At 70.8% G+C, this 82990-nt stretch carries 83 protein-coding genes, 5 pseudogenes and 1 riboswitch; of the genes and pseudogenes, 38 read left to right on the top strand and 50 right to left on the bottom strand.

Annotation, left to right across the window (positions count from 1 at the left end; all coding sequences use genetic code 11):
• Positions 1 to 190 (top strand): annotated as a pseudogene (locus tag TFC3_RS37965) (hypothetical protein); the annotation flags it as partial.
• 371 nt (positions 191 to 561) lie between these two features.
• Here the strand turns inward: TFC3_RS37965 and TFC3_RS14155 are convergent.
• Together TFC3_RS14155 and TFC3_RS14150 are read right to left on the bottom strand one after the other, a co-directional pair.
• Positions 562 to 1314 carry a hypothetical protein gene (locus TFC3_RS14155; protein WP_067506653.1) on the bottom strand — a complete coding sequence of 251 codons (753 nt, stop codon included), beginning with the start codon at positions 1312 to 1314 and terminating at the stop codon, positions 562 to 564.
• A gap of 73 nt (positions 1315 to 1387) precedes the next feature.
• On the bottom strand, positions 1388 to 2101 hold the full coding sequence (locus tag TFC3_RS14150; protein ID WP_067506651.1) for a TetR/AcrR family transcriptional regulator: 714 nt from the start codon (positions 2099 to 2101) through the stop codon (positions 1388 to 1390).
• Positions 2102 to 2131: 30 nt separating this feature from the next.
• On the opposite strand from TFC3_RS14150, the gene TFC3_RS14145 reads away from it, so the two are divergent.
• Entirely contained in the window at positions 2132 to 3226 is a 1095-nt protein-coding gene (locus tag TFC3_RS14145; RefSeq protein WP_067499871.1) for an NAD(P)/FAD-dependent oxidoreductase, read from the top strand.
• 630 nt (positions 3227 to 3856) lie between these two features.
• A complete protein-coding gene (locus TFC3_RS14140; RefSeq protein ID WP_067499870.1) occupies positions 3857 to 4825 on the top strand; it encodes a tyrosine-type recombinase/integrase in 969 nt (322 codons plus the stop codon).
• 55 nt (positions 4826 to 4880) lie between these two features.
• Here the strand turns inward: TFC3_RS14140 and TFC3_RS14135 are convergent, their stop codons facing one another.
• The 3 genes from TFC3_RS14135 to TFC3_RS14125 are packed head-to-tail and all read right to left on the bottom strand — an operon-like array spanning position 4881 to position 6593.
• Positions 4881 to 5702, bottom strand: a complete 822-nt coding sequence (locus TFC3_RS14135) for an alpha/beta fold hydrolase (protein WP_067499869.1) — start codon at positions 5700 to 5702, stop codon at positions 4881 to 4883.
• A gap of 13 nt (positions 5703 to 5715) precedes the next feature.
• Positions 5716 to 6135 carry an organic hydroperoxide resistance protein gene (locus TFC3_RS14130; protein ID WP_067499868.1) on the bottom strand — a complete coding sequence of 140 codons (420 nt, stop codon included), beginning with the start codon at positions 6133 to 6135 and terminating at the stop codon, positions 5716 to 5718.
• Between the two features lie 14 nt (positions 6136 to 6149).
• Positions 6150 to 6593 carry a MarR family winged helix-turn-helix transcriptional regulator gene (locus TFC3_RS14125; protein WP_067499866.1) on the bottom strand — a complete coding sequence of 148 codons (444 nt, stop codon included), beginning with the start codon at positions 6591 to 6593 and terminating at the stop codon, positions 6150 to 6152.
• 73 nt (positions 6594 to 6666) lie between these two features.
• Between TFC3_RS14125 and TFC3_RS14120 the strand changes: the two genes are divergently transcribed.
• Complete coding sequence (locus tag TFC3_RS14120) at positions 6667 to 7167, top strand: GNAT family N-acetyltransferase (RefSeq protein WP_067499864.1); 501 nt, start codon at positions 6667 to 6669, stop codon at positions 7165 to 7167.
• Here TFC3_RS14120 and TFC3_RS14115 read toward each other — a convergent pair.
• A complete protein-coding gene (locus tag TFC3_RS14115; RefSeq protein ID WP_067499863.1) occupies positions 7134 to 7907 on the bottom strand; it encodes an endonuclease/exonuclease/phosphatase family protein in 774 nt (257 codons plus the stop codon). The two genes, TFC3_RS14120 and TFC3_RS14115, sit on opposite strands and share 34 nt — an antisense overlap.
• Positions 7908 to 8038: 131 nt before the next feature.
• Between TFC3_RS14115 and TFC3_RS14110 the strand changes: the two genes are divergently transcribed.
• Positions 8039 to 8509: a heme-degrading domain-containing protein gene (locus tag TFC3_RS14110; RefSeq protein WP_067499862.1), complete on the top strand. Its 471-nt coding sequence runs from the start codon at positions 8039 to 8041 to the stop codon at positions 8507 to 8509.
• Positions 8510 to 8539: 30 nt separating this feature from the next.
• Entirely contained in the window at positions 8540 to 9367 is an 828-nt protein-coding gene (locus tag TFC3_RS14105) for an aldo/keto reductase (RefSeq protein WP_067499861.1), read from the top strand.
• Here the strand turns inward: TFC3_RS14105 and TFC3_RS14100 are convergent.
• From TFC3_RS14100 to TFC3_RS39985, 7 genes are all read right to left on the bottom strand, one after another.
• Complete coding sequence (locus TFC3_RS14100) at positions 9335 to 9682, bottom strand: DUF6204 family protein (RefSeq protein ID WP_067499860.1); 348 nt, start codon at positions 9680 to 9682, stop codon at positions 9335 to 9337. The two genes, TFC3_RS14105 and TFC3_RS14100, sit on opposite strands and share 33 nt — an antisense overlap.
• Positions 9683 to 9725: 43 nt before the next feature.
• On the bottom strand, positions 9726 to 11381 hold the full coding sequence (locus tag TFC3_RS14095) for a sulfatase (protein ID WP_067499859.1): 1656 nt from the start codon (positions 11379 to 11381) through the stop codon (positions 9726 to 9728).
• 419 nt (positions 11382 to 11800) lie between these two features.
• Positions 11801 to 12163: a GntR family transcriptional regulator gene (locus tag TFC3_RS14090; protein ID WP_067499855.1), complete on the bottom strand. Its 363-nt coding sequence runs from the start codon at positions 12161 to 12163 to the stop codon at positions 11801 to 11803.
• Positions 12164 to 12172: 9 nt separating this feature from the next.
• A complete protein-coding gene (locus tag TFC3_RS14085; protein WP_067499852.1) occupies positions 12173 to 13558 on the bottom strand; it encodes an MFS transporter in 1386 nt (461 codons plus the stop codon).
• A gap of 31 nt (positions 13559 to 13589) precedes the next feature.
• Entirely contained in the window at positions 13590 to 14228 is a 639-nt protein-coding gene (locus tag TFC3_RS38735) for a hypothetical protein (RefSeq protein WP_067499851.1), read from the bottom strand.
• The gene (locus tag TFC3_RS14075; RefSeq protein WP_067499849.1) at positions 14225 to 16078 is read right to left on the bottom strand and encodes a dynamin family protein; all 1854 of its coding nucleotides are present in this window, start codon (positions 16076 to 16078) and stop codon (positions 14225 to 14227) included. The genes TFC3_RS38735 and TFC3_RS14075 overlap by 4 nt, the downstream gene beginning before the upstream one ends.
• The gene (locus tag TFC3_RS39985; protein ID WP_067499848.1) at positions 16075 to 17598 is read right to left on the bottom strand and encodes a dynamin family protein; all 1524 of its coding nucleotides are present in this window, start codon (positions 17596 to 17598) and stop codon (positions 16075 to 16077) included. The genes TFC3_RS14075 and TFC3_RS39985 overlap by 4 nt, the downstream gene beginning before the upstream one ends.
• Positions 17599 to 17800: 202 nt before the next feature.
• Here TFC3_RS39985 and TFC3_RS14065 point away from each other — a divergent pair, with 202 nt between their 5' ends.
• From TFC3_RS14065 to TFC3_RS14045, 4 genes are all read left to right on the top strand, one after another.
• Complete coding sequence (locus tag TFC3_RS14065; protein WP_236718122.1) at positions 17801 to 20260, top strand: LuxR C-terminal-related transcriptional regulator; 2460 nt, start codon at positions 17801 to 17803, stop codon at positions 20258 to 20260.
• Positions 20257 to 20808 carry a LuxR family transcriptional regulator gene (locus TFC3_RS14060; protein ID WP_067499844.1) on the top strand — a complete coding sequence of 184 codons (552 nt, stop codon included), beginning with the start codon at positions 20257 to 20259 and terminating at the stop codon, positions 20806 to 20808. Before TFC3_RS14065 ends, TFC3_RS14060 begins: the two co-directional genes overlap by 4 nt.
• 428 nt (positions 20809 to 21236) lie before the next feature.
• A complete protein-coding gene (locus tag TFC3_RS14050; protein WP_067499841.1) occupies positions 21237 to 22121 on the top strand; it encodes a virginiamycin B lyase in 885 nt (294 codons plus the stop codon).
• Positions 22114 to 22629, top strand: a complete 516-nt coding sequence (locus TFC3_RS14045; RefSeq protein WP_067499839.1) for a DUF6817 domain-containing protein — start codon at positions 22114 to 22116, stop codon at positions 22627 to 22629. Before TFC3_RS14050 ends, TFC3_RS14045 begins: the two co-directional genes overlap by 8 nt.
• Here TFC3_RS14045 and TFC3_RS14040 read toward each other — a convergent pair.
• Positions 22588 to 23271, bottom strand: a complete 684-nt coding sequence (locus TFC3_RS14040; RefSeq protein WP_067499836.1) for a maleylpyruvate isomerase N-terminal domain-containing protein — start codon at positions 23269 to 23271, stop codon at positions 22588 to 22590. The genes TFC3_RS14045 and TFC3_RS14040 overlap by 42 nt on opposite strands.
• A gap of 8 nt (positions 23272 to 23279) precedes the next feature.
• A pseudogene (locus TFC3_RS40465) lies at positions 23280 to 23366 on the bottom strand (maleylpyruvate isomerase N-terminal domain-containing protein); the annotation flags it as partial.
• 193 nt (positions 23367 to 23559) lie between these two features.
• Between TFC3_RS40465 and TFC3_RS14035 the strand changes: the two are divergent.
• Complete coding sequence (locus TFC3_RS14035) at positions 23560 to 24900, top strand: acyltransferase (RefSeq protein WP_067499835.1); 1341 nt, start codon at positions 23560 to 23562, stop codon at positions 24898 to 24900.
• A 261-nt stretch (positions 24901 to 25161) separates the two neighbouring features.
• Positions 25162 to 28110 (top strand): Tn3 family transposase, encoded by a 2949-nt coding sequence (locus TFC3_RS14030; protein ID WP_067499834.1) that lies wholly within the window; start codon positions 25162 to 25164, stop codon positions 28108 to 28110.
• 61 nt (positions 28111 to 28171) lie between these two features.
• On the opposite strand, the gene TFC3_RS14025 is transcribed toward TFC3_RS14030, so the two are convergent.
• The 7 genes and pseudogenes from TFC3_RS14025 to TFC3_RS14000 form a co-directional block, all read right to left on the bottom strand.
• Positions 28172 to 29473 carry an MATE family efflux transporter gene (locus tag TFC3_RS14025; protein WP_067499833.1) on the bottom strand — a complete coding sequence of 434 codons (1302 nt, stop codon included), beginning with the start codon at positions 29471 to 29473 and terminating at the stop codon, positions 28172 to 28174.
• Between the two features lie 38 nt (positions 29474 to 29511).
• Entirely contained in the window at positions 29512 to 30498 is a 987-nt protein-coding gene (locus TFC3_RS14020; RefSeq protein ID WP_067499831.1) for a phosphotransferase family protein, read from the bottom strand.
• Between the two features lie 222 nt (positions 30499 to 30720).
• Positions 30721 to 31728, bottom strand: a complete 1008-nt coding sequence (locus TFC3_RS14015) for a LacI family DNA-binding transcriptional regulator (RefSeq protein ID WP_067499830.1) — start codon at positions 31726 to 31728, stop codon at positions 30721 to 30723.
• A 64-nt stretch (positions 31729 to 31792) separates the two neighbouring features.
• The gene (locus TFC3_RS14010) at positions 31793 to 32389 is read right to left on the bottom strand and encodes a recombinase family protein (RefSeq protein WP_067499828.1); all 597 of its coding nucleotides are present in this window, start codon (positions 32387 to 32389) and stop codon (positions 31793 to 31795) included.
• Positions 32390 to 32539: 150 nt separating this feature from the next.
• Positions 32540 to 32680, bottom strand: a complete 141-nt coding sequence (locus TFC3_RS39300) for a hypothetical protein (protein WP_236718121.1) — start codon at positions 32678 to 32680, stop codon at positions 32540 to 32542.
• Between the two features lie 423 nt (positions 32681 to 33103).
• A pseudogene (locus TFC3_RS14005) lies at positions 33104 to 33490 on the bottom strand (recombinase family protein); the annotation flags it as partial.
• 72 nt (positions 33491 to 33562) lie between these two features.
• Positions 33563 to 34024 (bottom strand): aldo/keto reductase, encoded by a 462-nt coding sequence (locus tag TFC3_RS14000; RefSeq protein ID WP_201787159.1) that lies wholly within the window; start codon positions 34022 to 34024, stop codon positions 33563 to 33565.
• A gap of 7 nt (positions 34025 to 34031) precedes the next feature.
• On the opposite strand from TFC3_RS14000, the gene TFC3_RS13995 reads away from it, so the two are divergent.
• Positions 34032 to 34337 carry a hypothetical protein gene (locus TFC3_RS13995; protein WP_201787158.1) on the top strand — a complete coding sequence of 102 codons (306 nt, stop codon included), beginning with the start codon at positions 34032 to 34034 and terminating at the stop codon, positions 34335 to 34337.
• 47 nt (positions 34338 to 34384) lie between these two features.
• Here the strand turns inward: TFC3_RS13995 and TFC3_RS13990 are convergent, their stop codons facing one another.
• Positions 34385 to 34579, bottom strand: a complete 195-nt coding sequence (locus TFC3_RS13990) for a hypothetical protein (RefSeq protein WP_067499826.1) — start codon at positions 34577 to 34579, stop codon at positions 34385 to 34387.
• A gap of 58 nt (positions 34580 to 34637) precedes the next feature.
• The gene (gene mycP / locus TFC3_RS13985; protein ID WP_067506649.1) at positions 34638 to 35849 is read right to left on the bottom strand and encodes a type VII secretion-associated serine protease mycosin; all 1212 of its coding nucleotides are present in this window, start codon (positions 35847 to 35849) and stop codon (positions 34638 to 34640) included.
• Between the two features lie 76 nt (positions 35850 to 35925).
• A riboswitch (cobalamin riboswitch) is annotated at positions 35926 to 36050 on the top strand.
• A 34-nt stretch (positions 36051 to 36084) separates the two neighbouring features.
• Between mycP and TFC3_RS13980 the strand changes: the two genes are divergently transcribed.
• The 8 genes from TFC3_RS13980 to TFC3_RS13945 all read left to right on the top strand — a co-directional run bounded on the left by TFC3_RS13980 (position 36085) and on the right by TFC3_RS13945 (position 41870).
• Positions 36085 to 36288: a CbtB domain-containing protein gene (locus TFC3_RS13980; RefSeq protein ID WP_067499824.1), complete on the top strand. Its 204-nt coding sequence runs from the start codon at positions 36085 to 36087 to the stop codon at positions 36286 to 36288.
• Positions 36279 to 37073: a CbtA family protein gene (locus TFC3_RS13975; protein WP_082772042.1), complete on the top strand. Its 795-nt coding sequence runs from the start codon at positions 36279 to 36281 to the stop codon at positions 37071 to 37073. The genes TFC3_RS13980 and TFC3_RS13975 overlap by 10 nt, the downstream gene beginning before the upstream one ends.
• Complete coding sequence (locus TFC3_RS13970) at positions 37070 to 37621, top strand: histidine phosphatase family protein (RefSeq protein WP_153040227.1); 552 nt, start codon at positions 37070 to 37072, stop codon at positions 37619 to 37621. The genes TFC3_RS13975 and TFC3_RS13970 overlap by 4 nt, the downstream gene beginning before the upstream one ends.
• 194 nt (positions 37622 to 37815) lie before the next feature.
• Entirely contained in the window at positions 37816 to 38400 is a 585-nt protein-coding gene (locus tag TFC3_RS13965) for a helix-turn-helix domain-containing protein (protein ID WP_173745322.1), read from the top strand.
• A gap of 43 nt (positions 38401 to 38443) precedes the next feature.
• Complete coding sequence (locus tag TFC3_RS13960) at positions 38444 to 39061, top strand: SRPBCC domain-containing protein (RefSeq protein WP_067499822.1); 618 nt, start codon at positions 38444 to 38446, stop codon at positions 39059 to 39061.
• Positions 39058 to 39852: an alpha/beta fold hydrolase gene (locus TFC3_RS13955; RefSeq protein WP_067499820.1), complete on the top strand. Its 795-nt coding sequence runs from the start codon at positions 39058 to 39060 to the stop codon at positions 39850 to 39852. Before TFC3_RS13960 ends, TFC3_RS13955 begins: the two co-directional genes overlap by 4 nt.
• Positions 39853 to 39907: 55 nt before the next feature.
• The gene (locus tag TFC3_RS13950) at positions 39908 to 41146 is read left to right on the top strand and encodes a serine/threonine protein kinase (RefSeq protein ID WP_067499819.1); all 1239 of its coding nucleotides are present in this window, start codon (positions 39908 to 39910) and stop codon (positions 41144 to 41146) included.
• 385 nt (positions 41147 to 41531) lie between these two features.
• On the top strand, positions 41532 to 41870 hold the full coding sequence (locus TFC3_RS13945) for an RNA polymerase-binding protein RbpA (RefSeq protein ID WP_015622005.1): 339 nt from the start codon (positions 41532 to 41534) through the stop codon (positions 41868 to 41870).
• 426 nt (positions 41871 to 42296) lie between these two features.
• Here TFC3_RS13945 and TFC3_RS39295 read toward each other — a convergent pair whose 3' ends face one another.
• A complete protein-coding gene (locus TFC3_RS39295) occupies positions 42297 to 42500 on the bottom strand; it encodes a hypothetical protein (protein WP_236718458.1) in 204 nt (67 codons plus the stop codon).
• A gap of 122 nt (positions 42501 to 42622) precedes the next feature.
• Positions 42623 to 42907, bottom strand: a pseudogene (locus tag TFC3_RS39290) (helix-turn-helix transcriptional regulator); the annotation flags it as partial.
• A 251-nt stretch (positions 42908 to 43158) separates the two neighbouring features.
• On the opposite strand from TFC3_RS39290, the gene TFC3_RS13935 reads away from it, so the two are divergent.
• The 3 genes from TFC3_RS13935 (at position 43159) to TFC3_RS13925 (ending at position 45272) form a co-directional block, all read left to right on the top strand.
• Complete coding sequence (locus tag TFC3_RS13935) at positions 43159 to 43572, top strand: DUF1761 domain-containing protein (RefSeq protein ID WP_067499818.1); 414 nt, start codon at positions 43159 to 43161, stop codon at positions 43570 to 43572.
• 123 nt (positions 43573 to 43695) lie between these two features.
• Entirely contained in the window at positions 43696 to 44157 is a 462-nt protein-coding gene (locus TFC3_RS13930; RefSeq protein WP_067499816.1) for a VOC family protein, read from the top strand.
• 80 nt (positions 44158 to 44237) lie between these two features.
• Positions 44238 to 45272 (top strand): aldo/keto reductase, encoded by a 1035-nt coding sequence (locus tag TFC3_RS13925; protein WP_067499814.1) that lies wholly within the window; start codon positions 44238 to 44240, stop codon positions 45270 to 45272.
• A 186-nt stretch (positions 45273 to 45458) separates the two neighbouring features.
• Here TFC3_RS13925 and TFC3_RS38730 read toward each other — a convergent pair whose 3' ends face one another.
• The 10 genes from TFC3_RS38730 to TFC3_RS13880 all read right to left on the bottom strand — a co-directional run bounded on the left by TFC3_RS38730 (position 45459) and on the right by TFC3_RS13880 (position 55575).
• A complete protein-coding gene (locus TFC3_RS38730; RefSeq protein WP_201787245.1) occupies positions 45459 to 45641 on the bottom strand; it encodes a helix-turn-helix domain-containing protein in 183 nt (60 codons plus the stop codon).
• 55 nt (positions 45642 to 45696) lie between these two features.
• Positions 45697 to 46233 (bottom strand): FxsA family protein, encoded by a 537-nt coding sequence (locus tag TFC3_RS38725; protein WP_082772040.1) that lies wholly within the window; start codon positions 46231 to 46233, stop codon positions 45697 to 45699.
• A 28-nt stretch (positions 46234 to 46261) separates the two neighbouring features.
• Entirely contained in the window at positions 46262 to 47071 is an 810-nt protein-coding gene (locus TFC3_RS13915; RefSeq protein WP_067499812.1) for a polyprenol monophosphomannose synthase, read from the bottom strand.
• Positions 47068 to 48690 carry an apolipoprotein N-acyltransferase gene (lnt, locus tag TFC3_RS13910; RefSeq protein ID WP_369819621.1) on the bottom strand — a complete coding sequence of 541 codons (1623 nt, stop codon included), beginning with the start codon at positions 48688 to 48690 and terminating at the stop codon, positions 47068 to 47070. Before lnt ends, TFC3_RS13915 begins: the two co-directional genes overlap by 4 nt.
• A gap of 421 nt (positions 48691 to 49111) precedes the next feature.
• A complete protein-coding gene (locus tag TFC3_RS13905; RefSeq protein ID WP_067499810.1) occupies positions 49112 to 50371 on the bottom strand; it encodes a glutamate mutase L in 1260 nt (419 codons plus the stop codon).
• Positions 50368 to 50733: a hotdog domain-containing protein gene (locus TFC3_RS13900; protein ID WP_067499808.1), complete on the bottom strand. Its 366-nt coding sequence runs from the start codon at positions 50731 to 50733 to the stop codon at positions 50368 to 50370. The genes TFC3_RS13905 and TFC3_RS13900 overlap by 4 nt, the downstream gene beginning before the upstream one ends.
• Positions 50730 to 51464: an OAM dimerization domain-containing protein gene (locus TFC3_RS13895; RefSeq protein WP_067499806.1), complete on the bottom strand. Its 735-nt coding sequence runs from the start codon at positions 51462 to 51464 to the stop codon at positions 50730 to 50732. The genes TFC3_RS13900 and TFC3_RS13895 overlap by 4 nt, the downstream gene beginning before the upstream one ends.
• Entirely contained in the window at positions 51461 to 53011 is a 1551-nt protein-coding gene (locus TFC3_RS13890) for a lysine 5,6-aminomutase subunit alpha (RefSeq protein ID WP_067499804.1), read from the bottom strand. The genes TFC3_RS13895 and TFC3_RS13890 overlap by 4 nt, the downstream gene beginning before the upstream one ends.
• On the bottom strand, positions 53012 to 54538 hold the full coding sequence (locus tag TFC3_RS13885; protein WP_067499802.1) for an amidohydrolase: 1527 nt from the start codon (positions 54536 to 54538) through the stop codon (positions 53012 to 53014).
• A gap of 5 nt (positions 54539 to 54543) precedes the next feature.
• Positions 54544 to 55575 (bottom strand): L-erythro-3,5-diaminohexanoate dehydrogenase, encoded by a 1032-nt coding sequence (locus TFC3_RS13880; RefSeq protein ID WP_067506635.1) that lies wholly within the window; start codon positions 55573 to 55575, stop codon positions 54544 to 54546.
• Between the two features lie 114 nt (positions 55576 to 55689).
• Between TFC3_RS13880 and TFC3_RS13875 the strand changes: the two genes are divergently transcribed.
• A complete protein-coding gene (locus TFC3_RS13875) occupies positions 55690 to 57045 on the top strand; it encodes a KamA family radical SAM protein (RefSeq protein ID WP_236718119.1) in 1356 nt (451 codons plus the stop codon).
• Positions 57046 to 57075: 30 nt separating this feature from the next.
• On the opposite strand, the gene TFC3_RS13870 is transcribed toward TFC3_RS13875, so the two are convergent.
• Positions 57076 to 57267: a CsbD family protein gene (locus TFC3_RS13870; protein WP_067506629.1), complete on the bottom strand. Its 192-nt coding sequence runs from the start codon at positions 57265 to 57267 to the stop codon at positions 57076 to 57078.
• Between the two features lie 155 nt (positions 57268 to 57422).
• Here TFC3_RS13870 and TFC3_RS13865 point away from each other — a divergent pair, with 155 nt between their 5' ends.
• Positions 57423 to 58154 (top strand): class I SAM-dependent methyltransferase, encoded by a 732-nt coding sequence (locus TFC3_RS13865; RefSeq protein ID WP_067499800.1) that lies wholly within the window; start codon positions 57423 to 57425, stop codon positions 58152 to 58154.
• Between the two features lie 129 nt (positions 58155 to 58283).
• Complete coding sequence (locus tag TFC3_RS13860; protein ID WP_067499798.1) at positions 58284 to 58961, top strand: response regulator; 678 nt, start codon at positions 58284 to 58286, stop codon at positions 58959 to 58961.
• 226 nt (positions 58962 to 59187) lie between these two features.
• Here TFC3_RS13860 and TFC3_RS13855 read toward each other — a convergent pair whose 3' ends face one another.
• The 4 genes from TFC3_RS13855 to TFC3_RS13840 form a co-directional block, all read right to left on the bottom strand.
• Entirely contained in the window at positions 59188 to 59919 is a 732-nt protein-coding gene (locus tag TFC3_RS13855) for an SDR family oxidoreductase (RefSeq protein ID WP_067499796.1), read from the bottom strand.
• 80 nt (positions 59920 to 59999) lie between these two features.
• Entirely contained in the window at positions 60000 to 60455 is a 456-nt protein-coding gene (locus tag TFC3_RS13850) for an Lrp/AsnC family transcriptional regulator (protein WP_067506626.1), read from the bottom strand.
• Between the two features lie 70 nt (positions 60456 to 60525).
• Positions 60526 to 61674: an acyl-CoA dehydrogenase family protein gene (locus TFC3_RS13845; protein WP_067499794.1), complete on the bottom strand. Its 1149-nt coding sequence runs from the start codon at positions 61672 to 61674 to the stop codon at positions 60526 to 60528.
• 32 nt (positions 61675 to 61706) lie between these two features.
• Entirely contained in the window at positions 61707 to 62618 is a 912-nt protein-coding gene (locus TFC3_RS13840; protein WP_067499792.1) for a 5'-3' exonuclease, read from the bottom strand.
• A gap of 58 nt (positions 62619 to 62676) precedes the next feature.
• Between TFC3_RS13840 and TFC3_RS13835 the strand changes: the two genes are divergently transcribed.
• The gene (locus TFC3_RS13835) at positions 62677 to 63363 is read left to right on the top strand and encodes a DUF1775 domain-containing protein (protein ID WP_067499790.1); all 687 of its coding nucleotides are present in this window, start codon (positions 62677 to 62679) and stop codon (positions 63361 to 63363) included.
• Between the two features lie 102 nt (positions 63364 to 63465).
• Here the strand turns inward: TFC3_RS13835 and TFC3_RS13830 are convergent, their stop codons facing one another.
• The 4 genes from TFC3_RS13830 to TFC3_RS13815 are packed head-to-tail and all read right to left on the bottom strand — an operon-like array spanning position 63466 to position 68873.
• Positions 63466 to 64134, bottom strand: coding sequence for a GNAT family N-acetyltransferase (locus TFC3_RS13830; RefSeq protein WP_067499788.1), 669 nt, complete (start codon positions 64132 to 64134; stop codon positions 63466 to 63468).
• Between the two features lie 13 nt (positions 64135 to 64147).
• Positions 64148 to 66781, bottom strand: coding sequence for a bifunctional diguanylate cyclase/phosphodiesterase (locus TFC3_RS13825; RefSeq protein ID WP_067499786.1), 2634 nt, complete (start codon positions 66779 to 66781; stop codon positions 64148 to 64150).
• Positions 66782 to 66786: 5 nt separating this feature from the next.
• Positions 66787 to 67845 carry a Gfo/Idh/MocA family protein gene (locus TFC3_RS13820; RefSeq protein WP_067499784.1) on the bottom strand — a complete coding sequence of 353 codons (1059 nt, stop codon included), beginning with the start codon at positions 67843 to 67845 and terminating at the stop codon, positions 66787 to 66789.
• Positions 67842 to 68873, bottom strand: a complete 1032-nt coding sequence (locus TFC3_RS13815) for a LacI family DNA-binding transcriptional regulator (RefSeq protein WP_067499781.1) — start codon at positions 68871 to 68873, stop codon at positions 67842 to 67844. The genes TFC3_RS13820 and TFC3_RS13815 overlap by 4 nt, the downstream gene beginning before the upstream one ends.
• Before the next feature lie 108 nt (positions 68874 to 68981).
• On the opposite strand from TFC3_RS13815, the gene TFC3_RS13810 reads away from it, so the two are divergent.
• Genes TFC3_RS13810 through TFC3_RS13800 form a run of 3 tightly spaced genes read left to right on the top strand, consistent with a single transcriptional unit; the run spans position 68982 to position 73276 of the window.
• Positions 68982 to 70850, top strand: coding sequence for a glycoside hydrolase family 30 beta sandwich domain-containing protein (locus tag TFC3_RS13810; protein WP_067499779.1), 1869 nt, complete (start codon positions 68982 to 68984; stop codon positions 70848 to 70850).
• Between the two features lie 60 nt (positions 70851 to 70910).
• Positions 70911 to 72425, top strand: coding sequence for an MFS transporter (locus tag TFC3_RS13805; RefSeq protein ID WP_082772437.1), 1515 nt, complete (start codon positions 70911 to 70913; stop codon positions 72423 to 72425).
• The gene (locus TFC3_RS13800; RefSeq protein ID WP_236718118.1) at positions 72422 to 73276 is read left to right on the top strand and encodes an ATP-grasp domain-containing protein; all 855 of its coding nucleotides are present in this window, start codon (positions 72422 to 72424) and stop codon (positions 73274 to 73276) included. The genes TFC3_RS13805 and TFC3_RS13800 overlap by 4 nt, the downstream gene beginning before the upstream one ends.
• Positions 73277 to 73439: 163 nt before the next feature.
• Here the strand turns inward: TFC3_RS13800 and TFC3_RS13795 are convergent, their stop codons facing one another.
• Both TFC3_RS13795 and TFC3_RS13790 read right to left on the bottom strand, forming a co-directional pair.
• The gene (locus TFC3_RS13795) at positions 73440 to 74090 is read right to left on the bottom strand and encodes a bifunctional 2-polyprenyl-6-hydroxyphenol methylase/3-demethylubiquinol 3-O-methyltransferase UbiG (protein ID WP_067499777.1); all 651 of its coding nucleotides are present in this window, start codon (positions 74088 to 74090) and stop codon (positions 73440 to 73442) included.
• 149 nt (positions 74091 to 74239) lie between these two features.
• Complete coding sequence (locus tag TFC3_RS13790) at positions 74240 to 75412, bottom strand: acyl-CoA dehydrogenase family protein (RefSeq protein ID WP_067499775.1); 1173 nt, start codon at positions 75410 to 75412, stop codon at positions 74240 to 74242.
• Between the two features lie 178 nt (positions 75413 to 75590).
• On the opposite strand from TFC3_RS13790, the gene TFC3_RS13785 reads away from it, so the two are divergent.
• The 4 genes from TFC3_RS13785 (at position 75591) to TFC3_RS13770 (ending at position 78917) form a co-directional block, all read left to right on the top strand.
• Positions 75591 to 76595: a permease gene (locus TFC3_RS13785; RefSeq protein WP_067499773.1), complete on the top strand. Its 1005-nt coding sequence runs from the start codon at positions 75591 to 75593 to the stop codon at positions 76593 to 76595.
• Entirely contained in the window at positions 76592 to 77401 is an 810-nt protein-coding gene (locus tag TFC3_RS13780) for a TIGR03943 family protein (RefSeq protein ID WP_067499771.1), read from the top strand. The genes TFC3_RS13785 and TFC3_RS13780 overlap by 4 nt, the downstream gene beginning before the upstream one ends.
• On the top strand, positions 77398 to 78483 hold the full coding sequence (locus TFC3_RS13775) for a hypothetical protein (RefSeq protein WP_153040226.1): 1086 nt from the start codon (positions 77398 to 77400) through the stop codon (positions 78481 to 78483). The genes TFC3_RS13780 and TFC3_RS13775 overlap by 4 nt, the downstream gene beginning before the upstream one ends.
• A gap of 101 nt (positions 78484 to 78584) precedes the next feature.
• Entirely contained in the window at positions 78585 to 78917 is a 333-nt protein-coding gene (locus TFC3_RS13770) for a hypothetical protein (protein ID WP_067499769.1), read from the top strand.
• Between the two features lie 42 nt (positions 78918 to 78959).
• On the opposite strand, the gene TFC3_RS13765 is transcribed toward TFC3_RS13770, so the two are convergent.
• Genes TFC3_RS13765 through TFC3_RS13755 form a run of 3 tightly spaced genes read right to left on the bottom strand, consistent with a single transcriptional unit; the run spans position 78960 to position 80747 of the window.
• Complete coding sequence (locus TFC3_RS13765) at positions 78960 to 79889, bottom strand: FAD-dependent oxidoreductase (protein WP_067499766.1); 930 nt, start codon at positions 79887 to 79889, stop codon at positions 78960 to 78962.
• Between the two features lie 52 nt (positions 79890 to 79941).
• Entirely contained in the window at positions 79942 to 80352 is a 411-nt protein-coding gene (locus tag TFC3_RS13760; protein WP_067499764.1) for a DUF1810 domain-containing protein, read from the bottom strand.
• Positions 80349 to 80747, bottom strand: coding sequence for a ChaB family protein (locus tag TFC3_RS13755; protein ID WP_067499762.1), 399 nt, complete (start codon positions 80745 to 80747; stop codon positions 80349 to 80351). Before TFC3_RS13755 ends, TFC3_RS13760 begins: the two co-directional genes overlap by 4 nt.
• 119 nt (positions 80748 to 80866) lie before the next feature.
• Here TFC3_RS13755 and TFC3_RS13750 point away from each other — a divergent pair, with 119 nt between their 5' ends.
• The 3 genes and pseudogenes from TFC3_RS13750 to TFC3_RS13740 form a co-directional block, all read left to right on the top strand.
• Entirely contained in the window at positions 80867 to 81988 is a 1122-nt protein-coding gene (locus TFC3_RS13750) for a sensor histidine kinase (RefSeq protein WP_067499760.1), read from the top strand.
• Complete coding sequence (locus tag TFC3_RS13745; RefSeq protein ID WP_067499758.1) at positions 81985 to 82671, top strand: response regulator transcription factor; 687 nt, start codon at positions 81985 to 81987, stop codon at positions 82669 to 82671. Before TFC3_RS13750 ends, TFC3_RS13745 begins: the two co-directional genes overlap by 4 nt.
• A 96-nt stretch (positions 82672 to 82767) precedes the next feature.
• A pseudogene (locus TFC3_RS13740) lies at positions 82768 to 82990 on the top strand (glycogen debranching enzyme); the annotation flags it as partial.

Raw genomic sequence — 82990 nt, 5'->3', positions numbered from 1 at the left:
CCACCCGATGTTCGCCGACGCCCGCCTCTTCCTCGACGCCCTCACCCTCCCGATCTGCCTGGTATCCGACGCCGACCGCGACGTCCTGCACCCCCTGCTGCGGCGGCACGGCATCACCGCCGCCGCCGTCGTCGTCGTCAGCGAAGACGCCCGCGCCTACGTTCAGCTCGGCTCCTGCCCGCCCCGCTGACGGCCACGTACACCGTGACAACCTTGACCGCTGGCCGCCCTGCTTGACCCGGGCCTGACCGCACCCGCGCCCGTCCCCACCGACCTGCGCACCGCGCTGCAAGCCGTGCAGAGCAACGACATCAGCACCGCCGCCCCCCACGGCCGGGGTCATGGTCAACTACGATGCCGGCGTGACCGCTGACCTTTCCTACCGCCGTTTCGTCTCAGGTCGCATGACGACGGCCGGCAAGAGTTGGTGCTCTTCGACGGCGACATGGAAGAGGTCGAAGACGTCTTCCATGAACTCCGCGTATCACCGCTGAAAGGCCAGCGGACCCCAACAGTGCGACGGCACCACACCAGCCTCTTTGCGGTGAGCACGGACGGGTTTCAGCCGGCCTCGCGCAGCTCCTGCAGCCGTGCCTCGATCTCGGCCAGCTCGGCTCGTAGCCGCTCAGCTTGCTGCTCCGCCTCGGCGCGTTCGACGGACAGGATCTGTTCCACCGCCTCCTGCACGCCCGGTACGTCCACCAGCGCCACCATCTTCATCGCCTCGGAGGGCCGCACCACGTACGGCTTCGCGAGCGCCTTCGAACCCTGGTTGGCAGCGATGGTCCACTCGCCGTCGGTGTAGGCCAGCGTCACCGTCAGCCCCGGCGGCGGTTTCGGCTTCGCCGCCTTCGCCCCGGCCTTGCGGGGAGCAGGCGCCCCCGGACCAGACGCGGCCGCCGAGGCGCCAGCAGCCGGAGCCCCAGCAGCCCGCTCGTCATCGCTCACCGAAGAACCTCCACGTTGCTGACGAACGACCGCACCGGCCGGCGGCGCGTCCAACACGAACTCCGGCTCCACGCGGGCCTCGGGCACCGGGGGCGGGGGAGCAGCGGCCTTCTTGATCGGGCCTTTCGGCGCTGTCTGCAGATCGGCGGGGGCGAAGGGCAGCTCGTCGCGGCCGAAGCGGACCACCACCCACTCGTCGGATTCCGCCGGATCGGTCAGGGCCACCACCTGGCCCACCTGGCCTGCGATCTGGCCGGCGGACTCGGTGAACATCACCCGCGGCTTGCGTCCGGCCGCCAGCGCGTCCCGGATTGACTGCAACTCATCGGTGCTCAGCCCTCGCACCTCGGTCCGCGCTGCCGCCATCGCCCATCCCTCCTCGTACATCTGTGCCAACGCCGTTAGTTCTATCAGAGACCTCCGACATGATCGCGGCAGGCTACGCGGTGACGCCGTCCACGATGGTGGTCAAATTGTGGTGGAAGGTCTCGCCGGCGTCGAGGTGGGTGCCGCCGACGACCAGCCGGGCGACGGTGGGGTAGCGCCCGGTGGCCAGCATGCGAGTCAGGTAGGGCCCCTGCGCAGCCTGCCACGCCGACACGTCGGTGCCGGTCGCGCGGGCCGTGCGACGCTCAGTGACCTCCCGGCGCAGCGCTCCCACCATGAACGCGTTGAGAGCGCCCAAGGACCTTTGCAGATCATTGACACTGTGTACGGCCGGAGCCCGGCTCAGCGCCGCCGCGGTCGCCTCTCCCACGGCCAGCGCGTGGGGTCCCAGGTGGGGGCGGGCACCGAGCAGGTCGGCGAACCACTCGTGCGCCAGGGCAGCCTCGCGGGTGCGGTGAACGATGTGCAGCACCGCATCGCGCCACACCACCGGTGGGTCGACCTCGGCGATCTCGGCGTACACCGCGTCGACCATCAGGTCGAGCAGCTCGGACATGGTCGCCACGTAGTCGTAGAGCCGCATGGGACCGACCCCGAGTTCCTTGGCGATCTTGCGTACCGACAACCCGTCGAGCCCGTGCTCGTCGGCCAGCAGTATCGCCGTGTCAGCGATCCTCGCCCGGCTCAGCGTCACCGCGGCGGCACGCGGCTGCGGCTCGGGACGTTCCCACACGGGCAACGATGCGCTACCGTACGGCGTATCCATGACGTACAGCGTACGGTAAGGGGAGTGGTCATGCGAATAGCAATCACCGGCGGAGGCCTCGGCGGCCTCACCCTGGCCCGCATCCTGCACCGCCACGGCATCAGCACCACCGTCTACGAACGCGAAGCCCACCGCCACGCCCGAACCCAGGGCGGCATGCTCGACCTGCACCCCGAATCCGGCCAGCGCGCCCTCGCCGACGCCGGCCTCACCGCCCAGTTCCGCGCCGCAGCCCGGCCCCAGGGGGAGGAACACCGCATCCTCGACCCGGCCGGACGTACCCTCGTGCACCACCGGCCGCCACCCGGCTCCTTCGCCGGACGCCCCGAAATCGACCGCACCACCCTGCGCGACCTGCTCCTGGACTCTCTGCCCAGCGGCACGGTGACCTGGCAGCACCGGCTCACCGACGTGCAACCCGGCGCCGGCGGCGGCTTCGAACTGACCTTCGCAGGCGGCCACCGTACCGGCTGCGACCTGCTCATCGGCGCCGACGGCGCCCGCTCCCTCGTACGCTCCCAGCTCACCGCCACCACCCTGACGCCCGTCGCCACCCTGATCGAACTCACCATCGCAGACCCCGCACCCGAGCTGGCCAACCTGGTCGGCCCCGGCAACCTCTGGTGCATCGGCAACCGCCGCATCCTGGCCGCCCAACGCCTCGGCACCGGCACCCTCAAAGTCGGCATCTCGCTGCCCGCCGACGACCGCCCCCTGGACGACTACCGCACCAAGAACGCCCTGCTCGAGCTGTTCGCCGGCTGGAACCCCGACCTCACCGCCCTCATCACCGCCGCCGACAACCCACCAACCCCACGACCCATCGAAGCCATGCCCACCGGTACGTCCTGGGCGCACCACCCGAACCTCACCCTCATCGGCGACGCCGCCCACCTGATGCCCCCGGTCGGCGAAGGCGCCAACCAGGCCCTGCTCGACGCCGCCGAACTCGCTGCCGAACTCGCTGGCGATCGGGCTGATCCGGACGCTGCGCTGCGGACGTACGAGCAGAAGATGTTTGCCCGGATCGGTCCCGTTGCGGAGATGTCGGCGCGGGTGCAGGCCATGATGCTGTCCCCGACGGCCGCCGAGGATGTGGTGCGATTCTTCACGCCTGCCCAGTAGGGGACGTGGCGGTGGACTCGGTGCTGCGGGGGGATAGGCGGCATGGATCGCTTCAAGGGCCGGAGCCGGGGCTGGGTGGACCGGTGGGCCAACTCCGTGACGAACCTCTGGCAGGGACGAGGTGTCGGTCTTCATCACCGCCACGGATACCGGCACGGGAATCACCGGAGAAACGGCTCCCTGATATTTGGTCGATAATTGACATTATGTCAACCTGAACGCTGGAAGGGGCCCGGAAGCGCGGTGCCATGGAAGGCAGCAGGGCGAAATCTCAGGAGAACCGCGCTGAGAGAACTCCTGCGGGACAAAGGCCGGACGGCAGACGGTTCGACGTGCGCAAACCGCGGACCAGCGGCCCGATACTTCGCAGGTGTGACGCAGGACGGCGGGCCGCGCCTCCAACACCGATATGGCCCCGCAGCGCCTAGGTCCAGCGCGACGAGCCAGGAAGGCCATAAGCCGAAGTCGTAGACGCCGCGGCACCCCAACAGCGCAGCAACGCCGTGCAGCGCGGCCGCCGATCCATGCACCGAGCACCACCAAGCGAACCGCAATCACCACCCAGTCATGATCAACATCCGCCCTCCCGGCACCTTCTTGAAACCGGATAAATGCTGCATAATATTCCTTATGCATGACGGATCGCTCGACACGGCTGATACTCCCGTTACCGAGCTCATCGAGGAGTTTCTCGCCGCTCAGGCCGTACGCAAGCCTTCTCCGCACACTTTGCTCGCCTACCGCCGTGACCTGACCGCCGTGCTCTCGCTGATCCGTGACGGGCAAACCGTCACTTTGAGTGACCTCTCCCCCCGTTCCCTGCGAGCGGCTTTCGCCGAGTTCGCCGGCGGCCGGGCGCCCTCCTCGGTCTACCGGGCCTGGTCGAGCTGGAATTCGTTCTTCGGGTTTCTGGTGGTGGAGGGCATGGTGGCGGGCAATCCGATGTCCGCGGTCGGTAAGCCGAAGTTCATGACGCCCTCCCCCAAGCCGTTGCGTGGTGAGGACACCCCGGAGCAGTTGTTGCAGGCGGTCAGCAAGACCGATGAGCGGCAGCGGGATCCGTGGCCGGAGCGCGATGTTGCTGTGCTGGCTCTGGCGTTGTGTGCGGGGCTGCGGCTGTCGGAGTTGTTGTCGTTGCGCACCGGTTCTCTGCTGGGGCGCGCTGGTGAGCGGCGGGTGGAGGTTGCCGGTAAGGGTGGGCGGCCGCGGTCGGTGCCGATTGAGCCGGAGCTGGATGCTGTGGTGGCGCGGTATGTGGACAGCCGGCGGGTGCGGTTCGGGCGCGTACGGCCGGATGATCCGTTGTTTGTTGATCGGCGGGGGCGGCCGTTGCAGCGTGGGGGTCTGCAGTATTTGGTGCAGTCGTGTTATCGGCGGGCGGGGGTCAGTGATCGGGTGCCGCGGGGGGCGCAGTTGCATGCGTTGCGGCATACCTTTGCCACGCGGCTGGCTGAGGATGGGGCGAATGCTTCGGAGATCATGCGGTTGCTGGGGCATGCGTCGTTGACGACGTCGCAGGGTTATATCGAGGTGACGGCGGCGCAGCAGCGGGCGGCGGTGCAGGCGAACCGGACGAATCGGGTGCTCAGGGAGTTGTGAGAGGGGGCGGTCTCCCCGGGTAGGAAGACCGCCCCCTGTTGTGGGCGAGCGCGGGTCAGCTGTTGAGGAAGGCGAGCAGGGCTTCGTTGAATTCGACGGGGTGCGAGGCGTTGATGCCGTGCGGGCCGTCCTTGATGATGTGCAGCTGGGCGCCGGGGATGGTGTCGGCGGTGCGTTTGCCGCTGTTCTCGGCGGGCACGATGGCGTCGCTGTCGCCGTGGATGACCAGGGTGGGGATGGTGATTGTGGCCAGGTCGGCGCGGAAGTCGGTGAGGCCGAAGGCGGCGACGCAGTCGAGGGTGGCCTTGGGGCTGGCGAGGTGGGCGAGTTCCTGGGCGTAGCGGACCTGGGCGTCGCTGACCTTGGTTTTGCGGCCGGCTTTGAAGAAGTTCTCGGCGAAGCCGTCGACGAAGGCGATGCGGTCGGCGGTGATGCCGTCCTGGAACTGCTTGATGGTGGCGTCGTCGAGGGCACCGCCGGGGTTGTCGTCGCTCTTGTAGAGGTAGGGCGGGACGGCTGCGGCAAAGACGGCTTTGCTGATTCGCTCGCTGCCGTAGGTGCCGAGGTAGCGGGCTACCTCTCCCCCGCCCATGGAGAACCCGACGAGGGTGACGTTGCTCAGGTTGAGGTGGTTGAGCAGGGCGTCGAGGTCGGCGGCGAAGGTGTCGTAGGTGTAGCCGTCCCAGGGTTGGCTGCTTTTGCCGAAGCCGCGGCGGTCGTACGTGATGACGCGTTTGCCGTCGGCGATGAGGGCGGGTACCTGGTTCTCCCAGCTACGCCCGGACAGCGGCCAGCCGTGGATGAGCACGACGGGGTCGCCGGTGCCGAAGTCCTCGTAGTAGAGCTCGACGTCGTTGTTGACGCTTACGTATGGCATGGGGGTCCCTTTCTCAGGCCAGGGAAAGCTTGACGTCGATGTTGCCGCGGGTGGCGTTGCTGTAGGGGCAGACCTGGTGGGCTTCTTCGAGTAGCTGTTTGGCGGTTTCCTCGTCGACGCTGGGCAGTTCGGCTTCGATGCTGACCTCGAGCTGGAAGCCGCCCTGGCCGTTGGGGCCGATGCCGACGTCGACGGTGATGGCGGTGTCGGTGAGGGTGATCTTCTTCTTGCCGGCGACGACCTTGAGGGCGCCGTGGAAGCAGGCGGCGTAGCCGGCGGCGAAGAGCTGTTCGGGGTTGGTGTGGGCGCCGCCGGGGCCGCCCATTTCCTTGGGCACGCTGAGGTCGAGGTCGAGCACGCCGTCGCTGGAGCGGGTGTGGCCTTGGCGGCCGTCGCCGGTGGCGGTGGCGGAGGCGGTGTAGAGAGCCGGCATGGGGTGTTCTCCTTCTAGAGGGTGGTGGACTTGGTGGCTGCGGCGCTGCGGACGCGGGTCAGCAGGGTGTGCAGGGTGGTGACGTCCTCGGCGGTGAGGTCGAGGGCGCAGGCCAGGCGTTGCGGGAGGTCTGCTACCTGGGCTTGCAGGGCGGAACCCTGGGGGGTGGCGGTGATCCAGACGACACGTTCGTCGTCGGTTCCGCGCCGGCGGGTGATCAGTCCTTGGGTTTCGAGGCGTTTGAGCAGCGGTGAGAGGGTGCCGCTGTCGAGCTGCAGGATGGTGCCGAGTTCGCGCACGCTGATGCGGGTGCGTTGCCAGATGACGCGCAGGGCGACGTACTGGGGGTAGGTGATCCCGGCTGCCTCCAGCGCGGGGCGGTAGAGCCCGGTCATGGCGCGGGAGGCGGCGTAGAGCTCGAAGCAGATCAGCTGTTCGAGTCCGGTGGGTTCCTGCATGCCGATAACAGTAGCCCGCAATCTAGTTGTGCACAACTGAAGTGGTGATGGCCACAGCTAGGATCTTGGCGTGATGACCTTTGTGGCGCTGGGCGCTCCGGCGATGCAGGCGCTGATCGACGGCAGGCTGGAGCACGCCGGCGAGCTGGCGGGACACCCGCTGTCGCAGTGGCTGATGAGCGAGAGGTGGCTGTGGGAGATTCGCGTGGCCCAGGTGCGGGCGCAGCCGGCCGATGGTGAGTGGGTGGCGCGCGCGGCGGTGGTCGACGGCCAGGTGGTCGGGCACGGCGGGTTTCACGGCGCACCCGATGCCGACGGGCGGGTGGAGGTGGGCTACAGCGTCGATCCGGCGTACCGGCGCAGGGGTCATGCCAAGGCGATGCTCGCCGAGCTGATCGCGCGCGCTGAGGGTGACCCGCGGGTGCGCCTTGTGCGGGCCAGCATCTCCCCCGCCAACGCTGCGTCGCTGGCGACCATCGCGGGGTTCGGCTTCGAGCAGGCCGGACAGCAGTGGGACGACGAGGACGGGCTCGAAATTCTTTACGAGCTGAGGTGCACAACCAACGGACGATGATCGGATACGGGTACGGCCGGAGTGCGCACCTGCGCCACCCGCCCCAGCGACCCGGCGCCCCGCGGGTCGAGCAGGATGTGATCGAGCTGCGCCTTCGGGGCGGGACTGGGGTAGGTCGCCCGCCGGGCAAGATTGCGCCACCCGGTGAACGCGCGCACCGGACCGGCCGGCATGTTCAGATCCCCCATCAGGATCCGCGGCGCCGGCAGCGTGCGCAGGGCTCGTACCGCGTGCCGTAGCTGGCGCAGGTTCCACCCCGGTACGAACGACAGGTGCGTGTTCGCCACGGTCATCGGCCCGTTCGGGGCGTCCACCACCGCGGCGATCATGATGCGCGGCTCGTCCTTGAGCATCAGGACCTTGCCCTCGGGCACCCACACCGGCGAGCGCACCGGCACACCCGGTAGCTGGGTGATCTGCCAGCGCAGCACCGGCCACCGGCTGACCAGGGCAATGCCGTACAGCGGGTTGGCGTTGTCGGCCTCGGACTTCCACGGCTGCCAGGTCTCCCCCGGCGTGCCGACCACCGCCGCGGCGAAACGGTGCGCGGGCGCGCCCAGGGCCTCGGCGGCGATCGCGGTCAGGTCGAGCAGGCCGCTGCGCGGCTGGGCCCGGTCGACCTCCTGCAGGCCGAGCACATCGGCATCCAGGTCGGCGACCGCCTCGGCGACGCGTTCGGCGTGCACGGCGTTGTCGGACAGCGATCTGCCGTGCAGCAGATTGAAAGTGGCCAGGCGCACGCTGATGACCTTATCGTGGCCCCATGGTCAAGGCGGTGTGCTGTCTGCTGTCGGTGCTGACGCTGCTCGGCATGGTGGGAGTCTGGCTGCGGCGGCGCCGCGGGATGTGACCCACGCGCCACAATGATCACATGAGTGACTCCGAGGATCTGATCACCCGGCTCGAGGCACAGGAACAGCGACTGGTGTTCCCCCGCTTCGAGCACGCCGACGCGTGGCACCTGGGCAGTCTGCTGGTGGACCTGGCCACCGCCCGGGACCTGCCGGTGGCCGTGGACATCCGCCGCGGCCCGCAGCAGCTGTTCCACGCGGCGTTGCCGGGCAGCACGGCCGACAACGACCACTGGATCGCGCGCAAGGTGCGCGTGGTGGAACGCTTCGCCGCGTCGTCGTACCTGGTGGGACGGCGGCTGGCGGCCAAGGGCGACGCGCTGGACGCCAAGTACGGGGTGGACCCGGCCGACTACGCTACCCACGGCGGCGCTTTTCCCGTACGCGTGGAAGGGGCCGGGGTGATCGGGGTGGTGACGGTGTCGGGGTTGCCGCAGGCCGACGATCACGCGCTGGTGGTCGAGGCGATCGAGAGCTTCCTCAGCGAGTGATCGCTGCCTACCCCGTGGAGGGACATCTGCATGCCTGTCACCGCTGAGGACTCCGGCACGGCGGCGCTGGCCGGGCGCAGCGTGCGCCGCATGGGCTTCGGCACCATGCGGCTGACCGCGAACCCGGACCGGGATCTGGCGATCCGGGTGTTGCACCGGGCGGTGGAGCTGGGCGTCAACCATCTGGACACCGCGGCGTTCTACGTCTCGCCGGGCGGCACCCTGGGAGTCGGCAGCGGCCCGAAGCGGTATGCGGCCGAGTTGATCCGGGCGGCGCTGAGTCCGTACCCGGATGATCTCGTGATTGCGACCAAGGTGGTGTCGAGCAGTCCGCTGCGCGAGCGCGTCGAGACGAATTTGCGGCTGCTGGGGGTCGACGCCCTGGACGTGGTGAACCTGCGGCTGTACGACCGCGCCGCTGCATCGCTGGAGGTGCAGTTCGAGGAGCTGGCCGGGTTGCAGCGTGAGGGGCTGATCCGGCATTTGGGGATCTCCAATGTGCACCGTCACCACCTGGACCAGGCGCAGGCGATCGCGCCGGTGGTGTGCGTGCAGAACGCGTACGGCGTCGACCTGCGCCTGCCCTCGGACACCGAGCTGCTGCACGAGTGCGAGCGGCGCGGCATTGCCTTCGTGCCGTTCTTCTCCGTGGCCGGCACGGGGCGCGAGAAAGGCTACACAGCAGGCGCCGGCATCACGATCCCCGAGGGGGTGAGCGAGCAGCAGTTCCGGATTGCGTGGACGCTGCATCAGGGCCCGCACGTCCTCGCGATCCCGGGCACCGGCAGCCTCGCCCACCTGGAGGAGAACATCGCCGCCGGGGCGCTACGACTGCCGGCGTTTACCGCGGGCCCCTAACGGCACCTGCGACATGTCGGTGGCCTGCGAGGTCACGTTCTTGTAGCCCAGCCCCCGCGCGTCGAGCCATTGCGCGGCGGCGCCCTCGGCTTCGGCGACCACCCGCGGGATGTCCTTCTCGTCATCCACCGTGCCCTGGTAGCGGAAGGTGAAGAACGGGCGCGCGGCGATGTCGTAGGTCATCGAACCCTGCTCGGTGAACGCGGCGAACGACACGTCGTGCGCGGCGGCGTCGGCCAGCAGCGCCTCGCGGTGGGCGGGGCTCAGGGCGTCGAAAGCGCCGCGGACGGTGACACGGATGGTGCGTGAACTCATGTCGCGAACCGTAACGATCACCGCCGCGCCGCGACAGCGATTTTCAGCGCGGCGGGGACAGCGGGCGGGAGACCGAGGCCGGGCCGAACGCGGTGAGGAAGCGGTCGCGGAAGGCGTTCATCGGCCACACCGGGGCGTTCGGGGCTGGTTGCAGACCCTCGCTCCAGCCCCAGCCGGCCATCCGGCCGAGGACCCGCCGGTCGTGGGCCAGGACGGTGATCGGCACGTCGTGGGTGGCGTGGTCCCCCACGACCACCGGGGCGGGCTGGTGGTCGCCGAGGAAGACCAGCACGAGGTTGTCGTCGCCGTAGGTGCTGACCCAGGAGATCAGGCTGTCCAGCGAGTAGGTGATCGACTGGGCGTACGCGGAACGGATCTTGACGGTGTCCGGCCAGACCTGGGAGGTGGGGGTGGCGTACGCGTGCTGCTGGGTGTAGACGCTGCCGTCGCCGACCTGGTCCCAGCCGATCAGCGTGGGCAACGGCGACCACGGGGTGTGACTGGACACGAACGTGATCTCGGCCATCAGCGGTGCGCGGCCGGGCCGGTGGTATTCCTGGTCGGTGAAGGACTTCAACGTGAACTGGTCGGGCATGGTGGACCAGCTGAACGCCGGTCCGTGGTAGCTCAGGGTGTGCGAGTCGTACACGTGGTCGTACCCGTAGAAGGTTCCTTCCGGCCAGGCGTAGGTGACGCCGGGTTCGACCCCGACCGTGCGCCAGGCGCCGGCTTTCGCGAACGCGCTGGTCAGGGTGAGACGGTCACCGGAGACGAGGCTGCGGTAGCGCTGCTGGTTGTCGATCCACACCCCGGACTGCAGCGTGGAGTGCGCCAGCCAGCTACCCCCGCCCGCGGTCGGTGACTGCAGGAAGCCGCTGCGCGCCGCGAACCCGTGCGCCGCGAGCTGCTTGGTGCCGCCGGCCAGCGCAGTGCGCACCGGGGCGGTGTCCAGCGCGTCACGGCCGTAGCTCTCGACAAACATGAGCAGCACATCCTTGCCGCGCAGCCCGGTCAGCAGCTGATCACCTGGCACCGCAGCGAACGCGTCGTCGGCGGTCTGCGCAGCGAACTCCCGCTTGTCACGCAGGGCCGCCGGAACCGTGCCGATGCTGTCGCGCGCCAACGCCACAGCGGTGTCGGAGGCCGCGTACACCCCGGGCACGAACGAGGTCCCGGACACCGCCAGCAGCAGCCAGGCCAGCGCGGCGGCCAGCAACGAGCGGCGCGAGGCCAGGCGGTGCCGGTCGGCTGCCGCGGCCAGACGCCGCATCGCCCACACCATGGCCACCGGTACGCCCACAGCAGCCCCGGCCGCCACCACCACCGCGATCACGGCTACGGCCGCACCCGAGGAGTCACGCACGAACCGGTAGCCGTCGGCGAACAACGGCCAGTCCAGCACCGGGTCAAAGGATCGCGCCAGCGCGGCGAAGAACCCCCCGTCGATGACCTTCAGCACGGTGAGCATCCCGAGGACCGCACCCAGCACCCCCGCAACGATGCCCCGGGCTCGGCGCGGCAGCACAAGCAGCAGCGTGAACACCGCGATGGCTTCCAGCGGCACCCGTACCAACGCCCGCCACACCGGTGTACCGGCCGGCAGCCGGGTGATCTGCTCGGGCACGACCAGCGCGAGGAACACCACGACGGCGGCGAACGCGGTCAGGGGCCACCGGCGGGGCCTGTGCGGCGATGACACATCCGGTCCTTGGGGGTGAGGGGTCACTGCTTCCCACACGCCGGTGACGGGCATCCGGTTCACCGCCGGGCGTGGCAGGATGCAGACGGTGACAGACCTCTCCCGGCTCGGCACCCCCACCGCTGCGATGACCCGGGTCCACGGCGGTTACGCCAACCGGATGTACCGGCTCGACACCGACCAGGGCTCGTTCGCCGTCAAGCAGCTCAACCAGCTCGACCGGCGCCTGCCCTATCGCGCCGGGGACGTGTTCCGCTTGGAACGCGCGGCCTTCGCCGCCGGCATCGCCATGCCCGAGCCGATCACGGCCAGCCACGACACGCTCGTGCACCGCTGTCGCACGACGCCGCCCGCGACGGGGTGCGCGGCCTGCCCGAACTGTTCACCCGGCTCCCGCAGCTGCAGGAACTGCTGCGCTTCTAGCGGTCGGCGGTCAGGGCCGCCTGCACCAGTTCCAGGGCGACCTGCGCACTGACGCCCAGCGCCGACACCTCCTGGGCGTAGCGTTGCGCCGCCCGCTGCGCCGCGGCCGGGGTGCCCGCCGCCGCCGCGGTGATCACCGTGCCGGCCCGGCCGCGGGTCTGCACCAGACCGGCCTGCTCCAGTTCACGGTACGAACGGGCCACCGTGTTGACCGCCAGCCCCAGCGTGGTGGCGAGCTGGCGCACCGGGGGCAGCCGGGTGCCCGCCGGTAGCTGCCCGGCCGCGGCGAGCTCGGCGATGCGCAGGCGCACCTGCTCGTACGGCGGGACCGGGGATTGCAGGTCGACGACAATGTCCATAGAAGAAATCTAGAGCAGCTGCGGCGGGGTGTTACCCGCGGCGATCACGGCGCGGCGGATCGGGACCAGGGCCAGCAGGATGCCCCCGGCGACGAAGAACACGATCAGCGACACGATGCCCGTGCGGTAGCTGTTGGTCAGCTGGAACACCAGGCCGAACACCAGCGGGCCGATCCACGAGGTGCCGCGGTCGCTGATCTCGTAGAAGCCGTAGTACTCGGCCTCACGCCCGGCCGGGATGAGCTGGCTGAACAGCGAGCGGCTCAGCGCCTGGCTGCCGCCCATCACCAGGCCGATGCCCGCGCCCAGCAGCATGAACGGCACGGAGGCACCCTCGGGCAGCCAGAACGCGGCGATCACCACCCCGGTCCACATCACCAGCGCCAGCAGGATCGTGTTGCGGGCACCGAGGCGTTGTGCGAGCGAGCCCAGCAGCAGCGCCCCGCCGAACGCCAGGAACTGCACGATCAGGATGGTCACGATCAGCGTGCTCTGCGGCAGGTGCAGCTCCTCGGTGCCGAACTGGCTGGCCAGCGAGATGACCGTCTGAATGCCATCGTTGTAGACCAGGAAAGCCCCCAGGAAGAACAACGTCAGGGGGTACGACCGCAGCCCCCGCAAGGTGGCGCCCAACTGTTTGAACCCGTCGGTCAGCACGTTGCCGCCCGCCGCATGCTCACCCTGGCGGGGATGTTCACGCAGCCAGCGCAGCGGCAGCAGGGTGAACACGGCCCACCACACGCCGGCCGACACGATCGACCAGCGCGCCAGGTCCAGGGTGCGGCGGGCGTCGCCGTCGACGCTGAGCGACAGCACCACCACCAGGTTGATCAGCAGCAGCAGCCCGCCGCCAAGATAGCCGAACGCCCACCCGCGACTGGACACCTTGTCCCGCTCGTCGGGCCCGGCCAGCTGCGGCAGGAACGAGTTGTACACCACCACCGCGGCACCGAACGACACGTTGGCGATCACGAACAGCACCCCGCCCAGCAGGTACTGCTCGCCGGTGACGAACCCGATGCCGCAGGTTGCCGCGGCGCCAATGAACGCGGCGGTGCCCAGCAGCGGTTTACGCCGCGGCGCCCGGTCGGCGACCGCCCCCATGACCGGCAGCACGAACACCGTCAGCAGCACCGACAGCGACACCAGGTACGGGAAATAGGAACCGGCGGCGATGCTGATCCCCAGCGGATGCACCCGCCCGTGGCTGTCGTCGGCGCCCAGCGCGCACCCGGCGGCCTGCTCGGTGACCGTGGTCAAGAACGGCCCCAGGAACACCGTGATAACGGTGGTCTGGAACGCCGAGTTGGCCCAGTCGTAGAAGTACCAGCCGGTGCGTTCGCGCAGAAGACTGCCCGGCGCCGTTGTTGCGGTCATGGCCGCCGATGATGTCATCCCGCGCGCGCCGCCGGTAGCCGCCTGCGGCTTACGTGTTGATGTCGTTCCACCATCGGGCCAGGGCGCTGGTGGCCGGGTCGTCGGAGCCGGCCAGCTCGGCCCACGGGTCGGCGCCGGGGGTGAGTTCCTGCCCGGCGTACGCGGCCAGATCCCCCGGGGTCACCACCGTGCCGGCGGGGGCGGCGCCGGGGCTGGACAGGTCCAGGTCGACCGGGTTGAGCTCGCCGAGGTTGAGGCTGCCGGTGTCGATCCACGGGAACCCGTCGACCGGCTCGGGCAGTGGGCCCACGTCCAGGGCGGGCGGGAACACCTCGGCGGGGTCGCCGCCGTGGTCGGGCGCGGCGTCGGGGTCCGCGCCGACCGGGCCGAGCCCGTGCCCGTCGGTGACGTCCACGACGGGATGGTCCTCGGCCGCGACCGGGTCGTCGTGGTGGAGTTCCCACGCCGGCTGGTCAGGCGCGGGCAGCTCGTAGGGGTCATGGCCGCCTGCCTCGGGAGCCAGCGGGTCGTGGCCGGGCAGCGGCTCGTAGCCGTGCGCGTCGACGTCATGGCCGCCCAGATCGTGGCCCAGGTCATCGTGGCCCAGGTCATCGTGGCCCACGTCATCGTGGCCGGGGTCGTGGCCGGGGTCGTCGGCGAAATCCGGCCAGCCGTGCTCGTCACTCATCGGATCTCCAGAGCCAGGGGTGCGGGAACGGGGGCCAGGGCGCGGGCCCGGGTGAGAACGTCGTCGGCCTGGCGCAGGTAGCCGCGCAGGCGTTGCAGGTCCGAGCCGGCTTCGGCACGGCGGCGGGCGCGCCGGGCGGCGTCCTCCGCGGCGGCCGCGTCCAGCTCGGCGAGCTGGGTGTCCAGTTCGCGCAGCCGCCGCTCGACCGCGTCGTCGACGGCAACACCCAGGGCGTACTGCAGGTCGGTGAAGCGGTACGAGATCTCGTCCTGCAGCGCCGCGCGGGCCTCGCCGAGCACATCGCGCAGCCAGGTCCGCGCCTGTTGCCGGTCGGTCTGCACGCGCCGGCGGTACAGCACGTAGCCACCCGCGGCCAGCCCCAGCCCGAGCCCGGCGACCGGGATCAGCAGCCCCCCGGCCACCGCCCCGCCCACGCCCAGCACCGAGGCGCCGAACAACGCGCCGCGCCCGGCCATCACCGCGATACCCCCGGCGGACAGCGCGATCAGCAGGTTGTCACCGGAGCCGTCACGCGGGGAACCGGAGTCCAGAGCGTGGCGCAGGGTGGCGTTGAGCCGGTCGAGCACCGCCGACAGCTCGGCGTCGTCGAACACCTGCGCCAGCACCCGCTCGGCGACCTGCCGGAACGTGGCGTGCAGCTCCCCGCTCAAGGTCACCGCCAGCGCCTGCAGTTGCGCGTCGACGTCGTCGGGCAGCGCGGCCAGGGCATCACCGCGGAGCTGCTCGATGCGGTCGCTGAGATCCTGCTGCAAGGCGCTGATCCGGGTACGCAGGGAGCTGACCGTCTCCACGCGGGCGCGCTGGGTTTCGGTGGTGAGCAGCAGAGCCCACTGCCGCGACTCGGTGCGTTTGCGCGCGGCCAGTTCGGCGCGCTCCTGGCGTACCCGTGTGCTCTGTTGGGGGTTGGCCTCGGCTGCCTCGACCCGGGCGAGCGCGGCATGTTCCTGGCGGCTCAGTTCCGCGCGGGCAGCGCGCAGCACGTTGGCCAGTTGCAGTTGGTGACCGTGCCCGGCGAGCTCGACCAGGGCGTGCTGCAGCTCGGCGATGTGGGAGGCCTGCACCAGCGGCGCCTGCTCGGCCGGGGGCAGGCGCATGGCCAGCTCGGCCAGGCGCGCGGATACCGGGAACCAGGGCGCCTCGGCATAGCGGGGGGCCTTGGCGCGCAGCAGCGCCCGGTTGTCGTCGGCGATGCGCCGCCACCCGCTGAAGGCGTCCACCTTGGTCAGGGCGAACACCACGGTGTCGACGCGTTCGCTGGCCGCGACCAGGAAGTCCAGTTCGGGCTGCGACAGCGGGGCGGAGGCGTCGGCGACGAACAGCAGGGCGGTGGCCTTGTCCACGGCGTCCAGCGCGACTGCGGTGTGCGCGGGGTCCAGGCCGCCCACCCCGGGGGTGTCGATCAGGATCAGGTACTGCAGCAGCGGCGCGGGATGGGTGATCTCGATGCGCCGCGGCCCGCGGGCTCCGCCGGGGATGTCACGCCCGGTGGCCCACCCGGCGAGCTGGCGCTCGTCCAGGTCGACGGGATCGCTGAGGCCGGGTACGTACGCCGCGGCGGTCAGGGTGGGCCCGGGTAGCAGGTGCAGGTACGTGGCGGTGGCCACGGCGGCGTCCACCGGCGACAACCCGGGCACCCCCAGCAGCGCGTTGACCAGGCTGCTCTTGCCGCGTTTGGTTTCGCCGACCAGCACGATCGACGGGCGGGTCAGCTGCCGGCGGCGCAGCTCGGCGAGATCGGCTCCGGCGTCGGGGTCGGCGGTGCGCACGGCGGCCAGGGCGTCCTTGACCGCGGTGTCCAGGGCGGTGGCCAGGTCGCGGGGGGCGCTCATCGCGGCACCTGCGTTCCGGTGCTGCGCAGCGACTGGGCGAGCAGGTGGAAGCCGCGGTGCGCGACCTGGGCGACCCGTGACTGCGCGGGCCCGGCCCCGGCGACGGCGTACACCCGCCAGCGGTTGGCGGCCTCGACCGCGGCGGCGGCCAGCTCCTCGGGCCCGGCGTGCGGCAGGCGCAGGATGGCGGCGGGGTCGCTGGTGGTGGCCAGGCGGATCAGCTCCTGTTCCCAGGCGGCGGGCAGGCCGACCCGGCCGGTGGCCACGCGCTGCGCGACCTCCAGCAGGCGCAGCCGGTGGTAGGCGGGTTCACGCAGCAGCCGTTCGGTGGCGTCGCGCAGGGTGTCACGGTCACGGCCGGTGGCGGTGTGCCCGGCCACGCGTTCCAGCCGTGACAGCGCCCAGCCGGCTTTGATCGCGTCGGCGCGCCAGCGCAGGGTCTGCTCGACGGTGTGCTGCAGGCGGGGGAAGCCGGACGCGGCAACCAGCCGGCGCACGAGTTCACCGGTGCCCAGCTGCGGGTCGGCGCCCAGCTGGGCCAGGGCGAAGCCGATGCCGTACAGGTCGAGCAGCTCCAGCAGGCGGGCCCGGCGTTGCGGGTCGACCGGGGCGGGCCGGGTGCGGAACAGGTCGACCGAGGCCAGCAGCACCTGCAGCTCGCCGGGCGCCAGGGTGGACAGCTGTTGCAGGGCCGCGCAGTCGGCGGCGGTCAGCCGTCCGGCCTGCCCGGTTTCGGCGAGCAACCCCACCACCGGTACGACCTGCGCGACGGTGCGCGACAGCAGCGCGCCCTGCTGCTCGGCCAGTGGCCCGGCCACCGGCCACGGGTCAGCGGCCCCACCCACCAGGGTGTCGATCTTGCCGAAGACGCCGAGCGCGTTGATCGGGCTGGACGCCAGGCGCGCCGAGGCGGCCCGGAACGCTTCCAGCGCGTGCACGTCGTCGGCGCGCACAGCCTGGGTGAACACGTAGATGACGGCTTCGGCGGCGGCGACCTCGGCGGCGGAGTCCTCGTCGATGTCGGCGTCGAACGGGGCGGTGGCGGGCTCGCCGAGCTGCGCGGCCGCGCGGGCCGACAGCTGCGTGTCGGTCGAGGCCAGCCCCGGGGTGTCGACCACGGTCAGCTCACGCAGGTTCTCGCTGGTCAGCGCGACATCGACGTAGGCGACCCGGGCCAGGCTCACCCCCAGGCGCTGCGGGATCATGCCGTCCTCACCCAGCGGCAGGCTGCGCCGCGAGCCGTCGCGCAGCACCGCGTCGACGCGATCGGCGCTGCCGTAGCGGAAGCGGGTGACCACGCGGGTGCACTCCCCGGCGGCCGTGGGGGCCACCCGGCGCCCGATCAACGCGTTGACGAGTGTCGACTTTCCGGCTTTCAACCGCCCGGCGATAGCCACGCGTAACGGCTCGGCGAGCCGGCGGCGGACTTGTTGCACCTGCTCACCGGCCTGCGGACCGACTTGTGCGACGATTTCGTCACACAGCGTCGCCATGCGCTGGGTCAGCGGCCCGGTCGTCATGACTCGCCTGCCGAGCCCACATTCGGCGAGAATGTGAACACTGCGGTTGTCACCACCGACAAGGGGACCGCCTTTCCCGGGCATCGGGGCGGGCGTGCATCGCCTGCCGCAGCACAACATTACGATCCCGGGACCGCACGCGAATCCCAGGTTCGTGCCAAGGACAACGCTGCCCGGGGGCTGCAGCGGAATGGGGGCGTGTGTGTCACAGCGGGACCTGGCCGGTCTGGCAGCGGCCCACCTGCGCCGCCCCGGCCTGGTCATGCTCGCCGGTGCGCCCGGCGCCGGACGCAGCACGCTGCTGCGCCGCATCGCCGCGACCGCCGGTTCGCCGGTGTTCAGCGGCGGCGGCCTGGCCATGCTCAGCGCGGTGCCGGCCCTGGCGCTGTCCCGGGCGGTCAAGGCGCGCCTGCCCGCCCACGACGTGCCGCTGCTGGCCGAGGCGGTGCGCTCGCGGGTGCGCGGCGGACTGCTCGTGCTCGACGACCTGCAGTACACCGATGCGGCCACCCTCGCCGCGCTGACCCATCTCAGCGCGCACGTGCGGGTGGTGGCCGCGCTGCGCACCCCGCACCGGCTGCCGGCCGGCACTGTCGAGCACCTGCGCGCCAAGGCCACCGCCTGGCTCGACCTGCCGCCGCTGAGCCCGGCCGAGGCCACGGACCTGGCCCGGCGCACCGCCCCGCAGCTGGAGGCGGCCCAACTGGAGGCGGTGGTGGCCCGCGCCGGTGGCAACCCCCTGGCCGTGGTCACCCTGACCCGCGCGGCCGGGGCGGGCCGCGGCGCCGCAGCCGGCGACATCGATCAGGTGGCGTACGCCATCGCCACCGCCCTGGCCGACCTGCCTCGCCCGGCGCGCACCGCGCTGGCCGCGCTGGGCCTGCTCGGCCGGCCCGCCCCCGCGCAGCTCCTCGGTGCCGGGGCGAGTGCGCTGCACGAGGCCGGCCTGGTCGCCGAGGTCGACGGCGGGGTGGTGGCGGTGTCGGCCTACTTTGCCGAGACCGCGGCCGGGCTGCTCGACGCCGAGGCCCGGGTGGAGCTGCACCGCGCGCTGGCCACCGTCACCCCACCGGCCGAGGCCGCCCGGCACCTGGCGGCCGCCGGCGACCACGCGGGCGCCTACCGGATGGCTCTGACCGCAGCCGACCGCACCGCCGGTGCCGAACGCGGTGACCTGCTGCTGTTCGCCTGCGAACGGCCCGGCGTCACCGTCGACCCGCGGGTGCGCCTGGCCGCCGCCGACGCCCTGCTGGGCGCCGGGCGCCCGCACGCCGCCGCCCGGGTGCTGAGCACCGCGGCGCCGCTGGGCGTGGAGGCCGACGTGCTGCGCGGTGAGGCGCTGCTGCAGGCCGGGGAGCCCGCCGCGGCCCGCGACGCGGTGCGCCCGGTACCCGACGCCGCCGCGTCCGCCGTGGTCGCCGCCCGTGACCGCATCCTGCTGCTGGCCGACCTGGCCGCCGACCCGCCCGGCGCGCTGGACACCGCCGGCAAGATCGCCGCCCGGTATCCGGCGCCCCCACCGGCGGTGGCCGCTGCGCTGGCCGCGGTCCGCGCCGCGCACCGCGTGCCCGGCTGGGAAACCGCGTTGCAGGCCGCCGGCGCGGCGGGCGCGGACCCGCTGACCGGGCGGTGGAGCGCGTGGCTGCTGGTCGGGCACCTGCTCGCCGACGCCCGCTTGGGTGAGGCCGCCGAGCAGGCGCGCACGGCCGGTGCGGTGGCCGGTGCCGGGCTGGCCTACAGCTGGCAGACCCGCTTCCTGGCCCTGGCCGACTGGGCGGACGTGCTGCGCGGCTCCCGCCCGGCTGATCAGGAGCCTTCACCGGCGGATGCGGCGGTGCGCCACAGCGGGGACCTCGCCGAGCGGGCCCTGCCGGCCGACGCGCGCTCGTACGCGCTCGCCGCGACCGCGCTGGTCGAGGCCGACACCGGGTTGTTGGCCGCCGCCCGCGCCCGCCTGGCCGGCCCGGACACCCACCCGGCCACCGCCTGGGTGGCGCGGGAGGCCGCGTGGCTCGACGGTCAACCCGACCGGGCCGCGCAGCCCGGCACCGCGGGCAGCGGGGCGGGCCTGCTCGCCGGGCTGCGGGCGATCACCACCCGATGGGCGGCCTTCGACGCCGGTGGCACCCCCGGCGGCCTGCCCCCGCAGATTCCCGCCGGGCTGCCCGGCGCGGCGCGCAGCACCCTGACCGCGTGGGCCACCGGCTCGGGGTTCCCGGCCGCCGCCGAGGCCTGGTCGCAGGTGGTGCTGCGCGAGCAGATCCGCTGCCTGCTGGCCGCCGGGCTGCGCGACAGCGACCCGCAGCAGGCGGTGGGGGCGTTGCTGGAAGCCGAGAAACTCGCCGACCAGGCCGGCCTCGTAGTGCTCGCCGGGCGGGCGCGGCGGGGGTTGCGCCGCCACCACGTGCAGCGCGACAGCCGCAGCCCGCGCTCGGGTTCGCGGCTCACCCGCCGGGAGGTCGACGTGCTGCGGCTGGTCGCGGCCGGGGAGCCGACCCGGCGCATCGCCGGGCAGCTGGGCATCTCGACCGAGACGGTGGACACCCACATCCGCTCGGGCATGCGCAAACTGGGGGCCCGCACCCGTACCGAGGCGGCCGCTCTGGCCCTCACCCAACTGGAACCCGCCCGCGCGCCCGGACCCGAGGGTGAGGGCCGGTGAGCGCCGAGGCACCCCGTCACGTCGTCGCGAGCACCGCGGACGCCGACACCGTGCTCCGCCGCCTGATCCGCGAGGGCTGGAGCGAGCAGGAAGGCTTCGCCCTGCCCGGCGCGGCGTGGGACGTCACCGGCGAGCGGCTGGTGCTGCACGGGCGCATCGGCGACCCGGACACCCTGCAACTGGCGGTGCTGGCCGCGGCGCGCGGCGCGGCGGTGGTGGCGGTGTGCGAGGTGGACAGCCCGATGGGCCGCGCGCTGATCGACGACCTGGCCCGGCTCGGCCCGCTCGTGCTGGGCCCCGGCCCGGTCACCGCGGCGCCCCCGGCCGGCGGCGACGACGAGGCCACTGCCGGGGTGCCGCTGGTACCCGAGCAGCGGGCGCTGCTGGACCGTCTGGCCGCGGGCGACACGATCGCGGCCGCCGCGGCGGCGGAGTTCCTGTCGCTGCGCACCGCCAACCGGCGCATCGCCGAGGCGCGGGCGGCGTTCGGGGTGCGCACCACCCGCGAGGCGGTGCTTGCCTACCTGCGTCAGAGCCGCGACGAGTGAACCGGCTACGCGTCCAGGCCGAGAGCCTGTCTGGCGTGCTCATGGGCCAGGGCGTTCGACCTGGGTCTACGGGGTGCTGCTGAACGGGTTCGAGCGGCTCATCAGCCCGTGACAGCGGCCGGGTGGCGGATGGCTTACCTGCGGCGGGTGGGCGTGCGCCGGACGCGCGACAGGTCGGCCGGGCGGGTAGGGTCGGGGCGTGGGCGGGGGCGGGGAGGTGTGGACGTACCCGAGAAGTAAGTTCGGCCAGGGTCTGGAAGTGGGGGCTGTGCGCGGCGTCGGCCAGCTCCCAGAGCCGCCGGTCCCATTCTTGCGCGACCTCGTCTGCGATCGCGGCGGCCTCGGGGCCTCCGTCGTCATGCAGCAGGGTTCCGAACACATCGAGCAGCACCGCTTTGTACATGACGTCCAGCCTGGATAATGCGGTGATGCAGATTCGCGAGCTGGTGGTCAGCGACAGTCAGGCCGGGCCGTACAGCATCGTGTGCGGGCCGGACGGTGCCCTGTGGGTGACGTGCGCGCACAGCGGCGAGGTTCTGCGGGTCGACCCGGGCAGCGGTGCGGTGCGCACCATCGAATTGGGGGCACCGCAGTCACAGCCGGCCGTCATCACTGTGGGTTCCGACGGGGCGTTGTGGTTCACCCGCACTCGCGATGATCGGATCAGCCGGTTGGGCGTCGACGGGCAGCACCGGGTGTTCGAGGTGCCGGGCAGCGGACCGTACGGCATCGCCGCGGGACCGGACGGGGCGTTGTGGTTCACCGCGATGACCACCGGCAGCGTCGGACGCCTCGGGTTGGACGGCTCTGTCGAGCATTTCGCGATCGGGCGGGACAGGGCGTTCCCGGCGATGATCACCGCGGGACCGGACGGGGCGTTGTGGTTCACCCTCAACCAGGCCGACGCGATCGGCCGGGTCACCACAGACGGGCAGGTCACGGTGTACGAGCTGCCGACTGCGGGCGCTGCGCCGGTGGGTATCACCAGCGACGGCGAGGCGTTGTGGTTCGTTGAGATCGGGGCGGGCCAGCTGGGCCGCATCGACGTGGACGGGACGGTCAGCGAGTACCCGCTGGCGCAGCGTGATGCTCGCCCGCATGCGGTCACCGCGGCCGGGCGGGGTGAGCTGTGGTTCAGCGAGTGGGGCGCGAACCGGGTTGCCCGCCGTACCGCTGATGCCACGATCGTCGCGTTTGACCTGCCCACCGCCGGATCGGAGCCTCACGGCCTGTGCGTCGACGCGGCCGGCGACGTGTGGGTGGCCCTGGAGAACGGCCGCATCGCCCAGCTGAGGAGAGCCGATCATGGATGAGGTACGGGCGTGGCTGCGCGACTGCGGCACGGAGACGATCGAGCATCCCGGTGGCACCCTGTACGCGCATCTGAACCGGGTGCACGATCGGCTGGCCGCGTTCGGTCACGAGCCGTGGGTGCAGCTGGCCGGGCTCACTCACGCTGCATACAGCACCGACGGCTTCGATCTGGCCCTGCTCGACCACACGGATCGGGACACGCTGCGCGATCTCGTCGGAGCGCGAGCCGAGGGCCTGGTCTATCGCTACGGTTCGTGCGACCGATCCGGTACGTACCCAGCGCTGCCCCGCGCCCGGCAGATCCTCAACCGCTGGACCGGCCGGGCGGAGCCGCTACCCTTCGTCACCGAGTTCGCCGACCTGAGCGTGATCAACGAACTCGACGTGTGCGATCAGGACCCGGCGATCCTGGCGCGCCACGGTGACTACTTCCGCGAGACGTTCGCGGGCTGGGCGGACGTGCTGTCACCGGGGGTGCTGGGCGAGATGCGGCGCGTGTTCGGCTGAGCGCCCCCATGTGCCGAGCCTCAGGCGCTGGGGGTCCCATTCGATGAGGCGCTCGAAGTGCCGGTGGTCGCCGTCGACCTTCACCGACTCCAGCGGCAGGCGGCCGTAGACGAACAGCTCCAGGTCGCTGGCCGAGGCGGTCGCCGCGACGCCGGCCTCCCCCTCGGCGTGCGTGTCCTTGTCGTCGAGCCGGGTTGTGTGGGCGCCGGCGGCGGACAAGGTGAGGCGCCAGGAGCGGCCCTCGGTGGCGTGGTAGTCCACGATGACCGGCTCGTGCGGCCACGGCGTGGCGGTGGCCACGCAGGTGACCTGGAAGTCCTCGATGCCATCGATGGCCACCTGCGCCGGTAGCGGCTGGGCGTCACCCGCGGCGAGCTGGGCGTCGTAGGTGTGCACCGCGATCTCCTGCAACTGATGACGGGCCGCCGCTCCGCTCGTACGCGTCGCCTGCAGCTCTTCCCACCACGCCCAGCATGCGCGGTCCGGACCGGCCTCGCGCAGCGCGTCCAGCAGATGCTGCGTGCAGCCGGCCAGCCAGTCCAGCAGGGCCGCCCGCTCCCCCGGACCCGGCCACGGCTCACCTGGCCAGGCCGTGGTGGGTGCGGGGCACCGGCCGGGCCTGCGGCGATGATGGCTGCCCACTTGCGGCGCCCGTCACCGAGGTGCTGCGCCAGATCGGCCAGCGTCCAGCCGGGGCAGGTGGGCACCGGTACGTCGAGGCTGGGCGCAGCGGCGATCGCCGCTCGGAACGCCGTCGCGCGCTCGTCGATCAGGCGGAGCAGGCCGGGAAAGTCCTGGTTGATCAGAGTTCATGGGGGATCTGCCGAGAGTTCGCCGTACGAGCAGGCCTCGGGGTTGCCGCTTCGACGCTCTTTTTCATAGCTTGGCTTGCTCACCGTGCGCCTGCCCCTGACTGGGAGTTCAACGTTCATGACGGCCGCCCTGCCCGATGCCGCAGCACCTCGCACCCGCGGTCGCCTGTCCTGGCTTGATGCCCTGCGTGGGCTGGCGGCGCTGACCGTCGTCTACTTCCACATGCGCCCGCTGGTGGGGCTGCCGATCCCCAGCCGGGTCTGGGAGTACCTGGAGCTGGGCAAGATCGGCGTGGTGCTGTTCTTCCTGATCAGCGGCTACATCATCCCGATGTCGCTGGAACGCCACGGCAACCTGCGCCGCTTCTGGGTGTCGCGGATGTTCCGGCTCTACCCGGCTTTCCTGGTTGCGGCGGCGCTGATGTTGCTGCTGATGGCCTTCGGTGCGGCTGCGTTCCCCCGCCAGCTCGAGCTGCAGAGCGCCAACGGTGTCCTCGCGCACGCCACCATGTTGCAGGGGCTGCTGGGCGTCTCCAGCGTCGTGCCGGTCTACTGGACGCTGTCGTACGAGATGATCTTCTACTTCGTGGTGGCCGGGCTGTTCGCGTTCGGCTTGCACCGCCACAGCGCCTGGTACGCCGCCGGGCTCGCGGTGTTCGCCCTGCTGACCGGGCCCGCCCTGCCGCAGTCCCTGCTCACCGGCGGCGGCGTGCACCGCACCGAGGCGGTGATCGCCGTGACGGCCGTGTTCGTCGCCGCCATTGCCTGCTTCCTGGCCCGATCCCGGCGCGTGGTGATCGTCGGCGCTGTCCTGGGTGTAGCGATGATCGCCATCGTCGCGGTCAACGGCGGCGAGTCGGCGTCCCGCGCCTCGTGGCAGTCGCTGGCCCTGCTGGCCATCATGTTCGCCGGCACTACGGTGCATCGCATGCAGCACGGCCAGACCCGGCTGCTGCCCGGCGCCGCCGCGCTGGTCGTCGTGCTGGTCGCGACCACCGCAGGGGCTTGGTGGCATCTCGACGACCGGGTGGACCGCCAGCTGTGGGTGATCGCGATCCTCGTGCCGGCGGTGCTGTTCGCCGGTGGCTTCCTGCTGCGCAACCGGCAGATGCCGTGGCTGCTGCGCAAGTTCGGTGAACTGAGCTACTCGTTCTACCTGCTGCACCTGGTCGTGCTGACCGCCGTACGGTGGGCGTTCCCCGACATCAACCACGCAGCGGCGCCGGTGCGGCTCGTGGTCCTCGCTGGTTTGCTGGTGGCTTTGTACGTGCTGTCGGAGCTGGTGTACCGGTTGGTGGAGATGCCGGCGCAGACGGTGGGGCGGCGGGTTGCGCAACGCCTTGACGCAGGGCTGGGCCGTGCTCCGGTTGTTGCGGCTCCCGAACCGGCGACGGTTGCTGACCCGGCGGCGCTTCCGGCGACACGGGAGACCGAGGCTCAGGCCGCTCGCACCATGTGAGGTGCGGAGTTCTGTCAGAACGATTCTCCTGAGGTTTCCGGCCGTTCTCTGGTGGCTCGGCCAGACTCCGGCGACAGGATCACCGGCCCCGCCCAGCCGGACGAGCAAGTCCGGTGCGTGCCACCGAGCCTTGATTGATCTCACCCGGCCGGAGCAGCCCAGAACGGGGTGCTGGTAACAAACGTGTCGTCAGCCGCCAAATAGTTGATCTTGTTCCTGGGTAGTGCGCGGCTGCTCGGTGGGTGGCCAGGATGATCGCTCGTGAGCCGATCCCCTCTGGACCTTGATGCTCTCGTCGAGCACTGGACGTTGCTGCCGGATGAGCTGGACCTTGTTGTGCGCCGTCATGAAGCGACGCGGCTGCTGTTCGCGGCGTGGCTGAAGTTCTATACCCGGCATGGCCGGTTCCCGCGCGGCCGCGGCGAGCTGCACGACGATGCGGTGGCGTTCCTGGCCCGGCAGTTGAAGGTGTCGGCGGGCGACTTGGGCCTGGTGGAGTGGGACGGCCGTACGGCAGAGCGGCACCGGGCGGCGATCCGGGCGCATCTGGGGTTCCGGGAGTTTACGACTGCTGACGCGGACAAGCTGACCGCCTGGTTGGCGGCGGAGGTCGCGGGCCGAGAGCGCCGTTTCGACCTGGTCCGGCAGGAGCTGCTGGCGGAGTTCCGGCGCGAGCGGATCGAGCCGCCGGCGGACGGCCGCATCGAGCGCCTGGTGCGCTCGGCGTTGCACCAGGCGGAGAAGGAGTGGTGCGCCCGTGTGCACGTCCGGCTGCCGGTCGAGGTGGTCGCCCGGCTGGAGGAGCTGGCCGGCGCCGACGATGACGGGCCGTCGCTGCTGGCGACGATCAAGTCGGTGCCCGGCTCGGTGAGCTTGGACTCGATGCTGGCCGAGATCGAGAAGCTGCGCGCAGTGCGGGCCGTCGGCGTCCCGGCCGCGGCGCTGGCGGACGTGGCACCGAAGGTCCTCGCGGGGTGGCGGGCGCGGGCGATGGTGGAGGCCCCGTCGCACCTGGCCCGGCATACCCCGGCGCTGCGGGTGACGTTGCTGGCAGCGCTGCTGCGGCTGCGGGAACGGGAGATCACCGACGCGCTGGTGGAGCTGCTGATCGCCACGGTGCACCGCATCGACGCCCGCGCGCAGCGCAAGGTCACCAACGAGCTGATCGCCGAGTTCAAGAAGGTGACCGGCAAGAAGAGCCTGCTGTTCCGCATCGCGGAGGCGTCGCTGACGGCGCCGGAGTCTCGGGTGCGCGATGTCGTGTTCCCGGCGGTGGCGGGCGGGGAGCAGACGTTGCGGGATGTGGTGGCGGAGTTTCGCAGCAAGGGTCCGACGTATCGGCGCACGGTAAAGACGTCGATGCGCGCCTCGTACACCAGCCACTATCGCAAGGGCCTGATCCAGCTGTTGGAGGTGCTGGAGTTCCGCAGCTCGAACAGCACTCACCGGCCGGTCATCGCCGCCCTGGACCTCATTGCCCGTCACGCGCGCGGGTCGGTGCAGTACTACCCCGACGGCGAGGATGTGCCGGCGCATCGCGGTGTCGGCGGCGACTGGGCCGATCTGGTCGTCAAGGTCGACCAGCGGGGCCGGCGCCGGGTGGTCCGCATGGTGTACGAGGTGTGCACCTTCCAGGCGCTGCGGGAGGCGCTGCGCTGCAAGGAGATCTGGGTCGTCGGCGCGGACACGTTCCGCAACCCCGACGAGGACCTGCTCGCCGACTTCGAGGCCCGCCGCGCCGAACACTACGGCGCCCTGCGCAAGCCTCTGGATCCGACGGCGTTCATCGACGGGCTGCGCGAGGAGATGCGTACCGAGCTCACCGCCTTGCACGACGGCCTCGACCGCCTGCCCTGGTTGAGCGTCAAGTCCCGTCCAGGAGGCGCCGGGGTCAAGCTCGAACCCCTCGACGCGCTGCCGGAGCCGGCCAACCTGCGCCGGCTCAAACGCGAGATCGAACGGCAGTGGGGCACCGTCGCGTTGATCGACATGCTGAAGGAGGCGGCGCTGCGCACCGGCTGCCTCACCGCCGCGGGCACCGTCGGCGCCCGCTCCGGCATGGACCCGGCGGTCCTCGCGGAACGGCTGCTGCTGTGCGTGTACGGCTACGGCACGAACACCGGCATCAAGGCCGCCGCCGCGGGCGACCACGGCCACCGCGAGGACGACCTGCGCTACGTGCGCCGCTTCCTAAGCGCCGAGACCGCGCGGGCGATGGCCGTGGAGATCGCCAACGCCACCTTCGCCGTGCGCTCCGAGCAGGTCTGGGGCACCGGGTCGGCGGCGGTTGCCTCCGACTCGACGCACTTCGGCGCCTACGACCAGAACATCTTCACCCAGTGGCACTCGCGCTACGGCGGCCGCGGCGTGCTCATCTACTGGCACGTCGAACGCAAGAGCATGGCGATACACTCGCAGCTGATCTCCTGCACCGCCTCCGAGGTCGCCGCGATGGTCGAGGGTGCAGTCCGGCACGGCACGAGCATGCAGGTGGAGGCGAACTACACCGACAGCCATGGCCAGTCCGAGATCGGCTTCGGCATCACCCGGCTGCTCGGCTTCGACCTGCTGCCGCGCATCAAGCGGATCAACCACGTCAAGCTTTACCGCCCCGCGACCGGCGAGGCCGGTGCCTGGCCGGGACTGGCGCCGGCGATGATGGGCCGCGCAATCCGCTGGGACCTCATCGCCGAGCAGTACGACCAGATGATCAAGTACGCGACGGCGATCCGGACCGGCACCGCCTCGACCGAGGCGATCTTGCGCCGGTTCGCCCGTGCCGCCTCCCACCCGACCTATCAGGCGATGCTGGAGGTCGGCAGGGCCGTCAAGACGGTCTTCGTGGCCCGGTATCTGCGCGATCGGGACCTGCAACGCGAGATCCACGACGGCTTGAACGTGGCCGAGGGGTGGAACGGCGGCAACCAGGTGCCGTTCTACGGCAAGGGCGGCGACATCGCCACCAACCGCCGCGACGAGCAGGAACTGTCCGTGGCCTGCCTGCACGTGCTGCAGGCCGCGGTCGCCTACGTCAACACCCTGCTCGTGCAGGACGTCTTGGCTGAACCGGCGTGGGCCGCAACGCTCACCCCGGAGGATCGGCGCGGGCTGACCCCGCTGTTCTGGACCCACGTCGCCCCGTACGGCGAGGTCAAGCTGAACATGACCAAGCGGCTGGCGCTACGCGGTGACCCTTCCTCTCCGCAGTGACCGCCGGCACCGCCAGGGTGCCGAAGCGGGCGGAATCGTCGGTGATGCCTCAAGGACGTGGCTATCCCAGCCGTAGGCGTCGTAGAAGGACGGCTGCGGCCAGCGCGGAGATGATCTCGCCGAGAGTCAGTGCAGTCCAGACGCCCGTGTCTCCGAGATGAGCGAGGGCGATCACCAGGGGGGCCTTGATCACGAGCAGGGTTCCGACGGAGAGGGTGTAGGAGATCGCTGGTCGGCCCAGCGATTGGCTGTATGCCGATATCAGCGGTGTGACCCCGGCAGCGACGAACCCGATGGCGATGATGCGCAGGGCGTGCTGTGTGGTCGTCGCGGCGTCGCCGTCGGGCAGGAACAACGCCACGAGCGGTCCCACGCCTAAAATGACCGCGCCGGCGGCCAGGGCGCCGTAGACGACGGTGGCGCTCAGAGCCAGGGTCTTGGCGCGCAGGATCCGGTGGTGAAGGCCGCGCCCGGCGTTGTACCCGACGATGGGTTGCAGGCCCTGGCTGATGCCCAGCTGGGGCATCATGACGAACGTCTGGATCCGGGCGCACACGGCGTAGGCGGCGAGCGCGGTGGCGCCGCCGGTCTGCGAGAGGGTGTTGTTGACCAGGACGGCGAGCAGGGTGGCGCCGAAGCCGGTGAGGAAGGAGGGGGCGCCGACACCGATGAGGGCGCGCACGGTTGGGCCGTGGGGGCGCAGGTCGGCGCGGGTGATGCGGTAGGGCCGGCCGCGCTGGCCGAAGAAGAACCAGATGCTCATCGCCGCGGAGACGGCTTGTCCACCGACGGTGCCCAGCGCCGCGCCGCGCACGCCCCAGCCGAGTCCGAAGATCAGCAGCGGGTCGAGGGTGATCTGAACCAGGACCGGGATCACCCACAGCAGGGTGGAGAATCGCAGGCGGCCCTCGGCGCGGACCAGGCTGGAGAAGCCGGTCGAGACGAGCGCGCCGCAGAGCAGCACGATCGTGTAGTCGCGGGTGAGTCCGCGGGTGGCCGGCTCGGCGCCGAGCGCGGTGAGCAGCGGCTCGATGGCGAGCAAGCCGGTGACGGTGATCAGCGCGGCGGTCAGCCAGAAGACGGCGAAGGCGTTGCCGGTGGCACGGGCCGCGCCGGCCGGATCGCCGGCGCCGAGGCGCCGGGAGACCAGGGATGCGCCACCAGCGCCGACGGTGGTGGAGACCGCACCGAGGATGAGCAGGACCGGGGCGGCGAGATTGACGGCGGCCATCGCGTCGGCGCCGACGCCGCGGGCGACGAACCAGGCGTTGGTCAGGGCGTAGATGCCGTAGACGCCGACCGACAGCGTGGTCTGGGAGCAGGTGTGCCACAGCAGCCGCCCGATCGGGCGGCTGCCGAGCATCGCCGTGGTCTCGGCCGAGGATCGGCGGGAGGAGCGGCTCAGCGCGGTTCCCGGCCGAACAGTGCCATGACTTCGTGCAGGCGTTCGCGGGCCCAGTCGTATTGCTGGGTGTCGGTGTGGCCGCGGTAATCGGTCTCGATGATCATGATGAGGATCAGGTAGAGGGTGTAGAGCTTGCGGCGCTGCCGTTCGGTGGCGGTGAGCTCGGCGTGGCCGTAGCCGCGCATGAAGGCCGCGGGGTCGCCGAACGCGGGCAGGTCGATCGCGGTGAACCCGGCCTCCATCAGCGGGTCGCCGTAGAAGGCGCGTTCGTGGTCGATGATCGCGACGATCTTCCCGTCGCGGATCATGACGTTGCTGTCCCACAGGTCCCATTCGATGAAGCGCGGCTCGGTCACCTCGTCCAGGCAGTTCTGGTGTTCGGCGATCACCTCGCGGACGACCTCGTAGTCGTAGCCGATGTTGACGGATCGGCGCTGCCCGTCGGCGAGGACGTCACCGATCATGCGGGTGAAGCAGGCCCGCCAGGTCGGGTCGCCGGGCCCGGCGAGCGGGCCGAACGCTGCCCCGCGGATGCTGTTGAGGTCGCGGTTGGCCGCGCCGAGGGCCTCGTTGTAGGCGTCGCGTTCGGCGGCGCTCAGGCTGTCCTTGACGATGCCGAAGTTGTCGGCGTCGATGAAGGGCATGAAGAAGTAGTCGGCATCGCAGAGTTCCTGACTGCGGTCGGCGAAGTCGACGTGCGGCACTGGCACGGTGGTGTGCTTGGCGATGAGCTGCAACGACGCCAACTCGATCCCCATCGCGCCGTGCTCATAGGTCATCACCTCGACGTGCGGCGGCGGGGCGATCTTGAGCACCACCTCGGTGCCGTCACGCAGCCGGATCCGGTAGGCCACGTTGAACCAGCCGTGCCCCATCTCCTGCACCCAGTCGCCATCTTGAGGGACCTGGTCCGGCCCGTAGGCGCGGCCGATCATCGCCCGCAGGACCTCGCGCGGCTGACGGTTCTTCGTGATGCTTTCCATCCGTGCCTCAACTCGTACGAAGGATGAGCCGTCGACATGGCCCGTCACCTGGACGAAAGGCACCGGGAGCCGAGCGTGCCTGCACCCCGATGCCGCTCGGGACACCGGCTCATTGAACCGAGAGAGCGGCACCGGTGCAGACACGGCACCGGCGCACCATGACGCACCGCACGGTACGGGCGAGAGCGCTCTCACCACCACCGCTCGGTGATCGCCCGATGGTTATCCGGCGGCGGACGGACTGTTGGTGCTCTCCCGCACCACGAGCTCGACCGGGACGCGCTGCCGGTAGCCGACCTCAACGGCGCCGTCGAGCAGCAGCTGGGTCGCTGCGGCAGCCATGTCCTCGACCGGCATCCGCATCGTGCTCAGCTGCGGGTTCGAGCACACCGCGGCGATGCTGTCGTCGAAACCGACCACACTGACGTCACGCGGAACCCGTCGACCGGTCGCGGTGATCGCCTGAACCGCCCCGGCACCCATCAGGTCACAGGCCACGAACATCGCGTCCACGTCCGGGTACCACTCCAGCAGCCGGCGCGCCGCGTCGAACCCACCCTCGCGGGTGAAGCCACCGCCGGCGCTCAGATCCACCAGCCCGAACTCCTCGACCGCCCGGAGATATCCCGCTCGCCGGCTCACCCCGCAGGAATTGGCGTCCGGGCCGTGGACCGCGGCGATCCGCCGCCGGCCGAGCTGATGCAGGTACGCCACCGCCGCGTACGCGCCACCGACATTGTCCGCCTCCACCGCCGGCACCGACGCGGCCGTCTCCACCAGCGACACCACCCGGCGGCACCGCCGCTGGAACCGCACGGCCAGATCAGCCGGAACGCAGGCCAGCACCGCCCCGAGCGACACCCGCTCCGCGATCGCCTCCAGGCCCGCCACATCCGTCTCGCCGACCGCCTGGATCCGCACCTGGATGTCACGCCCCTGCAGCACCGACATGATCCCGGCCAGCACCCGGCTGTAATACGGATGCGAACCCAGCCAGCCCATCCCCAACAGCGGGGCCGCCACCACGACATCGATCGCCGGCTGCTGCCGCGAAGCCAGCGCCCGCGCCGCCTGATCAGGCACATAACCCAACTCGGCGATGACCGCACGTACCCGGTCCCGGACCGCGTCAGCGGCACCTGGCACGTCGTTCATCACCCGCGACACCGTCGCACGCGACACCCCGGCCGCCCGGGCGACATCCTCGATCGTCAGCTTTCCCGCCGCCACGACTTACCCCTCCCACCGGAGCGGACAGCTGCCCAAATGACGAGACCCACGTGCGGGTCGCACGTCACTCAACGGCCGCGGCCCGCGTCGACGCAGCTCGCTCGATCGCCCGGTACACCGTCGAGCGGGCCACGCCGAACAACTCGGCCAACTCAGCACTGGTGTGCTCGCCGGCGTGATGCAGCGCGACCAGGTGCGCCTCCTGCCGCGCGTTGAGCTTCGGCCGCTTACCCCGCAGGCGGCCCTTGGCCTTAGCGACCTTCATGCCCTCCCGGGTACGCATGCGAGCCAGGTCGGCCTCGAACTCCGCCACCATCGCCAACGCGGTGAACAGCAGCTTGCCCACCGGATCCTTCGGGTCGTGCACCGACCCGCCCAAGTTCAGCTTCACCCCGCGGGCCGTGAGCTCCTTCGAGATGTCGTGCGCGTCGGCGACCGAACGAGCCAGCCGGTCCAGCTTCGTCACCACCAACGTGTCACCAGCGCGGCACGCTGCCAGGGCCTCGCGCAGGCCAGGGCGGGCCCGGTTCGTTCCGGTCAGCCCCTTATCGACATAGATCCGCTCCGGCTCCACACCGAACGCGGTCAGAGCATCCAGCTGCGCGGTGAGGTCCTGCTCATCTGTGGACACCCGCGCGTAGCCAATGAAAAGCCCGATCATCGGCCGACTGTAGCGTTTGACCCCCGCTCATCGGGCACATCACCGGGCGGGTCTTGCGGGACACGCCGAGCAGGGCAACGCTGGGCACGCAAGATCTGACTCCTCTGCCCGGTTGGGGATCCCCCAACGGGACACCAGCCACGACGTCGCTCAGTGACTGTCCGCCACAACAGCAAGATCAACTATTTGGCGGCTGGTGACACGTTCGTTACCGGCACCCCAGAACGGCTGCGACATGTTCCCGGTCGCCGAGGGATCGACGTCCAACGCCACCAGGTGATCGCGTTCCACTCACGACTCGCCGCGCTCGATGCACCGGGGCACCATTCCCCGTCACCTTCATTGGGAACTCGGCACGCGTACCTCGGTTCGCTGCGTTACATGTACCTGCCAAACCTGGATGAGCTTCCACGCGTCTCCGAATACCGGCGCAGGGTTGCTGGCGCTGCCTCCGCACTCCAAAATTAATGGATTACTAATACCAGCAATCCATTAATAATAAAAGAGGTCAAAGAGTCGAGTACACCATAATGACTGCTATGGAGTAGACAGATCTGTCTCAGTTGAAGGTTGTTTGGTAGACGTGCGGCTCGGTTCTTGAGGGCCAACGGCAGTGGATCCGGCGCTGAGCGTTGACGGACTGGTCAGCTGCGTGGCGACGGCTCGGGTGCGGGCGCTGTCGGTGCGGGTGGTGCCGGATGGTGCGGTAGATCGTCACCGGGTGACGACGCAGGAGGTGGCGATTTCGGCCACGGTGAACGGGCGGCTGTCGTACATCTGCTGCGCCTCGTTGATCAGGGCGGGTGTCATCTTCGGCTTCCGTCCGCCGGCGCGGCCGCGGGCTGCGGAAAGGTCGGCAACGGTGCGTTCCTTGATGAGGGCGGCTTCGTCCTCGGCCATGAGGGCGAACATGCCGAACACCACTTTGCCGTGGGCGGTGGTGGTATCCACGACGCCGTTGGTCAGCGACTTGACGCCGACGCCGCGCTGTTCGAGGACAGTGACAATATCGACCAGGTCGAGCAAGCTGCGGCCGAGCCGGTCGATCTTCCAGATGATCAGGGTGTCGCCGGGGCGCAGGTCGTCCACGCATGCCTGCCATTGCGGTCGGGCTGAGCAGCCGAGCGGTCGGAGGGCAGGAGGACCGCCGCGCCCGAACGCTCGGCTGCCCGATCAGCGGCGGGCCTGGATCTTCAGGTCGCCGCGGGTCTGCATGCGGATGTGGTCACTGGCGAGCATCGCATGGGGGAAGCCGAGGTCGATGGCGCTGATGTCGTTCAGGCGGGCCAGGTGCGACGGGCTGAGGTCGACTTCCAGGGCTCCCAGGTTCTCCCGCAGTTGCTCGGTGGTCCGGGCTCCGATGACTGGCGCTGTCACCGCCGGGTTCTGCAGGGTCCAGGCGAGCCCGACCTGAGCCGGCGTACGACCCAGTTCATCGGCGACCTCCTTGACCACGTCCACGATGGCCAGGCTGCGCTCGGTCACTCCCCCGAGGGCCACGTTGAAGCTCTTTCGGACGCTTCCGGTGTCGTCGTTCGGCGGGTTGGTCAAGTCCTCGCGGCTGTACTTGCCGGTGAGTACCCCTCCCGCCAGCGGCGACCACAGGACGGTGCCCAGCTCCAGCTCCTGCGCCATCGGCTGGATGCGCCGCTTCGCCGAGTGGGCGGGCGAGCGGCGCGGCATCTGTGAGGCCCTGGTGGCCATGAGCGCTTCCGGACGTTTCGGCACCGGACCGGTCTGCGACGAGGTCCAGCAGGTTCTGGCAATGGTGCTTGCGGCCGGCGCCGAAGCAGGGGACCTGCGCAGCGACATCGATCCGGTCGACGTCGGCGGCATCCTCGCCGGCGTGCTCTGCGTGGCCGGCGGACCGGACCAGCGCGCCCAGCTCGACCGTATGCTCACCATCGTCGTCGACGGGCTCAGGTCGCCCCGAGAAGCCGGGCGCTGACCTCCCACTCCTGTATACCGAGAGCGCGGTCCATAGCGTCCAGCGCGTCATTCAGATACGAGGGTGATGCAGGTCAGAACCAGGCCGAGCTGGTCCTCCATGCAGGCGTGGTAGGCCTGGTACAGCTCGCTCTTGCGGCCCGTGGAAGACGTGCCTGCCCAGGCCAGCCATTCGACCAACTGCTCCTGCGCCGCGACGTGATCCAGCACCACCAACGGATCCGTCAGGAACGTCCCGACCATCGCACCGTGACCAACTGCGGAGCGAACCCGAGCCGGTTGTGATCACGGGGAAGGGGAGTCAGGCGGCGGCGGACGGTGGACGCCAGCCGCGGCGCCGACCGTGGCGGATCGCGGCGGCGACCATGACCACGAGCAGCACCACGCCCGCGCCGATCGCGGCCACGAGCAGCGACATGTCCTGGGCGTGGGCGCGGCGCCGCGCCAGGGCGATGGTGGCCGGGTCGTTGGTGTGCACCACCATCGGGGCCACGGCGGGCTGGGTTTCCGGGCCCAGGGTTTCGGTCAGCGCCCGGTACGGGTTGAGCACTCCCACCCCGTAGTCGTCGCTGCGCTGCCCGCCGGGGGCCGGGTCGGCGGTGGCCAGGATGCGCCGGGCGATCTGCGCCGGGGTCAGGGTCGGGAAGCGCTGGTGCACCAGGGCGGCGGTGGCCGACACGAACGGGGCGGCGAAGCTGGTGCCCCCGCCGGTGGTCTGCCCGCCGCGCGGGGTGGCGATGGTGACCCCGACGCCGGGGGCCATCAGGTCGACGTAGTCACCGTGCTGGGAGAAGCCGGGTTTGACGCCGTTGATGTCGATCGCGCCGACCCCGATCACGCCGGGGTAAGAGGCGGGGAAGGGCCGCGGGTTGCCGTCCTTGGGTTCACCGTCGTTGCCGGCCGCAGCGACCACCACGACTCCGGCGGCGATGGCGTCAGCCACGGCGGTGCGCACCGCGGTGTTGTTCTCGGTCATCACCAGCGACATGTTGATCACATCGGCGTTGCCGCCGCTGGGACTGGCTGCCCACACGATGGCCTGGGCGAAGCGCGCCGGGCTGGCCGGTTTGCCGCTGGTGCCGCCGCCGGGGGTGTCGGTCTGCTCGCTGACGCGCACCGGCACGATGGTTACGCCGGGCGCCAGCCCGCGCAGCCCGGCCTTCTCGCTGGGGGTGGCGGCGATGATGCTGGACACCGCGGTGCCGTGCCCGACGCAGTCCTGCCGGCCGTCGGTGTTGTTGTGCAGGAAGTCGCGGCCCCGCTCGACCTGGGCGCGCAGCTGCGGATTGCGGGTGTCGACGCCGGAGTCGATGACCGCTACGCGTACGCCCGCGCCGGTGGCGAACGGCTTGAGACGGTCCGGAGCGAACAGCTGATCCTCGTACGGTGTGGCTGTGCTGTTCTTGCCGATCTCGAATTCCTGCGGGCAGACGAAGGCGGCGCGGGCCGGGGCAGCGGGCGCCAGCACGACCAGCGTTGCGATCACGGCGACCGCCGCCCGGGTTCTCAGCACGCCAGCGATGCTACCGATGTGGCGTACGTCGCGCGGCCCCGCCCACATTGACCTGCTTGGCTGCGCCCGGCTAGGTTGGGACAGTCAGCTGCGGCGTCGTGAGGGAAACCGGTGAAAGTCCGGTGCGGTCGCGCCACTGTGAACGAGTCCATGGCCGGGTTCGTGAGTCAGGACGCTCCTGCGTCGCAGACCTGTTGGACGGGACGCGTTATCCCGCAAGGAGGGTCTGTTCGTTATGCCCAAGATTGAAGCGGCTCGCCCGCTCATCACCCCCGCCGTCTCCGCGCGCACGCTGTGGATCGCCGCCGCGGTCGTGGCCGGTCTGCTGCTGCTGGCCTACCTGGTCGCCTTCGACCAGGGTGCGGTTTCGCGCAGCGGCATGTACCTGCACGAGCTCATGCACGACGGCCGGCACCTGCTCGGCGTGCCGTGTCACTGAGCGGAAACCGCACCGCGCCGGGCTACGGCGCCATCCTGCTGCGCGGGCTGCTGGCCGGGCTGATCGCCGGTCTGCTGGCCGGGGTCTTCGCATACTCCTTCGGTGAGCCCAAGGTCGACGCGGCCATCGCGATCGAGCAGGCCAACGCCGACGCCGAGGTCCACGCTGCCGGCGATGCCGGGCACAGCCACGACGACGAAGACGCCTTGGTCTCGCGCGACGGTCAGAAGGGCGGGCTGTTCCTGGCCACCGGGCTGTACGGGGTGGCGATGGGCGGCCTGCTGGCCACCGCGTACACGCTGCTGCGCCGCCGGATGCGCATCCGCGACAACGGGCGTGCGGTGCTCGGGCTCGCCGGGGGTGCCCTGCTGGGGCTGGTGCTGGTGCCGTTCGTCAAGTACCCGCCGAACCCGCCGGCCGTGGGTGACCCCAGCACCATCAATCAGCGCACGATCAGCTATCTGTCCATTGTGGTGATCGGGCTGGTAGCGGTGTGGGCGGCGGTGCTGGCCTCCCGCTCGGTGCGCGCCGGAGCAGCGGAGTGGCTGCGGCTGACCGCTGGGCTGGGGGCGTTCCTGCTGATCGTGGTGGTCGGCTACGTGCTGCTGCCCACCATCGACGAGGTGCCGGGTACGTTCCCGCCGAGCCTGCTGTATTCCTTCCGCGTCACCTCGCTGGGCACGCAGGTGACGTTGTGGCTGGTGCTGGGACTGGCGTTGTCGGCGCTGCTGAGCCGGTTGAGCGCTGTGAACGTACCGGGAAAATCTGATTCCGTGTCCGTGTGAGCGGCCTGCGCCTGCTGGCGTGCGCCCCCACGCCGACGTTACGGGGTGCGCGTTTCGGCGGTGACGACGATCTGGACGAGGGCGGCCGCCGGGCCGCCCTCGCCGTTTCCGCCTTCGGCCGCCGTGACCTGTGGGTGTGTGCGCCCGCGCGGGCCTCGCGCGAGACGGCGCAGGCGCTCGGGCACACCGCGCTGAGCGAACCGGCGCTGGCCGACCCCGACTTCGGGTCCTGGACAGGCGCGAGCATCGACGAGGTGGCGCTCAAGGATCCGCAGGGTTTGCAGCGCTGGCTCACCGATGCGGCGGCGGCCCCGCACGGCGGGGAATCCCTGACCCAGGTGCGGGCGCGGGCGGGGGCCTGGCTGGAGGCGATGTCGCGGCAGCGGGTGGTGGCAGTGGCCCACCCGATCACGGTACGAGCACTGCTCGCCCACGCTCTCGACCTGCCCGAACAGCAGGTGTGGACCCTGGAGGTGGCGCCGCTGTCGCTGACCCGGCTGACCTGGCGTACCGGGCGCTGGCACCTGCACTTCCCCGCGGCGGCCTGAGCTTCCGCGCTCCCCGGTTCCGAAGGGCTGGCAGCCGTGCTGGGCGAGGCGGCCGGGAGTTCCGGTGCAGCCTGCGCCTGGTCACCACCCTGCTCGTCCACCCTTCTTGGTCCAGGAAGCGGAACCCGCGCGCCAACACTCCGACAACTTCTGCCTACTGGACAGTGTTTGTTGTCGGTGGCATCGTGGCCCGCATGCAGGACATAGCAGTGATCGACAACCCGGCTGCGGCCGCGGCCGGCCTCGATCCGATCCGGGCGCGACTGCTCGCCGAGCTCAGCGAGCCGAGTTCCGCCGCCACCCTGGCCGGCCGGGTCGGGCTGCCCCGCCAGAAGGTCAACTACCATCTGCGCACGCTGGAGCAGCACGGGCTGATCGAGCTGGTGCAGGAGCGCCGCAAGGGCAACATGACCGAGCGGCTGATGCGCGCCACCGCCGCCAGCTACGTCATCTCCCCGGCCGCCATGCCCGCCGTGGCACCGGATCCGCAGCGCGCCCCGGACCGGTTGTCGGCGCGCTGGCTGCTGGCGGTGGCCGCGCGTCTGGTCCGCGATGTCGGGGAGCTGATCACCGGGGCGGGCCGGGCGCAGCAGCGGCTGGCCACCTTCGCCCTCGACGGGGAGATCACCTTCGCCTCGGCTGCTGATCGGGCCGCGTTCGCCGCCGAACTCAACGCCGCGGTCACTCGGCTCGCCGGCAAATATCACGCCGCTTCGGGCCGCAGCCACCGCCTGGTCGTGGCCGTGCACCCCAGCGTGAACGGGGACCAGGCGCGATGAGCGTCGCGGCCGTGCATCCCAGCGTGAGCGGGGACTGAGCGCGATGGGCAAGGACTTCGAGACGCGGCTGCAGGCCGAGGTCAGCGCCGACCCCGAGCAGGTGTGGCGGGCCATCGCGACCGGGCCGGGCATCACCGCCTGGTTCGTGGGACACACCGAGATAACCGATGACACGGTACGCACCAAGCTCGGCGGCACCGCCCTGCCCGCCGCCCCGATCAGCGCCACGCAGCCGGGTCATCGCTTCGCTTACGCCAGCGAGCCCGGCCCGGACGGCCGCTTCATCGCCTACGAATACCTCATCGAGGGCCGCGACCACAGCGCCACTGTGCTGCGCTCGGTCACCAGCGGCTTCCTGCCCGGCGACGACTGGGAGCAGGAGTACGAAGCCATGACCTACGGCACCGAACTGTTCTTCTGGACCCTGGTGGAGTACCTGCGCCACTTCCCCGGGCGCCGCGCCACCACATGCACCACCTTCGGCCCGGCCAACGACGACTGGGACGCCTCCCACGCCGTCGCCGGGAGCGTCTACTTCCGCAACCCGCACACCCTGGGCGTACGCACCGCCGACGGCCTGCACCGCTATGTGCGCGGCCTGCACGGCTCGATGGTGATCAGCCGTTCCCTGTTCGACCCGGCCCAAGGAGCAACCTCGTGAGCACCGTGATCTCAGCAGACGGCACGCACATCGGCTACAGCGTCACCGGGTCCGGCCCGGCACTGATCCTCATCGACGGGGCCATGACCCACCGCGGGTTCGGACCGATGCCCAAACTCGCCGCGGCCCTGCAGGACAGCTTCACCGTGTACCTATACGACCGGCGCGGCCGCGGTGAGAGCGGACCGGGCGTCACCGCGTACACCCCGCACCGCGAGGTCGAGGACCTGGCCGCCGTGCTGGAAGCCGCCGGGGGCAGCGCGCACGTGGCGGCGGTGTCCTCGGGTGCGGTGCTGGCGGCGGACGCGGCTGCCACGCTGGACGGGATCACCGGGCTCGCCCTGTACGAGCCGCCCATGATCGTGGACGGCTCGCACGCGCCCCGGCCCGAGGACTTCGTGAGCCGGGTCGAAGCGATGATCGCGGCGGGCGACGAGGGCGGGGCGGTGAGGGCGTTCCTGCGCAGTGTGGACGTACCCCCGCTGGCTGTTGCTCTGATGTCGTTGACCCCGCCCTTTCGCAAGATGAAGGCGAGCGCCGCGACCCTGCCCCATGATCTGCGGATTCTCGGTGACACCGGGCGTGGCCAGCCGCTGGACGCCGAGCGGTGGGCCAAGCTCAGCGCGCCGGCGACCGTGCTGGACGGCGGCAGGAGCCCGCAGTACATGCGCAGCGCGGCCCGGGCGCTCAGCCAGGCCCTGCCCGGCGCCGGCTACCGCACGCTGCCCGGACAGACCCACATGTTCAACGCTGCGGTGCTGGCCGCCGCGATCAAACAGTGCCTGCGCTGACACCCCGGCGTGCTGCACAGCTGCGAGCGGTGACGGGAGTTAGGGTCGGGACGCGATGGCTGACGACGATCTTTTCCTCACCCACCCCGTGGTGCCCCAGCAAAGCGGCGCGGACCTGGACCCCGACCTACCGGTGGAGACCCGCCCGTGCGCGCATTGCGGGCGTCCGGTGCCGCAGCGCTCCTCGGCGGGCCGGCCGTTTCGCTACTGCCGCGACAACGACGGCGAGTGTCAGCGGGCCTCGCGTAACTCGCGGATGCGGCACCGTTCGTCGCCGGGGCTGGCCGGTCAGGTAGCGCGGACCTGGGAGGTCGTGGACCGCCTGGACCAGCTCGTGGGCTCGCTCAGCGAGGCGCTGCACGCCGAGATGTCGCCCGCCGGGGTGGAACGGCAGGTCGCCGAGGTCCGCGCGGAAACCTCCCGGCAGGTCGCCGCCGCGCACACCGAACGTGACAGCCTGGTGCAGGAAGCCCTGGTGGCCCGCCAGGAGGCGCTGGCCGCGCGCGCCGAGCGTGACGACGCCCTGCAACAGGCCGACCAGGCGCGGCGGCTGGCCACGACCGCCGCCGCCGAGGCCCAGGAAGCGCTCACGGCCCGTGACGAGGCCCAGGCAGCCGCCGGGGCGGCCACGGCGTTGCGCGATCAGGCGCGTCAAGAGGCTCAGGTGCTGCGAGCCGACCTGGACACGACCCGGCGTGACATCGACACGGTACGCCGGGAGCTCGCCGGAACCCGCCGCGAAGCCGACACCGCGTCACGCGAGCTGGCCAGCACCGCCGGGGAGCTGGCCAGCGCCGTGGCGGCCCGGGATGCGGCGACGGCTCAGGTGCGGCAGAGCGGGCGAGAGCTGGAGGCGGCGCGTTCGGAGATCGTCCGGCTGGGCGAGGCTGCGCGGGCCGAGGCGGGGCGGGTGGCCGAGTTGCAGGAGTCGGTGGCTCAGGCTCGCGGTGAGCTTGTCCACGCTCGGGCCGAGGGTGCTCAGGCTGCGCAGGCTTTGTCCCGGTCTCAGGCTGAGGTGGCGCAGGCGCGTGATGAGGCTGCTCGGGTGCGCGGGGAATTGGCGGAGGGCCGGCGGGCGTTGCAGCAGGCTCGCTCGGATGCCGATGGCGCTCATTCCCGGGTGGCTCAGTTGTCGGCGCAGGTCAGCGATCTGGCTTCGGCGCTGGCGGCGCTGGGGGCGGGGCGTGGGGGCGGTGCTCCGGCAGCGTCCGCTGGTCGGCCCCCGGGTGCTGCTCCGGCGCCGGCTTCGGGTGCTGCAGCGGCTTCTGCGCCGGATTCTGCTGCCGGGAAGTAGGGCGCGGCTGCTTGCCCGGTCGTTCGGCCGGCTGTTCGGGTCTGCCGGAGGGTGGCACGGGTGGGAGGTGTCACGCCCGGGGACGGCGGGCATAAAGGGTGGGTAGCGCAACGGTAATCTTGAGGTGTCGTACGGGTCGCGGGGCACGATGAGGTGCCGGGCAACGCGATTGTGCCCGGTGTCGCGTTATCTGCAGATCTGGCAATATCCCGTAAAATGGACCAAGGTCCACTTCAGGTGTGGGGCGAGACGGCCGATAGGGGACCCTGCCGGTTACGCTCGAAGCGTTAACACCGTCGACACACGGCGGTCGCCAGGAATCTCGCGACCGTCCGTTTCGTTACACCAACGGCAAGTAGCACCACGAGCGAGGGGATAGCCGATCATGGGCGAACGCATGCTGCGCGGCAGCCGTCTTGGCGCAGTCAGCTACGAGTCCGACCGCAACACGGAGCTGGCGCCCCGGCAGACCCGCGAGTACCTGTGCGTGAAGGGTCACCAGTTCGAGGTGCCGTTCGCCGTCGACGCCGAGGTGCCGATCACCTGGGAATGCAAGTTCGACGGCAGCGTCGCGCGACTGGTCGACGGCAACGAGCCGGAGCAGAAGAAGGCCAAGCCGCCGCGCACCCACTGGGACATGCTGCTCGAGCGGCGGTCGATCTCGGAGCTGGAGGACATCCTCAACGAACGGCTCCAGGAAGTCCGCACCCGCCGGGGCCGCTGACCTCGCAGGTCACACCACGATCGCCGTTCCGCCCCTCGGGTGGAACGGCGATTTTGCTGTCCCGCTTGATCCGGTCAGCGGCGGCGGTTGAGAGCACGCCGAGCGCTGGTCCCGAACTCCCACTTGGATCAGGTTCAGCCCGGCCTTCCGCGCGAAGCCGCCGAGCGCCTGCACGGCGGCGAGCGTGGTGGGCGTTGCCCGGGGTCGGCGGCGTTCATGGCCGAACAGGCGGGGGGGACCGCCGCTGGCCGCCGCTCAGCGCGCCGGGCACCTCCGCGGCGATGTCACCCTGAGCCAAACACTCGACCTCGTCCCGGCCGTGGCACGGTTAGCCGGTGCCCGCCGTCGGGAGGCGCCGTGGGCATCACCATCTGCACCACGGGCAGGAACTTGGGCGGCGATGCGGCCGGCTGCTGTTCGGGTGAATCAGCGGGCGAGACGCGCGAAGGCCTCGGTCAGTTCGTCGGGGCCGACGACGTCGATGCCGGCGTCGTAGCGGGCGATGGCGGCGGCGAGGCTGGGCCGGGACCAGGATCCGAGGGTGAGTCGGAAGCGGTCGGGGGTGATGCGCTCGACGAGGCCGTCGCGGGTGTAGAGGGCCACGGTGGCGGCCGGCAGGTCGAGGAGCACCGTGCCCTGGCATGGCCAGTTTCCCGAAGCATCCCCGGAACCACGAAAGACGCCGGTGACGTACGCGGCAATGTCTCCGCCGGCAGCGCAAGAGGGGCGAAGCGTGGCCCGTTGGGGGTGCGCAAGCTCATCCGGTCGACGCGGAAGGTACGCCAGTCGTCGCGGTCGAGGTCCCACGCGACGAGGTACCACCGTCCGTCCCAGGTGATCATGTGGTGTGGTTCGGTGCGGCGCAGCGGTTTCATGCTGTCGGAGCCGTAGTCGAAGCGCAGGATCTCGCGGGCGCGAACGGCGGCGCTGACGCTCAGCAGCGCGTCGCCGTTGACGGGTTCGGCCGGGCGGATGGTGGGCCGCTCGACGGCGGTGACGTCCAGCGCGGTGATGCGGTGCCGTGGCCGGGAGGGCATCACCTGCCGGATGGTGTTCAACGCCCGTTCGGCGGCCTCCGCGAGCCGCTGCCAGGGGTGGTCGCCGCGATCTGCAGAAACGACAGCAGAGCCAGCGATCGCGCAGAACTTTTCGGCATGAACCCGGTCCTGCCCGCAGTAGGTGCCACAACCTGGCATCTACTGCTGCGAATCTTGTCTCAAGCCGGTCAGCCACGGCGATCCGGAGCCGCCGGACAACCGGCCCTCCCTGGGTAGTGCGGAGTCAACACATGTTCGACGTTCTAGGCGATCTCAACTGGCTCGGGATCCTGGTCGGGTTCATCGCCCTGACCCTGCTCGGCGGCCTGTGGTTCGCAGCGCTGTTCCCCAAGGCGTACAACCGCTCGCTGGGCCGCGACTCCGGCGCGAAAGCGCCGTCGACCCCGCTGTTTCTCGCCGGGCCACCGCTCTCCAGCCTGGTCATCTCCTTCACCAGCGCGATCCTGTTCGCCGCGCTGAGCATCGACACCTACGGCGACGCCCTGCTGTTCGGGCTCATCGTCGGCGTCGGCTACCTCACCGCGAACACCGTCACCATCGCCATCAACCCCAACTTCCCGCGACCGCTGCTCTACGCGGCGATCTCCGGCAGCTACACCATCGTCGGCAGCCTCATCGTCAGCGCCATCCTGCTGGCCATCTGAGGTCCGCACCGGTGACGGCCGGATCCACCGATCAGTCATCGCCTGCTCTGGTTCCCTCACATGGGGCTTCACCAGCCCATACGGGCCGACCGTGCCCGAGAACAACCACCCGAGGAGTCCCCCATGGCCATCACCACCACGACGCACCTGAACTTCCGCGGCGACGCCCGAGCGGCGCTGGAGTTCTACCAGTCTGCCTTCGGCGGTCACCTCACTGTCGTCGCTTACGGCGATTTCGGTATGCCGAAGGAACTCCCGGACGCCGACAAGGTCGTCTTCGGCCAGGTCACCGCCGACAACGGGTTCAGCATCATGGCCTACGACGTACCCAGCCAGGCACCCGCAACCGCACCGGCCGCAGCCACCACCCGCGAGAACGGCATGACGCTGACCGGCGAACGGTTCTTCGTCTCCGTCCGCGGTGAAACTGCCGACGAGGTCAGCGCGCTGTGGGACAAGCTCGCCGACGGTGCCGAGGTCATCGAGAAGTTCGGCCCCTCGCAGTGGGCGCCGGGCTTCGGGATGCTCACCGACCGGTTCGGCGTCACCTGGATCCTCGACGTCGCCGTGGCCTACGCCGGCTGACCCACCACACCCCGCACGGTCCGGGGCCGCCCAACCGGGCGCCCCGGACCACCCCCACCCGGCGAAGGACAAACAGTCACATGCGCATGCGCCCCCTCGGCCGCACCGGCATCCAGGTCAGCCCCTACTGCCTGGGCACCATGATGTTCGCCCCGTTCGGCAACCCCGACCCCGACGACTGCGCCCGGATCATCCACCGGGCCCTGGACGCCGGCATCAACTTCATCGACACCGCCGACGTGTACGGCGGCGACGGCGAGACCGAACGTATCGTCGGCAAAGCCTTGAAAGGCTGCCGTGACAACGTCGTGCTCGCCACCAAGTTCAACGGCCCCATGGGCACCGACCCGAACCGGCGCGGTAGCTCCCGCCGCTGGATCGTCACCGCGCTTGAGGACTCGCTGCGGCGCCTCGGTGTCGACCACATCGACCTCTACCAGGTCCACCATCCCGAACCCGGCACCGACATCGAGGAGACGCTCGCCGCCCTCACCGACCTGATGCGGGCCGGCAAGGTCCGCGCGATCGGCCACTCCAGCATGCCGGCCGCCGAGATCGTGGAAGCCCAATGGGCCGCCGAACGACGCGGGCTGGCCCGCTTCCGCACCGAACAACCGACGTACTCCATCCTCAACCGCGGCATCGAACGCGACGTCCTGCCGGTCTGCGAACGCTACGCAATGGGCGTACTGACCTGGAGCCCCCTCGCATCGGGCCTGCTCACCGGCCGCTTCCGTCCCGGTGGCGAACAGCCCTCGGCCGGGCGGATGCACTGGGTGCCGAAACACATGAGCGATCCCCGCAACCACGCAGCCGTCGAACAACTCGTCCCGATCGCCGACGACGCCGGCCTTTCGCTCACCCACCTGGCTCTGGCCTTCGTCGTCAGCCACCCCGCGGTCACCTCGGCAATCATCGGCCCACGCACCATGGCCCACCTCGACGACCTGCTCGCCGGCTCCGGCACCACCCTCGACGACGACACCCTCGACCGCATCGACGAAGTCGTCGCACCTGGAATCAATCCAGGCAGCCTCGACATCGCCTATATGCCACCCGCCCTCGAACAGGCCGACCTGCGCCGCCGCCGTACCGGCGACCGCGCCGCCACCTGACTGAGGCCGTGGTTCGGTGCGCAAATCCTGGCCCTCCGATCGACACCGCGCTCGAGGACCCCCTATGGCGCCTGACAGCGGCTGCTAGTCCTGGCCAACGGCGAGACCGTCGCGCAGATCCGCCCCGACCTGCTCATCCCGGCCGGCTGGCCGCCGCAATAGCCAGAACCCGAGCGTCGCCAGCATCTACCGGGCCCTCGCTGAGCACGAGAGGGTCGTCGGTTGTGACGTCGGGGCAGTGGCGAGCAGCGTGTCCTTGGCCGCGAAGTGGCGGTAGAGCGTGCCCGAGCCCACGCCGCTGCGCCGGGCGATCTCGCGGACGTCGACGCCGCCGCCGCATTCGGCGAACACCCCGACAGCCGCTTCGATGACGGCGGCGCGGTTGCGCTCGGCTTCGGCGCGGCGACCGCGCCTGGGAGCGGGGTCAGCGCACGATTTCGCCTTCGACGACTTCGCCCTGCAGGATCTCCCCCGCCACCGGCCGCGCCGGCTGCTGGGCCGGAGCGGTGATGTCGTCGTCGACCGGGTCGGCCTGGTGCACCCGCACGTGGCGGGGGCCGAACAGGTCACCCGCCGCGGCCGAGCCGACGCGGGTCTCGGTGTAGCGTTCCACGGCCCGGCGGGTGAGCTGGCGGCCCGGCGGCAGGATCAGGATCAGGCCGATCACCGCGGTCAGGAAACCGGGCACGGCCAGCAGCAGGGCCCCGGTCAGGCCGATCAGTGAGTTGCTGACCTGCCGGCCGGGTGGGCGTCCGGCTTCGGCGGCGGCCCGGAACGCACGCCAGCCTTTGCTGCCCTCGCGGCGCAGCAGGGCCAGGCCGAGCACGGTCGCGGCGGTCAGCGCGATGAACGCGGGCAGACCCCCGATGGTGTGCACCACCGTGACGAACACGGCGATCTCCAGCACCGCCAGCACCAGCAGGGCCAGTGGGAGCAGCGCGAGGGCTCGTCGCATTCTCATGTTTCCAGCATGCCACGGCGGCGCCCGCTTACGGCCAGGTCGAGGGCTGCTTGGGTTTGCGGGCGAGGCGGTTGAGCAGGGCCTGCTTGCGGGCTGTGGCCCCCCACACGGTGACTCTGAGCAGCTGTTCCTTGAAGATGTTGCCGCTCATCTTGCTGACACCGTGTTCGCGTTCGGTGAACGTGATGGGCACCTCGGCCATCCGGAAGCCGGCCTTGTAGGTGCGCCACGCCAGTTCCACCTGGAAGGAGTAGCCCTGCGAGGCGACCGTGGACACGTCGATGGCGTCGAGCACGGGCATGCGGTAGGCGCGGTAGCCGCCGGTGGCGTCCTTGAACGGCATGCCCAGCGCCATGCGGATGTAGATGTTGCCGCCGCGCGAGAGCAGCAGGCGGTGCAGGGGCCAGTTGTGCACGCTGCCGCCGGGAATGTAGCGGGTGCCCAGCACCGCGTCGGTGTCCTTGAGCGCGTCGAGCAGCTTGTGCAGTTCCTCGGGGGCGTGGGAGCCGTCGGCGTCCATCTCCACGACCGCGTCGTAGCCCTTGTCCTTGGCCCAGGCGAACCCGGCGACGTAGGCGGCGCCGAGGCCCTCCTTGCCCGCGCGGTGCAGCACGAACACGTGGTCGTCAGCGGCGCAGATCTCGTCGGCTAGGGCGCCGGTGCCGTCCGGGGAGTTGTCGTCGGCGATGAGGATGTCCACCGCAGGCACGGCGGCGCGGACCCGGCCGGTGATCAGCCGCACATTGTCGGCCTCGTTGTAGGTGGGGATGACCACGAGGACCCGGCCCACCCCGGGGTACCCCTCCGAGCCCGCTGCCGTCGGGTTCGCGTCGCTCACCGTGCCTCCGTGTGTGGTTCTGGCGTCGTGTCGTGGTGGTGCCTGCGCTTGCCGGCGCGGCGCAGCGGCACCGCGGCGGCCAGGACGAACACCGCCAGAGCGACCATGGTCAGCTCGGGGCGATGTCCCAGCCGGGTGGCCAGCGTACGCGGTCCGTCCAGGTGCATGTCGCGCAGGACCACGGCGTCCACATTGAATCCGGTGGCACCGATCACCTGCCCATCGGTGGCGGCGAACGCCGACACCCCGACGGTGGACACCATCAGCGCCTCACGGCCGTGTTCGACCGCGCGTAGCTGCATCATGGCCAGCTGCTGGCGGGCTTCGGCCTCGTTGAAGGTGGCGTTGTTGGTCTGCACAGCCAGGATCTGCGCGCCGCCGGTGACAGTGTCGCGCACGATGTCGTCGTAGGCGACCTCGAAGCAGATGACGTCGCCGACGGTGGCCACCGGGGTGCGGATCACGCCGGGTTTACCACCGGCGAGCATGTTCTGCACCAGGTCGGCCTTGTCGGTGACCATCCGGGCGATCTTTCGCAGCGGCATGTACTCGGCGAAGGGCACCGGGTGGCGTTTGGCGTAGGTCTGCGCCAGGTCGGGGCCGGTGGCCGGCTGCCACAGCAGGCTCACGTTGTAGAACTCGCTGGGCACGTCGGTGCGCTGCAGGGTGCCGACCAGGATGGGCACGCCGAGGGCGTCGGCGGCCCCGGCGATCTGCTGCGCCGCGTCGGGGTTGCGCAGCGGGTCGATGTCGCTGGAGTTCTCCGGCCACACCACCAGGCCGGGTTGTTTCTGCCGGCCTGCTCTCACCTCGGCAGCCAGGGCCAGGGTGGCCCGCACGTGGTTGCCGAGCACCGCGGCGCGCTGGGCGTTGAAGTCCAGGCCCAGCCGCGGCACGTTGCCCTGCACGATCGCCACCGTCGTCACCGGCCCCGAGCTGGCGGCGGTGGGCACCAGCAGCGGCCCGGCAACCAGCACGGCGACGGCGGCGGTGAACAGCAGCACCGGCAGCAGCTGCGGGCGCCGCCAGCGGCGCCACAGCAGCGCGGCCAGCGCCCCACCGGCGGCGGCCACGGCGAAGGTGACCACGGGGGCGCCGCCGAGCACGGCCAGGCGCAGCGCGGGCGCCTCACCCTGGCTGAACGCCAGACGCCCCCACGGGAACCCGCCGAACGGCGCCCGGTCGCGCAGGGCTTCCTGCAGCACCCACAGCAGCCCGGCGCTGAGCGGCCACAACCCGCGCCACCGGTCGATCAGCGGGCTCAGCCACGCCCCGGCCAGCCCGGTCAGCGCCACATAGCCGGCCTGGGCGAACGACAGCAGCATCCACGGCAGCCAGCCGGCGGCGATGCGGGTCCAGTCCAGCAGCGGCACGAACAGCACCACCCCGGCGATCAGGCCCAGCCCGGCGCCGGCGCGCAGCCGGCGACGGTGGGTGGCCACGCCCAGCAGCGCCACCCCGGCCGGGGCCAGCAGCCACAGCCCGTACGGCGGCAGCGCCAGCAGCAGCGCAACGCCGCCCGCCACGGCCAGCAGCAGCGCCACACCCAGCCGCACCGGCCGCGCAGCACCGCCGGGCCCGGCCACCGCGGCAGGAGGCCGAAGGGTCAACAATTCCACGTGCAGGAGGCTACCCGCCGCCGGTCACGAAACAGGAAATCGGGGCGGGCCGCTGCCGGCCGCACCCCGATCGCTTGCTGCGGGTCTTCCTCCGCCCCGGCGCGTCAGCAGGTGGCCGCCCGGCCTTCGGACCGGCAGGACACGGACCGGCTGCCCGCGTCGTGCCGTTGTCTACTGGCCTTGCCCCACCCCTGCTCGCCCCGGTACGCGCGGCCGGTCCGCGCCGCTCCGCCGACCCCCACCCCCTGGACCTGGCCGCATGGCCAGTGAGCGAAGGAACGAAGCGAACTGCCACCGCTGCCGGAGGAAAAGACCGCTGCCGTTTTCCGAGCGCGTCGACGGTACGTCGCTCCCCCGGCATCCTGTCAACCGGGCGTCCCCCACTTGGGCGTGTCGCATCCCCGGCGTGTCCAGCCGGATGTCACAGAGTGTTCACCAACTTGTCCGCCACGGCCCGGTGCTCGGCGGCCAGCAACCCGGCCGCGGCCAGCACGTAGCGGCTGTCCACGACCTGGCGCGCCGCCCGCGGCAGCGCCCACCCTCCGGCGGTGTCACCGAGCACCGCCTGCAGCACCTGCGGCCCGCCGCCGTGGCGCAGCACCCCACCGGAGCACACGACCAGGTCCACCTCACGCAGATCCCGCCCGCCGGTGCGCGGCAGCCCGGGACCCGGCGCATGCCCGCGCGCGTGACGGCGTACCGCAATCACCGCGGCGCTCGCGGCGAGCGCACGGTCCGTGCCGGCGTCGAACGGCGGCCCGCCCGCTATGTCCACCGGCGGTAGTTTTTCCACATGGGCGCCGGCTACCACTCCCGGGGCACCCACCCCCACCCCCAGGTCACCTTCCACGGTGCGCGAACGCCACAGAGTGCCCGCCACGTCGCGTTCCGGGCCGCTGAGCGCGACCGGCGGCAGCGCCGAGTACACGTCGGTGGTCGCCCCACCCACGTCGATCACCAGCACCCCGCTCTGCCGGGCGTCGGCCAGCACCCCCACCCCGGCCAGCACCGCATCCGGGGTGGCCGCGCGCACCAGGGCGGCGAAGCGGCGCCCCCGCGACAGCCGTTTCCCACCGATCACGTGACGCAGGAACACCTCCCGGATCGCCGAGCGCGCCGGCCCCGGGTCGAGTACCCCGATGCGCGGCAGCACATTGCCGCTCACGCTGACCATGTAGCCGCGCTCGGTGAGAACCCGCTGCGCGTACGGCCGCACCTCGGCATTGCCGGCCACCACAATCGGCACCCGCAGCCGCGCCGTGGCCAGCCGCCGCGCATTGTGCGCCAGCGTCTGCTCATCACCGCCGTCGGTGCCACCCACCAGCAGGATCACATCAGGGCGGGCCGCGCGCAGCGCCTGCACCGCACGCCCGTCCAGCAGCCCCGCCGCCACATGCACCACCTGCGCCCCCGCCGACAGCCCTGCGCGGTGCCCGGCCTCGGCGGTGACCAACTGCTCGTAGCCCACCACGGCCAGCCGCAAACCCCCACCGGCGGAGGAACACACGTACAGCAGGTCCCCGCCGCCGACCTGCGCCACCGCCGCGTCCAGCCCGTGCAACACATCGGTGCCCGCACTGGTGGGCACCTCGGCCCGCGCCACCAGCTCGGCGCTGTCCAGGTCGATGCGGCAGGCCTTCGTGTACGTCGACCCGACGTCCACGCACACCGCGCTGCTCACGGCCGGGCGGGCACAACCACGGTGCCGGTCGCGGTGACCGCCACGATGGGCTCGTCCAGCACCACCGCCGCCGACCCGCCGGTGCCGCGGCACACCACCGTGGCGGTGAACGCGATCCGCCGCGACCGGGTGCCCATGTGCTCCACGGTGGCGCTGACCTCGATGACATCGCCGGCCTGCACGGGGGCGCGGAACTGCACATCGGAGTACGACGCGAACAACCCCTCGTCGCCGTCCAGGCGGATGCACACCTCGGTGGCCACATCGCCGAACAGCCCGAGGCTGTACGCGCCGTCGACGAGGTTGCCGGCGTAGTGGGCGTGCGAGTACGGCACATACCGCCGATGCGTCACAGTGATCATTTTCTGTCTCCCAGCAGCGCGTGCACCAGGTACGACGCCACATCCCGCGGGGTCGTACCGCGCCCGAAGATGCGGTCCACACCCAGCTCCGCGGCCATCAGTTCGTCGAAACGGGGACCACCCACGATCAGCAGCGGACGCCGGCCCGCGGGCAGCGCCTCCCGGAACGCCGCAGACATGGCCCGCGTGTTGTGCAGATGCGCATCGCGCTGCGTGACCACCTGCGACACCAGCACCGCGTCGGCTTTCTGCGCCCGAGCGGTCTCCACCAGCTCGGGCACCGACACCTGCGCCCCCATGTTGGTCACCGCCAGCTCCCGGTAGTACTCCAGCCCTTTCTCCCCGGCGATGCCCTTGACGTTGAGGATGGCGTCGATGCCCACGGTGTGCGCGTCGGTGCCGATGCACGCCCCCACCACACTCAACCGCCGCCGCAACCGCCGCTTGATCACCGCGTTGATCTCCTTGGCGCCCAACAGCGGATAGTCGCGCTCGACGACCTGCACCTTCCCGGTGTCCACCAGATGCGTCACCCGCCCGTACACCACGAAAAACGTGTAGCCCTCACCCATCGGTCTGGCGTGCACCAGCATCGCCGGGTCCAGACCCATGTTCCCGGCCAGCTGCAACGCCGCACCTTCGGCGCGTTTGTCATGGGCCAGCGGCAGCGTGAACGACACCTGCACCATGCCGTCGCCGGTGGTGTCGCCGTACGGGCGCACAACGCTCATCGCTGGTCCTCCGCGGGCAGCACCGGGTTGAAGTAGCCGGGCTCCTGCGCGGCGACCCCGTCGAGGCCCTTGCCCCGGTCGGCGGGCCGCTTCATGATCCCGAACGTGCCGTCGGCGATGGCGTTCAGCAGTGTGTCATCGACGATTTTCTCCAGCAGCTCGACGGCTTCGCCCAGCACGTGATGCGCGCGGCTGCGAATGAACCCGCCGGGCGCGGGCACGAAATCCTCGTGCAGGTCACCGGCCCCGCCCAGCACATACCGCACGTTCTGCAGCGCAATGTCACGATCGGACAGCCATGGCGTGACCACCGCCTCGGTCATCATCCCGACCAGCAGAATCCCCTGCCCGGTCAGCACCCCGGCCAGGTTGAAGAACCCATCCAGCAGGTTGCCGCGGAACACGTCACCGGTCATGTGCTTGGTCGGCGGCATCCACTTCAGCGGCGCGTCGGGAAACAACTCGCGGGCCAGCAGCGCATGCGCGAGTTCCATCCGGAACGAGTCCGGCACCTCCGGGTTGATCTCAAAGGCGTGTCCCAGCCCGAGCTGCCAGTCCGCCAGCCCCGCCTCATGCGCGAAATACTCGTTCAGCAACTGCGACACGGTCACGGTGTGCGCCGCCTCCACCGCATCGGCCGTGGTCAGATAATTGTCCTCACCGGTGTTGATGATGATCCCGGCGCGGGCGTGGATCTGCCGGGAGAACCGCTGATCCACGAACGTGCGGATCGGGTTGATGTCACGAAACAGAATCCCGTACATGCTGTCGTTGAGCATCATGTCCAGGCGCTCCAGCCCGGCCATCACCGCCATCTCCGGCATGCACAACCCCGACGCATAATTCGTCAGCCGCACATAACGACCCAGCTCCCTGGACGTCTCATCCAGCGCCGAGCGCATCAACCGGAAATTCTCCTGCGTGGCATACGTACCCGCGAAACCCTCCCGGGTGGCGCCCTCGGGCACATAGTCCAGCAGCGACTGCCCGGTCGAACGGATCACCGCGATCACATCGGCGCCCGCCCGCGCCGCCGCCTGCGCCTGCGGAATGTCCTCATAAATGTCACCGGTCGCCACGATCAGATAAATCCACGGCCGCCGCGGGGCGTCACCCAAGCGTGCGATCAGCCGCTCCCGCTCGATACGCCGCCGATCCACCCGTTTCAACCCCGCGGTGGTCGCCCGCCGCGCCGCCCGTTTCGCCGGCCCACTTCTCTCCGGTACGCCAAAGCGCACCGACCCCGCCGCCGCCTTCTGCGCCAGCACCGTCACATCGTCCAAACCCTCACGCGCCAGCGCATCGAACACCGGCACCGCCACCCCGTGACCCAGCCCCACATCGGCGCGCACCGCATCCACCAGCCGGTTCACCCACGGAATGCCATCGGAATCCGCCCCCGACACCCCCGCCAGGCGCAGCACCGCCCGCTCCACCGACACCGTGGTGTGCGAACGCGCCAACTGCACCACCGGCGCACCCGCCCGCTCGGCCAGCCGGCGCGCCCGCGCCACCACCGTGGGATCCAAGCCCAGCTTGTCCACCAGCTACTCCTCGAAAATCGTCTCGCCGGCCAGCACCGTGCGCCGGCACACCGGCCGCGCCGGCACCACCGCGTCGGCACCCGCCAGCAACGCCGGCAACCCACCGTCCACCCCGCCCGGGGTGTCCCACACCGCGAACGTGGCCTGCGCCCCCGGCGCCAGCACCCCCGCATCGTCAACCCCGGCAGCGCGCCAGCCACCCCGCGTCGACGCCCCGAACGCCGAGCGCACCCCCATCCGGAACACCGGGTTCCGCGGCGCCGCCGCCGCCAGCACCGCCGCCCACGGATCCAACGGCGTCACCGGGGCATCCGAGCCGAACGCCAACGACACCCCGGTGGCATACATCGCCCCGATCGGATTGCTCGCCAACGCCCGCTGCACCCCCAGCCGCCGGGCATACATGCGATCCGGGCCACCCCACAACGCGTCGAACACCGGCTGCACGCTGGCCACCACCCCGAACTCCACCATCCGCGCGATCATCGCCTTGTCCGCCAGCTCCACATGCTCCATGCGGTGCCGGCCCTCACGCAGCCGATCCACCCCCACCGTGAGCGCGGCGATCGCGAACCCGTCCAGCACCGCCGCGATCGCCGCGTCCCCGATGGCATGGAACCCGCCCTGCACCCCCAGCTCCACACACTCCACCAGATGCGCGGCGGCCTGCTCAGCGCTCACGAACACCTCCCCGCAGCCCGGCCCGTCGGCATACGCGCTGCGCACCGACGCCGTCCGCGAACCCAGCGCCCCATCGGCGTACAAATCCCCGCCGGCGCCCACCGCACCCAACTCGCGGGCCTTCATCGCCCCGCCCAGCTCACCCCAGTAGCCGGACACGTGCGGCAAACCCTGCCCCGACAACCCCAGCACCGACTGGAAATCAGCCTCACTGGACGTGCCCGGCCCCCCGCACTCGTGCACCGCCGCCACCCCCCGCGACGCGGCCAGCCGCAACGCCGAGCGCTGAGCCTCCCGGCGCTGCACAGGTGTCAACGAGCCGAGCGCTTTGTCCCGTACCAGATGATGCTCCTGCTCCTTGACCAAACCCGACGTGCCGGTGATCTGCGGGCAGGCCGCCAGCATCGAACGCGACACCAACGCCGAATGCACCGACGCCTGCGTCAGATACACCCGGCGACCCCCGGCCGCCCGCTCCAGCTCATCGGCATCCGGCAGCCGCGGCGCGCCCCACATCGACTCGTCCCAGCCGTGCCCCAGCACCACCGCATCCCCGGCGCGGCCCGCCGCGAACGCCGCCACCGCCTCCAGCAGCTCACCGGCCGAACGCACCCCCGACAACTGCAAACCATCGGCGGCCAGCCCCGTATCGGTGGCATGAACGTGCGCATCCACAAACGCCGGCGTCACCAGGGCACCACCCAGATCCACCACCGCATCTGCCGCCGGGGCATCCGCGGCAGCACCCAGCCACCCGATCCGCCCGTCACGCACCAGCATCGCCGTGGCCCGCGGATCCGCCGCCGCATAGAACCGGCCGCCTGTGAACACCACCGAGGAAGAAGTCATGACCGTCAGTGTGCCGAAACCCGCGCCTCGAACAACGCCCGCACACCCGCTGTGCGCCGCACCACATCCACCGCGAACGCCGCATGCCCGGGGACATAACCGTTGCCCACCAGCATCGTCACATCAGCGGCCAGTCCCTCAGCGCCCAGCGCCGCCGCCGCGAAACTCGTAGCCATCGAGAAGAACACCACAGTGCCACCAGCCGCCGTCGCCAGGATCGCCCCGTGCTCACAACCCGGCACGTCCACACACACCACCGTCACCATCGCCGGGCCACCCAGCGCCGCACCCACCGCCGCCGACACCGCCAGCGGATCCCGCGCATCAGCAATCACCACATGATCAGCCAGCTCCGCCCGCACCAACAGGTCACGCTCGGCCTCGGAAACCACAACCGCGCAGGTACGAGCACCCGCCAGCCGCGCCGCCGTCAACGACAACGACCCGCTCTTACCCGCACCCCCCAGCACCGCCACCGACACACCCGGGGCATACCCGCGCACCACCCGATCCGTCAGCGCCGGCGCCCCGCACACGTCGAACACCGCCAACGCCAGCTCCGGGCTCAGATCCTCCGGCAGCACCGCCAGCACCGAACGGCCGAACAGGATCGCATGCCCCGACGCCGGCACCTGCTCACTCAACCCGTCCCACCCGGCCAGCCCGTCATCCAGGTGCAACGGCGTCAACGTCAGCGACACCAGGCTCGCCACCCGATCACCCGGCTTCACCCCCAGCGGCGAATCCCGGCCGACCTCCTCCACCACACCGATCAGCATGCCGCCCGAACCAGTCACCGGGTTGTGCATCTTGCCGCGCGAGCGCACGATCTCGAGCACTTCCGCACGTACCGCAGCACCATCGCCGTCATGTTTGTCCGCCAACTGCCGGAAACTCGCCGCATCCAGATTCAGCCGCTGCACCCGCACCCGCACCTCATCAGCGCGCACCTGCGCGCCGGCGTCCAAGCGCCACGCCGCCTGCGGCAACACCCCGACAGGCTCCAGCACCCGCGGCACACCCACCCCACCGATCATGCGAAAAGCCTGTCACACCGCCGTCAAACCGTAAATCCTTTCGGCGCACAGTTCCCCGGCAGGAGAATCTCCAGTACCGTCGGAAAGATCGCCAAACAGCTCCGGGAGGCAACGGTGACCCAGACCGCCGGCCAGCCATACATCTACCAGCGCCGCACCCTCACCGAACCCGACTGGACCCGCTTCCCCGGCTGGCGCGACACCACCACCACCCAATGGGAAAACGCCCAATGGCAACGCGTGAACTGCATCAAAAACATCAAACAACTCCGCGCCGTCATGGGTGACCTGCTCGACGAAGCCTTCTACGCCGACCTCGAAACCGACCAGCAACGCCTGGCAACGATGTCCATGCTCGTCCCACCCCAGATGCTCAACACCATGGTCCCCGACGGCGCCATCACCACAGCCGCCTTCTACGCCGACCCCATCCGCCGCTACATGATCCCCGTCGCCACCGACCGCCACCTCGACTGGCCCTCACACCCCCACGCCACCCGCGACAGCCTGCACGAACACGACATGTGGGTAGCCGAAGGACTCACCCACCGCTACCCCACCAAAGTCCTCGCCGAACTCCTCAGCACCTGCCCCCAATACTGCGGGCACTGCACCCGCATGGACCTCGTCGGCAACAGCACCCCCGCCGTCGACAAACTGCGCCTCACCCTCAAACCCGTCGACCGCTACGACGCCCACCTGACCTACCTCAAGAACCACCCCGGCGTCCGCGACGTCGTAGTCTCCGGCGGCGACGTCGCCAACGTGCCCTGGAAACAACTCGAGACCTACCTCATGGGCCTGCTCAGCGTCCCCACCGTGCGCGACATCCGGCTCGCCACCAAAGCCCTCATGGGCCTGCCCCAGCACTGGCTGCAACCCGACGTCGTCGAAGGCCTCAACCGCGTGGCCATCACCGCCGAACGCCGCGGCGTCAACCTCGCCGTGCACACCCACATCAACCACGTCAACTCGCTGACCCCACTGGTCGCCCGCGCCGCCCGCACCCTGCTCGAAGTCGGCATCCGCGACGTCCGCAACCAAGGCGTACTCATGCGCGGCGTCAACGCCACCACCACCGACCTGCTCGACCTGTGCTTCGGCCTGCAAGGAGAAGCCGGCATCCTGCCGTACTACTTCTACATGTGCGACATGATCCCGAACGCCGAACACTGGCGCGTGCCCGTCTGGTACGCCCAGCAACTGCAACACGACATGATGGGCTACCTACCCGGCTACGCCACCCCGCGCATCGTCTGCGACGTCCCCTACGTCGGCAAACGCTGGGTCCACATGCTCACCGAGTACGACCGCGAACACGGCATCTCCTACTGGACCAAGAACTACCGCACCTCGCTGGAACACGACGACGCCGACGCGCTGAACAAGCTCCACGCCTACTACGACCCGATCGACACGCTGCCGCAATCCGGGCAGGACTGGTGGCGCAAGCAAAACGCCCCGGAGTGAACCCCGGGGCGTTGCACGAAACTGGGTGGATCAGCTCAAGGCGTCCTTGACGTTGTGCCCGGCATCCTTGATGTGCTCACCGGCCTGCCGCGTACGCGCCGCAGCCTCCTGGCGCTGACCGTCCGCGATCATCTGCTCGTCATCACGCAGATCGCCGATGCCCTGCTTCGCCTTACCGGTCAGCTCGTCGGCCTTGTTCTTGACCTTGTCAGAGAAGCTCATCGTCACGACCCTTTCCGTTGTTGCCGTTGATGATCCAGTGCCCGAAGGTCGCGTTTTTAAAACGTCTCTCGCTTTCAACCCCATATCGGCTGTACCCCCATGCACACCTTCTAAAGTGTCCTAGGATAATAGGAAAGATGAGGGAAGCTGGAGCGATGTCGTCTGAACCCCAGCCGTCGGGAGCTCTTTCATTCGGAGCCGCGGCGTCACAGTATGAGCGCGGCCGGCCACCGTACCCCTCGCAAGCACTTGACTGGCTCCTGCCCGCAGGACGCCCGAAAGTCCTCGACCTCGGCGCCGGAACCGGCAAACTCACCCGACAGATCGCCGCCCGCGGCCTCGATGTCACCGCCGTCGACCCCTCCGCCGAGATGCTCGACCAGCTACGGGCCGTGCTGCCCGGCGTACCCACCCACGTCGGCACCGCCGAAGCCATCCCCCTGCCCGACCACAGCCTCGACGCCGCCGTCTGCGCTCAGGCCTGGCACTGGGTCGACCCGCACCGCGCCATCCCCGAACTCGCCCGCGTCCTGTCCCCCGGCGCCACCCTCGCACTGATCTGGAACCTGCGCGACGAACGCACCGACTGGGTCCGCCGCCTCGGAGAGATCATCGGCTCCCCCGAAATGGAACGCGACGCGCGCATGAACCCACCCTTCGGCCCCGTCGAACGCCGCGACTTCCCCTGGACCCACCGCTTGACCGCCGACCAACTACTCGACATGGTCGCCAGCCGCAGCTACATCATCCTGCTCAGCGACACCGACCGCGCCGCCGTCCTCGACGAGGTCCGTACCCTCACCCGAACCCACCCTGACCTGGCCGGCCGCCCCGAGTTCGAGCTGCCCTACATCACCGAATGCGCCCGCGCCTCACTGCAGAGCTGACCGCCACCAACGACCCCAGCCCGGCCAGCCGCTGACATCCCCACCCGCACCATCGGCGCCCGTCAGCGGCTGCCCGGCATCCACGGCCACCATGCTCGACCGCCCGGTGATCATGCACAATCGGAGGCAATGAGCCGCATCCTTGTCGTGGACGACGACGACCAGCTACGCCGCGCGCTGCGCATCAACCTCAGCGCCCGCAAGTACGACGTACGCACCGCCGCCACCGGCACCGAAGCCCTCACCGAAGCCGGCCTGACCGTGCCCGACCTGGCCATCGTCGACCTCGGCCTACCCGACATCGACGGCGTCGACGTAGTCCGGGGCCTCCGCGGCTGGACCAGCATCCCGATCATCATCCTGTCCGCCCGCGACGACCAGGCTGGCAAAGTCGAAGCCCTCGACGCCGGCGCCGACGACTACGTCACCAAACCCTTCGGCATGGACGAACTCCTCGCCCGCATCCGAGCCGCCCTGCGCCGCGCCACCTCCGCACCCGAGGCGGCGGCCGTCACCACAGCGGACTTCTCGATCGACCTGGCCGCCAAACGCCTGACCACGGCGAGCGGGCAAGAGGTACGCCTGACCCCCATCGAATGGCGGATGCTGGAAACCTTGACCCGCCACCCGGACAAACTGGTCGCCCAGAAGCAGCTGCTGCGCGAGGTGTGGGGGCCGGCGTACGAGAACGAGACGGGCTACCTGCGCGTCCACCTGGCGAACCTGCGCCGGAAGATCGAACCGGACCCGGGGCGGCCGCGGTACCTGATCACCGAGCCCGGGATCGGGTACCGGTTCACGCCCTGAACTCCGCTCCCCTGCGCCCAGAGCTCCCTCCGCCCGACTCTCCTGACGCCGGCTTCTTTGTTTGTTCCGATCCAGTGACTCAGCGCGTTAGGTGCCGCACATCGCGTCTTGCGTCCTAGGATACTAGTTCGTACGGGTCGAGACGGTCTGGAGCGGCGCGCTGCACGGCAGGCTCTTTGTCTACTCGATGAGGAGGAAAGCTGACCACGCGGTCTGCCGGAACGGCTTACCAGGGAATGACGCCGGCGTCCTCGAAGAACCCGCCCGTAGGGCCGCCGTCAGGCAACGTCGCCAGACGGATAGCAGTAGCGGCGCCTTCCACAGGGGTACGAACACCGCGGAACCCGTTCAGGTCAGTAGCCACGAAGCCGGGGCACGCGCAGTTGATGAGAACGTTCGTGCCGGCCAGTTCCTTCACGTACTGCAAGGTGACCGCGTTCAGGAACGTCTTCGATGGCGCGTAGGCAACCGCTACCGGACCGGTGGTGGTCGCGCTGCCGGGGCCGGACTGGCGGGTCAAGGAGCCGACGCTGCTGGACAGGTTCACGATCCGCGGGGAGGGCGAGCGGCGCAGCAGCGGCAGCATCGCGTTGGTGACCCGGACGACGCCGATGACGTTGGTTTCCACCACCGTGCGAAGGACGGCGGGATCGACGGTGCTCGGCTGCTGGGGGTGCCCGCCGGTGACGCCGGCGTTGTTGACCAGGGCGTCCAGCCGGCCACCCTGCTGGGCGATCAGCTCGGCGGCGGCCGCGACGCTGTGGTCATCGGTGACGTCCAGGGGAACTCCGAAGGCGTCGGCGCCGGTGTCACGCAGCCGGGCGACCGCGTCGTCCCGCCGTTTCTGGTCGCGGGCACCGACACCCACGCGGTAGCCCAGCGCTGCCAGGCCGGCCGCGATCTCGTACCCGATGCCCTTGTTGGCCCCGGTGATCAGGGCGATCTTCGCGTCATTCATGCCTTGATCGTGCGGGCGCTGCGCCGGGAGGTCCAAGACCGTCTGGGTCAGGGGCGATACCCCAGCGGTATGACGATGGGTCAGCCCAGCTCAGTGCGAATGCGCGGGGGGCGGTTCTCGTACGGCGTGCTGAGCACCACCGTGGTGCGCGTGGTGACATTGGCGGCCGTGCGGATCTCCTGCAGCAGGCGTTCGAGATCAGCGGGGCTGCCGACGCGGACCAGCAGCATGTAGAAGTCCTCGCCGGCCACCGAGTAGCAGGAGTCGATCTCGGCCAGGTGGGCCAGGCGGTCCGGGGCGTCGTCGGGTTGCGACGGGTCGAAGGGGCGGATCGCCACGAAGGCGGTCAGCGGCAGCTCCAGCGCCTCGTAGGACACCCGGGCGGTGTAGCCGGCGATCACACCGCGCTGCTCCAGGCGGCGGACGCGCTGATGTACCGCCGACACGCTCAGGCCGACGCGCTCGGCGAGATCGGTGTAGGACAGTCGCCCGTCCGCGGTGAGGGCACTGACGATCGCCCGATCGATCTCTTCCACGGCGACACGATACAGAAAGCCCCCGCGGAAGGCAGAAAGCCCGCGGCACAAAAAGCCGGGAGGCGGGAGATCAGGTGGTGCGCCGGGTCAAGGACCGGGCGATCACCATCCGCTGAATCTGGTTGGTGCCCTCGACGATCTGCAGCACCTTGGCCTCGCGGAACCAGCGTTCCACCGGATGGTCGGCCACGAAGCCCGCCCCGCCCAGCACCTGCACCGCCTCCGTGCACACCTTCATCGCGGTGTCGGTGGCGAACAGCTTGGCCTTGGCCGCCTCGGTGGAGAACGGCCGGCCGGCGTCCTTGAGCCGGGCTGCGGCCAGGGTGAGCGCGCGGGCCGCCGAGACCTGGGTGGCCATGTCGGCGAGCAGGAAGCCGAGGCCCTGGAACTCCCCGATCGGGTGGCCGAACTGCTCGCGCTGCGTGGCGTACGAGGCGGCGTAGTCGACCGCCGCCTGGGCGAGGCCGACCGCGCACGCGGCGATGCCGAGCCGGCCGGCGTCCAGGGCGCGCATGGCGATGCGGAAACCCTCGTTCTCCTCGCCGACCAGCCGGTCGGCGGGGATGCGGGCGTCGTCGAACACGATCTGCGCGGGCGGCGAGGAGCGCAGGCCCATCAGCCGTTCCGGGGCCTGCGGGAGCAGGCCGGGGGTGCTGGCCTCGGCCATCAGGCAGGAGATGCCGGGCGCGCCGGGGCCGCCGGTGCGGCAGAACAGCGCGTAGAAGTCGGCTTTTCCGCCGTGGGTGATCCAGGCTTTCGTGCCGTTGACCACGTAGTCGTCGCCGTCGCGCACGGCCCTGGTGGCCAGGTTGGCGGCGTCGCTGCCGCCGTGCGGTTCGGACAGGCAGTAGGCACCCAGCAGGTCACCGCCGAGCAGGTCGGGCAGCGATTTGCGCTGGCGTTCGCTGCCGGACATGGCTACCGGGAAACACGCCAGGGTGTGCACGCTCACCGCTTCGGCGATGGCCAGCCACGATCCGGCGAGGATTTCCAGGACCTGCAGGTAGACCTCGTACGGCTGACCGGCGCCGCCGTCCTCCTCGGCGTAGGGCAGCCCCAGCAGCCCCGAGGCTCCCAGCGTGCGGAGGACGTCGCGGGGGAACTCGCCGCGTTGCTCGTACAGCGCGGCGCGCGGGGCAAGCTCGCCGTCGGCGATGTCCTGGGCCAGGCCCAGCAGCTCGTATGACTCTGGTGCGGGAAGGATGCGCTCGACCGTCACAACAGCAAGCTTAACGGTCGTTAGGTTCCTGGCTAGCCGTTCAGCGCGTCAACCAGCCGCTTCGCGGAACTTGCCAGGTTCCAGCGCCGAGCCAACTCGATCAGCGCGTCCCCGTCACGCGGTGCCGTGGGCAGTTCGGGATCAAATTCCGGCAACGGTACGTCCAGAGCAACCCGGCACACCGGCAACGCCGCCGCCAGGTATTCCTTGGCGTCCACCAGCTTGGCACGCAACCCCGGCGCGAAGCCCGACGCCGGGTCGTCCAAGGCGGCCATGATGTCCTCGACCCCGCCGTAGCGCGCGATCAGCCGGGCCGCCGTCTTCTCCCCCACCCCGGCGACCCCGGGCAGCCCGTCGCTGGGGTCCCCGCGCATCGCCGCGAAGTCGGCATACCACCGGGCCGGCACACCGTACTTGGCCTGCACCGCGGCGTCATCGCTGTCCTCCAGCTTGGCCACCCCGCGCCCGCAGTAGAGCAGCCGGGTGCCGCGCGCGTCGTCGACGAGCTGGAACAGGTCACGGTCGCCGGAGACCACCTCGACCGGACCCGGCTGGGTGGCGGCGAGGGTGCCCAGCACGTCGTCGGCCTCATAGCCCTTGACCCCGAACGCCGGGATGCCGACCGCCTCGAGCACCTGCAGCAGCACCGGCACCTGCTTCTCCAGCGCCGCGGGCACCTCCTCCACCTCGCCGTGGGCCACCCGGTGCTTCTTGTACGAGGGCACCAGCTCGACCCGCCACGCCGGGCGCCAATCGGCGTCCAGCGCGCACACCACGCGACCCGGCTGCCGGGTGCGGATGAGCTGGGCGAGCATGTCCATGAACCCCCGGATCGCGTTCACCGGCTCACCGGCCTCGGTGCGCGCGGCGGACTCGGGGATGCCGTGGAACGCCCGGAAGTACAGGCTCGGCGCGTCAACGGCCAGCAGCGGCTTCTCACTCACGCGACCGACCCTAGTGGGCGGCTGTGACAAGATTTCTTCCGTGCGTACAAAAATCCGAATGTCCGCCGTTGGGGTGCTCGCCGGTGTGGGTGTGCTCCTGCTGGCCGGACCCGCCGCTGCCCATGTCGAAGTCAGCGCCGACAAGGACACCGCCGGGGCCACCGACGTCACGCTGACCTTCCACGGCGAGGCCGAGAACGACGCGGCCGGCATCAAGAGCGAGCGCGTGGTGCTGCCCGAGGGCATCGCGCCGGGCGATGTCACACTGGTCAAGGCGCCGGCGGGATGGACGTTCACGCCCACCGCTGACGGGTTCACCGTGGCCGGCAAGGCGCTCAAGGTGGGCGCCGACGCCGAGTGGAGCGTGCAGATCGCCAAGCTGCCCGACGGCGAGACCCGGCTGTCGTTCAAGACCCTGGAAACATACGGCGACGGTGAGGTGTCGCGGTGGATCGAGATCCAGGAGCAGGGCAAGGACGAGCCGGACAACCCGGCGCCGCTGGTCACGCTCAAGCCGGGAGCCAAGCCCACGACCACCTCGGCGGCTCCGGCCGGCGCGGCGCCGAGCAGCGCGCCCGCCTCCGCGGCTGCCCCCGCACCGGCGGCTACGACGGTGGCGGCCCAGCCGGCGGCGGACTCCGATGAGGACGACGGCGGTTCGCTGTGGTGGGTATGGGTCATCGCCGCCGTGGCGCTGGGCGCGGTCGCCGTCCTCTACGGACGCAACCGCGGCAAGAAGAGCTGAGTGTTGTCTTGTCGTTCGCTGACCTGGCGGACGCGCGCAAGTGCGGCCCCACGTTCGCCGGGCGGTTCGGCGCCGGTGAGACGTCACCGGTGCCGAAGCGTTCTATCCACTGACGCCGACGAAGGCGACTTCGGTGCGGACGACGAAGCCCAGGTGCTCGTAGAGCCGGCGGGCCGCGGTGTTGGTCCCGGCCAGGTGCAGGAACGGCACGTCGCCGCGCGACCGGATGCCGTGGGCCACCGCCGCGATCACCCGGGTGGCCAGCCCGGCGCCGCGGAACTGCAGGTCGGTGCAGACCGCGCTGATCTCGGTGTAGCCGTCCGGGTGCAGGCGCTGCCCGGCCATCGCGACCAGGCGTCCGTCGCGCCGGATGCCGACGTAGCCGCCGAGTTCGACCGTGCGCCGGCGGAACGGGCCGGGCCGGGTGCGCGCCACCAGATCCAGCATGTCCGGTACGTCGCCAGCTCCCAGCGCCACCGCATCGGTGCCGGGTGCACCGTGGTAGTCAGCGCCGATCATCTGCAGGCCCGGGGTCAGCGGGTCGGCGGCGAACCCGGGCGGCACGACCAGTCCGGGGGCGGCGACGATGGCCAGGTCGCCGGGCTGCAGCAGGCTGCGCAAGTCGGCCCAGGCCTGCGCGTCCGACGGGTCCTCCAGGGCGGCGAACGGGCTCACCTCGGGGTGGAAACGGGCGCTGCGGCCGTACCCCTCGGAAAGGTTTTTCTGGGGTCCGCTCAAGGCCGCCCAGACCGGGTTGTCGAGAAGCTCCACACCCGCGATGGTGTCAGGCCGGCACCTTCGCTGCAGTGAGCGCGGGCACGTCGGCGGGCCACACCGGCTTGGAGAACAGGTAGCCCTGGCCGTAGGGGCAGCCCATGCGGGCCAGCATCGAGTGCTGACCGGCGTCCTCGATGCCCTCGGCGACCACTGCCAGGTCCAGGCTGCGCGCCAGCGTGACGATCGCGTTGACCAGGGCGCGCTGCTGCTTGCTCGCCAGGATGTCGTCGATGAACGACTTGTCGATCTTGAGCACATCGACGGGCATCTGGCGCAGGTAGCTCAGCGAGGAGTAGCCGGTGCCGAAGTCGTCGATGGCGATGCGCACCCCCAGACAGCGCAGCGTGTCCAGGTCGGCGTGGACCTGCTCGGCCTCGCGCAGCACCAGGCTCTCGGTGATCTCCAGCAGCAGCCATTCGGGGCGGGCGCCCGCGTCGGCGAGCGCGGAGCGGACCCGGTCGACGAACCCGGGCTGGCGGAACTGGCGGGCCGAGACGTTGACGCTGACGTAGCGCAGCGTCGAGTCCGGCTGCTCGGTGTGCCAGCGCGCGACCTGGCGCAGCGACTCGCGCAGCACCCATTCTCCGATCCCGACGATCGCCCCGTTCTCCTCGGCCAGTTCGATGAAGTGGTACGGCCCCAGCAGCCCCTTCTCCGGATGCTGCCAGCGCACCAGCGCCTCCACCCCGACCACGTCCTGGGTGCGCACATCCACGATCGGCTGGTACTGCAGCACGAACTGCTCGGAGTCGACCGCCTCGTGCAACGCCGTGCGCATCGCCAGCCGCTCCACCATCGCGGTGTGCAGGTCGCTGCGGTAACGCTGCCAGGTGCCCTTGCCGGCCCCCTTGGCCAGGTACAGGGCCAGGTCGGCGTGGCGCAGCAGCTCGGTGGCGGTCTTCGCGTCCAGGTTGGTGGCCACGCCGACACTGCCCGCACCGCTGACGATGTGGGTGCCGCCGAGGCCGTCGCCCAGTTCCACCGGCAGCGACAGCGCGGCGACCACGCGGTCGGCGATCTCCTCGGCGTTCGGCGCGCCCGGGGCCGGCTCGACGAGGATGGCGAACTCGTCGCCGCCCATGCGCGCTGCGGTGTTGTGCGCCCCGACGGCCGCGGCGATGCGCCGGCCCGCGGCCACCAGGAGCTGGTCGCCGATGGCGTGCCCGAGGGTGTCGTTGACCTCCTTGAAGTCGTCCAGGTCGACGAACAGCACCCCCAGTTCGGCGCCGGCCACCCCGGCCATGGCGAACGAGTGTTCGAGGCGGTTGCGGAACAGCACCCGGTTGGCCAGCCCGGTCAGCCCGTCGTGGAACGCCTGGTGGGCCAGGTCGTTCTCGAGGCGGCGGCGTTCGGTGACGTCGCGCACGGTGAGCACCACGCCGCGTACGGTCGGGTCGGCGCGCAGGTCGCGGATGGTGCAATCGATCTGCAGCAGGCGCCGGTCGGCGGTCACCGCGGTCAGGTCCAGGCCCTCGGCGCCGGTCACGCCCGCGCGGGCCACGCTCATCGCCTCGGCCAGGTCGTCGTGGCACAGGTCGGCGATGATCGTCGACAGCGGCTGAGCGGTCAGGTCGGGGTGACCCAGCAGGCCGGCCGCCGACGGGCTGGCGTACCGGATGAGGTTGTTGTCGTCGACGATGAGGATGAGGTCCGACGCGCTCTGGATCAGCGTGCGGAAGTACGCCTCGCCGTCGCGCCGGCTGATCTCCGAGGCCAGCGCGACGCGCTCGGTGAGCAGGCCACCCACCCGCGCCATGACCAGCAGGAACATCAGCGCCGAGCCGGCCGCGATGATCGGCGCGTCGATGACCTCGCCGGTCAGGTCCTGGGCCAGCAGCACCCCGGGGGCGATCAGCGCGGCGGCGGTGAGCAGCGCCAGGCGGCGCCCGCCGGAGGGCACGGTGCTGGAGCTGGTGTGCGTGTCGTCGGTGAGCGCGACCATCGACGGGTCCAGCGCGGCCCACCCGGCCAGCGCGTAGAACAGGATCCAGCCCAGGTCGATCGGGCCGCCGACCGCCCAGTTGCTGTCCAGGCGGGCCAGGCCGTAGATGACGTCGGAGAACAGCAGCCCGACGGCGCTGACCGACAGCAGGGTGAGCGCGCGGGGCTTGCTCCCGGGCACGACGAGCATGCGCAGCAGGATGGCCAGCAGCAGCACGTCACCCAGCGGGTAGGCGACCGACACCGCCTTCTCCAGCAGGCTCAGGTCGGTGTCCCGGCTGTAGGGGGCGATCAGGTAGACCCAGGACAGCAGTCCCAGGCTCACCGTGGGCACCATCGCGTCCAGCAGCGCCGCCCGGTTGCGGTCCCCGGCCCGGGAGCGGATGAACAGCAGCAGCCCACCGGCGATCAGCGGGTAGACCAGCAGGTACAGCAGGTCCGACCAGTCCGGGAACGGCGGGGTCTGCCCGAGCGCGGTCTTGATGTAGTACACCGTGTCGCCGGAGACGAAGAACACCAGCCCGGCGGAGATCAGGTACCACGGCAGGGGCTGCCGGGGCCGGTATCTGCGCACGCCGACGAGCACCGCCGCGGCGGCGGACAACCCGATGGCCCCCCAGGAGTACACGTGGGAGGCGGGCCACGCGTAGTAGACGACGCACAATGCCGTCAGCCAGGCCAGGTAGGAGACCCTCGTCACAAGCCTCAGATCGGCGTGGCCCGGCCAATCTTGAGAGAAGTGGTCACCGGCCGGTCGGTGTCGGCTGCCTGCTCGATGGCCAGCGCGATCAGATGGTCGCGGATGCCCTCGGCCAGCGGGTACGGTGCCGGGCCGTCCCCGCGCGTCCACGCCGCGGTGGCCTCCAGCAGTGTGGCGATGGCGATTTCCTCGTCGTTGAAGCGCCGGCCCGGGTACGGGTTGCGGAACAGCACCTGGTCGCCGAGCGTGATCGTGTCGGTGTCGAAGCCGTCGAGGTCCAGGTCGTAGCCGGTCTGGCGGCGGACCAGCGGGCTGCGCACGATGGTCCGCGGAGCGGTCAGCCGGACCACTTCGTCGTCGCGTAGCTCGCCGTGCGTGCCGCGCACCAGCAGCCGCCGGAAACGCAGCTGGTTGTGCCACTGGTTGTCGGTGAAGTCGTAGAGCCCGGAGCGGCCCTCACCGAAGTCGAGCGTGGCGATGATCGTGGCCGCGGGGTGCGGCTGCGCGTCGCCGGTCCAGCCGTCCCGGGTCAGCGGGTTGACCAGCGGCGCCGTGGTGCGCGAGGCCCGCACGGTCACTTCCTCGCCGGGGCTCTGCAGAAAACCCCTGATCAGCGAGACCGCGTGGTACAGGTGCGTGGACGACACCTGCACCTGGGTGGGGGTGCCGATCAGCCCGGCGCGCACCGCGGCGAGGCGGGCGGCATGCGCGGGTACCAGCAGATACTGCTCGGCGACCTGGACGTGGCCGGAGTCGCCGACGGCCGCCCACAGCTCGTGCAGCCCGGCGGCGCCGGCGGCCGGGGGCGTCTCGGCCAGCACGCTCAACCCCCGCTCGACCGCCTCGATGATCACGCCCGGGTTGGCGTCCCAGGGCACCGCGGTGACGATGAAGCCGGGCCGGGCCTGCTCGGCGCACTCGGCCAGCGAGCCGAACGCGGGCACGCTGAGCTGCCGCGGGCTGCGCACGACAGCGCCCACACAGTCCAGCCCGTCGAGCTTGCTTGCGATGTCCCAGAACATCTGTGCGCGCCAGCCGGCGCCCACCGTCGCGAACGTCGTCATGGCCGCACCCTACCCGTGGATTCGCGCACCACCAGTTCGGTGGCCAGCTCCACGTGCAGCGCCTCCAGCTCGTGGCGTTCCAGCACCCGCACCAGCAGCGACACGGCCATGCGCCCGAGCTCGGCCAGCGGCTGGCGCACGGTGGTGAGCATGGGCCGGGTGGCGCGGCTGAGGTCGATGTCGTCGAACCCGGCCACCGACAGATCATCGGGTACGCGCAGACCCCGTTCGGCGGCCGCCTGCAGCGCCCCGACCGCCGCCTTGTCGTTGAACCCGACGATCGCGGTGGGCGGGTCGGGAAGGTCGAGCATCTCCCCTGCGGCCCGGTGCCCCCAGGCAACGGTGGGCTCGACGTGGCGGACCAGCGCGGGATCGGGCAGCACCCCGGCGGCGGCGAGCGCGGTGGTGTGCCCGGCCAGGCGCGCGTCGCTGGCCAGCCACTCGTCCGGGCCGGCGACCACGCCGATGCGCCGGTGCCCGAGACCGGTCAGGTGGGTGGTCAGCGCGCGGGCCCCGGCGGTGTGGGCGGCGGACACTGCCAGGGTGTCACGCGGCGGGGGCACACGCGGATCGACGATCACGAAGGGGAACTGCCGCAGGCGCAGCGCGGCGAGCTCCTCGGCGGGTTCGGGCGGCAGGATCAGCACCGCACCGGCCAGCCCGGGGCGGTGCGGCAGGCGGGTGAGCACCGGCGTCTGCTGGGCGGCCTCGCCGGCGTTGAGCACCAGGGCCCGCCCGTGCAGGTCGAGCGCCTCGGCGATGGCCGACACGATCACCCCGAAGTAGTCGGTGAGCAGGTAGGGGCAGCGCACGAACACCGGCCCGCCGGTCGGCCGCACGCTGCCGCGCGGGCGGGGCCCGGTGCCGCCGAGCTGCATGAGGGCGCGCTCGACGACCTCCCGGGTCTGCTGGGCCACGTTGCCGCGCCCGTTGAGCACCCTCGACACCGTCGCGATGGACACGCCGGTAGCCGCGGCGACATCGCGGACGGTGCCGCGCGCGGGCTTTGTTACATCGCCTTGTTTCACAGGTTCCAGCCTAACTAACCGCTTGGTGGGTTGACAGCGGCGTTTCCTGATTGTTTCCTGACGATGGCTTCGAGATGTGTTGTTTCATTTGTTACAGAGGGAGTTGCCATGCGACGTACCGGCGCGGCGGTCACCGCCGCCATACTCCTGCTGGCCGGTGGCACACCGGCGCAAGCGCACCGGGAGCACGTACCGTCTGTCTCGGTCTGGGTGACCACCCCCGACCGCGCCGAGACCCTGCACCAGCGCGCCCCCGTGTCCTTCGAGCGCGGCGACAGCGCCCTGACCACCATCACCGTCGACCCCGGCACCCGGTATCAGCGCATGGACGGCTTCGGCGCCTCGCTGACCGACTCCGCCGCCGCGGTGCTCTACCGGCTGACCCCGGCCCAGCGCGACGCCGCGTTGCGCTCCCTGTTCGACCCGCGCGAGGGCATCGGCGTCAGCTTCCTGCGCCAGCCGGTCGGCTCCTCGGACTTCACCGCCGCCACCCAGCACTACAGCTACGACGACGTGCCGGCCGGGCAGACCGACTTCGCGCTGCGCCACTTCAGCATCGCGCACGACCAGGCGCAGATCCTGCCGCTGCTGCGCCGCGCGAAGCAGCTCAACCCGCGCCTGAGCATCATGGGTACGCCGTGGAGCGCGCCGGCCTGGATGAAGACCAGCGACTCGCTGATCGGCGGGCACCTCAAGGACGACCCCAAGATCTACGACGCGTACGCCCGCTACCTGGTCAAGTACGTGCAGGCCTACGCCAGGGCCGGCGTGCCGATCGACTTCCTGACCGTGCAGAACGAGCCGCAGAACCGCCACGATGGCGGGTACCCCGGCACCGCCCTGCCCGTGCCGCAGGAGGCCAAGGTCATCGAGGCGCTCGGGCCACTGCTGAAAAAGGCCTCACCCCGGACCAAGATTCTGGGGTACGACCACAACTGGACCACGCACCCCGGCGACGTCGCCACCACCCCACCCGGCGAGGACCCGGAGACCGACTACCCGTACCGGCTGCTGGACTCCCCGGCCGGTAAGTGGCTGGCCGGCACCGCGTACCACTGCTACTCCGGCGATCCCAGCGCGCAGACCGCCCTGCACAACGCGTACCCGGCCAAGGGCATCTGGTTCACCGAGTGCTCCGGCTCGCACGGCGCCACCGACACCCCCGAGCAGGTCTTCCGGGGCACGCTGACCTGGCACGCCCGTACGCTGGCGATCGGCACCACCCGCAACTGGGCCAAGTCGGTGGTCAACTGGAACATCGCGCTGGACAGCACCGGCGGCCCGCACCTGGGCGGCTGTGACACCTGCACCGGGCTGCTCACGCTGCAGGCCGACGGCAGCGTCACCCGCGACGCCGAGTACTACACGATCGGGCACCTGTCCAAGTTCGTGAAGCCCGGAGCAGTCCGGATCGCGAGCACGTCGTACGGCACAACCGGTTGGAACGGTCAGCTCATGGACGTGGCGTTCCGCAACCCGGACGGCTCGACCGCGCTGATCGTGCACAACGAGAACGACGAGCCCCGCTCCTTCGCGGTGGCCGTGGGTTCGCGCCGGTTCGAGTACACGTTGCCGGGTGGTGCGCTGGCTACGTACACGTGGAACGCTTCTCTGTCCGGTCCTTCCGCCATTGCCCTGACCTCAAGCGACCCCGTGCTCGACGGTGACGGCTCGACGCGATGGTCGAGCGGCGCCGCCCAGACGCCGGGGCAGAGCTTCACCGCCGACCTCGGGCGCATGGTCCGCTTCAGCCGGGTCGCGCTGGACAGCGGGGACAATCTCGGCGATTACGCGCGGTCTTTCGATCTTGCGGCTTCTTCGGACGGCCAGCATTGGCGCTCGCTGGGCAGCTTCACCGGGCGCGGTCAGCTGACGACCGTTTCTTTCCGGGACACCCGGGCACGGTACTTGAAGGTCACCAACACCGGTAGCAGCAGCAACTGGTGGAGCGTCGCTGATCTGCGGCTGTTCCGCTAGTCACGGTTTTTCGCCGGCCGGCTGGGGAACCACCGGCCGGTGACCAACCGTTGGAAGGCGATGACCGTCGCCCTGGTGGCCGGCTTCATGACCCTGCTCGACGTGAGCATCGTCAACGTCGCCATCCCGAGTATCCAAGCCGACTTGAAGCTCAGCTCCGGCGAACTGCAATGGGTCCTGTCCGGCTACGCGCTGACCTTCGGGCTGATGCTGGTGCCGTCCGGCCGCTTCGGCGACGCCCGTGGCCGCCGCACCGTCTTCCTGGCCGGCCTGGCCGTGTTCGTGCTGTCCAGCGCCGCCGCCGGTTTCGCCACCGGCCCGCTGTTCCTGGTCGTGGCCCGCCTCGTCCAGGGCGCCGCGGCCGGCGTGGTCAGCCCCCAGGTATCCGGGCTGATCCAGCAACTGTTCAAGCCCGAGGAACGCGGCCGCCCGTTCGGCCTGTTCGGCGCCACGGTCGGCATCTCCACCGCCGTCGGCCCGCTGCTCGGCGGCCTGCTCATCCAGCTCCTCGGAGCGGAACAGGGCTGGCGCTGGATCTTCTTCATCAACGTCCCGATCGGCATCGCCGCGCTCATCCTGGGCCGCATGTGGATCCCCGGCCCCGCGTCGTCCCGCTCCTCCGAATCGGATTCCCGCTCTGCTTCGCGCTCCGATGATGCGCGCGAGAGTCTCGATCCGGTCGGTGTGGTGCTGCTGGGTGCCGGGGTGCTGTTGTTCCTGCTGCCGCTGGTCCAGGAACGCGAATGGCACACCCCGCTGAAGTGGCTGCTCAGCGTGGCTGCCGTGGCCGTGCTGGCGGCGTTCCTGGTCTGGGAACGCCGCTTCGAGGCCCGCGGTCACGTCCCGGTCGTCGAACTCAAGCTCTTCAAGCTGCGCTCGTACGGCCTGGGCGCGCTGACCGGCATGCTGTACTTCGCCGGCTTCACCACCATCTTCTTCATCTACACCCTGTACCTGCAGAGCGGCCTGCACTACAGCGCCCTGGCCGCCGGCCTGTCGCTGACCCCGTTCGCCTTGGGTTCAGCCGCCTCGGCAGCCGTGGGAGGCCGCATCGTCAACCGCTTCGGCCGCCAACTCGTCGTGGCCGGCCTGGTGCTGGTGCTGGCCGGCCTGGCCGCCACCCTGGTCGCGCTGCACTTCGTGCCGGGTCACAACGCCGGCTGGGCGGCGGCGGGCCCGCTGCTGGTCGCGGGCATCGGCAGCGGCCTGGTGATCAGCCCCAACCAGAACCTCACCCTGTCCGAGGTCCCCGTCCGGCGTGCGGGCAGTGCGGGGGCGGTGCTGCAGACAGGGCAGCGGATCGGTACGGCGGTGGGGATCGCCGTGGTCGGGTCGGTGTTCTTCAACCGGCTGGCTGCCAACGGGGGAAGCTGGTCTCTGGCCTTCCGGACGGCGTTGTTCCTGACCATCGCGTTTGTGGTGGTCGCTCTGATCGCCGCTGTCGGTGACGTCGTGGCTGGCCGGCGGGATTCTTCCTCCGGCTCGCCTTCCGCTTCTTCCCGGGGGTCCTCGTCGGGGGCGGCCTCCTCCCCGGGGACGGTCTCCTCCTCGGTTGGGGCAGAATCCCGGGCGTGACTTTGCTTCTGGTTCCTGGCGACCCGCTGCTGCCGCGGCGGCCCGACCCGCACTTCGCGGAGGAGGCTGCAGCGGCGACAGCGTTCGCCGTGATCGACCACGACGCCCTGGCCGCCGGGCGCGATGCCGCCGCCGCGGTCGCCCGGGTTTCCACCGGCAACGACGCGGTCGCCCGGGTTATCGCCGGCAACGACGCGGTCTACCGCGGCTGGATGCTGCGCAGCGAGCACTACGCGGCCATGGCCTCAGCGTTGCAGGCCCGCGGAGTGACGTTGCGGACCAGCGCCGAGCAGTACCGCCAGGCCCACGAGCTGCCCGGCTGGTACCCGGTCATGGCAGGCGTGACGCCGGAAACCGTGTGGACGGTCGGCGCCGGCACCGCTGAGTTCACGGCAGCCTGCGCTCGCCTCGGCTCCGGACCGGCTGTGCTGCGCGACTACACCAAGTCCGAGAAGCACCACTGGGACACCGCCGCCTACATCGCGGAGGTGGCCGATCCGGACGCGGCCTGGCAAGTGGCGAGCACGCTGCGGTCCCTCCGCGGAGACGACTTCACCGGCGGTTTCGTCCTGCGCCGCTTCGAGACGTTCACCGGCGCCGAAGCCCGCACCTGGTGGATCGACGGCGAGTGCCGGCTGGTGACCGCCCACCCCGACACTCCCGGCGAGACGCCGTCGCCCGACACCTCCGCGATCGCCGGCTTGATTCCCCGCCTGGGTCTGCCGTTCATCACCGCCGACCTGGTCCAGCACACCGACGGCCGATGGCGCCTGGTCGAGATCGGCGACGGCCAGGTGAGCGATTGCCCCTCCCCCGCGACCGGCCTGATCTCGCTGCTCAGCCGACCATGATCACCGTCTTGCCGGGCAGCTTGCCCTTCTCGTTCTGCACCCCGTCGCTGCCGCACACCGATGACCCGATGACCCGATGACCCGATGACCGACTGTTCAACGCCCAGGCCAACCACTATTTGAGCCGCTGAAGCGCCCTCGGGCCGCCCTCGCGCCTCGCCGACTATCGCACCTCTGGCGTCAGCAGCGCCACGATGAAGTCCGCAGACGGCTGGAAGGGCCGCAGATCCCACGAGCTCAGCAGCAGATCGGGCGCCAGCCCGGCGGCCTCGGCATCGACCAGGAACTCGTCGAACGGGTATCCGCGACCGGCACCGAACCCGATCACGGCCCGCCCGCCGGGCGCCAGGTGCAGGCCGAGGCGCCGCAGAATCTCCACCCGGGACGCCGGCGCCGCGAACGTCATCACGTTGCCCGCGCACACCACCGCATCGAACGCCTTGCCCGCCGCGCCCGCCTCGTCCGGTTCATCCGTGAGGTCCACCTCGGACAGGTCCCCGGCCAGCCACGTGCCTGCGGGGTGCTGGGTCCGCGCCTCCTCGATCAGCGCCGCGTCGAGGTCGACACCGACGACGTCGTGGCCGGCGTCGAGCAAGAGCCCGCCCACGCGTCCGGTGCCGCAACCGGCGTCGAGGATGCGGGCTCCGCGCGGGACCAGGGTGTCGATCAGCCGCGCCTCACCGCCCAGGTCGGCGCCGTCGGCGGCCAGCTTGCGGAACCGGTCGATGTACCACTGGGAGTGGCCCGGGTTCTCCGCAATCTTGCGCAGCCACAGGTTGTCCGACGGGGTGGTGCTCGTATCGCTCGCGTCCATCGCCCGATCCTCCGCCATCGCCGGGGCACGCCCGGTCACCGGTGCCGGATTGCGTTACCTGGGTCTCTCCGCCCGGCGCAGCACGCAGCGCGGCGCAGGACACCCCCGCGAGGCGCAAGAGCGCGGTCCGCGAGCGGCCGACGGCCGTGTCAGAGCTGGCCGTGGTTGGGTGGCAGGACGTCGGTGAGCTCGTACGCGGCGATGTGGTGGTATTTCCAGTCCAGCGGGTCGTGCACGCTGTGGATGCGCGCGTTGCGCCAGTGGCGGTCGAGGTCGTACTTGCTGGCGGTGGAGCTGGTGCCGCACATCTGGAACAGCTCCGAGGCCGCTTCGAGGGCCACCTCGCTGCCGAACACCTTCGCGCCCGCCACGGCCAGGGAGCCGCGAGCTGCCTCGTCCGCCGACTCCGGGACCAGACCGATCATCTCGAGGGTGCGGGCGGCGTCAGCGAGCAGGGCCTGGGCTGCGCGCACGCGGGTGGCAAGGCGACCGAACCGGTGCCGTACGTGGGGGTCGTCGCCGGCCACCGCCGCGCCCGCGCGTACCGCCTCGGTCGACGGGCGCGCCTTTTCCCGCAGGTAGGACCGGGCGTCGTGCAGTGCGGCACCGGCGATTCCGACTTCGATCGCTGCGTGCACGAGCTGGGCCCGCGCACCCAACTGCTGCGGTACCTCGTACGCGCGGGCGTAGTCGAGAACGTAGGGTGCCGGGACGTTGTCGAAGGTCGCGGTGCCGCTGATCGTTGCGCGCTGACCGATCACGTCCCAGTCCGTGTCGATGCTCACGCCCTCGGCATTGCGGGGCACAAAGCCGAGCACGAGGCGGGAGTGCTGATCGAGGGCGCTGACGGCGATCCAAGCCGAGGTCAGGGCGCCTGTCGTGTAGTACTTGCGACCTGTGATCGTACCGTCGAGAAGTCTTGTCCTGAGGTCCTGGGCATGCTGGCCGCCGCGTTCGGCGAAGGCGTTGCCGATGCGTCGCCCGGCCAGGACCTCGGCATAGAGCTGGGCGCGCACGTCCTTGTCGCCGTGCACCGCCAGGATGTCGACCAGCAGGTAGTGCGCCTGCGGCACCTGGGCGATGGCCGGGTCGGCGGCGGCGATGATGCGGGCGACCTCGGCCAGCGTCACCGGGCCCAGACCCGGGCCGCCGTCCGCCGCCGGGACGGTGATTCCGAGCAGGCCGGAGCCATCCAGGGCAGCCAGCGCCTCGGACGGTATCACCGTCGCCCCGGCCCGGTCCCGCTCGATCGCTCCGGGAGCCAGTACGGCCGCTACGTCATGGGCGGCCGCAACAGCGTCGTCATGATTTTCGATGCTCACGAAGGCGATCGTAGAGGTTCGCAAAATCCTTCGCGGGGGCCTGTGGACAACACCGACCGATGTCCATATGCGCAGCTCAGCATGCTTGACGAATCGCCCTGTGGATACCTTCGGACCCGCCGCCGCGACCGGGTAGGGTGGGCCGCGGCCGGATCCCCACCGTCACCCGGAGTGATCGTTGAGCACAACGGACGAGATCGAAGCTGCACCTCCTGCCCCACCGCAGCGCCGGGAGCGGCGCATCGGGTCGGTTGAGGTGCTCGCTGCGCTGCTCGTGCTGCTCGTGCTGGTCCGCAACCCGCTGGCCGCGCTGATCTCGAGCCCGCGGCTGCAGACCTGGACGACCGTGTTCGTGTCCGTGCTCGTGCAAGCGGTGCCTTTCCTGGTGTTCGGAGTGGTGCTGTCGGCGGTGATCGCGGTGTTCGTGCCCCGCTCGTTCTGGGCGCGGGCGCTGCCCAAACACCCGGCGCTCGCGGTGCCCGCGGCCGGGCTGGCCGGGGTGGTGCTGCCCGGCTGCGAGTGCGGCAGCGTGCCCATCGCCGGGTCCCTGATCCGCCGCGGAGTCACCCCCGCCGCCGCGCTGGCGTTTCTGCTCGCCGCCCCGGCGATCAACCCGATCGTGCTGACCGCTACCGCCGTCGCGTTCCCCAACAACCCGGAGATGGTGATCGCCCGCGGGGCAGCCAGCCTGGTTGTCGCGGTCGCGATGGGCTGGCTCTGGCTGCGGCTGGGCAAGGCCGAGTGGATCCGCCTGCCGCACCGCCCCGACCTTGACGGGATGAGCCGCGGCAACGCGTTCTGGGCCGCCGCCCGCCACGACGTCATGCACGCCGGCGGCTTCCTCGTGCTGGGCGCCGCGGCCGCCGCCACCATCAACGTCGTCATCCCGGAGCGCTGGCTCACCAGCCTGGCCAGTAACCCGGTGCTGTCGGTGATCGCCCTGGCGGTGCTGGCCGTGCTGCTGTCGATCTGCAGCGAGGCCGACGCGTTCGTGGCCGCTTCGCTGTCGCAGTTCTCGCTGACCTCGCGCCTGGTGTTCCTGGTCGTCGGGCCGATGGTGGACCTCAAGCTGATCAGCATGCAGGCGGGGGTGTTCGGGCGCCGCTTCGCGTTCCGGTTCGCCCCGGCCACGCTGGTCGCCGTGATTCTGACCGGCACGGCCGTCGGGGTGGTGCTGCTGTGAACCGGCAGGCCCAAGCAGTGATCATGCTGCTGCTCGGCGGCGCGGTGCTGCGCGCGAGCATCGGCGACCTGTACTTGCGCTATGTGAAGGAGGGCCTGCGGCCGTTCCTGATCGGCGCGGGGATTCTGCTGGTCGCGGCCGCGGTGATGACTTTGTGGTATGAGCTGCGCCCGCGCCCCAAGCCAGAGCCGGTGGGCGCGCACTTGGCGGATGCGGAGACGGCCGGGACGACGGAGCCGGCGCTGGCTGACGCGGTGCAGCGACCGCATGACGAACCCGGGCCGGAGCACGGGCATGAGCATCACCATGAGCCGCGGATCGGGTGGCTGCTGATCCTGCCCGTGCTCGGGTTGCTGCTGGTGTCGCCTCCCGCGCTCGGGTCGTACGCGGCTGGGCAGGCGGGCAGCGTGCTGACCTCGCAGAACTCCGCATCGGACTACGCGGCGCTGCCGGCCGGGGATCCGGTTGATGTGGCGCTGCTGGACTACGCGTCGCGGGCGGTGTTCGACGACGGGCGCAGCCTCACCGGGCGCAACCTGCGGCTGACCGGTTTCGTCACGCCGGGACCCGACGGGCAGCCGATGCTCGCGCGCATGGTGCTGTCGTGCTGCGCCGCCGACGGGCGCCCGATCAAGGTGGGGCTTCTCGGGGACGGGCCCGCCGGGGTTGCCGCCGACACGTGGGTGCAGGTGGTGGGCACCTATTCCGGCAAGGTGGGCAAGGACCCGGTCAACAACGCCGACGTGCCGTACCTGCAGGTCACCGGGTGGCAGGAGATCACCCCGCCGAAACAGCAGTACGAATGAGCTGGGCGCGGTTGAGCGGGGCGCGCGTGGGCTGGGTCGCGTTGGCGGTGGCGCTGGCGGCCGGCGGCGCGCTGGTGGCGTACCCGGCGAAGGATGACAAGCCCGCGCCGCCCGGCAGGGTGAGTTCCGCTGCGGCCTGGCCCGGCGCGCAGCGGGCCGAAATGGCGGGAAACCTGCCGGACGGGCCGATCTTCCACCCGCAGGCGTTCCTCGACGCGCGCACAGCCATCGGCACGGCTCCCAGCCCCGACGGTGCCGGGTTGCGGCTGCTGCTGCGCACGAGCGGTGGGCAGCCCAAGGAGTTGCGCCGCCGGCCACTGGCCTCCGACCCCGAGTTCGCAACGGTCACGGTGGCGGGCACCGATCTGGTGTGGACCGAGTCGGCCGGGGGCGGAAGCGTTGCCATCTGGGCCGCCACGACCAGCGGGGACAAGGTCCGGCGCCTCACCGCGGACACCGGGAACGTGGTTTTCGGCGGGTCGCAGTTCGATCTGGTTGTGGCCGAGGGCAAGGTGTGGTGGGTGGCCGCGGACTCCGGGCAGGTCACGCAGGTGCGCTCGGTCGCGCTTTCCGGCGGAGCGGTGACGGTACGACAAGAGCCCGGCACCTGGGCTCTCACGGCCTGGCCCTGGCTGACCGACGGCACGGGGGATCAGACCGGCACCCGGGTGCTGCGGGCGCTGACCTCCAACGCCGAGCAGCGGGTCGCCACCACCGGCACCGAGCTGGTCACCTGCTCACCGCTCTGGTGCCGGGTGATGGTGCTCAGCGGCGACGGGCTGACCGGCATCGACGCCATGCACCCCGACGGCACGGCCCGGCGCCGCATCGCCGGTGGTGCCGCCCGCGCCGCGATCACCGACGTGGCGATCCTCGACCGCTTCGAACTGCTGGCCGAGCCGGGACCCGACTCCGACCTGACCGGCTCGGAGGGCCTGCTCGTGTACGACCTGAGCACCGGGCGCACCGTCGACATCAGCGCCGTCAGTGAAGGCGCGTACAGCCGCAACGGGGTGATGTGGTGGTCCACCGGAGACCAGGACCACCTGGTCTGGCACACCATCGACCTGCGCACGGTGTAACTGACCTGGGTTCTCGTTCGGGGGAATCGGTGGCGCGCCGGGCCTGGTGGCGGCGGCACCGGGTAGGGAGCAGCGGCAGTGCCCCCGACGAGAGGATCACCATGGCTTCGCAGTTCAAGCGCAGGATCGCCGCCGCCGCTGTGGCCGTCACCGCCGCCACCGTGGCCGGTGTTGCGGGTGCCCAACCGGCTCAGGCCGCGTGTGACCACTACGTCGCGCAGTACGTGCTGACCGGGCAGGACGGCACGATCCGCGACGCCGGCGGCTCGACCATCGGCTACTGGTACCGCGGCTACGTGATCAACACGTGGGGCTACGGCGGCCGCCAGCCGGGCACCACGTACGGCAACATCTACACCGCCGACCGCCAGTTCGTGACGAGCGGCGACGTGGTGAGCGCGTACATGCAGTACAGCCGCTCGTTCTGCACCTGATACGCCTTCACCTCGGCATCGCCGGTCGATGAGGGCAGGGGCTCAGCGGGCGAGCTTGGCGACCTCGTCCGCGCAGCCCCAGGCCAGCGTCATGCCGGCCCCGCCGTGGCCGTAGGCGTGCACGACCGTCCCGCCCGGCCACTTCTCGGCCTCCACGCGGGGACCACCGCGGCGGACGGGGCGCAGTCCCACCTTTTCCCCCACGATCGGCGCGCCGGCCAGGTCGGGGACCAGCGCCACACAGCGCTCCACGATGGCGTCGCGGGCGGCCGGGTCGGGGGTCAGGTTCCAGCTGTTCTCCTGGTACGTTCCGCCGAGCACGATGTCGCGGGTGCGCGGGTGCACATAGACCGCCGGATCGCCCTCGTCGCGCACCGACATGAAGACGCCGGGGTTGGCGACAATGACGATCTGGCCTCGTACCGGATGGACATCGGGGTCTCCGCACAACGCACCCGCCGCCAGACCGGTCGCGTTGACCACCGTCGGCGCCTCGACAAGCGCTTCCTCGAGCCGGTCGACGCGGCGGCGCACCACCCGGCCGCCCAGGCTCTCGAAATGCGCCTGCAGCCAGGGCAGATAGAGTCCCATGTCGACCATCGGCGCCTCGAAGCGGACCTCGCGGGTCCACGGCTTGTCCGCGCTCAGATAGCGCACGCGTTCGGCGGCCGGCGCCCACCACGGCTCGTCGGTGACGCCGGTGCGTTCCAGGTTGCGGGTCTCGCGGACGTGCACACCGGGCACCGCGGCCCGCGCCTGGCGGCGGAACTCACGATACGTCGCGCTTGCCCAGGCCAGCACGCGCGGGTCATAAGCAGTGCGCGTCGGGTACCACGCGGCTGCGGCCACCGCCGAGGTGGTGGCCAGCGGATCGTCCGGGGACCACAGCAACACCTCGGCGCCCTGCTCGCGCAGCCGCGTCGCCGCTGTCAGGCCGATGATGCCGCCGCCCACCACAATGACGTCCGCCATCCGGCCATCCTGCGCCGCGTCGATGCGCGTCGCACTTGAAGAGTCGGATGGCTTACAACCGCTGCAGGGTTGCGGTATCCGGCTTGCCGTCGTAGTAGGTGTCCAGTACGGCCTGGAAGGGTGCCGGATCCGTAGCGGCCGCGGCGAACAACGTCATCGACGAGCGCAGCTTGAACGTGTCGGGATATCCGAAGATCTGATCGGCGGTACGTCCATCGAGCGCGACCAGTGCCTGCGCGCACTCGATCAACCGGGCTCCCAGCAGCGGATCGCCCAGGTAGGCACGGGCCTCGTCGAGGTCGGCGATGGCGTAGCGCACGGCCGTGGGGCTGGAGCCAAGCCCGGCGATCTGCGGGAACACGAACCACATCCAGTGGCTGCGCTTGGCACCGGCCCGCAGCTCGGCCAGCGCCCGATCGTAAATCGGCTCCTGCGCCTGCCGGAAGCGCGCGAGATCGCTCACTTGCTGCTGGCCTTGCGCGTTTTCTTCGCGTTGGCCTTCTCAATGGCCTTCACCAAAGCAGACTTCTTCATTTTCCCACGACCGCTGATGTCGAGTTTCTTCGCCACGCTGAGCAAATGATCCTTGGTGGCGTTGGCGTCGACACCTCCGGCGGTCTTCTTCTTGGTGTCGCGCCCACCGGCGGCCTTGGCATCGCTGGGACCCTTCTTGGCCTTGGGTTCCCAGTGGTCGCCGACCTTCTCGAACGAGTGCTTCACCGCGGACAGGGCGGTGCGGTGCGCCCGCTCGCCCTCCCCGTACTCCTTCACCGCGCTGTCGTGGGCCTTGACGTAGGTGTCCTGGGCCTTCTTCGGCGAGCGCTTCAGGGTTCCTGGAAGATCCTTACGTGCTGGCATACCCCGTGTCGATGCCCGCCAGAGGAAGACCCAAACTCCCGCCGTACGCCTCAGGTATGGCTCTTGATTCATTCCCTGGACCGATGCCGCCGCCGGGCACCCTGCCTAGGCTGTGCCGCATGAGCCCCGTCTGCAGCAGGCAGCGCACCGACGTCGTCGTCGCAGGAGCCGTTTTCCTGGTCCTGACGGCGCTGATCATCCTCCCGCCCGGCGGCCCGCGCGAGCCCGTGCCGCTGGGTCTGGCCATCGCGCTGGCGTCCGGGCAGGCGGGCTCGCTGGTGCTGATGCGCCACCGGCCCGAGGCGGGGATGGTCGTGGCGGTTGCCGCGGGCATCGGCCTCGAGGCGCTGAGCCCGGACATAGGCTGGCTGGGGCAGGTCGCGGCGGTGCTGGCCTGCTACGCGCGCATCCGCACGCCGAGCCGATCGCTGTGGGTGCTTGCCGTGCTGGTCGCGGCCGCGCCGGTCAAACTGCTCACCGGCGATTGGCGCACCATGCTGCTGGCCATGGGCGGGCCGGTGATCGGCTGGATGCTCGGCGAGCTGGGCCGCACCCGGGCGTTGCGCCGCGACGAGGAACGCCGCAGCATCGCCGCGCACGAACGCACCCGCATCGCCCGGGAGCTGCACGACGTGCTCGCGCACACGGTGTCGGTGATCGTGGTGCAGGCGCAGGCCGCCGAGGATGTCTTCGACCGGCGCCCGGAGCAGGCCCGCAAGGCGCTCGGCACGATCGGCACGGCCGCCAAGTCAACGCTGCAGGAGCTGCGCATGCTGCTGCACACGCTCAGCGAGGACACCGGGGAGACCGGTCCGCAGCCGGGGCTGGGCAACCTGGATGCGCTGGCCGCGTCGATGGGCACCACCGGGCTGCGGGTGCAGCTCGACGTGGCGATGACCGCCGGGCCGGCGCCGGCGGTGGACCTGTCGGCGTACCGGATCGTGCAGGAGTCGCTGACCAACACGCTGCGGCACAGTCAGGCCACCCAGGCGCGGGTAACAGTGCGCTGCGCGGCGGACTCGGTGCGGGTGGAGGTGCAGGACGACGGGCCGGCGCGCTCAACCGGGCGGGTCATCGGCTCGGGTCAGCGTGGCATCGTGGGCATGCGCGAGCGCGCCCGGCTGCTGGGCGGCACGCTGGAGGCAGGCCCCACCGCAGAAGGCGGTTTCCGGGTACGAGCAGAGCTCCCCCGACAACCGGCTGCCACCGCTGCGGCCGCGCTCACCGGGGTCGCCGTATGAGCGAGGAGCCCCCGGCCGGCACGAAGATCCGGGTGCTGGTCGTCGACGATCAGGAGCTGGTGCGGGCCGGGTTCGCGCTGATCATCGACGGGCGCGACGACCTGGAGGTCATCGGTGAGGCGGGCAACGGTCAGGAGGCGGTGACGCTGGCCGGGGCGTTACGGCCCGACGTGGTGCTGATGGATGTGCGCATGCCGGTGATGGACGGCATCGAGGCGGCCCGGCGCATCGTGGCGTCGGGCAGTGCCGCGCGGATCCTCATGCTGACCACCTTCGACCTGGACGAGCCGGTGGTGGCGGCGCTGCGGGCCGGGGCCAGCGGGTTCCTGCTCAAGGACACCCGTCCGGCTGAGCTGGCCGACGCGATCCGCTTGGTGGCGCGCGGGGAGGCCCTGCTCGCGCCGAGCGTGACCCGGCGGCTGCTGGACCGGTTCGCCAGCGCACCGGCCGCCCCGCAGCGCACCGGCGAACTCGACGTGCTCAGCTCGCGCGAGGTGGAGGTGTTGCGGCTGGTGGCGCAGGCGTTGTCAAACGACGAGATCGCCGAGTACCTGCACCTGAGCCGGGCCACGGTCAAGACCCATCTCTCGGCCATCCTGACCAAGCTGGGGCTGCGGGACCGGGTGCAGGCGGTGGTCCTGGCCTACGAAACCGGGCTGATCCGACCGGGCAGCACACCGTGATACCCCGCCCAGGCCGTCGTCATCCCTGTTCGCAGTGTGATGTTCGCACGTCTGTCGCACTCTGCACACCGCCTGAGAACCTGGTTCGATGAGCCCATGAAAATCTGGCCGGGGAACCCCTACCCGCTCGGCGCCACATATGACGGCGGCGGCACCAACTTCGCACTCTTCTCGGAAGTCGCCGACCGGGTGGAGCTGTGCCTGTTCGACGACGACGGTAAAGAGACGCGGGTTGACCTGCCCGAGCGTGAGGCCCTGGTCTGGCACGGCTATCTCCCGCGGGTGGTGCCTGGTCAGCGCTACGGCTACCGGGTGCACG

Source organism: Actinoplanes sp. TFC3, assembly GCF_001553785.1.
Taxonomy (GTDB): domain Bacteria; phylum Actinomycetota; class Actinomycetes; order Mycobacteriales; family Micromonosporaceae; genus Actinoplanes.
Note: the sequence above shows the minus strand (reverse complement) of the source record. Positions and strands in the feature narration are given on the sequence as shown.

What these genes read in the sequence shown, in the direction of transcription:
- TFC3_RS14155 (WP_067506653.1), bottom strand. Translation starts at nt 1,314, where the DNA reads ATGGCGGCAGCGCGGACCGAGGTGCGAGGGCTGAGCACCGATGAGTTG.
- TFC3_RS14150 (WP_067506651.1), bottom strand. Translation starts at nt 2,101, where the DNA reads ATGGATACGCCGTACGGTAGCGCATCGTTGCCCGTGTGGGAACGTCCC.
- TFC3_RS14145 (WP_067499871.1), top strand. Translation starts at nt 2,132, where the DNA reads ATGCGAATAGCAATCACCGGCGGAGGCCTCGGCGGCCTCACCCTGGCC.
- TFC3_RS14140 (WP_067499870.1), top strand. Translation starts at nt 3,857, where the DNA reads ATGCATGACGGATCGCTCGACACGGCTGATACTCCCGTTACCGAGCTC.
- TFC3_RS14135 (WP_067499869.1), bottom strand. Translation starts at nt 5,702, where the DNA reads ATGCCATACGTAAGCGTCAACAACGACGTCGAGCTCTACTACGAGGAC.
- TFC3_RS14130 (WP_067499868.1), bottom strand. Translation starts at nt 6,135, where the DNA reads ATGCCGGCTCTCTACACCGCCTCCGCCACCGCCACCGGCGACGGCCGC.
- TFC3_RS14125 (WP_067499866.1), bottom strand. Translation starts at nt 6,593, where the DNA reads ATGCAGGAACCCACCGGACTCGAACAGCTGATCTGCTTCGAGCTCTAC.
- TFC3_RS14120 (WP_067499864.1), top strand. Translation starts at nt 6,667, where the DNA reads ATGACCTTTGTGGCGCTGGGCGCTCCGGCGATGCAGGCGCTGATCGAC.
- TFC3_RS14110 (WP_067499862.1), top strand. Translation starts at nt 8,039, where the DNA reads ATGAGTGACTCCGAGGATCTGATCACCCGGCTCGAGGCACAGGAACAG.
- TFC3_RS14105 (WP_067499861.1), top strand. Translation starts at nt 8,540, where the DNA reads ATGCCTGTCACCGCTGAGGACTCCGGCACGGCGGCGCTGGCCGGGCGC.
- TFC3_RS14100 (WP_067499860.1), bottom strand. Translation starts at nt 9,682, where the DNA reads ATGAGTTCACGCACCATCCGTGTCACCGTCCGCGGCGCTTTCGACGCC.
- TFC3_RS14090 (WP_067499855.1), bottom strand. Translation starts at nt 12,163, where the DNA reads ATGGACATTGTCGTCGACCTGCAATCCCCGGTCCCGCCGTACGAGCAG.
- TFC3_RS14085 (WP_067499852.1), bottom strand. Translation starts at nt 13,558, where the DNA reads ATGACATCATCGGCGGCCATGACCGCAACAACGGCGCCGGGCAGTCTT.
- TFC3_RS38735 (WP_067499851.1), bottom strand. Translation starts at nt 14,228, where the DNA reads ATGAGTGACGAGCACGGCTGGCCGGATTTCGCCGACGACCCCGGCCAC.
- TFC3_RS14075 (WP_067499849.1), bottom strand. Translation starts at nt 16,078, where the DNA reads ATGAGCGCCCCCCGCGACCTGGCCACCGCCCTGGACACCGCGGTCAAG.
- TFC3_RS39985 (WP_067499848.1), bottom strand. Translation starts at nt 17,598, where the DNA reads ATGACGACCGGGCCGCTGACCCAGCGCATGGCGACGCTGTGTGACGAA.
- TFC3_RS14050 (WP_067499841.1), top strand. Translation starts at nt 21,237, where the DNA reads ATGCAGATTCGCGAGCTGGTGGTCAGCGACAGTCAGGCCGGGCCGTAC.
- TFC3_RS14045 (WP_067499839.1), top strand. Translation starts at nt 22,114, where the DNA reads ATGGATGAGGTACGGGCGTGGCTGCGCGACTGCGGCACGGAGACGATC.
- TFC3_RS14035 (WP_067499835.1), top strand. Translation starts at nt 23,560, where the DNA reads ATGACGGCCGCCCTGCCCGATGCCGCAGCACCTCGCACCCGCGGTCGC.
- TFC3_RS14025 (WP_067499833.1), bottom strand. Translation starts at nt 29,473, where the DNA reads ATGCTCGGCAGCCGCCCGATCGGGCGGCTGCTGTGGCACACCTGCTCC.
- TFC3_RS14020 (WP_067499831.1), bottom strand. Translation starts at nt 30,498, where the DNA reads ATGGAAAGCATCACGAAGAACCGTCAGCCGCGCGAGGTCCTGCGGGCG.
- TFC3_RS14010 (WP_067499828.1), bottom strand. Translation starts at nt 32,389, where the DNA reads ATGATCGGGCTTTTCATTGGCTACGCGCGGGTGTCCACAGATGAGCAG.
- TFC3_RS14000 (WP_201787159.1), bottom strand. Translation starts at nt 34,024, where the DNA reads ATGGCGCAGGAGCTGGAGCTGGGCACCGTCCTGTGGTCGCCGCTGGCG.
- TFC3_RS13995 (WP_201787158.1), top strand. Translation starts at nt 34,032, where the DNA reads ATGCGCCGCTTCGCCGAGTGGGCGGGCGAGCGGCGCGGCATCTGTGAG.
- TFC3_RS13990 (WP_067499826.1), bottom strand. Translation starts at nt 34,579, where the DNA reads ATGGTCGGGACGTTCCTGACGGATCCGTTGGTGGTGCTGGATCACGTC.
- TFC3_RS13980 (WP_067499824.1), top strand. Translation starts at nt 36,085, where the DNA reads ATGCCCAAGATTGAAGCGGCTCGCCCGCTCATCACCCCCGCCGTCTCC.
- TFC3_RS13965 (WP_173745322.1), top strand. Translation starts at nt 37,816, where the DNA reads ATGCAGGACATAGCAGTGATCGACAACCCGGCTGCGGCCGCGGCCGGC.
- TFC3_RS13960 (WP_067499822.1), top strand. Translation starts at nt 38,444, where the DNA reads ATGGGCAAGGACTTCGAGACGCGGCTGCAGGCCGAGGTCAGCGCCGAC.
- TFC3_RS13950 (WP_067499819.1), top strand. Translation starts at nt 39,908, where the DNA reads ATGGCTGACGACGATCTTTTCCTCACCCACCCCGTGGTGCCCCAGCAA.
- TFC3_RS13945 (WP_015622005.1), top strand. Translation starts at nt 41,532, where the DNA reads ATGGGCGAACGCATGCTGCGCGGCAGCCGTCTTGGCGCAGTCAGCTAC.
- TFC3_RS13935 (WP_067499818.1), top strand. Translation starts at nt 43,159, where the DNA reads ATGTTCGACGTTCTAGGCGATCTCAACTGGCTCGGGATCCTGGTCGGG.
- TFC3_RS13930 (WP_067499816.1), top strand. Translation starts at nt 43,696, where the DNA reads ATGGCCATCACCACCACGACGCACCTGAACTTCCGCGGCGACGCCCGA.
- TFC3_RS13925 (WP_067499814.1), top strand. Translation starts at nt 44,238, where the DNA reads ATGCGCATGCGCCCCCTCGGCCGCACCGGCATCCAGGTCAGCCCCTAC.
- TFC3_RS38725 (WP_082772040.1), bottom strand. Translation starts at nt 46,233, where the DNA reads ATGAGAATGCGACGAGCCCTCGCGCTGCTCCCACTGGCCCTGCTGGTG.
- TFC3_RS13900 (WP_067499808.1), bottom strand. Translation starts at nt 50,733, where the DNA reads ATGATCACTGTGACGCATCGGCGGTATGTGCCGTACTCGCACGCCCAC.
- TFC3_RS13895 (WP_067499806.1), bottom strand. Translation starts at nt 51,464, where the DNA reads ATGAGCGTTGTGCGCCCGTACGGCGACACCACCGGCGACGGCATGGTG.
- TFC3_RS13885 (WP_067499802.1), bottom strand. Translation starts at nt 54,538, where the DNA reads ATGACTTCTTCCTCGGTGGTGTTCACAGGCGGCCGGTTCTATGCGGCG.
- TFC3_RS13880 (WP_067506635.1), bottom strand. Translation starts at nt 55,575, where the DNA reads ATGATCGGTGGGGTGGGTGTGCCGCGGGTGCTGGAGCCTGTCGGGGTG.
- TFC3_RS13870 (WP_067506629.1), bottom strand. Translation starts at nt 57,267, where the DNA reads ATGAGCTTCTCTGACAAGGTCAAGAACAAGGCCGACGAGCTGACCGGT.
- TFC3_RS13865 (WP_067499800.1), top strand. Translation starts at nt 57,423, where the DNA reads ATGTCGTCTGAACCCCAGCCGTCGGGAGCTCTTTCATTCGGAGCCGCG.
- TFC3_RS13860 (WP_067499798.1), top strand. Translation starts at nt 58,284, where the DNA reads ATGAGCCGCATCCTTGTCGTGGACGACGACGACCAGCTACGCCGCGCG.
- TFC3_RS13855 (WP_067499796.1), bottom strand. Translation starts at nt 59,919, where the DNA reads ATGAATGACGCGAAGATCGCCCTGATCACCGGGGCCAACAAGGGCATC.
- TFC3_RS13835 (WP_067499790.1), top strand. Translation starts at nt 62,677, where the DNA reads ATGTCCGCCGTTGGGGTGCTCGCCGGTGTGGGTGTGCTCCTGCTGGCC.
- TFC3_RS13820 (WP_067499784.1), bottom strand. Translation starts at nt 67,845, where the DNA reads ATGACGACGTTCGCGACGGTGGGCGCCGGCTGGCGCGCACAGATGTTC.
- TFC3_RS13810 (WP_067499779.1), top strand. Translation starts at nt 68,982, where the DNA reads ATGCGACGTACCGGCGCGGCGGTCACCGCCGCCATACTCCTGCTGGCC.
- TFC3_RS13805 (WP_082772437.1), top strand. Translation starts at nt 70,911, where the DNA reads ATGACCGTCGCCCTGGTGGCCGGCTTCATGACCCTGCTCGACGTGAGC.
- TFC3_RS13795 (WP_067499777.1), bottom strand. Translation starts at nt 74,090, where the DNA reads ATGGACGCGAGCGATACGAGCACCACCCCGTCGGACAACCTGTGGCTG.
- TFC3_RS13775 (WP_153040226.1), top strand. Translation starts at nt 77,398, where the DNA reads ATGAGCTGGGCGCGGTTGAGCGGGGCGCGCGTGGGCTGGGTCGCGTTG.
- TFC3_RS13770 (WP_067499769.1), top strand. Translation starts at nt 78,585, where the DNA reads ATGGCTTCGCAGTTCAAGCGCAGGATCGCCGCCGCCGCTGTGGCCGTC.
- TFC3_RS13765 (WP_067499766.1), bottom strand. Translation starts at nt 79,889, where the DNA reads ATGGCGGACGTCATTGTGGTGGGCGGCGGCATCATCGGCCTGACAGCG.
- TFC3_RS13755 (WP_067499762.1), bottom strand. Translation starts at nt 80,747, where the DNA reads ATGCCAGCACGTAAGGATCTTCCAGGAACCCTGAAGCGCTCGCCGAAG.
- TFC3_RS13750 (WP_067499760.1), top strand. Translation starts at nt 80,867, where the DNA reads ATGAGCCCCGTCTGCAGCAGGCAGCGCACCGACGTCGTCGTCGCAGGA.
- TFC3_RS13745 (WP_067499758.1), top strand. Translation starts at nt 81,985, where the DNA reads ATGAGCGAGGAGCCCCCGGCCGGCACGAAGATCCGGGTGCTGGTCGTC.